This is a genomic window from Oceanibacterium hippocampi, from assembly GCF_900172325.1.
GTDB lineage: Bacteria > Pseudomonadota > Alphaproteobacteria > Sneathiellales > Sneathiellaceae > Oceanibacterium > Oceanibacterium hippocampi.
Genome location: NZ_FWFR01000002.1, coordinates 794,400 through 908,704, shown reverse-complemented (window position 1 = coordinate 908,704; position 114,305 = coordinate 794,400). Strand labels below are relative to the sequence as shown.

Annotated in this window: 103 protein-coding genes (2 of these 103 cut by a window edge); 53 read left to right on the top strand and 50 right to left on the bottom strand. The window is 64.3% G+C overall.

Annotated elements, in window-relative coordinates; genetic code table 11:
* A protein-coding gene (locus OCH7691_RS15235) for an FMN-dependent NADH-azoreductase (RefSeq protein WP_085884382.1) crosses the window boundary here: on the bottom strand, window positions 1-421 show its 5' portion. It extends 269 nt beyond the left edge of the window; only the first 421 of its 690 coding nucleotides appear in the window; the start codon lies at window positions 419-421; its stop codon lies off the left edge, out of view.
* 157 nt (window positions 422-578) lie between these two features.
* On the opposite strand from OCH7691_RS15235, the gene gcvA reads away from it, so the two are divergent.
* Window positions 579-1,460, top strand: coding sequence for a transcriptional regulator GcvA (gene gcvA, locus OCH7691_RS15230; RefSeq protein WP_085884381.1), 882 nt, complete (start codon window positions 579-581; stop codon window positions 1,458-1,460).
* Between the two features lie 228 nt (window positions 1,461-1,688).
* On the opposite strand, the gene OCH7691_RS15225 is transcribed toward gcvA, so the two are convergent.
* The gene (locus OCH7691_RS15225; protein ID WP_085884380.1) at window positions 1,689-3,752 is read right to left on the bottom strand and encodes a catalase; all 2,064 of its coding nucleotides are present in this window, start codon (window positions 3,750-3,752) and stop codon (window positions 1,689-1,691) included.
* Window positions 3,753-4,261: 509 nt separating this feature from the next.
* Between OCH7691_RS15225 and OCH7691_RS15220 the strand changes: the two genes are divergently transcribed.
* The 13 genes from OCH7691_RS15220 to OCH7691_RS15160 all read left to right on the top strand — a co-directional run bounded on the left by OCH7691_RS15220 (window position 4,262) and on the right by OCH7691_RS15160 (window position 16,674).
* Window positions 4,262-5,467 carry an aromatic ring-hydroxylating oxygenase subunit alpha gene (locus tag OCH7691_RS15220; protein ID WP_085884379.1) on the top strand — a complete coding sequence of 402 codons (1,206 nt, stop codon included), beginning with the start codon at window positions 4,262-4,264 and terminating at the stop codon, window positions 5,465-5,467.
* Window positions 5,464-5,916, top strand: coding sequence for a nuclear transport factor 2 family protein (locus OCH7691_RS15215; protein WP_085884378.1), 453 nt, complete (start codon window positions 5,464-5,466; stop codon window positions 5,914-5,916). The genes OCH7691_RS15220 and OCH7691_RS15215 overlap by 4 nt, the downstream gene beginning before the upstream one ends.
* Before the next feature lie 34 nt (window positions 5,917-5,950).
* Window positions 5,951-6,985 carry an ABC transporter substrate-binding protein gene (locus OCH7691_RS15210; RefSeq protein WP_176245081.1) on the top strand — a complete coding sequence of 345 codons (1,035 nt, stop codon included), beginning with the start codon at window positions 5,951-5,953 and terminating at the stop codon, window positions 6,983-6,985.
* 1 nt (window position 6,986) lies between these two features.
* Window positions 6,987-7,772, top strand: coding sequence for an ABC transporter ATP-binding protein (locus OCH7691_RS15205; protein ID WP_085884376.1), 786 nt, complete (start codon window positions 6,987-6,989; stop codon window positions 7,770-7,772).
* Between the two features lie 2 nt (window positions 7,773-7,774).
* Window positions 7,775-8,596, top strand: a complete 822-nt coding sequence (locus OCH7691_RS15200; RefSeq protein WP_085884375.1) for an ABC transporter permease — start codon at window positions 7,775-7,777, stop codon at window positions 8,594-8,596.
* 19 nt (window positions 8,597-8,615) lie between these two features.
* Window positions 8,616-10,052 carry an aldehyde dehydrogenase gene (aldA, locus tag OCH7691_RS15195; protein WP_085884374.1) on the top strand — a complete coding sequence of 479 codons (1,437 nt, stop codon included), beginning with the start codon at window positions 8,616-8,618 and terminating at the stop codon, window positions 10,050-10,052.
* Between the two features lie 29 nt (window positions 10,053-10,081).
* A complete protein-coding gene (locus tag OCH7691_RS15190; protein ID WP_085884373.1) occupies window positions 10,082-11,248 on the top strand; it encodes an NADH:flavin oxidoreductase/NADH oxidase in 1,167 nt (388 codons plus the stop codon).
* Window positions 11,249-11,255: 7 nt separating this feature from the next.
* Window positions 11,256-12,146, top strand: a complete 891-nt coding sequence (locus OCH7691_RS15185; protein WP_085884372.1) for an IclR family transcriptional regulator — start codon at window positions 11,256-11,258, stop codon at window positions 12,144-12,146.
* Window positions 12,147-12,183: 37 nt separating this feature from the next.
* A complete protein-coding gene (locus OCH7691_RS15180) occupies window positions 12,184-12,582 on the top strand; it encodes a cupin domain-containing protein (protein WP_085884371.1) in 399 nt (132 codons plus the stop codon).
* Window positions 12,579-12,905, top strand: a complete 327-nt coding sequence (locus OCH7691_RS15175) for an NIPSNAP family protein (protein WP_217808045.1) — start codon at window positions 12,579-12,581, stop codon at window positions 12,903-12,905. The genes OCH7691_RS15180 and OCH7691_RS15175 overlap by 4 nt, the downstream gene beginning before the upstream one ends.
* Before the next feature lie 119 nt (window positions 12,906-13,024).
* Window positions 13,025-13,867, top strand: a complete 843-nt coding sequence (locus OCH7691_RS15170; RefSeq protein WP_085884370.1) for a hypothetical protein — start codon at window positions 13,025-13,027, stop codon at window positions 13,865-13,867.
* Window positions 13,868-13,885: 18 nt separating this feature from the next.
* Complete coding sequence (locus OCH7691_RS15165; RefSeq protein WP_085884369.1) at window positions 13,886-15,673, top strand: FAD-dependent oxidoreductase; 1,788 nt, start codon at window positions 13,886-13,888, stop codon at window positions 15,671-15,673.
* Entirely contained in the window at window positions 15,673-16,674 is a 1,002-nt protein-coding gene (locus OCH7691_RS15160; protein WP_085884368.1) for a PDR/VanB family oxidoreductase, read from the top strand. Before OCH7691_RS15165 ends, OCH7691_RS15160 begins: the two co-directional genes overlap by 1 nt.
* A 69-nt stretch (window positions 16,675-16,743) precedes the next feature.
* Here the strand turns inward: OCH7691_RS15160 and OCH7691_RS15155 are convergent, their stop codons facing one another.
* The 5 genes from OCH7691_RS15155 to OCH7691_RS15135 form a co-directional block, all read right to left on the bottom strand.
* Window positions 16,744-18,198 (bottom strand): N-acyl-D-amino-acid deacylase family protein, encoded by a 1,455-nt coding sequence (locus OCH7691_RS15155; RefSeq protein ID WP_085884367.1) that lies wholly within the window; start codon window positions 18,196-18,198, stop codon window positions 16,744-16,746.
* A gap of 15 nt (window positions 18,199-18,213) precedes the next feature.
* Complete coding sequence (locus OCH7691_RS15150; RefSeq protein ID WP_085884366.1) at window positions 18,214-18,972, bottom strand: class II aldolase/adducin family protein; 759 nt, start codon at window positions 18,970-18,972, stop codon at window positions 18,214-18,216.
* Window positions 18,973-19,011: 39 nt separating this feature from the next.
* Window positions 19,012-20,289, bottom strand: coding sequence for a TRAP transporter large permease (locus OCH7691_RS15145; protein WP_085884365.1), 1,278 nt, complete (start codon window positions 20,287-20,289; stop codon window positions 19,012-19,014).
* Window positions 20,290-20,775 (bottom strand): TRAP transporter small permease, encoded by a 486-nt coding sequence (locus OCH7691_RS15140; protein WP_085884364.1) that lies wholly within the window; start codon window positions 20,773-20,775, stop codon window positions 20,290-20,292.
* A 68-nt stretch (window positions 20,776-20,843) separates the two neighbouring features.
* Window positions 20,844-21,962, bottom strand: a complete 1,119-nt coding sequence (locus tag OCH7691_RS15135) for a TRAP transporter substrate-binding protein (protein ID WP_085884363.1) — start codon at window positions 21,960-21,962, stop codon at window positions 20,844-20,846.
* 169 nt (window positions 21,963-22,131) lie between these two features.
* On the opposite strand from OCH7691_RS15135, the gene OCH7691_RS15130 reads away from it, so the two are divergent.
* A complete protein-coding gene (locus OCH7691_RS15130) occupies window positions 22,132-22,899 on the top strand; it encodes a GntR family transcriptional regulator (protein WP_085884362.1) in 768 nt (255 codons plus the stop codon).
* A gap of 18 nt (window positions 22,900-22,917) precedes the next feature.
* On the top strand, window positions 22,918-24,108 hold the full coding sequence (locus OCH7691_RS15125; RefSeq protein WP_085884361.1) for an alanine racemase: 1,191 nt from the start codon (window positions 22,918-22,920) through the stop codon (window positions 24,106-24,108).
* 259 nt (window positions 24,109-24,367) lie between these two features.
* Here OCH7691_RS15125 and OCH7691_RS15120 read toward each other — a convergent pair whose 3' ends face one another.
* Together OCH7691_RS15120 and OCH7691_RS15115 are read right to left on the bottom strand one after the other, a co-directional pair.
* On the bottom strand, window positions 24,368-25,603 hold the full coding sequence (locus tag OCH7691_RS15120; RefSeq protein WP_085884360.1) for a Vgb family protein: 1,236 nt from the start codon (window positions 25,601-25,603) through the stop codon (window positions 24,368-24,370).
* Window positions 25,604-25,923: 320 nt separating this feature from the next.
* Entirely contained in the window at window positions 25,924-26,829 is a 906-nt protein-coding gene (locus OCH7691_RS15115) for a LysR substrate-binding domain-containing protein (RefSeq protein WP_085884359.1), read from the bottom strand.
* Window positions 26,830-27,020: 191 nt separating this feature from the next.
* On the opposite strand from OCH7691_RS15115, the gene OCH7691_RS15110 reads away from it, so the two are divergent.
* The 4 genes from OCH7691_RS15110 (at window position 27,021) to OCH7691_RS15095 (ending at window position 32,240) form a co-directional block, all read left to right on the top strand.
* Window positions 27,021-28,679: a GMC family oxidoreductase gene (locus tag OCH7691_RS15110; RefSeq protein WP_085884358.1), complete on the top strand. Its 1,659-nt coding sequence runs from the start codon at window positions 27,021-27,023 to the stop codon at window positions 28,677-28,679.
* Window positions 28,669-29,877 (top strand): mandelate racemase/muconate lactonizing enzyme family protein, encoded by a 1,209-nt coding sequence (locus OCH7691_RS15105; RefSeq protein WP_085884357.1) that lies wholly within the window; start codon window positions 28,669-28,671, stop codon window positions 29,875-29,877. Before OCH7691_RS15110 ends, OCH7691_RS15105 begins: the two co-directional genes overlap by 11 nt.
* A 17-nt stretch (window positions 29,878-29,894) precedes the next feature.
* Window positions 29,895-31,325, top strand: coding sequence for an aldehyde dehydrogenase family protein (locus OCH7691_RS15100; protein WP_085884356.1), 1,431 nt, complete (start codon window positions 29,895-29,897; stop codon window positions 31,323-31,325).
* A gap of 63 nt (window positions 31,326-31,388) precedes the next feature.
* Window positions 31,389-32,240: a HalD/BesD family halogenase gene (locus OCH7691_RS15095; protein ID WP_085884355.1), complete on the top strand. Its 852-nt coding sequence runs from the start codon at window positions 31,389-31,391 to the stop codon at window positions 32,238-32,240.
* Between the two features lie 95 nt (window positions 32,241-32,335).
* On the opposite strand, the gene OCH7691_RS15090 is transcribed toward OCH7691_RS15095, so the two are convergent.
* Genes OCH7691_RS15090 through OCH7691_RS15080 form a run of 3 tightly spaced genes read right to left on the bottom strand, consistent with a single transcriptional unit; the run spans window position 32,336 to window position 35,311 of the window.
* The gene (locus tag OCH7691_RS15090) at window positions 32,336-33,487 is read right to left on the bottom strand and encodes a TauD/TfdA family dioxygenase (protein WP_085884354.1); all 1,152 of its coding nucleotides are present in this window, start codon (window positions 33,485-33,487) and stop codon (window positions 32,336-32,338) included.
* A 22-nt stretch (window positions 33,488-33,509) separates the two neighbouring features.
* Window positions 33,510-34,265, bottom strand: coding sequence for a class II aldolase and adducin N-terminal domain-containing protein (locus OCH7691_RS15085; protein ID WP_085884353.1), 756 nt, complete (start codon window positions 34,263-34,265; stop codon window positions 33,510-33,512).
* Between the two features lie 8 nt (window positions 34,266-34,273).
* Window positions 34,274-35,311, bottom strand: a complete 1,038-nt coding sequence (locus OCH7691_RS15080; protein ID WP_370853121.1) for an NAD(P)-dependent oxidoreductase — start codon at window positions 35,309-35,311, stop codon at window positions 34,274-34,276.
* Window positions 35,312-35,780: 469 nt separating this feature from the next.
* Here OCH7691_RS15080 and OCH7691_RS15075 point away from each other — a divergent pair, with 469 nt between their 5' ends.
* The 8 genes from OCH7691_RS15075 to OCH7691_RS15040 all read left to right on the top strand — a co-directional run bounded on the left by OCH7691_RS15075 (window position 35,781) and on the right by OCH7691_RS15040 (window position 46,530).
* Window positions 35,781-37,691 carry a PHA/PHB synthase family protein gene (locus OCH7691_RS15075; protein ID WP_085884351.1) on the top strand — a complete coding sequence of 637 codons (1,911 nt, stop codon included), beginning with the start codon at window positions 35,781-35,783 and terminating at the stop codon, window positions 37,689-37,691.
* 176 nt (window positions 37,692-37,867) lie between these two features.
* Complete coding sequence (fabI, locus tag OCH7691_RS15070; protein ID WP_085884350.1) at window positions 37,868-38,632, top strand: enoyl-ACP reductase FabI; 765 nt, start codon at window positions 37,868-37,870, stop codon at window positions 38,630-38,632.
* A gap of 68 nt (window positions 38,633-38,700) precedes the next feature.
* Window positions 38,701-38,982: a hypothetical protein gene (locus OCH7691_RS15065; RefSeq protein WP_085884349.1), complete on the top strand. Its 282-nt coding sequence runs from the start codon at window positions 38,701-38,703 to the stop codon at window positions 38,980-38,982.
* A 79-nt stretch (window positions 38,983-39,061) separates the two neighbouring features.
* Window positions 39,062-40,465, top strand: coding sequence for a bifunctional enoyl-CoA hydratase/phosphate acetyltransferase (locus OCH7691_RS15060; RefSeq protein ID WP_085884348.1), 1,404 nt, complete (start codon window positions 39,062-39,064; stop codon window positions 40,463-40,465).
* Window positions 40,462-41,649: an acetate/propionate family kinase gene (locus OCH7691_RS15055; protein WP_085884347.1), complete on the top strand. Its 1,188-nt coding sequence runs from the start codon at window positions 40,462-40,464 to the stop codon at window positions 41,647-41,649. Before OCH7691_RS15060 ends, OCH7691_RS15055 begins: the two co-directional genes overlap by 4 nt.
* Before the next feature lie 39 nt (window positions 41,650-41,688).
* Window positions 41,689-42,669, top strand: coding sequence for an HlyD family secretion protein (locus OCH7691_RS15050; RefSeq protein ID WP_085884346.1), 981 nt, complete (start codon window positions 41,689-41,691; stop codon window positions 42,667-42,669).
* Window positions 42,666-45,401 (top strand): ribosome-associated ATPase/putative transporter RbbA, encoded by a 2,736-nt coding sequence (rbbA, locus tag OCH7691_RS15045; protein WP_085884345.1) that lies wholly within the window; start codon window positions 42,666-42,668, stop codon window positions 45,399-45,401. The genes OCH7691_RS15050 and rbbA overlap by 4 nt, the downstream gene beginning before the upstream one ends.
* Before the next feature lie 4 nt (window positions 45,402-45,405).
* Window positions 45,406-46,530 carry an ABC transporter permease gene (locus tag OCH7691_RS15040; RefSeq protein ID WP_085884344.1) on the top strand — a complete coding sequence of 375 codons (1,125 nt, stop codon included), beginning with the start codon at window positions 45,406-45,408 and terminating at the stop codon, window positions 46,528-46,530.
* A gap of 181 nt (window positions 46,531-46,711) precedes the next feature.
* Here OCH7691_RS15040 and OCH7691_RS15035 read toward each other — a convergent pair whose 3' ends face one another.
* From OCH7691_RS15035 to rnk, 4 genes are all read right to left on the bottom strand, one after another.
* Window positions 46,712-49,867, bottom strand: coding sequence for an efflux RND transporter permease subunit (locus OCH7691_RS15035; RefSeq protein WP_085884343.1), 3,156 nt, complete (start codon window positions 49,865-49,867; stop codon window positions 46,712-46,714).
* Window positions 49,864-51,411, bottom strand: coding sequence for an efflux RND transporter periplasmic adaptor subunit (locus OCH7691_RS15030; protein WP_085884342.1), 1,548 nt, complete (start codon window positions 51,409-51,411; stop codon window positions 49,864-49,866). The genes OCH7691_RS15035 and OCH7691_RS15030 overlap by 4 nt, the downstream gene beginning before the upstream one ends.
* A 538-nt stretch (window positions 51,412-51,949) precedes the next feature.
* On the bottom strand, window positions 51,950-52,891 hold the full coding sequence (locus OCH7691_RS15025) for a mechanosensitive ion channel family protein (RefSeq protein WP_139839719.1): 942 nt from the start codon (window positions 52,889-52,891) through the stop codon (window positions 51,950-51,952).
* Between the two features lie 380 nt (window positions 52,892-53,271).
* On the bottom strand, window positions 53,272-53,709 hold the full coding sequence (rnk, locus tag OCH7691_RS15020; protein WP_085884496.1) for a nucleoside diphosphate kinase regulator: 438 nt from the start codon (window positions 53,707-53,709) through the stop codon (window positions 53,272-53,274).
* 763 nt (window positions 53,710-54,472) lie between these two features.
* Between rnk and OCH7691_RS22960 the strand changes: the two genes are divergently transcribed.
* On the top strand, window positions 54,473-54,715 hold the full coding sequence (locus OCH7691_RS22960) for a hypothetical protein (protein ID WP_139839718.1): 243 nt from the start codon (window positions 54,473-54,475) through the stop codon (window positions 54,713-54,715).
* Between the two features lie 479 nt (window positions 54,716-55,194).
* Entirely contained in the window at window positions 55,195-56,034 is an 840-nt protein-coding gene (gene fghA / locus OCH7691_RS15010) for an S-formylglutathione hydrolase (protein WP_085884340.1), read from the top strand.
* Between the two features lie 91 nt (window positions 56,035-56,125).
* Here the strand turns inward: fghA and OCH7691_RS15005 are convergent, their stop codons facing one another.
* From OCH7691_RS15005 to OCH7691_RS14955, 11 genes are all read right to left on the bottom strand, one after another.
* Window positions 56,126-56,989 carry a universal stress protein gene (locus tag OCH7691_RS15005; RefSeq protein WP_085884339.1) on the bottom strand — a complete coding sequence of 288 codons (864 nt, stop codon included), beginning with the start codon at window positions 56,987-56,989 and terminating at the stop codon, window positions 56,126-56,128.
* A gap of 264 nt (window positions 56,990-57,253) precedes the next feature.
* Entirely contained in the window at window positions 57,254-58,276 is a 1,023-nt protein-coding gene (locus tag OCH7691_RS15000) for a TRAP transporter substrate-binding protein (RefSeq protein ID WP_085884495.1), read from the bottom strand.
* A gap of 59 nt (window positions 58,277-58,335) precedes the next feature.
* Window positions 58,336-59,625, bottom strand: coding sequence for a TRAP transporter large permease (locus tag OCH7691_RS14995; protein WP_217808041.1), 1,290 nt, complete (start codon window positions 59,623-59,625; stop codon window positions 58,336-58,338).
* Window positions 59,622-60,212, bottom strand: coding sequence for a TRAP transporter small permease subunit (locus OCH7691_RS23525; RefSeq protein ID WP_085884337.1), 591 nt, complete (start codon window positions 60,210-60,212; stop codon window positions 59,622-59,624). The genes OCH7691_RS14995 and OCH7691_RS23525 overlap by 4 nt, the downstream gene beginning before the upstream one ends.
* A gap of 35 nt (window positions 60,213-60,247) precedes the next feature.
* A complete protein-coding gene (locus OCH7691_RS14985) occupies window positions 60,248-60,877 on the bottom strand; it encodes an N-carbamoylsarcosine amidohydrolase (RefSeq protein ID WP_085884336.1) in 630 nt (209 codons plus the stop codon).
* A 17-nt stretch (window positions 60,878-60,894) separates the two neighbouring features.
* Entirely contained in the window at window positions 60,895-61,818 is a 924-nt protein-coding gene (locus OCH7691_RS14980; protein WP_085884335.1) for a hydroxymethylglutaryl-CoA lyase, read from the bottom strand.
* Window positions 61,815-63,029, bottom strand: a complete 1,215-nt coding sequence (locus OCH7691_RS14975; RefSeq protein ID WP_085884334.1) for a CaiB/BaiF CoA transferase family protein — start codon at window positions 63,027-63,029, stop codon at window positions 61,815-61,817. The genes OCH7691_RS14980 and OCH7691_RS14975 overlap by 4 nt, the downstream gene beginning before the upstream one ends.
* A 13-nt stretch (window positions 63,030-63,042) precedes the next feature.
* Window positions 63,043-63,789, bottom strand: a complete 747-nt coding sequence (locus OCH7691_RS14970; RefSeq protein ID WP_085884333.1) for a maleate cis-trans isomerase family protein — start codon at window positions 63,787-63,789, stop codon at window positions 63,043-63,045.
* Window positions 63,786-64,112 carry an NIPSNAP family protein gene (locus OCH7691_RS14965; protein ID WP_085884332.1) on the bottom strand — a complete coding sequence of 109 codons (327 nt, stop codon included), beginning with the start codon at window positions 64,110-64,112 and terminating at the stop codon, window positions 63,786-63,788. Before OCH7691_RS14965 ends, OCH7691_RS14970 begins: the two co-directional genes overlap by 4 nt.
* 4 nt (window positions 64,113-64,116) lie before the next feature.
* Window positions 64,117-64,905 carry a 2OG-Fe(II)-dependent halogenase WelO5 family protein gene (locus tag OCH7691_RS14960; protein ID WP_139839717.1) on the bottom strand — a complete coding sequence of 263 codons (789 nt, stop codon included), beginning with the start codon at window positions 64,903-64,905 and terminating at the stop codon, window positions 64,117-64,119.
* 35 nt (window positions 64,906-64,940) lie between these two features.
* Window positions 64,941-65,330, bottom strand: a complete 390-nt coding sequence (locus tag OCH7691_RS14955; RefSeq protein WP_085884494.1) for a cupin domain-containing protein — start codon at window positions 65,328-65,330, stop codon at window positions 64,941-64,943.
* A gap of 270 nt (window positions 65,331-65,600) precedes the next feature.
* Here OCH7691_RS14955 and OCH7691_RS14950 point away from each other — a divergent pair, with 270 nt between their 5' ends.
* Window positions 65,601-66,269: a GntR family transcriptional regulator gene (locus OCH7691_RS14950; RefSeq protein ID WP_139839715.1), complete on the top strand. Its 669-nt coding sequence runs from the start codon at window positions 65,601-65,603 to the stop codon at window positions 66,267-66,269.
* 133 nt (window positions 66,270-66,402) lie between these two features.
* Here OCH7691_RS14950 and OCH7691_RS14945 read toward each other — a convergent pair whose 3' ends face one another.
* The 6 genes from OCH7691_RS14945 to OCH7691_RS14920 form a co-directional block, all read right to left on the bottom strand.
* Window positions 66,403-67,776 carry an amidohydrolase family protein gene (locus OCH7691_RS14945; RefSeq protein ID WP_085884329.1) on the bottom strand — a complete coding sequence of 458 codons (1,374 nt, stop codon included), beginning with the start codon at window positions 67,774-67,776 and terminating at the stop codon, window positions 66,403-66,405.
* Between the two features lie 82 nt (window positions 67,777-67,858).
* Window positions 67,859-68,689 (bottom strand): ABC transporter permease, encoded by an 831-nt coding sequence (locus OCH7691_RS14940; protein WP_085884328.1) that lies wholly within the window; start codon window positions 68,687-68,689, stop codon window positions 67,859-67,861.
* Window positions 68,682-69,530, bottom strand: a complete 849-nt coding sequence (locus OCH7691_RS14935; RefSeq protein ID WP_085884327.1) for an ABC transporter permease — start codon at window positions 69,528-69,530, stop codon at window positions 68,682-68,684. Before OCH7691_RS14935 ends, OCH7691_RS14940 begins: the two co-directional genes overlap by 8 nt.
* A 3-nt stretch (window positions 69,531-69,533) precedes the next feature.
* Window positions 69,534-70,652 (bottom strand): ABC transporter ATP-binding protein, encoded by a 1,119-nt coding sequence (locus OCH7691_RS14930; protein WP_217808040.1) that lies wholly within the window; start codon window positions 70,650-70,652, stop codon window positions 69,534-69,536.
* Between the two features lie 89 nt (window positions 70,653-70,741).
* Complete coding sequence (locus OCH7691_RS14925; RefSeq protein WP_085884325.1) at window positions 70,742-71,800, bottom strand: extracellular solute-binding protein; 1,059 nt, start codon at window positions 71,798-71,800, stop codon at window positions 70,742-70,744.
* A 183-nt stretch (window positions 71,801-71,983) separates the two neighbouring features.
* Window positions 71,984-72,784, bottom strand: coding sequence for a GntR family transcriptional regulator (locus OCH7691_RS14920; protein ID WP_085884324.1), 801 nt, complete (start codon window positions 72,782-72,784; stop codon window positions 71,984-71,986).
* A gap of 173 nt (window positions 72,785-72,957) precedes the next feature.
* Here OCH7691_RS14920 and OCH7691_RS14915 point away from each other — a divergent pair, with 173 nt between their 5' ends.
* The 7 genes from OCH7691_RS14915 (at window position 72,958) to phnE (OCH7691_RS14885) (ending at window position 81,599) form a co-directional block, all read left to right on the top strand.
* Entirely contained in the window at window positions 72,958-74,340 is a 1,383-nt protein-coding gene (locus tag OCH7691_RS14915; RefSeq protein ID WP_085884323.1) for an FAD-dependent oxidoreductase, read from the top strand.
* A gap of 249 nt (window positions 74,341-74,589) precedes the next feature.
* Window positions 74,590-77,073 carry a thiamine pyrophosphate-dependent enzyme gene (locus tag OCH7691_RS14910; protein WP_176245079.1) on the top strand — a complete coding sequence of 828 codons (2,484 nt, stop codon included), beginning with the start codon at window positions 74,590-74,592 and terminating at the stop codon, window positions 77,071-77,073.
* The gene (locus tag OCH7691_RS14905) at window positions 77,070-77,738 is read left to right on the top strand and encodes an RraA family protein (RefSeq protein WP_085884321.1); all 669 of its coding nucleotides are present in this window, start codon (window positions 77,070-77,072) and stop codon (window positions 77,736-77,738) included. The genes OCH7691_RS14910 and OCH7691_RS14905 overlap by 4 nt, the downstream gene beginning before the upstream one ends.
* Window positions 77,739-78,128: 390 nt before the next feature.
* The gene (gene phnD, locus OCH7691_RS14900) at window positions 78,129-79,160 is read left to right on the top strand and encodes a phosphate/phosphite/phosphonate ABC transporter substrate-binding protein (RefSeq protein ID WP_085884320.1); all 1,032 of its coding nucleotides are present in this window, start codon (window positions 78,129-78,131) and stop codon (window positions 79,158-79,160) included.
* Window positions 79,160-79,993, top strand: a complete 834-nt coding sequence (gene phnC / locus OCH7691_RS14895; RefSeq protein ID WP_085884319.1) for a phosphonate ABC transporter ATP-binding protein — start codon at window positions 79,160-79,162, stop codon at window positions 79,991-79,993. Before phnD ends, phnC begins: the two co-directional genes overlap by 1 nt.
* The gene (gene phnE / locus OCH7691_RS14890; protein WP_085884318.1) at window positions 79,981-80,784 is read left to right on the top strand and encodes a phosphonate ABC transporter, permease protein PhnE; all 804 of its coding nucleotides are present in this window, start codon (window positions 79,981-79,983) and stop codon (window positions 80,782-80,784) included. The genes phnC and phnE (OCH7691_RS14890) overlap by 13 nt, the downstream gene beginning before the upstream one ends.
* Window positions 80,781-81,599 (top strand): phosphonate ABC transporter, permease protein PhnE, encoded by an 819-nt coding sequence (gene phnE / locus OCH7691_RS14885; protein WP_085884317.1) that lies wholly within the window; start codon window positions 80,781-80,783, stop codon window positions 81,597-81,599. The genes phnE (OCH7691_RS14890) and phnE (OCH7691_RS14885) overlap by 4 nt, the downstream gene beginning before the upstream one ends.
* A 71-nt stretch (window positions 81,600-81,670) precedes the next feature.
* Here phnE (OCH7691_RS14885) and OCH7691_RS14880 read toward each other — a convergent pair whose 3' ends face one another.
* The gene (locus tag OCH7691_RS14880) at window positions 81,671-82,063 is read right to left on the bottom strand and encodes a GFA family protein (protein WP_085884316.1); all 393 of its coding nucleotides are present in this window, start codon (window positions 82,061-82,063) and stop codon (window positions 81,671-81,673) included.
* A gap of 55 nt (window positions 82,064-82,118) precedes the next feature.
* Between OCH7691_RS14880 and OCH7691_RS14875 the strand changes: the two genes are divergently transcribed.
* The 6 genes from OCH7691_RS14875 to OCH7691_RS14850 all read left to right on the top strand — a co-directional run bounded on the left by OCH7691_RS14875 (window position 82,119) and on the right by OCH7691_RS14850 (window position 88,164).
* Window positions 82,119-82,943 (top strand): GntR family transcriptional regulator, encoded by an 825-nt coding sequence (locus OCH7691_RS14875; RefSeq protein ID WP_217808031.1) that lies wholly within the window; start codon window positions 82,119-82,121, stop codon window positions 82,941-82,943.
* Window positions 82,944-83,193: 250 nt separating this feature from the next.
* Complete coding sequence (locus OCH7691_RS14870) at window positions 83,194-83,676, top strand: cupin domain-containing protein (RefSeq protein WP_085884314.1); 483 nt, start codon at window positions 83,194-83,196, stop codon at window positions 83,674-83,676.
* Window positions 83,677-83,818: 142 nt separating this feature from the next.
* Window positions 83,819-84,814, top strand: coding sequence for a TRAP transporter substrate-binding protein (locus OCH7691_RS14865; RefSeq protein WP_085884313.1), 996 nt, complete (start codon window positions 83,819-83,821; stop codon window positions 84,812-84,814).
* A gap of 114 nt (window positions 84,815-84,928) precedes the next feature.
* On the top strand, window positions 84,929-85,420 hold the full coding sequence (locus OCH7691_RS14860) for a TRAP transporter small permease (protein ID WP_217808030.1): 492 nt from the start codon (window positions 84,929-84,931) through the stop codon (window positions 85,418-85,420).
* 4 nt (window positions 85,421-85,424) lie between these two features.
* Window positions 85,425-86,708: a TRAP transporter large permease gene (locus OCH7691_RS14855; protein WP_085884312.1), complete on the top strand. Its 1,284-nt coding sequence runs from the start codon at window positions 85,425-85,427 to the stop codon at window positions 86,706-86,708.
* Window positions 86,709-86,730: 22 nt separating this feature from the next.
* Complete coding sequence (locus OCH7691_RS14850) at window positions 86,731-88,164, top strand: amidase (protein ID WP_085884311.1); 1,434 nt, start codon at window positions 86,731-86,733, stop codon at window positions 88,162-88,164.
* Window positions 88,165-88,350: 186 nt separating this feature from the next.
* Here OCH7691_RS14850 and OCH7691_RS14845 read toward each other — a convergent pair whose 3' ends face one another.
* The 9 genes from OCH7691_RS14845 to OCH7691_RS14810 all read right to left on the bottom strand — a co-directional run bounded on the left by OCH7691_RS14845 (window position 88,351) and on the right by OCH7691_RS14810 (window position 96,892).
* A complete protein-coding gene (locus tag OCH7691_RS14845) occupies window positions 88,351-89,613 on the bottom strand; it encodes an ABC transporter substrate-binding protein (protein ID WP_139839713.1) in 1,263 nt (420 codons plus the stop codon).
* A gap of 62 nt (window positions 89,614-89,675) precedes the next feature.
* Complete coding sequence (locus OCH7691_RS14840) at window positions 89,676-90,548, bottom strand: ABC transporter permease (RefSeq protein ID WP_085884309.1); 873 nt, start codon at window positions 90,546-90,548, stop codon at window positions 89,676-89,678.
* Window positions 90,549-90,584: 36 nt separating this feature from the next.
* Window positions 90,585-91,331, bottom strand: a complete 747-nt coding sequence (locus tag OCH7691_RS14835; protein WP_085884308.1) for an N-acyl homoserine lactonase family protein — start codon at window positions 91,329-91,331, stop codon at window positions 90,585-90,587.
* A gap of 44 nt (window positions 91,332-91,375) precedes the next feature.
* The gene (locus OCH7691_RS14830; protein ID WP_176245078.1) at window positions 91,376-92,191 is read right to left on the bottom strand and encodes an ABC transporter ATP-binding protein; all 816 of its coding nucleotides are present in this window, start codon (window positions 92,189-92,191) and stop codon (window positions 91,376-91,378) included.
* Window positions 92,192-92,256: 65 nt separating this feature from the next.
* Entirely contained in the window at window positions 92,257-93,045 is a 789-nt protein-coding gene (locus OCH7691_RS14825; protein WP_176245077.1) for an enoyl-CoA hydratase/isomerase family protein, read from the bottom strand.
* A gap of 106 nt (window positions 93,046-93,151) precedes the next feature.
* Window positions 93,152-93,922, bottom strand: coding sequence for a sulfite exporter TauE/SafE family protein (locus OCH7691_RS14820; protein ID WP_085884305.1), 771 nt, complete (start codon window positions 93,920-93,922; stop codon window positions 93,152-93,154).
* Window positions 93,923-93,927: 5 nt separating this feature from the next.
* On the bottom strand, window positions 93,928-94,356 hold the full coding sequence (locus OCH7691_RS23345) for a MaoC family dehydratase (RefSeq protein ID WP_176245076.1): 429 nt from the start codon (window positions 94,354-94,356) through the stop codon (window positions 93,928-93,930).
* Window positions 94,353-94,763, bottom strand: coding sequence for a MaoC family dehydratase (locus tag OCH7691_RS23340; RefSeq protein ID WP_176245075.1), 411 nt, complete (start codon window positions 94,761-94,763; stop codon window positions 94,353-94,355). Before OCH7691_RS23340 ends, OCH7691_RS23345 begins: the two co-directional genes overlap by 4 nt.
* Window positions 94,760-96,892: an acetate--CoA ligase family protein gene (locus tag OCH7691_RS14810; RefSeq protein WP_176245074.1), complete on the bottom strand. Its 2,133-nt coding sequence runs from the start codon at window positions 96,890-96,892 to the stop codon at window positions 94,760-94,762. The genes OCH7691_RS23340 and OCH7691_RS14810 overlap by 4 nt, the downstream gene beginning before the upstream one ends.
* Before the next feature lie 475 nt (window positions 96,893-97,367).
* Here OCH7691_RS14810 and OCH7691_RS14805 point away from each other — a divergent pair, with 475 nt between their 5' ends.
* On the top strand, window positions 97,368-98,042 hold the full coding sequence (locus tag OCH7691_RS14805) for a Crp/Fnr family transcriptional regulator (RefSeq protein WP_139839712.1): 675 nt from the start codon (window positions 97,368-97,370) through the stop codon (window positions 98,040-98,042).
* A 244-nt stretch (window positions 98,043-98,286) separates the two neighbouring features.
* Window positions 98,287-98,925 (top strand): response regulator, encoded by a 639-nt coding sequence (locus OCH7691_RS14800; protein ID WP_085884301.1) that lies wholly within the window; start codon window positions 98,287-98,289, stop codon window positions 98,923-98,925.
* A gap of 27 nt (window positions 98,926-98,952) precedes the next feature.
* Here OCH7691_RS14800 and OCH7691_RS14795 read toward each other — a convergent pair whose 3' ends face one another.
* Window positions 98,953-99,735 (bottom strand): SDR family NAD(P)-dependent oxidoreductase, encoded by a 783-nt coding sequence (locus OCH7691_RS14795; protein WP_085884300.1) that lies wholly within the window; start codon window positions 99,733-99,735, stop codon window positions 98,953-98,955.
* A gap of 200 nt (window positions 99,736-99,935) precedes the next feature.
* Between OCH7691_RS14795 and OCH7691_RS14790 the strand changes: the two genes are divergently transcribed.
* Window positions 99,936-101,048 carry a hypothetical protein gene (locus OCH7691_RS14790; protein ID WP_139839711.1) on the top strand — a complete coding sequence of 371 codons (1,113 nt, stop codon included), beginning with the start codon at window positions 99,936-99,938 and terminating at the stop codon, window positions 101,046-101,048.
* Window positions 101,049-101,112: 64 nt separating this feature from the next.
* On the opposite strand, the gene OCH7691_RS14785 is transcribed toward OCH7691_RS14790, so the two are convergent.
* From OCH7691_RS14785 to OCH7691_RS14775, 3 genes are read right to left on the bottom strand one after another with little or no spacing between them, the layout of a single operon-like run.
* Entirely contained in the window at window positions 101,113-102,882 is a 1,770-nt protein-coding gene (locus OCH7691_RS14785) for a hydantoinase B/oxoprolinase family protein (protein ID WP_085884492.1), read from the bottom strand.
* Between the two features lie 12 nt (window positions 102,883-102,894).
* Window positions 102,895-104,931, bottom strand: a complete 2,037-nt coding sequence (locus tag OCH7691_RS14780; protein ID WP_085884298.1) for a hydantoinase/oxoprolinase family protein — start codon at window positions 104,929-104,931, stop codon at window positions 102,895-102,897.
* A 54-nt stretch (window positions 104,932-104,985) separates the two neighbouring features.
* Window positions 104,986-105,384, bottom strand: a complete 399-nt coding sequence (locus OCH7691_RS14775) for a RidA family protein (protein ID WP_217808025.1) — start codon at window positions 105,382-105,384, stop codon at window positions 104,986-104,988.
* A gap of 367 nt (window positions 105,385-105,751) precedes the next feature.
* On the opposite strand from OCH7691_RS14775, the gene OCH7691_RS14770 reads away from it, so the two are divergent.
* Both OCH7691_RS14770 and OCH7691_RS14765 read left to right on the top strand, forming a co-directional pair.
* Entirely contained in the window at window positions 105,752-106,564 is an 813-nt protein-coding gene (locus OCH7691_RS14770) for an ABC transporter permease (protein WP_245826570.1), read from the top strand.
* A gap of 1 nt (window position 106,565) precedes the next feature.
* Window positions 106,566-107,375, top strand: coding sequence for an ABC transporter permease (locus OCH7691_RS14765; RefSeq protein ID WP_085884295.1), 810 nt, complete (start codon window positions 106,566-106,568; stop codon window positions 107,373-107,375).
* 12 nt (window positions 107,376-107,387) lie between these two features.
* On the opposite strand, the gene OCH7691_RS14760 is transcribed toward OCH7691_RS14765, so the two are convergent.
* The 3 genes from OCH7691_RS14760 to OCH7691_RS14750 all read right to left on the bottom strand — a co-directional run bounded on the left by OCH7691_RS14760 (window position 107,388) and on the right by OCH7691_RS14750 (window position 111,435).
* A complete protein-coding gene (locus OCH7691_RS14760; RefSeq protein ID WP_085884294.1) occupies window positions 107,388-108,461 on the bottom strand; it encodes an ABC transporter ATP-binding protein in 1,074 nt (357 codons plus the stop codon).
* A gap of 113 nt (window positions 108,462-108,574) precedes the next feature.
* Window positions 108,575-109,609 carry an ABC transporter substrate-binding protein gene (locus OCH7691_RS14755; protein ID WP_245826578.1) on the bottom strand — a complete coding sequence of 345 codons (1,035 nt, stop codon included), beginning with the start codon at window positions 109,607-109,609 and terminating at the stop codon, window positions 108,575-108,577.
* 383 nt (window positions 109,610-109,992) lie between these two features.
* Window positions 109,993-111,435 carry a PAS-domain containing protein gene (locus OCH7691_RS14750; RefSeq protein ID WP_217808023.1) on the bottom strand — a complete coding sequence of 481 codons (1,443 nt, stop codon included), beginning with the start codon at window positions 111,433-111,435 and terminating at the stop codon, window positions 109,993-109,995.
* A 397-nt stretch (window positions 111,436-111,832) separates the two neighbouring features.
* On the opposite strand from OCH7691_RS14750, the gene OCH7691_RS14745 reads away from it, so the two are divergent.
* The 4 genes from OCH7691_RS14745 to yghU all read left to right on the top strand — a co-directional run.
* On the top strand, window positions 111,833-112,387 hold the full coding sequence (locus OCH7691_RS14745; RefSeq protein ID WP_085884291.1) for a carboxymuconolactone decarboxylase family protein: 555 nt from the start codon (window positions 111,833-111,835) through the stop codon (window positions 112,385-112,387).
* Between the two features lie 96 nt (window positions 112,388-112,483).
* Window positions 112,484-113,149, top strand: coding sequence for a DsbA family oxidoreductase (locus OCH7691_RS14740; RefSeq protein WP_085884290.1), 666 nt, complete (start codon window positions 112,484-112,486; stop codon window positions 113,147-113,149).
* A 62-nt stretch (window positions 113,150-113,211) separates the two neighbouring features.
* A complete protein-coding gene (locus OCH7691_RS14735) occupies window positions 113,212-113,847 on the top strand; it encodes a TetR/AcrR family transcriptional regulator (protein ID WP_085884491.1) in 636 nt (211 codons plus the stop codon).
* 105 nt (window positions 113,848-113,952) lie between these two features.
* Window positions 113,953-114,305, top strand: partial view of a glutathione-dependent disulfide-bond oxidoreductase gene (gene yghU / locus OCH7691_RS14730; protein WP_085884289.1) — the 5' portion only. 523 nt of this gene lie beyond the right edge of the window; only the first 353 of its 876 coding nucleotides appear in the window; the start codon lies at window positions 113,953-113,955; its stop codon lies off the right edge, out of view.

Here is a 114,305-nt window from a genome sequence, read left to right as displayed (position 1 = left end):
CCAGGGGCCAGTAGGGCTCTCCCTCTCGCGCACGATCAAAGCCGAAAGTTCGCCCGACGCGGACGATATTGTCGATGTAGGCCTTGAACTGGGCGGGCATGCCGAAGTTGTACATGGGCACGCCGGTCACGATGACGTCCGCCCCGAGCAGTTCGTCGACCAAGAGATCGCTTTCGGCAAGTGCTTCCTTCATCCAGGGCTCACGTTCCTCCGTCCTGGTGAAGGCGGCGTGGATCCAGCGGCCGGTGACCGGCCGCGGCGGTGCCTGGCCGACGTCGCGGTAGACCACTCGGTCCTGCGGCTGGAGTTCCTTCCAGCGCTTCAGGAAGCGGGCTGTGAGCCGGCGGCTGTGCGACCCGAAACGGGTCTCCGCGGAACTCCCGGGGCGGGCACTGGCATCGATGTGGAGGAGGGTCGTCATGGCGCAAACTCCTAGGGACGAGTTGAACGGGAGTGATTTGAACTTATCTATCGTCGGAATGGACGCTTGTGGCCTTCCGCGGTAACCGAGAGATAGAGGGCCAGAGGGTCTTGTTCAAAATCGAATTCCTCACCCATTAGATGATCTGGGTTCAGCTATGTCAGGCCTGCCGCCGCTTCCGGCCCTGCGCGCGTTCGAGGCCGCCGCCCGTCACCTGAGCTTCAAGCGGGCCGCGGAAGAACTGGCCGTTACACCGACGGCGATCAGCCATCAGATACGCCTCCTGGAGGAGGTGCTGGGGGTGCGTCTCTTCGATCGGCGCCCACGCCAGGTCTCTCTGAGCCCTGCCGGCGTCACGCTCTTCCCGCCGATCAACGGAGCCTTCGCCGCCATGCGTGAGGCGGTCGGGCGAATAACGGAGAACAAGCGCCGGCGCGGCCTCACGCTCTCGGCGACCACGGCCTTCACGGCGAAGTGGCTCGTGCCCCGGCTGGCGCGTTTCGCCGAGGTCCACCCGGACATCGATCTCCGTCTCCATGCCTCAGACGAAATCGTGAATTTCGGCGCGGGCGGGGCCGATGTCGCCGTGCGCTACGGGCCCGGTCCATTCCCCGACCTCAGCTCCGAACCGCTCTTCGAGGAACACTTCGCGCCGATGTGCAGCCCGCAACTCGGCGTCCGATCGCCTGAGGATCTGAAACGCCAGACCCTGCTCCACAGCGAATGGCGCAAGGTGGATTCGCTGACCCCGAGCTGGGCACGCTGGTGTGAGGAGGCCGGCCTGGAGGGACCCGATACCACCATCGGCCCGGTCTTTCTGGATGATAGCCACTTGATCCAGGCGACCGTCGCCAGCCAAGGCGTCGCCCTGCTCAGTCCCATCCTTGTGAGCGAGGAGTTATCCGCCGGCTACCTGGTCCAGCCCTTCGGACCGGAGTTGCCCGGGTATGCCTACCACCTGGTGCATCCGCCATCGAGTGACAGCGCCGTCGAGATAGAAGCACTCAAGAACTGGATGAAAAACGCCCTCAATCGCTAGCCGTCAATTGCGCTTCGGATCACGAAGTGAAGTCGCCCGGCCAAGGACGTGATGCCCGTTTCCCGGCCAAGAACAGTCAGACGGGACGAGGACGGCGCCCTACTGCCGCATCCGGCCGCTACCGGTTGCAACAGGTTCCGTTACTACTTCCGCGCCTGCGGGACCGGCTGTCGCGCCCAAGCCGCTTCATGACCGAAAGCTGCGCCGGTTCCGCCGTCGACGTCTCCGTCATTCCATCTTGTCCTCGCGTGCCCAGAAACGGAGATCGCGGCAACATTTCACGAACGCGTCGACCGTCCCGCTGTCGATCGCGACAACACCGGCATCCATGTTCCCGGCAACGCCGGTGGCCTTCAGCAGGGGCATGGCGGCGGCCGTCCAGGCGATGAATTTCGCATGCGCAAACGCATCGCTGACGAAGTCCTGCGAGGGCTTGTTGTTCGCCAGCGTCCTGCCGCCATCCTCGGACAGCACGAGGGCGACGGCATCGAACACGACAGACGGCGCGCCATCGATCTTCTCGTCCGCGGGTTTCCGCGTGCCATCCGACAGGGTCGCGCCATGAATGTGGGGCGCGACGATCGTTACCATGGCGCCCTCGGCCCGGAAGGCTTCCTCCAGCGCGCCGATCAGCTCGGCATCGGCCCCGTCGCAGATGTAGAGACCCAGCTTCCGGCCCGCGAAACTGTCCGGGCCGTTCTTCAGGATGCTGAGGGCATCCGAAGGCGGCAGGTCGGTGATCGGCGTGCGCGCGGGCTTTGCCGGCTCCGGCATCTCGGTGATGCCCAGTCCCTTGGCCACGGCATTCGCCAGATCGTCGTGCACGTTCATCAGGTGACCAAGCATCCGCAGACGGATTCGCTCGTGCTGGCATTTGGACAGTTCGAACGTGTAGCCCGCGGCGATATGGCGCCGTTCGGTAGCGGTCTGGCTGATCCAGAACTGCCGCGCCTGGCTGTAATGGTCGGCGAAGGTCTCCGACCGGACGCGCTGCTTGGTGCCGGTGACTTCCTCGGGATGGCTGGCGAAGCCGATCTCGGGGTTCTCGCGGGGCCCGCCGTCTTCTCCCCAGCTGTTGGGTTCGTAGTTGGCGCGACCTTTCAGGTTTCGTATCGCCATATGCCCGTCCTGCTGGAAATGGTGCACCGGGCATTTCGGGGCATTGATGGGGATCTGGGTGAAGTTGGGTCCGCCGAGGCGCTTCAGCTGCGTGTCGAGATAGGAAAAGTTGCGCCCCTGCAGGAGCGGGTCGTTGGTCTGGTCGATGCCCCGGACGATGTTCTGCGTGCAGAAGGCAACCTGCTCGGTCTCGGCGAAGAAATTGTCGACGTGCGCATCGAGCGTGAGCGTGCCGATCCGTCGGACCGGTACACGCTCCTCCGGTATGATCTTGGTCGGGTCGAGAATATCGAACTCGAAGTCATCGGCGAAGGCGTCGTCGAAAACCTGGATACCGAGATCCCATTGCGGGAAGTCACCGGCGTCGATGGCGTCCCACATGTCGCGGCGGTGAAAGTCCGGATCGGCCCCGTTGATCTTGAGCGCCTCGTTCCAGACAACCGATTGCAGACCCTGCCGCGGCTTCCAGTGGAACTTCACGTAATGTGACCTGCCCTCGGCATTGATCAGACGGAACGTGTGCACGCCGAACCCCTCCATGAAGCGGAAGGATCGCGGAATGGCGCGGTCGGACATCTGCCACAAGGTCATGTGGACAGCCTCGGGGGAGAGCGAGATGAAGTCCCAGAAATTGTCATGGGCGCTCTGTGCCTGGGGGAAGCCCCGGTCGGGCGCCTGCTTCACCGAATGCACGAGATCGGGAAACTTCATCGCGTCCTGGATGAAGAACACCGGGATGTTGTTGCCGACGAGGTCCCAGTTGCCCTCCTTGGTGTAGAACTTGGTGGCGAACCCGCGCACGTCGCGTGCGAGGTCGAACGACCCCTTGTTGCCCGCGACCGTCGAGAAGCGGGTGAAGGTCAGCGTTTTCTCTCCGACCCGCTGAAAGATATCGGCGCAGGAGAGGTCGGGAATGGCCTCGGTGAGTTCGAAATGACCGTGGACGCCGTAGCCGCGGGCGTGAACGACGCGCTCGGGGATGCGCTCGTGATCGAAATGAAAGATCTTGTCCCGCATCACATGATCTTCGAGCAGCGTCGGCCCGCGCGCGCCCGCCTTCAGCGAGTTCTGATCGTCCGCTACCGGGCCTCCTTGCGCGGTGGTCATCGTTCGCGCGCGATCGATGGCCTGTTGTCGGGGAGCGCCGCCCTTGTCCATCGGCGTTTTCGTCATGTCGCGTCCTTTCAGAGATCGTCGCTGTCGAAGGCGGTTGCTCGACTGCTCCGGTGAACGGGCGCGACCCCTGGCGACGGTCGATGCACGAGCGCGCCAATTCGCGGCAAAGCAGCAGGCAGCCTGCGAGGGGAACGACATCCGGCGCTTCAGGGTTCCAGTGCGCGGACAACCTGACGGTGTGCGGACGGGAAGGGGTATCCGGCAAGGGTACAGGGTGTCGCGGTTCGTCTCACCCCGCGGTTCGATGGACTCCATCACGTTCGTTTTCGCCGAACAGAGCGGCGGTTGCGCGTGCCGAGCACGCGTCCAGGTCCCGATCGCGCTTCCGTCGGTAGTCGGGTCGCGATTCTGTCGTAGTTCGAAGAAAATTCAAAATCCCGCCTATTGACGAAATCAAAAAGTGCTATAATGTGGCACTATCAATCATATGGCGTGCTGGCCGAGGAAACACGGATCGGAAGGTCTGTGTATCTCGCCCGGAAAAGAACCCTGTGAGGAAACGTCGAATGCCGCGCAATGCCAAGGAATGGGCCGGGGTGCCCGACCTTCCCGCCGATCACTTCATCAGTTCGGAAGTCTATCGGGACGAGGGTATCTTCAGGGACGAGCAGCGTCTGCTGCTGGAGAAAACCTGGAAATTCGCCTGTCACGAAAGCGAGGTCGAGCAGGTCGGCGACTACCGCACCTTGTCATTCTGCGGTCTGCCGCTGGTAGTGATCCGGGGCGAGGACAACCGGATCCGGACCTTCGTGAACGTCTGTTCGCACCGCTCGGCCGAACTGGTCCGGGCGCCGCGCGGCAATGCCCGCCGAATGGTCTGCTTCTTCCATCTCTGGGCCTACGATACCTACGGCAATTGCGTGAACCAGACGCGCGACATCGGCTACGAGGAAGCGGGGCCGAAGAAGGAAGCCTGCGGACTGCGTTCGATCCGTACGGAAGTGAACTGCGGCCTGGTCTTCATCACCCTGGATGACGATGCGGAGACGCTCGAGTCCTTCCTCGCCGACTCGCTCGATACCCTGCGCGAAGCCCTGACCGCAGAGCCGCTGGAACTCTTCCACTACCACTCGTTCAAGGTCCGCGCGAACTGGAAGCAGTGGCACGAGACCAACATGGAACTCTATCACGAGTGGGGTCACGTGGTGAATCGGCAGCAGGGCCTGAATTCACCGGGGTATCACGACCGCCGGATCTCCATTGGCAAGAACGGACATCTGTCGCTGCCGCCCTACCGGGTGAGTTACTCGAACATTCCCGGCTGGGAGGATCGGGACTCGAACAATTTCCCGGGCCTCGCCCCGGGCGAGATCCGTGCCGTCGACCTGTTTCCCAACACGTCGATCATCATCCGCGGCACGGCGATGCGGATCGATACGTCGACGCCGATCAGTCCGTCCCTGACCCTGATGGAGTTCCGCGGGCTCGGCCTGAAGAGCGACACGCCCGAGGTGCGGGCGGAGCGTATTCGCAATCATAACCAGTACTGGGGCCCGTTCGGCCGCACCCAGCCGGAGGACGGCTTCTTCATCGAGTCGGTGGAGCAGGGGAATCGCCACGCCGCCCAGTACAGCATCATCTCGCGGCGCGAGAACCTGGGCGCCCACGACGATGCCGCCTTGCGCGGCTATTACGCCGAATGGAGTCGTCACATGGGGCGCCCGGCCGGCGATCCGAAGGGAAACGTCAGCGCGGAGGGCCCGGGCAAATGAAGGCCGAACAGATCCGAACGCTCGTCGCGAAATCTTGCCTGTCGATGGACGACGAGAAATTCGCCGACTATCTGGCCCTCTGCGCCGACGGTTTCCAGTACCGTATCCGAAGCTTCAGCCCGGAGATCGGCAAGGAAATGACCTGGCTGGACCTCGGCCTGGACGAGCTGAAGGGCTTGCTCGAGGCGGTTCCGAAACATGTCCGGATGCAGGGCCAGATGCGCCGGCACGCAACGCTCTACACACTGGACGAGGACGCCGACGGCCGCTTCTCGGCGGTGAGCTCGCTGATCGTCAGCCACACGGCGCTGAACGGTGAAACCCACCTTTTCGCGACCGGTCAGTTCCACGACAGGGTCACCTTTGTGGAGGGCGAGCCAAGGCTTCTGGCGCGCGATGTGATGCTCGATACCCGGGTGCTCGGCCCCGGATCTCACATGCCCATCTAGGGCGAATAAGAACATGACCAAAGGGAGAACAGGAATGAGACGCTCGATCCGGACACTCGTCATCGCAGCAATGCTCGGTGGCCTCAGCGCGCATGCTGGCGCGCAGCCTGCGACCATCCAGGAAGCCCCGGTGATGGCCGACAACATGACCATCCGCCTGCAGACCTACCCCGGCGCGATCATCAACCTGATGCAATGGGTGATGGTCGAGAAGGAGATCTGTACCCGTCACGAAATGAAGTGCGAGCTTCTCAACATCCCGTCCGCACCGCTCGGTATCCAGGCGCTGGTTGCCGGTGACCTGGATATCGTCGTTTCCTCGGCGGACGGCGTCGTGAAGGCGGCCATCGGCGGTGCGCCGATCCAGTTCGTCGGTGGCCTGCTGCCGGCGCCGCCGTTTGCGTTGTCCATGCGTTCGGACGTCGAAGGCGTCGATCGGGCCGGCGATTATCCGGGCAACATCAAGAGCGTCGAGGGCATGAAGATCGGCGTCACCGCGCGTGGCGCCGGGCCCGAGAACCAGATGCGCCTGCTGCTGGCCGATGCCGGTCTCAATCCGGACAACGGCGTTATCTATGTCGCGGTGGGTTCCCCGTCGGCGCAATACGCGGCGTTGGCTGCGAAGCAGATAGACGGCGTCATGGGTTTCGAGCCCTTGCCGACGATCTGCGAAGACTCCACCCTTTGCTACAACCTCGTCGATCTGCGCAAGGGGCAGGGCTCCGAGGTCGGGCGCGGCGGAAGCGCGGTCACCTATGTCGCCTCGACGCGCTTCACGGAGAAAAATCCCAAGCTTCTCGACGCCTTCAGGCAGGCCTCCGCCGAAGCGATCGAATGGTCGTCCAAGCCGGAGAATTTCCCGGAAGTGATGGCGATCGCGAAGAAGTACTTCAAGCTCGGCGATCTGCCGGACGCCGAGGCGGTGACGGAGCGTCTCGTCCGCAACCAGGTCAACGGCTACCACTGGGTTCTGCCCCGCGACGGCATCGAGGCCTACTACACGTTCCTGGCGAAGGAAAAGGCCGACGTGCCGGCCTTCGACACCATGATCTACAGCAAGGCCTACTGACATGGCGGCATCCGGTTTGATCGCCGTCGAGGGGCTGAACCATACATTCGGGGGCAAGGTCAACGCACTTGAGGATGTTTCATTCACGGTCGCGCCGGGTGAGTTCGTCTCGATCGTCGGCCCTTCCGGATGCGGCAAGACCACGGCGCTGAATATCGTCGCCGGACTGGTTCCCCTGGAGCATGGCACCGTCACCATCGATGGTGCCACGCCCCGGGCCGGCCGGCACGACGTGGCGTACATGCTGGCGAGGGACTGCCTGTTTCCATGGCTGACAGCGCTGGAGAATGCCGAGCTCGGAAATGCCTTCAGGGATATGCCCAAGGAGGAACGGCGCGCCAAGGCCATCCAACTGCTCGACTCGGTCGGATTGCGTGACTTCAAGAACGCCTATTCGAAAGAGCTGTCGCACGGCATGCGACAGCGGGTGGCGCTTGCCCGCACATTCAGCATGCCGTCGCCGTGCCTGCTGATGGATGAGCCTTTCGGCGCCCTGGACGCGCAAACGAAGCTGCAGCTGGAAAGCCTGCTGCTGGAACTTTGGTCGAGAGAGCGTCGCTCGGTCATCTTCATCACGCACGACCTGAACGAGGCGGTTCTCATGTCGGACAGGGTCATTGTCATGAGCGCCCGGCCAGGGCGGATCGTGGCCGATATCCCGATTCCCCTGGAGCGGCCGCGCTCGGTCCGGTCGCTCCAGAAGGATCCCCGGTTTCACGAGCTCTATGCCCAGATCTGGGAAAAGCTCGAATACGGGGTCTTTGACACGAACATGGCTGAACAATGAGCATGACCATCGCAAAACCCTCCGTTCGAGTACGGAGCGCGGCGAATGCCGGGAAACGGCTTCGCTGGAACAGCATCGGTTCGGCGATCTGGCCCTGGCAACTGCTGACGTTGATCGTGTTCGGGCTTCTCTGGGAGTATGTCGCGGCGAACAGGATCATCGACCCGCTGTTCATCGGCACGCCGTCGCGGATCCTGTCGTTCTTCTTCACCGAGCTATTCGTGACGGGCAGCCTGGCCAGCGACGTGTTGTGGACGCTGGCCGGGACAGGCATCGCCTTCGGCCTCGGCAGTCTCGCGGGCATCGCAACAGGCCTTCTGTTCGTTTCCTTTCCGGCAACCGAGAAGTTCTGCGATCCTTTCTTCGCGGCCTTGAACGCGCTGCCACGAATCGCCCTGGCACCGCTGTTCCTGCTTTGGTTCGGCCTCGGGATCGGCTCCAAGATCGCGCTGGGTTTCAGCCTGACCTATTTCATCGTGCTGAGCAGCACGGTCGCGGGCGCGCGCAGTGTCGATCGCGATTTCCTGACGCTCGCCCGGACGCTTGGCGCGTCGCGCACGAAGATCTTCCTGCGCATCACGCTCGTCAGTGCCGTACCGACCCTGTTCTCCGGTCTCCGCCTGGGCCTGATCTACTCGCTTCTCGGCGTCATCGCCGGCGAGATCATCGCCGCCCAGCACGGCCTCGGTCAGCAGCTGAGCTATCTTGCCGGCACCTTCCAGATCGACGGGGTGTTCGCCGTCCTGCTGCTGCTGGCGCTGCTTGGCAGCGGCCTGACCTACGGCATGTCCGCACTTGAATCGCGCCTTATCCGCTGGCGCTAGTCTTATCGGGAAGAGTCTCATGAACACGATTCTGAAGAATTTCATTGATGGCCGATATGTCGATGCGGCGTCGGCCGACGTGGTCGAGGTCCTCAATCCGGCGACCGGCGTCGTCTTTTCCGCGATCCCGGACTCCGGTGAGGCGGAAGTGGCGGCCGCGGTCGCCGCCGCTGGTGCCGCGCAGGGCCCCTGGGCGAAGCTTCCGGCGGTCGCGCGCGGCGGCTACCTGAAGGCCATTGCCGCAAAGATCCGCGAGAAGTCCGACCTCATCGCCCGCACAGTGGTGCGGGAGCAGGGCAAGCCGCTCGGCCTTGCCGTGGGCGAGGTGGCTTTCGCCGCGGATTACTTCGACTACATGGCCGAGTGGGCACGCCGGCTCGAAGGCGAGGTGATCAGCAGCGACCGGCCAGGCGAGACGATCCTGATGCTCCGGCAGCCGATCGGCGTCGTCGGCGGCATCCTGCCGTGGAACTTCCCGTTCTTCCTGCTCGCGCGGAAAGTCGCGCCGGCCTTGATCACGGGGAACACCGTGGTCATCAAGCCGAGCGAGGAGACGCCGGTCAGCGCCGATCTCTTCGTCCAGATCGCGATGGAATGCGAACTGCCCGCGGGCGTGTTCAACCTCGTATACGGTCGTGGCGCCTCGACCGGTGCGGCCTTGTCGTCCCATCCGGGCGTCGGCATGTTGAGCTTCACCGGCAGCGTCGATACCGGTTCCCGGATTATGGCGCTTGCGGCCCGCAACATCACGAAGGTCAATCTCGAACTCGGCGGCAAGGCGCCGGCGATCGTGATGGCCGATGCCGACATCGATCTTGCGGTCCAGTCGATCAAGGGCGGACGCCTTCTGAACGCGGGCCAGGCATGCAACTGCCCCGAGCGGATCTATGTGCATCGCTCGATTCATGACGCGTTCGTCGACAAGCTGGCGAAGGCGATGCAGGCGTCGACCTACGGCGACCCGCTTGCCGAAGCCGGCGTCGACATGGGTCCGCTGATCAATGCCGTCCAGGCCGCCAAGGTTGAGGGGATGGTTGAGCGCGCCGGCAAGTCCGGCAGCGAGATCGTCGTCGGCGGCAAGACCGTGGAGCGGGGCGGCGGGTTCTACTTCGAGCCCACCGTGCTGGTCGGCTGCGACCAGGCGTCCGAGATCGTGCAGAAGGAGGTGTTCGGCCCGGTGCTGCCGGTGAACGCCTTCGACACGCTGGATGAGGCGATCGATCGGGCCAACGATTCCGAATACGGCCTGACATCGGCGATCTATACGCGGGACCTGAGCACGGCCTTGCGGGCCTGCAACGAGCTGCGCTTCGGCGAGACCTACATCAACCGCGAGAACTTCGAGGCGATGCAGGGCTTCCATGCGGGCATCCGGCATTCCGGCCTGGGCGGCGCGGATGGCAAGCACGGGTTGTACGAAAACATGGTTCAGCACATTGTCTATCTCCAGCAATAATTGACATGGATTCGGCTGAAATCATTCAAATGAACGACAGGCACCTGTTTTCCCCCTTCGTTTTCCGCGACCAGAAGCTGCGCAACCGGATCGTCATTTCGCCGATGTGCCAGTATGTGGCGACGGAGGGGATGGCGAATGACTGGCACGAGATTCATCTCGGCAAGTTTGCCCAAGGCGGCGCCGGGCTCGTCATGACCGAGGCGACCGCCGTGACACGCGACGGCCGCATCTCTCATGGCGATCTCGGTATCTGGAGCGACGATCACGTACCGGGGTTGAAGAGAATCTGCGACTTCATCAGCGCCCAGGGGGCGGTGCCCGGGATCCAGTTGTCGCATGCCGGTCGCAAGGGCAGCGCGCAACGGCCCTGGCACGGCAACGGGCCATTGTTGCAGGAAGATCTCGACCTGCGGGGCGAGCGGTCATGGCAGGTGATGGCGCCGAGCGCGGTCCCCGTCGACACGCACTGGCACACGCCGCACGCGATGACCGCGGCCGAACTGGAAGGCCTTGCAGGACAATGGGAACAGGCGGCGCTGCGCGCTGCCGCGGCCGGCTTCCGGGTCGCCGAGATCCATTGCGCGCACGGCTATCTGCTGCACCAGTTCCTCTCTCCCGTGACCAATTTGCGCGGCGACGCCTACGGCGGGGATATCGCCGGCAGGATGCGATATCCGCTGGAGATCGTGTCGCGCGTCCGGCGCGTCTGGCCGGCCGGTCTGCCGCTGTTCGTCCGGATCTCGGCGGTCGACGGTGCGGAGGATACCGGCTGGGATCTCGAGGATTCCGTGCTGTTCGCAAGGGAGCTCGCGAAGGCGGGTGCCGATGTCGTCGATTGCTCGTCGGGCGGACTATTGCGGCCGGCCATGCTGGGCACGAAGGTTCGCGCATTTCCGGGCTACCAGGTTCCCTATGCCGAGAAAATCCGACGCGAAGCCGCCGTGCAGACGATGGCCGTCGGCCTCATCTACGAGCCGGCTCAGGCCGACGGGATCGTCAGAGCCGGTCAGGCCGATCTCATCGCCATCGGTCGCGAGGCGCTCTGGAACCCGAACTGGCCGATGCGTGCGGCCCAGGAACTGGGACATGACATCTTTCCGGACATCGGCATGAGCTACGCATTCCATCTCTCCAGGCGCGAGAAGCTGATGAAGTCCTTGAAGAGCACCAGCCCCCAGTCTGCGTGCGGGTGAGGGCGGCATGGCCACGAAATCGAACGCGAAATCGAACAAGACGGCACGGGCGTCCGGGACCTTGCCGGGCGGCACCGCATCCCGCGCGCGGGGGGCAAAGCCGACGTCGGGCGGGGCCATGAAGTCGGGCGCGGCCACCAAATCGTCGACTCGCGAAAGCAGTCACGACCGGCTGCTCGCGGTGCTGGATCTGTTCAGCCTCGAACGGCCGAGCTGGACCGCGGAAGAAATCGGCTCGGCGCTGAATCTGACGAAAACCACGCTCTACCGGTATCTGCGGACGCTTGGCAGTTCCGGCCTGGTTTCGCCAACCGTTGGCGGTGGATTCGTGCTCGGGCCCCGGGTGATCGAACTCGATCGGCTGGCCCGCCTCTCCGATCCGATGCTCCGTGCCGCCGTGCCGGTGATGCAGCGGGCAATGGAGCATTTCGACGGCCTGCTGTTGCTATGCACCTACTACCGCGACAAGGTCATGACCATCCATCACGAGGCGACCAACCAGTCGTTCAATTTCAGCATGCAGCGGGGTCAGCCCTTCCCGCTGTTCCGGGGGTCTCCGTCCAAGGCGATTCTCGCCAACCTGCCGCCGCATCAGTTGCGCACGATCATGCTGCATGAATCGCGACAGATCCGCGCCGCCGGCCTGGGCGAGGACTGGCAGGAGTTTCGCGACAACATGCGGGCCGTGCGGAACGCGGGCGTCTGCGTTGCCTACGGCGAACTGGATCCGGACCTGATCGGCATCAGCGCGCCGATATTCCGGTCCGCCGGGGATGTGGCGGGCAGCCTGACCGTCGTTCTGACCAAGAAGGAATATCAGGATTCCGATCTCGAGCCGTTTGTCGAGATGGCCAAACGGATGGCCGAGGAAATCAACAAGGGTATCGCGGCCGCTTGATCGGGCGCGACACCGGTAACAAGGAAGGAGCATTCTTGTGGCGCATACACCGCACCTCCCGGGCAGCGAACAACTGGGGGAACTGGATTCCAGGTATGTCGCCGTCGACGCGCTTCCGTGGAAGCCGACGCCGACGCCCGGCATCGACATGAAGATTCTTCTGAAGGACGACGAAAGCGGACTGATGACCGCGCTCTTCCGCTGGGAGCCGGGCACCGCGCTCGACCTGCATGAACATGTCGAGATCGAGCAGACGTTCGTTCTCTCCGGCAGCATCGTCGATGAGGAAGGCGAAGTCCGCGCCGGTGATTTCGTCTGGCGCCCGAAGGGGAACCGGCATGTTGCCCGCTCGGTCGAGGGGGCGCTAGTGCTGTCCTTCTTCCTGAAGCCGAACCGGTTTCTCACCGGCGCGCTTGCCGGAAAGGAACTGGCATGAGCATGCTGATCGAGGAGCGATGCTACCAGATAAAGCCGGTATTCGCGCCGGCCCAGTTCCTCGATATCTATCAATCGACAGGCGCGATGGAGTTGCAGAAGCGCGTGCTCGGCAACATGCTCGGTTACTTCACGACGGAGATCGGGCCACTGAACGCGCTCGTACACCTGTGGGGCTACGAGAGCCTCGACGATCGCGCGCGGCGAAGGGCGTTGCTGCGTGAGGAACCGGTCTGGCAGGACTATCTCCGGCAGATCCTGCCGATGCTGGACAGCATGACGAACCGCATCCTGGTGCCGACGTCGTTCTCGCCCATTCGCTGAGACCGGTCGCGACATATCCGGGACGACCGCTCCGGACCCCGATCCCGCAATTGAATCTCCTGGCGGAGGACCGGCGACGTTTTCCCTGCCGGTCCCGACAGTAATTTTCTGGAGGCACGATGGCCGAGTTGCATATCCCCGACATTATCGATAACGCCGCCGGCAGGACGCTGGTCTTCGATTCAGCCACCCATGTCGAAGCCTATGTCGACCATGCGCCGTGTTCCGGTGACGTGGTGGTCGCCGCCTCGTACGCCGGCGTCCTGTGCGCCCGCATGGTCATGTCGGCGAAGCCGAAGGTCGCCATTGGACTGGATTGCGGGATCGGCAAGGACGGCGCGGGTGTGGCCGGGCTCTGGTACTACGAGGCGCTCGGCGTGCCGGCTGCCGCGGTCGATTCCGGAACTGCCGAGATGGGCAATGGCCGCGACATGTACCGGTGCGGTGTCCTGAGCAGGGTCAACGATGCGGCGCAACGCCTGGGTCTCGCGCCGGGTCTCACGGTGCAGGAGGCGGTGGCTGCCGCCCTCACCGGTGATCGCGCGCCGGCGGAATTCGACCCGGCGCGGCGACTGGTCATTCATACTGCCGAGACCGGCCGCAGTATTGTCTGCACGGATTCGATCGCCTTTGCCCTGCCGGAGGATCGCGAGCGGAACGTGCTGTGCACGGCGGGGCATACCGGACGCAGTGTCGTCGACTATTTCCGCCGCTTCCGGCCGTGGGCCTTCATTTGCTCCGATGGCGGGATCGGCAAGAACGACAGCGGAATCTCGGCACTGCAGGACGTCGATGCGGACGGCATCGCCGGCGCTTCGGTCGATGCCATGACCGCCCGCATGGGCGACGGCCAGAGCACCTATTTCGACGGCGTGATCAGCGCTGCCAACGAGACCGCCAAAGCCAAGGGGGTGCGCGTCGGCCAGAGCGCCCGCGAAGCGGCATTTCTGCTTCTGGGTTGAGCCGGGAGGGCTGTGAACATGGGCGCGAACCGGGTAAACGGCGGGCCTTCTCCCGTTGAGGCCGATTATGACCTGGTGGTCGCGGGATCCGGCGCGGGCGGCCTTGCCGCTGCCGTGACCGCCGCGGTCAACGGCCTGCGGGTACTGGTGATCGAGAAGGAGGCGTTCATCGGCGGCACAACGGCCCGATCGGGCGGCGTGCTCTGGTTGCCCTGCAACCCAGTCCTGAAGGCGGCCGGCATCGACGATTCCCTGGAAGAGGCCCGCCGCTACCTGGAGGGGCAGACGGGCCCGCACTTCGACGCGTCCCGTGTCGACGCCTTCCTGGAGAATTGCGCTGCGATGGTCGAATTCTTCGAGCGCCGGACGGAGGTGCGCTTCGTGCCGTTGCCGGGCTTCGCCGATTATCACCCGAACGCGGACGGCGCCAGCCTGCAGGGACGGGCCATTCTGGCGGCCCCCTATCATGCGCGGCATCTTGGCCGCGAGATACGGCGTCTGCGTCCGCCGCTGCGCGTGTTGACCTTTGTCGGAATGATGTTCAACGCGAGCCAGGAAGTCGCCCATTTCTTCAACTGCACGCGCTCCGTCCGCTCCGCAGCCTATGTGGCGCGTCGGCTGGTCGAGCATGCCGGCGAGATGCTGCGATACGGCCGGCCGCAACGGATCACGAACGGCAATGCTCTCGTTGCCCGGCTGTTTCGCAGCGCCCTCGACGCCGGTGTCGATATCCGGACCGAGGCGGCACTTGAGGAAATTGTCCGGGAGGATGGGCAGACGCACTCTGTGCGGGTTCGCCGCAACGGCACGATCGAAACGGTGAGAACGAAACGCATCGTCCTGGCGACCGGCGGATTTCCGCAAAGCACCGAACTTCGCCGCCGCAATTTCCGCCACGCGCCGACCGGTGCGGAGCACTGGTCGCCGGCGCCGCCCGGCAACACGGGCGACGGATGGCAGATCGCGGAGCGTATCGGCGCGGAGACCTGTGCGGAGCTTCCCAACAACGGCGCGTGGATCCCGGTTTCCCTGGTGCCGCGGAGACAAGGGGCGCCGGATGTCTTCCCGCATCTCATCGATCGCTACAAGCCGGGCATAATCGCGGTCAACCCGAAGGGCGAGCGGTTCGTCAACGAAGCCGACTCCTATCACGACTTCGGAGAGGCCATGCAGCGCCACTGCGCGACCGACGGCATGGCGCCGCAGGCCTGGCTGATCTGCGATCACCGTGCCATTCGTCGCTATGGGCTAGGTTTTGCGAAGCCGTTCCCGCTGCCTTTGTGGCCGCATCTTCGGTCCGGCTACCTGCTGCGTGCAGACTCGCTGGACGCGCTCGCGCGCAAGGCAGGGATCGCGCCGGAGAGCCTCGTGCGCACCGTCGAAGCCTACAATCTGCACGCGGGGCAGGGCGAGGATCCCGCTTTCGGGAAGGGCAGCACGGCTTACAACCGCTATCTGGGCGATGCGACTCACCGGCCCAATCACTGTGTCGCGCCGCTCGCCAGGGGACCCTATTACGCGTTGCGTCTGGTGATGGGGGACCTTGGCACGTTCGCCGGGATCCGCACGGATGCGCGCGCGCGCGTGATGGACCGGCAGGGGGCTCCGCTGCCGGGCGTGTATGCCGTCGGCAACGATGCCCTGAGCATCATGGGCGGGAACTATCCCGGGGCCGGCATCACGCTCGGCCCCGCCATGACCTTCGGCTATATCGCGGGACTGGACATCGCCGGAGCCGTTGCCGCCGATCGACCCGCCGCCGACGCCGGTCCGGACGCCGCGACCGGTTCCCACGAGGCGGCCTGATGAACGCGGAGACTTTCACCGAGGCTGCCGGCTCGTCCCGGCTTTCGCTGCGCGTCGCCGATGTGCGGCGGGAAGCGGAGGATATCGTCGCCATCGAGCTGGTCGACCCGAACGGCGGAGCACTGCCGACATTCGAGGCGGGCGCGCATGTCGACGTTTTCACCCCCGGCGGCGCGGTGCGGCAATATTCCCTGTTCAACGATCCCGCGGATTCCAGTCGCTATCGGATCGCTGTGTTGTGGGATCGTAACGGGCGCGGCGGCTCGCGTTCGATGCATGAAGCCGTCCGGCCCGGCGGGATCCTCCAGGTGAGCAGGCCGCGAAACCAGTTCCGACTGGCCGCGGATGCCGCGCGACATGTTCTGGTGGCGGGCGGGATCGGCATCACGCCACTGTTGAGCATGGCGGAAGTTCTGCTTCGCCAGGGTACCGATTTCGCCCTGCATTACTGCACGCGGTCGATCGAACGAACGGCGTTTCTCGCGCGGATCGGCGAGAAGGACCTGCGCGACCACGTCCATCTTCATCTGGACGATGGCGCGCCCGACCAGCGCCTCGACTTCAGCGCTCTCTTCGAGGGCGAGTCGAATGAGGGCGCGCACCTCTACTACTGCGGACCATCCGGGTTCATGGCGGCCGTCGAAGCCGCGGCGGCGGCTGCCACCTGGCCGGCAGGGCGCCTTCACTGCGAGTATTTCGCCGTTGCCCCGTCAGCCCGACCGGCCGATACCGCCAAGGGCTTCGTCGTAACGTTGGCGAAATCGGGTATCGATGTTCCGGTCGGTCCTTCGGAAACCGTCGTGCAGGCCCTCCAGGGACGGGGCATCTTCATCAGTACGGCTTGCGAGCAGGGCTTCTGCGGAACCTGCATCACGGGCGTGCGCGCGGGACTGCCGGATCATCGGGACACCGTGCTCTCGGACGCGGAGAAGGCGCGGAACGACTGCTTCACGCCCTGCTGCTCGCGCTCGCTGACGGACATTCTGGTCATTGACCTCTGATATCCGTCCGCGCGAAGCGGCGACGGTGCTTCTGCGCTGCCAATGAACGCAGTATCGGCGCGCGGCGTTTCAACGACCCAGCAAACGGCCCGGACGTTCACCTGTCGTGGCACCCCGATTCCAGACCTCGCGACCGTTCACCATGACCCGATGAATCCCGGCCGAGGGACGGTCCGGGCGCTCGAAGGTCGCAAGATCGATCACTTCATCGCGGTCGAACAATACAAGATCCGCGTAATTCCCCGCTTTCAACTCGCCGCGTCCCTCGAGCCCGAAATACCGGGCGGACAGTCCGCTCATCTTCCGCACGGCATCCTCGAGCGTCAGCAGAGCATCCTCACGCACGTAGCGTCCGAGCACGCGCGGAAAGGTGCCCCACAGGCGGGGATGCGGGTGTCGATCGTGCGGCAGTCCGTCCGAACCGACGACCGTATTCGGGAATGCGAGGATCCGCTTCACGTCCGCTTCGTCCATGACGAAGTAGATGCCGCCGGCGGGAGAGAGGCGCCCGATCGCTTCGTCGACATCGACCTGCCATGCCGCCGCGATCTCGTCCAGCGGCTTGCCGGCCAGTTCCGGATGGGGTGTCGACCAGGAAACGAGGACCCGCGCACTCATCGCCACCAGTTCGGAGTTGAGGATCGTTGACGCCGCGGAATAGGGGTAGACGTCGAGCCCCACGTCCTGTCGGCCCATGGCCGCGGCAATTCGAGCGAGCGTCGCATGCGACCGGCCATAGTTCTTCGCCCCCATGCACTTGTGGTGCGAGATGATCACCGGGACCTCGGCCGACCGTCCGATCAGGAACGTCTCCTCGAGCGCTTCCTCGACACCGTCCGCCTCGTCCCGCATATGGGTCGTGTGGATACCTTGCCCGCCGGCCATTGCCCTCGACAGTTCGATGACCTCTTCGGTCTCCGCCGCGCGCGCGGTCGGGTAGAACAAACCGGTGCTGAGGCCGATCGCCCCCGATGCGAGCGCCTCTTCGAGGAGGCCGCGCATTGCCGCGATTTCCTTGCCGCTCGCGGTTCGGTCGAGAGCGTCCATCACGCCGACCCGCAGCGTTGAATGTCCGACTAGCGCCGCAACATTGACCGCGGCGGGGTCGGCCTCCAGCCGAGCCGCATAACTGCTGAAACTGTCGAAGAACTCGTTTCTGTCTGGTGACAGGAGGTCGAGAGGCGGGGGCGGCGGGCCGGATGACACCAGGGGCGACAGGCTGATCCCGCAATTGCCGACGATGACGGTGGTGACACCCTGGCTGACCTTGCATGCCATCTGCGGATCAGCCAGCACCGCGCGATCGTCGTGGGTATGCACATCGATGAAGCCCGGCGCGAGAACCAGGCCCCGCGCGTCGATTATCCGTCCGGCAGCGCAGTCGCCGAGTTCTCCGATCGCGAGGATGCGATCATCCTTTATCGCCAGGTCTCCAAGGCGCGCGGGCGCGCCCGTCCCATCGACGATCAGTGCGTCTCGTATCAGGATATCGGCCGGTGAGGGAGAGCTCTGGGAATCGGTCATCTCGCAGCTCCGGTCTCAACTCGCATAGTCTGGTTGCTCTCGGTCGAGCTTGCGCCGGAAGGCCTGCCACATGGAGACGGGCTGCTGGTCCAGACGCTCGAAGAGCGCAGCGCCGTCGGCGCAAGCCTTGGCGGAGGGCACGACAATCGGCCGTCCCATGGATAGGGCCGCGACCTGAACCTGACATGCCTTTTCCAGGTAGAACATCCTGTGAAAGGCGCTGGCGATGGTATGGCCGCAGGTGAGCAGGCCATGGTTCTCCATGATCAGCGCCTTCGCATCGCCAATCGTCTCTATCAGGCGCTTCTTCTCGTGATCGTTGAAGTGGATCGTGTCGAAGGAATAGGAGGCGATCCGTTCATGGAAGTGCAGCGCCATCTGGTTGAGGGGCAGAAGACCCTCCTTGAGGGCCGCGACCGCCATGCCGGCCGTGGTATGGGTGTGGACCACGCAGTGGGCATCGGGACAACCCATATGGATCGCGCTGTGGATATCGAAGCCCGCCGGGTTGACCTTGGCCCCATCGTCGTCGATGAGTTCGCCACGGACATTGATCTTCACGAGGCTGCTTGCCGTGATCTCCTCGAACATCCTCCCATAGGGATTGATCAGGAAGGTCGGTTCCTCCGCCGGCACGCGCACGGAGATATGCGTGAAAATCGCGTCATCCATGCCATGCAGCGCAATGAGGCGATAGGCTGCCGCCAGGTCCAGTCGCAGGTCCCATTCTAGATCGGAAAACCGGCGAACTCCGTGCGGAAAAGTCTGATTCATTTGGCTCTCTCCACATCTATCAGGCTAAGGGACGGCTCGTTACTTGAAGAGCATCGGAATGGTGAGGGAAAGTGCGGGCACGAAGGTGATCACGAGCAAGGCAGCGATCGAGGCGAAGAGAAAGGGAAGTACTTCGCGCGCGGCGTCCTCGAAGGGAATCCTGGCGATACGACTGGTGACGAAGAGGCACAGTCCTACCGGCGGCGTGATCGCACCGATCATGAGATTGACGTTGAGAACGACCCCGAAATGAACAGGGTCGATGCCGTACTTCTGGATCATGGGCAGGAAGAAGGGGACGAAGATCACCATCGCGGCGAAGTTGTCCAGAAACATGCCGACGAGCAGCAATACCAGGTTGATCACCAGAAGAAGGACGAAGGGATCGGTCGTGACGGTTTCCATGACCCCGGCGATCGAATGGGGCACCTGCTCCGAGACGAGGATCCAGGAGAGAAGGGACGCCGAGGCGATCATCAGCAGGATTTCGCCGACCGATCTGCCGACCTGCAATAGGCTCTTGTAGGCATCCGCGAAACTGAGTGACCGAAGGAACAGGGCGACGACGACGCCATAACCGACCGCAACGGCCGCTCCCTCGATCGGCGTGAAGACGCCGCCCCGGATCCCGCCGACGATCACGATCGGCATGATCAGGACCGGGATCGCCCGTATCAGCGACGGCCGCAGCGGGGGTACGTCGATCTGGCGCTCGTCGGGCAGCTTGCCCCGTCTTGCCTGTATCTGGACGACGACCATCTGGAAGACGACGATCAGGAAGCCCGGCACAATCCCGGCCAGGAAGAGATCGATGACAGATACTTCCGCAAGCACGCCGTAAAGGATGAAAACGACGCTCGGTGGAATGATGGGCCCGACGATCGAACCCGCAGCAGTAATGGCGGCGACGAAAGAGCGCCGGTAGCCGTGCTCGGCCATGCGCGGCGTCATCAGCGTGGCAATGGCGGATGCGTCGGCCAGGGCCGAGCCGGACATCCCGGCCATCATCAGGTTGGTGCCGAGATTAACCATCGCCAGTCCGGCCCGCATGCGCCCCATGAGCGCCCGGGCAAGTTCAACCAGGCGATGGGTGAGGCCGGCGGCATTCATGATCTCGCCAGCCAGCATGAACAATGGCAAAGCCAACAGCAGGAACTGATCCATGCTGTTGAACATCCTCTGAACAATGAGTTCCGGCGGGATGCCGTCGACGAGGATGTAGAGGGCCGAGGGCAAGCCGATCACAACCCAGATCGGCGCGCCGAATACCAGCAGCCCGAGCGCTCCCAGAACTGCCATCAGCGAGAGAATGGACATTCAGATATCCTTCCCGCTGTCGACGCCCGACGTCTGTTGCGCCTTGCCGGACAGTTCTCTGACGAACCTGGCTATGCTCAGGGCGGCGATCAGAACGCCGCCTATCGGGAAGATCGCATAGATCCAGGCGAGCGGGATGGAGGCTGCCGCCGAGACAGGGCCGTAAGCACGATCGAAGGAAAGATTCCAGCCATAGAAGGCGATGAGACCCGAGAAAGCGATCGTGCTCGGCCACGATATGATCGTGCAGAGCAGGCGAACTGCTGCGATGCGGCTTCTTCTGAACAAGGTGAAGGCAATGAAGTCCTCCGAGCGAAGTCCACTCGCGACACCCAGGACGCCCACCCAGATCAGCAGGAAAGTGCCGACTTCCTCGGTCCAGGAGAGCGAGGAGTTGAGCACGTAGCGGAAGAACACTTGCGCAATTAGCATGCAGGAGATCGTGGCGATCCCGCCCGCGACCAGCCAGTTCAGCATCCTGATCATCGCCAGCTCCTTGTCGGAAAGGCGGACCCGTACCGCGGTTCAGCGATACGGGTCGCCAACCTGCACTGTCAGTCCCGCATCGCGCTGACGGCGTCCTGCCAGCGCTTCAGGTCATCGGCACCGACTTTCGCGGCGATCTCTTCCAGCACGGGCCCCTGCGCCATATCGGCAAGTTTCGCCCGGCTTTCGGCGGTGATTTCATAGACCTGAACGCCCATGGCGGGCAGGTCTACCGTTTCGGCCTTCTCAACATCGGCCTCTGCCATCTTGCGCTGTTCGTTGGTGATGTCGCGGAGTGTCGTGATCACCAGGCTACGCAGATCCTCGGGAAGCTTGTCAAAGAACACCTTGCTGCCAAGCACGACCACCGGGTCGTAGATGTGCCGGGTCAGAGTCAGATGTTTGATGACCTCGTGAATCGGGGTTTGGGAGAAGATGTAGCTGGGGTTCTCCACACCCGAGATGACCCCTTGCTGCAGGGAGGAATACACCTGCGCCCAGCCGATCGGGGTGGGATTGGCGCCCAGACTGCGCCATGCAGTGATGTGGAGCGGCGCCTCCATGGTGCGAAGTCTTAGGCCCTTGACATCCTCGACGCTCTGCATCGGCGACTCGACGGTTCCGAGATTCCGGAACCCCTGTTCCCACACAGCGAGGCCGACAAGTCCGACCGAGTCGAGGTTGGCGAGAAGAAGATCGTCGCCCTGGGCGTCGATGAAGGAACGGGCATGCTTCATGCTGTTGAACTGGAAGGGGATGTCCATCAGCGTGAATGTCGGGTCGAAACCGGCGATTACCCCGTTCGGCGTCAGGGTGATCTCCACCGTGCCGGCCTGAAGACCTTCCACGCCCTCCCGCTGGCCCGCCAGCTGACTCGAATGGAAGATCCGGATCTCGAGTTTTCCCCCGGACTTCTCTTCCACGGTTTCCTTGAACTGCACCATCGCACGGTGTGCGGGGTGCGTCACGGTGACCGCGTGCGAAACCTTGAGTGTATAGGTTTCCGCCTGGGCAGTGGCCGGCAGCGCCGACAAGCCGACGACCGCAGCCACTGTTCCGACGATACCGATGATTCTTCCCAGATTATTCATTGTGCTCTCCCGTTTTCTTGCCTTGTCGACGGCGGCGATACGGCGCTGGAAGCCATTGCCCGCCTTGGCGGTGCTCGCGACGACAGTGTATTGCATACGGTTTTTTGTATACCATCGTCAATCCGCAATATGTTATGTACGGTTCGTCAATGCGCAACGCGGCCAACTGGTGTGGTGTGCGCGTTAGGAAGAGGGCGTAGAATCCAGTGGAGCGGTACTCGGTTCGGCGTATACCTGGCGCCGGAGATCCGGTTGTTTCATCGTGATGAAAGAGGATCGGAAGTGGGATGATATGTGTGCGCTGAACGTCACTCGGGAAACGCTGCATCTGAAATGCAAGGAGGCGATCACAACGCTCATTCTCAACGGGGAGTTCAGCCCTGGTGAGCGGCTTGTGGAAGCAAGGCTTGGCGAGATGCTGGGGCTCAGTCGAACGACGGTGCGGTCCGCACTCCAGCAGCTTGTGCAGGAAGGACTGGTCCTCCAGGAGAGCTTTCGCGGCGTGATCGTTCGGCCAATCACGGCCGAGAGTGCGCATGAAACCGCTACGTTACGGGAAGCGCTGGAAGTCCTGGCGGTGCGCAGGGCCGCACTGAAGATCACGGATCAGGAGATCGGAGAGCTCCGCGGGCGGTTCAACGATCTGCTTGAATCGACCGCCACTCGCGACGCTGCCGTCATCTTCCGAAACGACGTGGCGCTGCACAAGCTCATTGTCCGGATCGCCAAGCACGGTCTGCTGTCGACCCATTACGCCATGATCGAGTCGCAAGTGCTTTTCTACATGGCCCATGTCGGCGCGGGCTTCATGGAGCGTGAGGCGCTGTCCCGCCAGCACAAGTCGATGGTCGAAGCCATCTGTGATCATGACCCGGAGGAAGCCGAGCGGGCACTGCACCTTCATTTCGAAGAGGGAACGGGCTTCCTGATACATCTGCTGGAGAAAATGAACCTTCGCTCCCGAAAAGCGGCCTCGCAGGACGGGGAGGACGAGATTGTCTGGCCCTGGGCCAAGCGGACAGACGCGGACTAGAAACCTACCAGGTGAAAAATGACCCCAGAAAGCGTCGCTGACGTTCTAACGCCCGCGCTCCTTCTCGATCGCGAAATTCTCGAAGCGAATTGCCGAAGGATGTCGGCGCGCATGGCCGAGAAGGGTATTTCCCTTCGTCCTCATCTCAAGACGGCGAAGTCGATCGACGTGGCCCGTCGCGCAACCGAAGGGCATTCGGGCGCCATTACCGTTTCGACCCTTGCCGAGGCGCGGTACTTCGCCCTCGGCGGCTTCAGCGATATTCTCTATGCGGTGGGGATGGTGCCCGACAAGGCGGCTGAAGTCGCCTCGTTGCAGAATCAGGGAACGACAATGACCCTGATTACCGACAGCCTGGCATGCGTTACCGGACTGGCCAACAAGGCAGGGCAAATGAAGTGCCATTTCCGCCTCATGATCGAGATCGATTGTGGCGGTTTGCGAGGCGGGCTCGATCCGGAGGCGCCGGAACTCATCACCCTGGCGCAGGCGATCGCGCAATCGCCATACCTGACCCTTGCGGGGGTCATGACCCACGGTGGACATTCCTACGGCGTGCGCGGGCTGGAGAAAGTGCGGGATATTGCCGTCGAGGAACGCCTGGCGGTAACCCGGGCCGCCCAACGGTTGCGCGCCGCAGGTATTCCATGCCCCGTCGTCAGCGCAGGCTCGACCCCGACTGCGGTCGCAGCTGACGATTTCGAGGGACTGACGGAAATGCGACCCGGCGTCTACATGTTCAATGATCTTGACCAGGTCGGAATCGAATCCTGCCAGGTGGCCGATCTGGCGCTTTCCGTGATCTGCAGTGTCATCGGTCATAATCCGCGCAGCGGACGTATTCTGATTGATGCCGGTGCACTGGCCCTTTCCAAGGATACGGGCGGTCAGCGTTTCCTGCGTGATGTCGGGTACGGCCGCGTCTGCGATGCCAGGGGAAGACAGTTCGACGGATTGTTCGTCAGCGAAGTACACCAGGAACATGGACTTGTTGCCAGTGCCAGCGGTCGCCCCGATTTCGACCGCTTCCCGATCGGGATGAAGTTGCGGATCTTGCCGAACCATGCCTGCATCACGGCCGCCGGATACGGTCACTACTGGGTGACGAACCGCCGCGGCGAGATCGAAGCACGCTGGGACAGGCTGAACGGCTGGTGGGATGCCCCGCTGACGGGTTCAGAGCGGGTGAAGCTTTCAGCCGGATCGTAAGCGAAGGCCAGGGAGCCGGCGAAGCCCGGCGACGGTGAATACTGGCCGCCACGGCCTGATTTACCGGGCCGGGCGTCATAGGGCTGTTCGCGCAGACCGTGCGGTCGCGGAACGATACCGGCGCCGCCGCTCATGGCAGGTCGTTGGGCAATTCGGCGTTTCCCGGGCGCGCGTTCTCTCGTCGAGGCAGAAATCGCGCGTTCGTCCGATTGCTCCAGCCGGATACTGATGCCTTGCTCAGCGGACCGTATCCGGAACGCTAGTTCAACACATCCGGCAGCGACACACGGATGATGCGATTGGTGCTCGACTGATGGATCAGGAGATCGCCGTCCGCGGTCCGGCGCATGTGGCGGACGATGCCGGCATGGACGTTGCCCGAGGGGACGGCCCAGCTCTGGAAGGTCTCATCGCGTGGATCGAAGCGGACCAGCGCATCCGGCCGCACGCCCGACTCGTTGTACCAGACGATACCGTCGACGACGGCGATCGCGTAGGGGTGCGAGTCCGGCCCGCTCGGCGATGGCCATTCGTCGATCTTGCCGGTCCCGGGGTCGTAACGGCCGAGCCGGCCCTTGCGTGAATTGACGTACCAGATCATCCCGTCTTCGGCGATGTCGAGACGGCGAACGGTGCTGTCCGGCAACGGCAGTTCGATCTCGGTCACTTCCATTGTCGCCGGATCGACCCTGAGCAGGCAGTTGCTGCCGTTGCAGGCGACCCAGGGCACGCCGTCACTGTCGATCTTGATGCCGTAGGGCCGCGCCCCGGGGGTCTTGGGCGAGACCAGCTTGACGTTGCCGGTCGCCGGGTCCAGCCGGCCGATCATGTTGCTCTGCTGCAGGGTGAACCAGAGGATCCCGTCATGGTCGAACTCGGCGGTATGCGGATCGCGCGCCGCCGGATCGGGCATAGGGTAGACAGTGATCTCGCCGGTCGCCGCGTCGAGCTTGCCGATCGTGCCGTCACCATTGCCGGTGTACCAGGCATTGCCGACGCCATCGAGCGTGACGCTGTGCGGCCTGGCCTCTCCCGGCAGCGGGTATTCCGTCATGGCGCCGGTTTCAGGATCGATGCGGCCGACGAGATTTCCCCATTGGCCGACCCACCATATCGATCCGTCGGAAGCCTCGACCGGATCCCGGGCGCGCTGGCCGAGCGTCGGCACCACCCATTCGGTAAAGGCGATCTCCACGTCGCCGGGGACCAGCGTCGCCGTGCGCCGCTCGTTCGGCGGGAAGTGCGTCGCGAGATACCCGACGATCTGGCGCTGCTCTTCCGGGCCGCCGGACAGATCGATCATCGTCCCGATCAGCTCGCGCCAATCGTCAGCGGTATAGCCGGAACTGCGCATGATCTGGTTGGTGCCGTGGCAGGCGGTGCATATAGCCTCGACCACATCGCGGCCCTCGCCCTCGGGAAGCCCGGCGGCGCTGGCCGGACCCCGGGCGACAGCAAATGCCACGATTCCAGTCAAGAGAAACAGCCTGAGCATGACGTTCCACCAGTGAGAATGATCCGATAATGTAGTCGCCGCCATCTTCCGCCTGCCGCAGATACGGTTCAAGGGGATCCGTGGCGGCTCGCCTGACGATAACGCAGAGTTGAGCCGTCGCGATCCAGCTCTTGCCCGACATTCGCCTGTTGGAGCGGTTTCGAGGCCCGAGATTGCACCGGCGTCACTTTCCCGACAAGTTGCGCGCCGGCCGGGTGCGGCGCGCGACTCTTCCGCGCTGCCCGGTGCTCCTCCGGAACGGGCGAGCCTGCCCCGGGTGAGGGATCGGACGATGCAGGGATCGAGCAGCCCGCGTTGCCCTAGGTTCCCGTATCCGCGTTCCGGTCCCGCTCGGCCGCTTCCGTGCCTATCAGCCAGTTGCGGAATGCCTCGACCTCATCGCGATCGGCGACAGCACCCCGCATCACGAGGTAGTAGGCCTCCCGGATCGGCAGGCGGTATTCGAACGGTGAACACAGGATCCCGCGGTCCATGAACGGCCGGGCAAAGCTCTCGTGGATCAGGGCCGCGCCGAAACCGGCCGCGATCGTCTGCAGCGCGATCAGCGATGAATCGGCCTTCAGCCATACCGGGGGCTCGGGATAGTCCAGCCCGAAACGCTCCGAGAGCCGACTCCATTCAACCTCGGAACCGAGCACGGGCACGATGCCGGCCGCCAGCAGCTCCTGAACCCGCGGCTTCGTGCCGAAGGACCGCAAATGGTCGGGGTGACAGACGACGGTGGCGACCTCGTCGCCGAGCTTCCGGATCTCGGGCTCATCCCAATGGCCGGTCCCGTATCGGATGTCGAGGTCGATCGTCTCGTTGTCCATCCGGTCGGACCAGACCGCCGTCGACAGGGAGAGCTCGATATCGGGATGGAGGTCGTGAAAGGCTTTCAGCCGCGGGGCGAGGATCAGCGTCGCATAGCTGATCGAGGCGCGAATCCCGACCTTGCGCCTGCGCCGGACGGTGAAAAGGCCCTCCGTCGCGTCCTGTATCTCGGTAAAGGACTTGCGGATCGGCAGGGCGTAGGCCTGCCCCATGTCGGTCAGCGCGACGCCGCGTGGCAGACGCCGGAACAACTGGATACCCAGGTGCCGTTCGAGCAGGCGGATCTGCTGGCTGACAGCTGCCGGGGTCAGGTTCAACTCCGCCGCGGCATCGGAGAAGCTGCTGTGGCGCGCCGCGGCCTCGAAGGCTCTGAGCCATGTCACATGGGGCATTCGGATGGGGCACCTGTGGCGTTACGCGCGCCGGCCGGCCGGCGCCTCATGCCGGCCATTCTGCAGGAGTTGCCGGCGGTTTGTATGTCAGAAAGCGTCAAAATGAACCGCCCCTGAGGCACAAAAGCGGTTGCTTGCAACGGCAGCCCGGCTGAGATCACATCCGCTGTACCACACGGGACCGTCGCGGCATGGATCAGACATCGTACGATTACATCGTTGTGGGTGCCGGTTCGGCTGGCTGCGCGCTCGTGGAACGGCTGACCCGGGATGGCCGCACGCGGGTGCTGTTGCTCGAGGCAGGGGGCTCCGACCGGCAGTTCTGGATCAAGGTGCCCATCGGCTATGGCGTCAACTTCGCGAACCCGCGCCTGAACTGGAACTACCACGCCGAACCGGATGCCGGGCTGAACGGACGCGTCATCTACTGGCCGCGCGGCAAGGTGATCGGCGGGTCGAGCTCGATCAATGCCATGGCCTACATGCGCGGTCTGCCGCATGACTTCGACGATTGGGAACGCGCCGGTGCCGAGGGATGGTCCTGGCAGGCTGTCCGCCCCGTCTATGAACGAATGGAACGGCACCTGGAGCGCGACGCCGACGGCCGGCCACGCCAGCGGGGTGAGGGGCTTCTTCCGGTCAGCGATCTGAGCGACCAAATGGACCCGTTCTCCGAACGCTTCCTCGCCGCCGCGGAGGCATGCGGATGGGCCTGTTGCACGGATCTCAGTACCGTCACGGGCGAAGGCGTGGGCTATTATCGGAGCACCGTGCGTCACGGCTTGCGATGTTCAGCGGCGGATGCCTTTCTCGCTCCCGCCCGGCGGCGCGGGAACCTGCGGGTCGTGACCCGCGCGACGGTCGAACAGGTAACATTCGACGGCCGACGAGCCACCGGGCTGCGCTTTCGGACCGGCGGCGACGTTCTCGACGTCCGTGCCGGGCGCGAGGTGATCCTCTGTGCCGGGGCCATCAACTCGCCGAAGCTGCTGCAACTGTCGGGTATCGGTCCGCCCGCTCTGCTCCGTCGGCACGGGATCCCGGTCCTGCACGATCTCGGGGAGGTCGGGCGCGGACTCCAGGACCATCTGGCGATTTCGCATGTCTTTCGCGCCACGGCTCCGACATTGAACAACATCCTGGGACGCATGCGCCCGCGCCTGTTCGCCGGGTTGCGTTATGTCGCGACCCGGCGCGGGCCGCTCGGCGTTCCGGTCAATCAGGTCGGCGGCTACCTGAGGAGCGATCCGGCGTGCGCCGAGCCGGACATGCAGATCTACTGCAATCCACTGTCCTACGGCAGCGCGGCCGATGGACGCCCGGTGCCCGATCGCGAACCGGGCTACCTGCTCAGCGCGCAACTCTGTCGCCCGGACAGCCGGGGCGACATCGCCATCCGGTCGGCCGATCCGAAGGACGCGCCGCTCATCCGGCCCAATTCCCTGGCGACCGAGCATGACCGGGCAGGCGCCCGGCGAGCGCTGCGGATCATCGACCGGCTGGCCGCGGCGCCGGCGCTGGCCGGGGTAACCCGCGAGCGGCTGGCGCCGGATCCCGGCCTGACCGATCCGAATGCGCTGATGGAGGATTTCCGGGCCCGTGCCTCGACCGTCTTTCACCCGACCTCGACCTGCCGGATGGGGCGCGGGCCGGGGGACTCGGTGCTCGACGCGCGGCTCCGCGTGCACGGATTGTCAGGGTTGCGGGTGGTCGACAGTTCCGCCTTTCCGAATGTCACCTCGGGCAACACCAATGCGCCGACAATGATGCTGGCGACGCGGGCTGCCGATATGATCCTCGAAGATGCAGCGACCAGAGACCACGAAAGGGTTCTCATCCATGCGCCTTGAGACCATCGAAACCTTCGTCTTCGGCAATCCGCCACCGCGACACGGCGGGCGGTACTTCATCTTTGTCCGCCTGACCACGGCCTGCGGCATTTCCGGCGTGGGCGAGATCTACAACGCGACCTTCGGGCCCGATCTGTGCGCCGCCATGGCGGTCGACATGTTCGCCCGCCACTTCGCGGACGCCGATCCGCACCACGTCGAGAAACTCTGGCGGCAAAGCTACGGCGCGGGTTTCACCCAGCGGCCCGATGTGACCGTGATGGGCGTGCTCAGCGGGCTCGAGATGGCCTGCTGGGACATTATCGGCAAGGCGGCGGATCAGCCGGTCTACCAGTTGCTCGGGGGCAAGGTGCATGACCGGCTCCGCAGCTACACCTACCTCTATCCGCCCGAAGGCGACGTCTATCCGGCGCCGGGGACGCCCAGCGTCTACGACAATCCCGATCTTGCCGCCGAAGTCGCATTGCAGATGGTCGACAAGGGCTTCACCGCCGTGAAGTTCGACCCCGCCGGCCCCTACACCATCTACGACGGGCACCAGCCCCGGATGGAGGATCTGACCCGCTCCGAGATGTTCTGCAGGCGCATCCGCGAGGCGGTTGGCGACCGCGCCGACCTGCTCTTCGGCACCCATGGCCAGTTCTCCGTCTCGGGCGCCAAGCGCATGGCCCGCCGGCTGGAGCCCTATGACCCGCTCTGGTTCGAGGAGCCGACGACGCCGGAGAACCCCGCCGACATGGCCGAGATCGCGCGCTTTACCTCGATCCCGGTGGCGGCAGGCGAGAGGCTTTGCACCAAGCATGAATTTGCCCGGCTGCTCGAGGCAGGGGCCGCCTCGATCCTGCAGATGAACCTCGGCCGCGTCGGCGGCATCCTCGAGGCGAAGAAGATCGCCGGCATGGCCGAGACCCGGCAGGCGCAGATCGCACCGCATCTCTATTGCGGGCCGGTGGTCGCCGCCGCGAACATCCAGATCGCGGCCTGCAGTCCGAACTTCCTCATCCTTGAAAGCATCGGGACGTTCGACGGTCCCTACATGTCTTGTCTCAAGACCGAGATCGACTGGGAGGATGGCTATGTCCTTCCCCCGACCGCGCCGGGCCTCGGCATCGAACTCGACGACGCGGCCATCGCCGCATCGCCCTACAAGGACGGGGACCTGCATCTGACCATGGCGCAGACACCCGTCCTTCCCTGATACCCGAAAGGACCGAGGTGCAGATTCTCGACAGGTTCTACATTGGCGGTGAGTGGGTCTCGCCTGTTGGCACCGAAACGCTGCCGATCATGAATCCGGCCAGCAACAGCCGGATCGGCACGCTTGCGCTCGGCAATGCAGCGGATGTGGACCGCGCCGTCGCCGCGGCGAGGGAGGCGTTCGAGAGTTACGCGCGCACGACGAAGGCGGAAAGGCTGGCGCTGTTGCACCGCCTGCTCGACCTGACCAGGAGGCGCCAGGGCGACCTGGCCCGTGCCATGACCGCCGAGATGGGGGCGCCCGCCACGATGTCCCATGACGTGCAGGCCGAGAGCGGCATCGGCCATCTAGAGTCCTTCATCGAGGCGCTGGAGGCGCTGGACGAGGAAGAGACCCTGCCCAACGGCGACATCCTCACGCGCGAGCCCATCGGCGTCGTCGGCATGATCACGCCCTGGAACTGGCCGATCAACCAGATTGCCCTGAAGGTCATCCCGGCGCTGGCCACCGGCGCGACCTGCGTGCTCAAGCCCTCCGAGCACACGCCGCTGTCGGCCAATATCTATGCCGAGATCGTTCATGAGGCGGGCTGTCCGGCCGGTGTCTTCAACCTCGTTCACGGCGACGGGCCCACGGTCGGGGCGGCGCTGTCGCGTCACCCGGATGTGGCGATGGTGTCGTTCACGGGCTCGACCCGCGCCGGCGTCAACGTGTCGCGCAATGCCGCCGAGGGGGTCAAGCGCGTGACGCTGGAACTGGGCGGCAAGTCCCCCAACCTCGTCTTCGCCGATTGCGATCTCGAAAGGCGCATCGCCGAGGGCGTGGCCGAATGCTTCGACAACACCGGGCAGTCCTGCAATGCGCCCACCCGGATGCTGGTCGAGCGATCCTGCTACGACCGGGCGCTGGAACTGGCCAGGGCCGCCGCCGAGGCGCAGAAGGTGGGCGACCCGGCATTGGAGGGCGACCATATCGGCCCCCTGTTCGACCGCATTCAGTATGACCGGGTGCAGGCAATGATAAAGGCGGGCATCGCGGAGGGCGCAACCCTGCTCGCCGGCGGTCCGGGCAAGCCGGAGGGGCTGGAGCAGGGATGGTTCGTCCGCCCGACGATCTTTGCCGACGTGACAAACGACATGCGTATCGCCCGCGAGGAGATCTTTGGTCCTGTGCTGGTGATGATGCCCTTCGACACCGAGGACGAGGCCATCCGTATCGCCAACGACACCGACTATGGCCTGGCCGCCTTCGTGCAGACCGGCGATGCCGAGCGGGCGCGGCGCGTCGGCGACAGGCTGCGCGCCGGCGTGATCGCGGTGAACGGGCGCGGGCCGGGCTACGGCTCGCCCTTCGGCGGTTACAAGAAATCCGGTAACGGGCGCGAAGGCGGGATTCTCGGGTTGGAGGATTACCAGGAGATCAAGGTGCGTCCGCCCTTCGCGCCCTGACGGTCCCGATCCGGACCGCCGACGTTGGCCGGGATTGAGGGCACCCTTCGAGAGAGCCGAGCCATGAAACTCTTTGCCAATGATCTGATCGATCTCGAGACCTATCCGATCTCGACACCCGGGCCGGCCCGCGACGCGATCCTTGCGGATGCCCGTGAAGCGCTCGATCGTCGGGGATGCGCGGTGCTGAAGGGCTTCCTGACACCCGCCGGTATCGCGGCCGCGGTGGCCGAGGCCGACGGCGTCGCCGACAAGGGGCACCGCAGCTATTCCCGCACCAACGCCTATTTCACCGCCGAAGACTTCAGCCTTCCCGAATCCGACCCGCGACGGAGGTTCTTCGACCGCTCCAACGCATTTGTCCCGGCCGACAACTTCCGGCCCGCCGGCGCATTGCGAACGGTGTTCGATTGCGATGGCTTCGACGATTTCATCCGGGAGTGCCTGCGGGAATCGCCAGACCGCTTCTTCCGCTATGCTGACCCGCTGGCGGACGTGATCGTGAATGCCGCCGGCGAAGGCAACGGATTTCCCTGGCATTTCGACACCAACAATTTCACCGTCACTCTGGCGCTGCAGAATGCCGACCGTGGCGGCACGTTCGAATATGCGCCGATGATCCGTGACAGCCTCGACGAGCACTTCGAGGATGTTGCGAGGGTCCTCGACGGAACCTCGGACAGGGTCGTTTCGCTCGAACTCCAGCCGGGCGATCTGCAGTTGTTCAAGGGGCGGTATTCGTTGCACCGCGTTGCGCCGCTGGAAGGTCCGACACCCCGCTATGTTGCGATCTTTTCATATGTCGATGCACCGGGCATGGTCGGCAGCGTCGAACGCACCCGCCAGCTTTACGGACGCACGCTGCCAGTCCATCACGAACGGGCCGGGCAGCGCGCCGACTCGCTGATCGACTGATCGGGGCCGGCATTCGCAGCGCCCGGATCGCCGTCCGGAGCGTGTCGTGCTTGAGTCTCCGCGGGCTCTTGTGCCGCAGCTTTCGTGGCGAGAGGTCAGGCCGGTATCATCTGCGATATCTCCTCGCACGCACCGTCAAAGCCCTGCTTTGCCAGCACGCGATAGGTGCTGCGCAGGGCCCCCCGGTCGGTGTAGCAGCCGCGAAGGTGGCGTTTGCCGCTGTCGGCGACGTAGCCTTCGCGGCCATGCACGATGCGATGGTTGTCGAAGATCACGCAATTGCCCGCCTCGGAGCGGAAGCGCACGAGGAAGCGGTCCTCATGGAGCATCTTCAGGAACCTGATGATAGCCGGGTAATAGCTGTCGAGCAGGACCTGCGGCAGGTCCATCGTGTCCTGAAGGTGCTGGGAGATCGTCACCCCGGTCACGCGGCCCTCGGGGTCGGTCTCGATCACCCGCTGGTAGGCGCGATAATCCCAGTTGTCGTGGCGATAGAAGAAGGGAATCTTGTTGTCTGCCAGCAGGCGAAAGGCGTCGGGGTCCTCTTCGTGCAACGCCTCGGCCACCGCGGCCCCGTCAAGAAACAGGGACAGGCCGCCCTCCACGCTGTTTTCGAGACAATGCAGGAATTGCACGCCAGGCGCGGCCTCTTCGCCGGGCAGGTCGGTATGCATCTCCAGCGGGCCAGCGGTGTAGGCGAGGTTCGTCGGTGCGAGCTCGACACGGACGTCGAAGAAAAGCCCCTCTGCCGACGGCGTGATCGGGCCGATGGCCTGCACCAGCCGGGGCAGGCTGTCCCCGTCGCCGGCCATGTCGGTAACGATGGCGATGCCATCCTCGATGAGCGCGCGGGTCAGCCGGGCCCTGGCATGCGGATCGTTCAGCACCGCCGCCTGCGGAACGCGGGTGAATCTCGGCGCCTGATCGGCATACCACAGCCGGCGCGGCAGGTCGGCGGGATCCTCGGCCCGGCCCCGGGTGGCAAAGGTCTCCAGCAGGTCCAGCGGGATGCGACTGACCTGCGTTTCGGCCTGCCAGTCGATCACGAGCGCCTCGCCCTCGATCCGTGCCGCCCGGGCGCGGGGTAGACCGGGCAGGGAGGCGACGTCGAAGATGCGCTCGCGGGTCTGGCCGTCGATGCAGCTCGGGCAGGCGTCGCGAAGCCAGCAATAGTTGAAATAGGCGAGCCCGTTCGCCAGTGGGACGCTTGCGCCTGTATCGGTCAGGGTGATCGGACGTTCGCTCATCTCTCGGCTTCCCTGCGGACGTTCAGCTTGCGTAGTCGGAATTCTCCTGGTCGAGGATCTCCCGGATCGCGGCCATGTGCGCCGCCGCCTGTCCGGGGTAGTCTTCCAGCTCGCGCGCGGTTTTCTCCGCGACAGCATGGGGCAGGAGCCGCAGCGGCTGGCCGGTCTGGAGGGCGCGGATGTAGATCTCGGCCGCGCGCTCGAAATAGTAGAGCCGGTTGAAGGCATCGCCGACGCTGGCCCCCAGGACGAGCACGCCGTGGTTGCCCATGACCATGACCTTCTTGCGCGGGTCGCTCAGCATGGCGGCGCAACGCTCGCCCTCTTCCTCGAAGGCAAGCCCGCCGAACTGGTCGTCGATGACCACGCGATCGTAGAACGTGGCGGTATTCTGGTCGATCGGCGGCAGCGTGCTGTCGGCCAGCGAGGCCAGGACAGTGGCGAAGACCGAATGCGCATGCATGACACAGCGGGTGTGCGGACAGCGCCGGTGAACCGAACCATGCAGCCCCCAGGCCGTCGGGTCGGGTGCGTCCGGGCGGTCCAGCGCGTTCGGGTCGTTGGCGTCCAGCAGCAGCAGGCTGGATGCCTTGATCCGCGAGAAATGCACCTGGTTCGGGTTGATCAGGAATTTCGAGCCGGCATCGTCGATCGCGAGACTGAAATGGTTCGCGACCCCCTCGTGCATGTCCAGTCGTGCGGTCCAGCGGAAGGCGGCGGCGAGATCGGAACGTTCCTGCCAATGGGTAAGGTTTCGGGCGGGGCCGTGGAAGCTCATGGTCCGGCTCACTCCGCCGCCGCGGGTCGCCCGATCCCGGTCGGAACCACCTCGTAGCCCGGTTCCTCGGGTTCGTCGTCGACCATTTCGGCGGGAAAGCCGGGGGCCCGGATCTCCAGCCCCGTGGCGTCTTCAAGGCGGCGGATGATGTTGGGCGACAACTCGCGCGGGCCGTAACGGTGCTGCCCGTCCCGGAAAATCTCGTTGAGCAGAGGAGAAATTTCCAGCGGTACCCCGGCGCGGTCGGCGATGGCCTGGAAGAGGCCGATATCCTTGGACACGAGGTCCATGGTGAAGGAGATGTCGCGTGAGCCGTTCAGGATCACCTGGCCTTCGGTCTCATGCACGAAGGAGGTGCCGGAGGAAATCTTGATCGCCTCGTAGGCAGTGTTCATGTCCATCCCGGCGGCCTTGGAGGTGACCAGCGCCTCGCAGACCGAGACGAGATTCGCGGTGGCGAGGTAGTTCGTCACCACCTTCAGCACCGAGGCCGTGCCGACCGGCCCGGTATGCAGGATCCGGCGGCCAAGGCGCTTGAGCAGCGGCAGCACGCGCTCGAAGGTCGGGCGATCGCAGCCTGCGAAGATCGAGATGTTGCCGGTGTCCGCCCGGTGGCATCCCCCCGAGACCGGGCAATCGACGGCGGTGCCGCCTCTCGCTTCGACCAGCGTGGCGAGGCGCCGGATCTCGCTATCGTCGGTGGTGGACATCTCGAGCCAGACCTTGCCCGGCCGGATCTCGGGCAGCATCTCGGCCATCACCGCGGAGGAGGCGGCGGGTGACGGCAGACAGGTGATGAGGACATCGCAGTCGCGCATCAGCCCGGCGGCGTCGGTCGCCGGGGTCGCGCCGCGTTTCGCGAACGCCGCAACCAGTTCGGGCTTCTTGTCCAGAACCGTCACGTCAATGCCGTTGCGCAGGAGACTTCCCGCCAGCTTGCCGCCCACGTTCCCAAGGCCGATAAAGCCGACTTTCATGATCCTTGTCCCGTCGCATCGGTTTCGTCGCTTCGAGCGTCGCAAGAATCGCCGCGCGTGAGAAACGATGCGTTTGTGCGCTGAGGGCTAATTCCGGTTGAAGCATCGCGATCGGACGCACCATGGCATCATCCACATGTCCAGCGGGCGCCGCGCCGAGGCCGAGGTTGCTTTCGAGCAAGCGCTGAAACGCGCCCGGGCGACATCAACGTTCTGGAGAACTGCGGCTGTTTCCTGTGCAACGCCGGAGAGCAGGAGAATGCGATGGTGCTGTTTGAACGCGCGTTGATGCTCGATCGGCGTGATGCGGCTCCCCGGCGCGCCCGGGTCTGGTGGCTGTGTCCGCGACCGGACCCGGCTGACCCCGAACCGCCGGCGCCCGACCCGTCCGGTTTCGGTTCCGTCTGCCGCCCTGATTTGAATCAATGCTGCACTGCAAAAACATCGGCAAGCTTGCCCTGTTGGTCGTCCACCGGGCCGCGCGGCAAAGGCACCGCTCGCGGACGGTTTGCCATCGCAGCGCAGGAGATCGGAAGACATGTCGACGAACAACAGGAAACCCGTACGCCAGCGGAGCGGCCGGGCGGTCGTCGCCGCGGGATCGCATAAGGCCGCGGCTGCTCCGGTCCAGTCGAAGGTCGCCGCGTCTCGCGCGCCGACGATCCCTGACGTGCCGGGACTTGCCCCGGCGACGTCGGCCGCTGTCCCGTTCGATCGTCCGCTTCCCGGGCAATTCGCCACGCGAACCATGGACCGGGCGTTCAAGGCGAACCTGGCCCGGCTCACCGGCGGTCTGTCGCCGGCCGGCCTCGCGGCGCTCTGTTTCGACTGGTATTCGCATCTGGCGCTGTCGCCGGGAAAGCAGGTGGAACTGGTCGAGAAGGCGAGCCGGAAACTTGCTCGTCTCGCCCTGTATGCCGGGCATTCCGCGGGTCATCCCGAGACGCGATGCTGCATCGAGCCGTTGCCGCAGGACCGCAGGTTCGCCGGCGAAGCCTGGCAGCAATGGCCCTACAACCTGATTTACCAGTCGTTCCTGCTCATGCAGCAATGGTGGCACAATGCGACCACCGACATTGACGGCCTCTCGGAGCAGGACGAGCGGGAGATGTCGTTCGTGGTCCGGCAGTTGCTCGACCGTTACGCGCCGTCGAATTTCATCGCGACCAATCCGGAGATCCTGAAGACCACCCTGGAGAAAGGTGGCATGAACCTTTTCGAGGGTGCGCAGAATCTCTTCGAGGACTGGCAGAATGCCGTCGCCGGCAAGAAACCGGCCGGCGCGGACGCCTTCCAGGTCGGCAGGGACATCGCCGTCACGCCGGGCAAGGTCGTCTACCGGAACCACCTGATCGAGCTGATCCAGTACGCCCCGACAACCGACAAGGTCCATCCGGAGCCGGTTCTGATCGTGCCGGCCTGGATCATGAAATACTATGTCCTGGATCTCTCGCCCGCCAATTCGCTGGTCCGCTACCTGGTGGCGCAGGGGCACACGGTCTTCATGATCTCGTGGCGCAACCCGGCGTCCGAGGACCGCGAACTCGGCATGGACGACTATCGGCGTCTCGGTGTCATGGATGCCATTGACGCCGTCTCCGCGATCGTTCCCGGGCAGAAGGTCCACGCGACCGGTTACTGCCTCGGCGGAACCCTGCTGTCGATCGCCGCCGCCGCGATGGCGCGGGAGGGCGACGACCGCCTGGCAACCATATCGACGCTTGCCACGCAGGTCGATTTCACCGAGGCCGGCGAACTGACGCTCTTCGTTCGTGAAAGCGAGGTTTCCTTCCTGGAAAACATGATGTGGGACCAGGGCTACCTCGATGGCAATCAGATGGCTGGCGCGTTCCAGATCCTGCGCTCCAACGATCTCATCTGGTCCCGTCTCGTGCACGAGTATCTGCTCGGGGAGCGCCAGGGGATGAACGATCTGATGGCATGGAACGCGGACCTGACCCGCATGCCCTACCGGATGCATTCCGAATATCTGCGTGGCCTGTTCCTGGACAACGACCTGGCGTCCGGTCGCTTCATGGTCGACGGGCGGCCGATCAACCTTGCCGACATCCGCACGCCGATCTTCGCGGTGGGAACGGTGAAGGACCATGTCGCACCCTGGCGCTCGGTCTACAAGATCACCGTGCATCCGGCGACCGACGTGACCTTCCTGCTGACCAGCGGCGGCCACAATGCCGGTATCGTCAGCGAGCCCGGCCACCCGCACCGGAGCTATCAGGTCGCCACCAAGCATGCCGGCGACAAGTATGTCGCCCCGGAGGCCTGGCAGGCGATGGTGCCGCGCCGGGAAGGCTCGTGGTGGACCGCCTGGCAGCCCTGGCTGGCCGGGCATTCGGGCGGGTTGACGGCCCCGCCGGCCATGGGCGCGCCGGACAAGGGCCTGCCGCCGCTTTGCGACGCACCCGGCACCTACGTGCTGCAGGACTGACCGGGCGGTTCTGCTATGGCTGCAACGCACCGTCCCCGCCCTTCGGCCGATCAGGCGGGACAGGCCCATGGGCTCGGCGGGCTTCTTCTCGACATCATGGACACGCGGATCGTTCTCCGTCTGTCCGACAGACCCGGAACGCCCATGACGACCATCCATGAACCGGAGACCACACCATGAAGCTGCTTGAAGGCAAGAAGGGCCTGGTAACGGGAATCGCCAACGAGCGCTCGATCGCGACCGGCTGTGCCGCCGTGTTCAGGGCGGCCGGGGCGGAACTCGCCGTGACCTATGGATCGCCCAAGGCGAAGCCGTTCGTCGAGCCGATTGCCGAACAGCTCGGCGCATCGATCTTCACGCCGCTCGATGTCGAGGCGGACGGCGAGCTGGACGCGGTATTCGATGAAATCGAAAGCCGGTGGGGAAAGCTCGATTTCCTGCTGCATTCCATCGCGTACTGCCCGAAGGATGACCTGCAGGGACGGGTGACCGATTGCTCGAGGGCCGGTTTCGCGCGTGCCATGGATATCTCCGTGCACTCGCTGATCCGGATGGTGCGCCGGGCCGAGCCGCTCATGAAGGACGGCGGCGCGGTGCTCACCATGAGCTACTACGGCGCCGAGAAGGTCGTCGAGAACTACAACATCATGGGCCCGGTCAAATCCGCTCTCGAAGGTACGGCCCGCTATCTCGCGGCCGAACTGGGGCCGAAGAATATCCGCGTGAACGTGATCTCGCCCGGGCCGGTCATGACCCGCGCCGGTTCCGGTATCGCGCATTTCGATGAATTGATCGAGAAGGCCCGGCAGCGGGCGCCGACGCAGAGGCTCGTCAGCATCGAGGATGTCGGGAACATGGCCATGGGCCTGGTGAGCGACCTGTCGCGGAACGTGAGCGGCAACATCGCCTATGTCGATGCCGGTTTTCACGTCGTTTCGTAGGGAAGCGACCATCGCAACCCGAATTGCCGCCCGTCTGGCGGCGTCACGGAGATAGGAAACGCGGAGAAATGACCCGGAAAAAGCTCGACTGGAAGGCAGATGTGACCCGGCCGACCGGGAAGGGAGCGGTGAAGCAGCGTTTCACGTCGCGGGAAGGCCAGGACGATCTCGAGATCGATACGACCCCGTGGGGCGACGGGAACCTGACGGTCAACCGGGCGGTGGTTGCGCAAGTCACGAACGACGGCGATGCCGGTCAGGCATTCCGCGATCTCGAAGTGCTCGCCGAGGAATATGAGGATGCGAAGGCGAGGGGCGGGGAGCCGGGGAAGCGGCCCGCGAAAACCTGAGCCGCGTCCGGCGCCCGCCCCCATCGCCGAAGATGATCGATGCGACTGTCGCGTGCCCTGTCTTGCGGAAAAGCCCGGAGTGCAACCCTTGCAATATATCGAGAACAAGACCTTCGACGAGATCGAAGTCGGACAGTCGGCCGAACTGTCCCGCACGCTCAACCGTGAGGACATCGAGCTTTTCGCGGTGATGTCGGGAGACGTGAACCCGGCCCATGTCGACGAGGCCTTTGCCCGGAATGACATGTTCCACAAGGTGATCGCGCACGGGATGTGGGGCGGGGCCCTGATTTCCGCCGTGCTCGGGACCGAACTGCCCGGACCGGGAACGATCTACCTCAATCAGTCGATGAGTTTCCGTCGCCCCGTCGGGCTCGGCGATACCGTGACTGCCCGGGTCACGGTACGTGAGAAGAATCCGGAGAAGCAGCGCCTTCTGCTCGACTGTGTCTGCCTCAACCAGGACGGCGAGACGGTGATCGAGGGTACGGCGGAAGTGGTGGCGCCGACCGAGAAGGTGCGACGGCCGCGCGCGGTCCTGCCCGAGGTTCATCTCCACGAACGGGGCGCGCGCTACAAGGCTCTCATCGAGGCGACGCGGCAATATGCGCCGGTCCGGACGGCGGTCGTCCATCCCTGCGATGCGCTGACGCTTTCGGGCGCACTGGAGGCAGCGGCTCAGGGTCTGATCATGCCCGTTCTCGTTGGCCCGCGCGCGAAGATCGAGGCGGCAGCCGTTGCGGCCGGACGGGAACTCGGCGATGCCGAGATCGTCGATGCGCCGCACAGTCACGCGGCGGCGGAGATCGCGGTGGCCATGGCCCGGGAGGCCCGCGTCGAGGCCCTGATGAAAGGCAAGCTGCATACCGACGAGTTCATGAGCGCCGTGGTCGCGAAGGAGCGCGGCATCAGGACCGAGCGGCGCATGAGCCATATCTACGGCCTCGATGTCCCGCATTACCCCAAGCCGTTGTTCATTACGGACGCGGCGATCAACATCTATCCGACACTCGACGACAAGCGGGATATCGTTCAGAACGCGATCGACCTCGTCCATGCGCTCGGCATCGCGGTGCCGAAGGTCGCGTTGCTGTCCGCCGTCGAGACCGTGACCGCGAAGATCACCTCGACCGTCGAAGCCGCGGCGCTCTGCAAGATGGCGGATCGCGGGCAGATCACCGGGGCCCTGATCGACGGGCCGCTGGCCTTCGACAACGCGATCTCGAAGTCGGCAGCCGAGACCAAGGGGATCGTTTCGGCCGTCGCCGGCGATGCCGATATCCTTGTCGCCCCCGATCTCGAGGCCGGCAACATGATCGCCAAGCAACTGATTTACCTGGCCGGGGCGGACGCCGCCGGCGTCGTGCTCGGGGCCCGCGTGCCGATCATGCTGACCAGCCGTGCCGACGACATGCTGTGCCGTCTCGCGTCGGCGGCCATCGTTCAGCTTTACGTGCGGCGCCAGGTGGACGTGCTGCCATGACCGAGGCTGTGCTGGTTCTCAATTCCGGTTCGTCGTCGATCAAGTTCGCGGTCTATCCGGCGCAGGACGAGGCACCTCCGGTGTGCGCTGGCAAGATCACCGGTATCGGCCGGAGCCCCGAGATTTGGGCGAGGGGTGGTGCGCCGGTGGCGGAGTTCGGTCGACTCGCGCCGGACGAACCCCATGCGGTGCTGATCGAACGGCTCGTCGACTGGCTCGGAAAGGGCCTGAGGGACAATCGGCTCGTTGCGGCGGGGCATCGCGTGGTGCACGGCGGGCGGGAATATGCCGCCCCCGTGCTCGTCGATGACATCGTCATGGAGAAACTCGGCGCGCTGACCGCCTTGGCGCCGCAACATCAGCCGCACAACCTGGCCGGCATGCGCGCGCTTGCGGCGGCCCGGCCCGGTCTGCCGCAGGTTGCCTGTTTCGATACCGCCTTTCACCGCACGCAACCGCGTCTTGCCCAGCTTTTTGCCATTCCGCGGGCGCTGTCCGACGACGGTATCATCCGGTACGGCTTCCACGGTCTTTCCTACCAGTACATCGCCGGGCAGTTGCCGCACCATGCCGGCCGCCGGGCCGAAGGCCGGATCATTGTCGCGCATCTCGGTCATGGCGCCAGTCTGTGCGCGCTGCGCAAGCGGAAGAGCGTCGCGACGTCCATGGGCTTCACCGCGCTCGACGGCCTGATGATGGGGCGCCGTCCCGGTGCGCTCGACCCCGGCGTGGTCCTGCATCTCCTGCGTGATCGCGGCATGAGCCTCGACGAGGTCTCCGACCTGCTGAACCTGCGCTCCGGTCTGCTCGGCGTTTCGGAGCTGTCCGACGACATGCGGGATCTGTTCGCCTCCGACGATCCGCGCGCCCGGGAAGCCGTCGACCTCTTCGCCTACCGGGCCATATCGGAGATCGGCGCGCTTGCTGCCGTGCTGGGCGGGATCGACGGGCTGGTCTTCACCGCCGGCATCGGGGAGAAGGCCGGCGCCGTGAGAAAGCGGATCGCTGCCGGCCTCGGCTGGCTCGGACTGCGACTGGACGATGATGCGAACGATGCCAACGCGATCCGTATCTCGGCGCCCGGCAGCGCGATCGCCGCGTTTGTCATCCCGACGGACGAGGAGAGCGTGATAGCATCCGACACGCGTAGGTTGTGGAAAGGGCTTTCATCCGATGGGACCTGACAATGGCCGGAACGGGCATGGCGACCCGGAGCACGCGGCATGAACGTCCTCAGGGTTGCTGCCGTGGTCGTCGTGCTGGGTGTGGCGGCGGGCGGTGCCGGATTCTACTGGTGGCAGCAGCAACGGAACGAACTGCCGGACGGCTTCGCCCGCGCCAATGGCCGGATCGAGGCGGAGCGGGTCGATATCGCGCTGAAATTCGGTGGGCGGATTGCCGAAGTGCTGGTCCGCGAGGGGGCCATGGTCGCCGCCGGCGAGCGGATCGCCCGGATCGATTCGACGGAACTGGAGGCGCAGATTCGCGCGGCCGAGGCGGCAACGCGCCAGGCGCGGCAGGAACTTGCGCAGGCCCGGGCACTGGTGGTCCAGCGCGAAGGCGAGCTGGCACTCGCCAAGGCCGACCTGAACCGCACCGAGACGCTTGCGGCGCGTGGTTATGCGACGCGTGAGAAGCTGGACCAGAGGCGCTCCAAGGAAATCACCGCCGCTGCCGCGCTGAACACCGCCCGCGCCCAGGTTGCCGCCGCCGAGGCGGCGATCGAGGCATCGGAGGCGAGCGTCGCCGCCCGCCGGGCCGATCTCGCGGACTATAGCCTGACCGCGCCGCGGGGCGGGCGGGTGCAGTATCGACTGGCCGAGCCGGGCGAGGTCCTGGCGGCCGGCGGCAAGGTCGTGACGCTCCTCGACCTGACGGATGTCTACATGGACGTCTATCTGCCGACCGATGACGCCGGTCGCCTGCGCTATGGCGCCGAGGCGCGGCTGATCCTCGACGCGGCGCCGCAATATGTGATTCCCGCGACCGTCGCGTTCGTCGCGTCCGAGGCGCAGTTCACGCCGAAATATGTTGAGACCGCCAGCGAACGGGAAAAACTGACCTTCCGCGTCAAGCTGCAGATCCCCGCCGAGATCCTCGGCCGATACCAGGAGGTCATCAAGACCGGTGTGCCGGGAGTGGCGATCGTTCGCATCTCGCCCGAGGTCCCGTGGCCCGAGACGCTGGCGGTGAACCTGCCGTGACTTCGCTGCCGGCCAATCCGGTTGCCGCGCTGCGCGGTGTCAGCCATCGCTACGGCGGGCGTGCCGCCCTCGATGACGTCTCGGTCGTCATTCCCGCAGGGCGCATGGTCGGCCTGATCGGCCCGGACGGGGTCGGGAAGTCCACCTTTCTCGGTCTGATTGCCGGGGTGCGTCGCCTGCAGACCGGCTCGGTTGACGTGCTCGATGGCCCGATGGGCCAACGACGCCATCGGGAACGGGTCGCTGCCCGCCTTGCCTATCTGCCGCAGGGGCTGGGGCGGAATCTCTATCCGACGCTGTCGGTGCGCGAGAACGTGGATTTCTTCGGCCGTCTCTTCGGCCAGTCGGCGGCGGAGCGGGCGGCGCGTATCGCCGACCTGCTGAACTCCACCGGTCTGGCGCCCTTTGCCGACCGACCTGCCGGGAAGTTGTCCGGCGGGATGAAACAGAAGCTTTCACTCTGCTGTGCGCTGATCCACGATCCGGACCTGCTCGTTCTCGATGAGCCGACGACCGGTGTCGATCCACTCTCCCGGCAGCAGTTCTGGGACCTGATCGACCGCATCCGCCTGCGCCGCCCGGGCATGAGCGTGATCACCGCCACCGCCTACATGTCCGAGGCCGAGCGGTTCGAGCATCTCATCGCCATGAACGCCGGCCGCGTCCTCGCGACCGGCACGCCCGGAGAACTGAAAGCGCAGGCTGGCACCGATAGCCTCGAGGGGGCGTTCATCGCCCTCCTGCCCGAAGCGGAGAGAGAGGGGCACAAGCCCGTCGTGCTGCCGCCGCGCATCGCCCGGGATGGCCCGCCCGCGATCGAGGCCGAGGGGCTGACCATGCGCTTCGGCAAGTTCACGGCCGTCGATCACGTCAGCTTCCGCATCGAGCCCGGCGAGATATTTGGCTTCCTCGGTTCCAACGGTTGCGGCAAGACCACGACAATGAAGATGCTGACCGGCCTGCTGACGGCGAGCGAGGGGCAGGCATGGCTGTTCGGCCAGCCGGTCGGCGCCGATGCAATGGCTGTACGCCGTCGCGTGGGCTACATGTCGCAATCCTTCTCGCTCTATTCCGAGCTGTCGGTCCGCCGCAACCTGGCGCTGCACGCCGACCTTTTTCATCTGCCACGCGGACGCCGCGCCGCCAGGGTGGAGGAACTGATCGAGCGGTTCGATCTGCGCGATGTGGCGGATGCGGCCCCGGAAAGTCTGCCGCTTGGCGTTCGTCAGCGCCTGCAACTCGCAGTCGCGGTCCTGCACGAACCCGAGATGCTGATTCTCGACGAGCCGACCTCCGGCGTCGACCCGATCGCCCGTGACGCCTTCTGGGCCCTGCTCATCGACCTGTCGAGAAACGACGGGGTGACGATCTTCATTTCGACGCACTTCATGAACGAGGCGGAACGCTGCGACCGCATTTCGCTGATGCATGCGGGGAAAGTCCTGGCCCAGGGCGCGCCGGACGCGCTCCGTCGGGAAGGTGGTGCAGTGACGCTCGAAGCGGCTTTCATCGCCCGTCTGGCGGAGGCCAGCGCGGACGATGCGACCGCGCCCGGCTTGCTCGAGTTGCCGGAGGCCGCGCTAGACCGCCGGTCCGGGGGTGGCCTGCTGTCGGCTCCGCGCGTCTGGGCCTTCGCGCGCCGCGAGGCGACGGAGATCCTGCGCGACCCGATCCGCCTCGGCTTCGCGCTCGTCGGTCCGGTGATCCTCATGCTGGCGATGGGCTATGGCATCACCTTCGATGTGGAGAATCTCACCTACGCGGCGCTGGACCAGGATCGCTCGCGGGAAAGCCGGATGTTCCTCGATGCATTGTCGAGCTCCCGCTATTTCGACGAACAGCCGCCGATCGCCGATTTCGCCGAACTGGATCGCCGCATGAAGGCGGGTGAGATCTCGCTCGCGGTTGTCATTCCACCGGATTACGGTCGCGATCTTCTGGCCGCACGGGCGCCGGAGATCGGCGCATGGCTCGACGGTTCGAACACGACCCGGGCCGAGACAGGGCGCGGCTATCTTCAGGGCGCGCTGATATCCCATCTCTCCGATGTATCGATGCGCGAATCGGGCGTCGTGCCGAGCCTCTACCCGGCGACCGTCGAACCCCGGTTCCGCTACAATCAGGCCTTCCGCTCCCAATATGCCATTCCGCCGGGCGTGCTGATGATGCTGCTGATGATGATACCGGCGATGCTGACCGCGCTGGGCGTGGTTCGCGAGAAGGAAATGGGTTCGATCCTCAATCTGTACGCCGCTCCGGTGCGCAAGATCGAATTCCTGCTCGGCAAGCAGTTGCCCTATGTCGCCGTCGCGATGGCGAGCTTCGGCAGTCTTGTCGTCCTGATGCTGACCGTGTTCGGGATCGGGATGCCGGGCAGCTTCCTCGCGCTAAGCCTCGGCGCGTTGCTCTACACGACCGCGGCCACCGCTTTCGGCCTCGTCGTCTCGACATTCGTGCGCTCGCAGATTGCCGCGATCTTCGCGACCGCGATTGTGGTCATGGTGCCGACGGTCAACCTCTCGGGGATGATGTATCCGGTCTCGACTCTCGAGGGTGGCGCGGCGCTGACCGGGCAGAGTTTTCCGGCGCTCTATTTCCAGCAGATCAGCGCCGGCGTCTTCAACAAGGGTCTCGATCTCGCCACCCTCTATCCCAATCACCTGGTGCTGGCGGGATTCTGCCTGCTCTTCTGGGCCCTCGCGGCCATGCTGCTTCGCAAGCAGGAAGCCTGAACCGGTGCGCGCGATCGCGAACATCTACCGACTCGGCGTGAAGGAGATCTACAGCCTGCTGTGCGATCCGGTCCTGCTGGGTCTGATCTTCTATACCTTCACCTTCGCCATCTACACCGTCGCCAACGGCGTTCAGACCGAGCTCCGCAATGCCTCCATCGCGATCGTCGACGAGGACCGGTCCGGCCTGTCGTCACGGCTCGCCGGGGCTTTCCTGCCGCCCTATTTCAAGACGCCGGAGATCATCGACCTGGCCGCCGTCGACGCGGCGATGGATGCCGGCCGCTATACCTTCGTCCTGGATATTCCGCCGCGGTTCGAGGCGGATGTGCTGGCCGGCCGGGCACCCGCGATTCAGCTGAATGTCGACGCGACGGCCATGACGATCGCCGGAAACGGCGCCACCTACGTGACCGGCATCGTCGGCGCGGAGCTGCTGAAGTTCGTCGGCCGGGCAGGCGGCGCGGTCGCGCTGCCCGTCGACCTCCGGGTGCGGGCGAAATACAACCCCAACCTCGAATCCGCCTGGTTCATGGCGGTCATGCAGATCATCAACAACCTGACGATCCTGGCGATCATCCTGAGCGGCGCGGCGGTGATCCGCGAACGCGAGCACGGCACCCTCGAGCATCTGCTGGTAATGCCCGTGACGTCCGGCGAGATCATGCTGGCGAAGATCTGGGCGAACGGACTGGTCATCGTCCTGGCGGCACTGCTGTCGCTGCATGTTGTCGTGGAGGGGTTGCTCGCGGTTCCTGTCGTCGGCTCGACGATGCTCTTCGCGCTCGGCGCGGCGGTCTATCTCTTTGCCGTGACGGCACTCGGGATCACGCTCTCGACCGTGGCGACGACAATGCCGCAGTTCGGCCTGCTGTCGATCCCCGTTTTCGTCGTGATGAACCTGCTGTCAGGCGGGCTTACGCCACTCGAAAGCATGCCCGCCACGCTGCAGCAGGTGGTGCAGTTGCTGCCCTCTACCCATTTCGTCAAGTTTGCCCAGGCCGTGCTCTATCGCGGTGCCGGGATCGGCATCGTCTGGCCGCAATTGCTGGCAACGACGGCGATCGGACTGCTTCTGTTTGCCTTCGGGCTGGTCCGCTTCCGGACAGCCTTGGCGTCCGCGAAATAACCGGGCGAAACCGGCTGATCCCGGGGCTGAGTCCATTTTCTCACTCGTCCCGGCGTAGAGCGCCTTCGTCATTTGAGCTGTACCGGCTCGGCGACGCTCTTTAGTGAAGGCCCGCACCAGCCCGAGCCCCCTTTGGCGAGGGGGAGACCTGCGCGGCGACGGTCTGTTCGTCCATTGCACCTTAAGCGCTCCGTTCAGGTGAGGTTGTCAGGTACTCGTCTTTGCGAGACGCGATGCGCGCGCCGTGGATGGCCGCGTAGATGGCGGGAATTACGACCAAGGTGAGCACGGTCGAGGAGGCCATTCCGCCGATCATGGGTACGGCAATCCGCTGCATGACTTCCGAACCGGTACCTGTCGACCAGAGGATGGGCAGGAGGCCCGCCATGACCGTGACAACCGTCATCATCTTCGGTCGCACTCGACCGACGGCGCCTTCCATGATCGCCGTATGGAGATCGGCGCGCTCGAAGCGCTTTCCTGCCGCCGTGGCTGCTTTCTTGGCCTCGTCCAGCGCCTGGTCCAGATACAGCAGCATCACCACGCCGGTTTCAGCGGCGACGCCCGCCAGAGCGATGAATCCCACCACCGCCGCCACGCTCATATTGAAGGCCATGAGGTCCATCATCCAGAGCCCACCGACCAGTGCGAACGGCAGTGACAACATCACGATGAGCGACTCGGTGATGCGACCGAAATTGAGGTAAAGCAGCAGGAATACGATCAGAAGGGTTGCCGGAACGACGATCAAGAGACGTGCCTGCGCTCGTGCCAGATGCTCGAACTGACCGCTCCATGTCAGCATGTAGCCGGACGGCAAGACAACGCGCTCGCCCACGAAGTTTCTCGCTTCTTCCACATAACCGCCGAGATCACGTCCGCGAATGTCTACGAACACGTACACGACGGGCCTGCCGTCCTCGGTACGGACCATTGTCGGCCCGCGTGTCCTTTCGATGGTCGCGAGTTCACCCATTGGGACCGTGGCGCCGTTTGGAAGCGAGACGAGGACGTCGCGGGCGATCGCCTCCGGATCGCCGCGGATCACCTGCGGATATCGCAGGACGACGCCATAGCGCTCTCGGCCCTCGATAGTCGTCGTGAGGGTTTGGGCGCCCAAAGCCATGGAGATGGTTTCCTGTACCGCGTCCATGGTCAGGCCGTATCGGGCAATGCGGTCCCGATCGGGCCGGATGTCCAGGAAATAGCCCCCATTCACGCGCTCCGCGAAGGCCGAGGATGTTCCCGGGACGGATTTGAGAGCGGCTTCGATTTCCTTCGCCAGCCGCTCCAGCTCGACGAGATCGGGGCCGAAGACCTTGACACCCACGGGCGTGCGGATGCCGGTTGCCAGCATGTCGATGCGCGCCTTGATCGGCATCGTCCAGGCGTTGGAAACACCGGGAAACTGCAAGGCGGTGTCCATCTCGGCGATCAGCTTGTCGACCGTCATGCCGCGCCGCCACTCGGTCTCCGGCTTCAGATTGATGATCGTCTCGAACATCTCTATCGGCGCCGGGTCGGTCGCCGTGTCGGCCCGGCCTGCCTTGCCCCAGACAGAGGCGACTTCCGGAAAGCCCTTGATGATCTTGTTCTGGGTTTGAAGAAGTTCGGCCGCCTTTGTCACCGAAAGGCCCGGCAGAGTGGTTGGCATATAGAAAAGCGTGCCCTCGTTCAGAGTGGGCATGAACTCGGAGCCGAGTCGCTGCGCCGGGATCACGGACAGCCCCAACGCTGCGACCGCCAGCATGATCGTGACCACCTTCGCCCGGAGCACCAATTGGATGACAGGCCGGTACAACCAGATCAGGAGCCGATTGATGGGGTTCTTGGCCTCGGGCGCGATCTTGCCGCGGATGAACAGGATCATCAGCGCCGGCACCAGGGTGATCGACAGGAGAGCCGCTGCCGCCATGGCGAAGGATTTGGTCGCGGCCAGCGGCTTGAAAAGCCGGCCTTCCTGCGCTTCCAGGGCGAAGATTGGCAGGAACGAGACAGTGATGATGAGCAGGCTGAAGAATAGTGCCGGACCGACCTCTTGCGCTGACTTGACGAGCACTTCGACTCTTGAGGCGTCCGGCAACGCGCGCTCCAGTCGCTTGTGTGCGTTCTCGACCATGACAATCGCGGCATCGACCATGGCGCCGATAGCGATCGCGATCCCGCCGAGACTCATGATGTTCGACGGGATGCCAAGCGGGTAGGTGATAGCGATCGCCATCAGGACGCCGATCGGCAGGGTTATGATCACGACCAGCGCGCTACGCGCATGCCAGAGGAAAAGGAAACAGACGAGGGCGACCGCGATGCTTTCCTCGGTCAATGTCGTGACCAGTGTTTGGATTGCCCGATGGATAAGGTCAGATCGGTCGTAGACCTCGACGATTTCCGTGCCTTTCGGCAAGCTCGATGCGACCGAAGCGAGTTCCGCCTTGACGTTCGCGATGACGTCGAGGGCGTTGGCGCCGTGACGCTGCAACGCGATCCCGCTGGCAATCTCGCCCTCACCGTCCATCTCGGCGATGCCGCGTCGCTCGGCTGGCGCCAGTTCAATTCGGGCCACGTCACGGACCCGGATCGGGCTGCCGCCGTCAGCCTTCAGAACGATATTGCCGATGTCCTCAATGCCATTGAGGTAGCCGCGCCCACGGATCATGAACTCGGTTTCGGAAAGCTCCACCGTGCGGCCTCCGACGTCGCGATTGCTCGTTCGCACGGCATCACGCAACTGACCCAGAGTGATTCCGGTGTGCTTCAGGAGGTGGGGGTCCACGACGATGGCGTACTGCTGCACATGACCGCCGACACTGGCGACTTCGGCCACTCCCTCGGCTCGCGCGACGGCGAAGCGCACCTGCCAGTCTTGCAAGGATCGCAACTCCGCCAGATTCAGGCGTGACGACTTCAGTGCGTATTGGTAGACCCAGCCAACTCCCGTTGCATCCGGTCCCAGTACCGGGGTCACGTCCGGCGGCAACTGGTCGGACGCCGTATTCAAGTACTCGAGCACCCGGCTTCGTGCCCAATAAAGATCCACGCCGTCCTCGAAAATGACGTAGACGAACGAAACGCTGAAAAAGGAGAATCCGCGTACCACACGAGCGCGTGGGACGTTCAGCATCGTCGTGGTCAACGGAAAGGTGACCTGGTCTTCTACCACCTGTGGTGCCTGGCCCGCATAGTTGGTCACAACGATGACCTGGGTATCCGAAAGATCGGGTATGGCGTCCAGGGGAGTGCGTGAAACGGAGTACAGCCCGACCAAGACCATAAGGACGGACGCGATGAGCACCAGGCCGACGTTGCGCGCCGACCATTCGATCAGACGCGTTATCATTCGTCAGCACTTTCTGCCGTGAACGCCGTCAGTGCTGTCTGGAGGTTGCTCTCGGCGTCGATGAGGAACGTGCCGTTCACGACGACCTGTTCACCTGCGGAGAGGCCCTCAATGACTTCGACCAGAGAGCCGGCCCGGGCGCCCAATGTTATGTCCCGCGGCTCGAACAGCCCATCGCCCCTGGCAACGAAGGCGACGCGCCGTGAGCCGTCATCGACTACCGCTGAAGACGCGATAGCCAAGACCGGTTCGTCACTTACCTGCGCTCTGATCTCCGCATGCACGAAGAGGCCAAGCTTCAATCGTCCGTCAGGGTTGGGGATCAAGATCCGGACCCTGACGGACCGCGTCGCCGCATTGAGTTCCGGGTAGATGAAAGCGACCTGACCCTCAAGTGTTCGCCCGGGCTGTGACGGCAACGCCAGATAAGCAGCCTGTCCGACCTGGAGGAAGGGGAGTTCCTGCTCTGCTACGTCGACCACTACCCAAACGCGGGAAAGATCGGCAATGCGGAACAACTCGTCGCCGGCACTGAAGCGCATGCCATCGATTGCCGGTTTCTCAAGCACTGTCCCATCCGATGGAGCGACGAACTCCATGGCGCGAACGGTCGACCGCGTACGCTTGATCTCGGTGATCACGCTCTCCGGGACGTCGAACAGACGCAGGTTGCGCGCGGCCGTTTCGGCGTCCGGTCCCGTATTCGGGCGCGCTGTTGCAAGATCACTCATCCTGCGCAGCAGGTGGCTACTCTCGATCCATGCGGTCAGAAGAGGCTGGCCGGCCCGGACGGCCTCTCCGGTCGTACGGACGTCCAGGCGATTCACGAAACCGTCGAACTTGGCCGTGATGACCGTCAGGCGCGATTCGTCCACCGCGATGATGCCGGAGCCGCGTACGGTGCGGATGAGTCTGTGGTGTTCCACCGACGATGTGCGCACACCGGCACGCTGCACTTTCTCCACGCTGACCCGCACGGTTCCGGGAGGGCCGGACATCTCCTCCTCGTAGACGGGGATGTAGTCCATCCCCATCCAGTCTTTCTTGGGCACGGGCGAGACATCGGGCAGACCCATCGGGTTTCGGTAGTAGAGAATTCGGCGTTGTCCGGATTCTGGCTCCGCATTCGACTGTTTTTCCGCAGCCGTGAAGATTACCTCGCCGCGAACCGCTCTGCCTGCGTCTCGCAGTGTCGCTTCGACGGTGAGTGCCCACCGCCCAGCCATGACGATATCCGCCGTGAATGCAAAGACGCCGGGTTCGTCGGTATCGATCGGCGTGAGATGCGCCTCCATCATCGCCATGCCGTCCGGTCCCATGTCGAGGCGAGTGGAGGTCAGGGTGGCAGACGCGGTCGATACAGGTTGCCCGTCTGCTCCGACAAGACGCACGGCGATCGGTACCGCCTTGCCGACAGAGATTTCCGAGGATATGGGTTCGAAACGAAATGATGGTGCTTGGGCGCTGGCGGCAATCCAGTTGCCGAGAAGTACCAGCGCGGTGACGAGGATCGTCACCGCAGGCACGGCGACCTTGCGAGACATAATAGTTCCTTCGAGTGATCGTTGACGTTCAGTAACGCGGAAACTGCATTCCGCATGAAGTCGTCAGATCAATCTCGGAGGTCTCTCGTCAGGTGGGAAAGCTCGTACGTTTGCGTTGTAAGAGAATAATGTGGTGAATGTTACGGAAAAATAGAAAGTAGTTGAGGTGAATGTAGCATTGTCTGGCGCGCCAAAACTCAAGCAACTGGTCGCGCACCATTGATTGGGGCCGCAGTTTTCAAAAGATTGCCCGTCATTACAGCAGAGATGTTCGACCTCACCCTGAGACCCGTCGGCGGCTGCGAGGGTGGTGGTGGCGCTGAATGTACGATTGTCCCCCCATTCGCAAGCAGAGGCCCAAGCAGTTGCAAACGGCGCTACGGTGGCCCATAGCAAAACCAGTAGCGTGAAGAGGCGGGCTCTACGCATGGCTACCGTGAATCGGTTCGTCGCTGACTGGCACAGCCTGACACCGTCAAATCAGGAAATTGGATGTCACGGGCGATTTTGCTTCTCGATCGCGGATATTTTCTGTTTCCTATAAAGGGCTTATCGTCCTGATTTCCACTGGCGCCCGATCACAAGTGTGTGACATAGGGCCATCGACCGGCGGTACAAGCCGGATACGCCGGTGGGGCGCATGGATACCGGCATTGCGCAAGCGTTCGTCGATGATTCCATAGACCTCGTCCCGGCAATCGATGTCGCGTTCGAAGCGCGACAGCCAGTAGCGGACGGCGTAGGTGATGCCCCCTTCCTCGTAGGCCAGAACGCGGACGTCCGGGGCGGGATCCTGTTGAATCAGCGTCGCCTGCCGCACGGCGTCGAGCAGTATGACGCGGGCGCTTTCGATCGACAGGTCATGGTCCAGCGTGATCGATATCTGCGCCCTGTACTGTGGCCGGGGCGCGGAATAGTTGGTGATTCTCTGGCGCGCGATCTGGCTGTTGGGGAGGATCATATAGGCCGCGCCGCGGGTCAGGATCCGTGTCGTGCGCCAGCCGATCTCGATCACCCGGCCGCGCGCGACACCGTCGATCTCGACCCAGTCGCCGATGCGGAACGGTCCCTCGATACCGAGCGCGATCCCGGACAGCGTGTCGGCCACCACGTTCCGGATGGCGAAGCCGAGCATGGCCAGGATCAGGCCCGAGCCGGCCAGCGCGCCGACCGCGCCCTGGCCAAGGAAGAGAGCGACCGTGGCGGCGAAGGCGACGGTGAACAGGAGCGCGGTGACGAGATCCTTCAGCAACCGGGGATAGGGGCGCCGGCGGGCCGCCGCCCGGTCGAGGGTCATCGCCAGCACCCGGCTGACGAACCACGCGATGGCGAAATAGATCAGCGTCCGCCCGGCCAGAGACACCAACTCGCCCTGCCCGGACAGGTCGGCGAGATCGGCGCGGAAGAGAACCAGCCCGAAGCTCAGAAACAGCAGGATTGCCGGCCAGGCCAGACGCCTCGCGTAATGTCTTGCCGTCATCTTCCGGCCCGCCCTGTGCGCTCCGCGCCCGCCGCTGTCCGGGACGAGACGCGGCAGGGCGGGCATGTTCCCGCGTAGGCGCGTGGGATCCTGGCGTTGCAGTCACGGCAGGCGGCAAAGATCCTGTCCGGCGCCCGGGCGATCGGCTGAAGACAATGCGGGCAGCGGCTGAAGGCGGCGCGGGGCGGTATCCTGTTGCAGTTCGGGCAGGACTGGCGGGGGGGCATGCGTAACACGGGGCTCGCTCCGGAGATCAGGCAAGTGATGGGGTGGTAAAGGTGGTTTGCCCGGAGAGAGCCGCTGGCGGGATTACGTCACGAGAATGCTCCCTCCGGGTTTGCCATGTGCGGAGGGATCAACCTTCGCCGGCCGGGTTCCGATCACCATTCTTCATCCTCCACCGTTTCCGACGGCTGATGCACGCTGATCACGGTCAGCATCCGGCGTCGGTTGTCGCGGGTGTTCCAGTAGAAGGCTTCCCCCTCGGCAAGCCCGAGAAGGGCCACGCCGATCGGTGACACGACCGATACCCTCCGGCGCGTCATGTCGGCATCCTCCGGATACACCAGGGTCACGGTCTTCCCGTATCCGGTCGTATCGTCCCGGTAGATGACGGTGCTGCCGATCGACACGACATTCTTCGGCAACTCGCCGGCTGGGACGACACGGGCGCGCCCGATCTCGTCCAGCAGGCGGGCGGCCAGCGCCGGGTTGCGTTGCAGGGCGCGTTCCGCCAGTGCCTCGATATGGGCGATATCGTCCTCGGAAATGGCGATCTCCGGTGCGCCCGGAGGGCGCAGCTTACCGGCTTCGGTCATGTTGCTCACCATGAGTAGGCCTGCTGATAGGTCGGTTGAACCGAACCGCCTCGGAAGACGTATCCGTCCGAACCACGAAACGGGTATTCGGGCGACCGGCCCGACGGGAGACGACGTGATCGTTTGTGGCAGGGGGTGGCGGCGGTGGATCCCGCGCAAGAATTCCCTCCGGACGACGATGTCGTCACGCGTTCAAGCCAGGAATGTGGGGAAGCCCCGGGAAGTATGGCGGGCGCCGACGCACCCGGACCGCCCGGGGCTACGGGCGGTCGAGCGAACGAGAGGGGAAGGCAGTCAGTTGCGCGAACATGCCTCTCCAAGTAGGCGATCCAGCGTGTTTGTCAATCGCCAGGTCTCCGGCGTCCGATCCGCGTTCGGGGCCTATGTGCGAGGCCGGTGGAGGGACCCGACAAATGGTCGCAGCAGGACGTCGCCGGATTGCTTTCCCGGGTACCGATAGCCATATCGGTTGCATGATCAAGTTCAGCCCTTCCAAGAGATTCGTGCTCACAGCCGGAGCCCTGCTGAACCGCCTCTAGGCCCCGGAGGGCCGGCGGCGCATGCGCCCGCCCTTGCCCGGGGATCGCAACTTTCCGACTCGATTGAACTGGACAACCTGTCGTTGCCATTCGGGCAATGGCGTTGGGCCAGTCGACTGCGCTGCCCAGGTATCGTGCTTTCGTGGCGCGGGCGTTGATGGTCCTTCAGCCCGCCGGGCGCGGATGCCGAAGGGGCGGGCGTTCCGGCACAGGAGGATGACGTGGTGAGTTATCTCGACCGGCGAAAGCCGCTTTGCGGATCGGGTCTGGATAGAGCCCGGCGAGGCAGGGGATGGCTCGACAGGGCGATCCTGACGCCGCTCGCGCGCTGGCAGCGCCGCCGGATCGTCGCGGCGCTCGAGAGGCTCGATGAGCAGTTGCTCGCCCATGTCGGAATCCCGCGCCGGCGGATTCCGACAATCGCCGCGAGTTTCAACTCCCGTGGCGTGAGCGATGCCGGCTCGTGACAACCGCGTCCGAGAGCCCGACGCCTTTGCCGACGCACTTCTTTCCGAACTGACAGGAGACCATGTGACATGTTGAGTGCCGCCGACTTTGCCGACCTTTTTCCCGCGATGGCGGAATCCGTATCCGGCCGCCGGCCCGATCGGGCCGTGCCGCGGCCGAGCGCGGCCTGCATTGCGCGCTGGGAGGACGACGGTGGGTGGGTCCCGGAACCGTCGCGGGGCGAGGGGCCGACGCGGAGGAATGCCGCGCCGGGCCGGCGGATGGCTTCCTCCCTGGCGCCGGGCGTTCTCCTGTCCCTGACGCCTGCCGTGGCGGTCCTCGGTGGGGCGGCAGCCGTTCTGTCCCTGTCCCGCCGATTGCTGGAAAGCTGATTGCCAAGGCGAAAGCGTGCGCGCAGCGTCCCGCATCCTCGGTTAAACTGACCATGAGGCCGCGCCCGGCGCGGCATATCCAACGCATACGAACCAAAGGCAGGGGCATGTCGCTCGAAAACACGACGGTGAACAAGAGCTTTGACGGCTGGACCAAGCACTTCGTCCACCGTTCAACCACGCTGAACTGCGACATGCGGTTTGCGATCTATCTGCCGCCGCAGACCGATAAGGGACAAAGGGTGCCAGTGCTCTACTGGCTGTCCGGGCTGACCTGCACCGACGAGAATTTCATGCACAAGGCCGGGGCGCAACGCACGGCGGCCGCGCTTGGAATTGCGATCGTGGCCCCGGACACCAGCCCGCGCGGCGAAGGCGTGGCCGATGCCGACGGTTACGATCTCGGCCAGGGGGCGGGGTTCTACGTCAACGCAACGCAGGCACCCTGGGATCGCCACTACCGGATGTACGACTACGTGCTGACGGAACTGCCGCAGCTTGTCGAGGCGAGTTTCCCGGTCAGTGACAAGCGCTCCATAGCGGGCCATTCGATGGGCGGCCACGGGGCGCTGGTCCTCGCCCTGCGCAATCCCGACCGCTTCAGGTCGGTGTCGGCCTTCAGCCCGATCAGCAATCCGGTCGACTGCCCTTGGGGCGAGAAAGCGTTCGCTGCCTATCTGGGAAAGGATACGCGCGCATGGGCCGACTATGACGCGAGCATGCTGATGCGCAAGGCAACAGCGTTTGTTCCGGCACTTGTGGACCAGGGCAAGGCCGACGAATTCCTGGAGAAGCAGCTGAGGCCGGAAGCACTCGAGATGGCGGCGCGGTCAAGCGGCCATCCATTGACGATCAACTACCGCGATGGCTACGACCACAGCTATTACTTTATCGCCAGCTTCATCGACGATCACCTGCGGTTTCACAGCCAGCATCTGACCGGCTGACGCCGGGACATCGCGGCGATCCGGGAAGGGGCGGGTATCGGCAACTCGATCTCGGCGCTCTGAATGAGGAACCGATATCGTTTCATCGGTTCTAGGTTTCGCGAACGGGCGGTACTGCCAGTATGTCGAAGTCTGCCCGTCGCAAGACCTTTTCCGCCACACTGCCCAACAGCACCTTTGCGACGCCCGTGCGGCCGACCGTGCCGACAACCACAAGGTCGGCATTTGCCTCGCGAACCGTCGCGGCGATGGTGTGCGCAATCGACGTTTCGTTGTGCTTCAGGATCCGCCGCTTAGGCTTCAGGCCGATGTCATTCAGGAATGCCGCCAGTTCGCCGGAAACCCGTTCTTTCTCGTCTTCCAGATAGTTCCTGATCCCCTCCTTGGTCGAGGACGCACGGACCATCAGGCTGGCCGCGGGAGCATCGAAAATATGAACCACGGAAACGACGCATTTCGATCCAAGCCCGAGTTTCTGCAGCGCGCGTATCGCTGTGGCTGAGCATTCGGACAGGTCGACGGCGACAAGTACATGCCGGTAGGGGCCCGCGGGGACCCCGTTCGCCATCAGGACAGGCCGTTCGCTGGCACGAATGGTGCGCTCCGCGGTGGTGCCGATAAACACGTCTCTCAGCACCTGCCGACGGTGTGGCCCGACAACCAGGAGGTCGGCATCGGTCTCGCGCACTGCCGCTGCTATGCCCTCGAACGGATCGCCCATGACGATCCGGGAGGTGCAGGACAGTCCGTCGATTTCCCGGAAGGACCGCGCCTGTTCCGCGAGCAGGGCCTCGGCGGCCCGTTGTTCTGCCTCGAAGATCCGCTTTGGCCTGTCGTCATCGACGACATGCACGAGAGCCAGGGAAGCGCCGGTCGTCTTCGCCAGGAGCGTCGCCCGCCGGGCCGCTCGATCGGAGCGCTCGGAAAAGTCCGTCGCCAGGAGAATGCGCTGCATCTGCTATCCCATCTGAGTGAACCCGATATTCCCAGCATATGGGGTCGTGCTCAAGCAATTGCGCCAGACATGTAGCGGACCTAAGAAGTTCAGAGGACCGGCGACGTCGTGGACGACGTGGCGGTCGCCAAGGATCGGTGCGTTGGCGTCGAAATTGAAAGCCTGGAACGAACAGGGCGCCCGCCTGGCCGGCGCACGCCCTGTCGTCTCGGGGACCCGTCCGTGAAAGGACGTGTCCTTGTGCTGTCGCGGGACCGGATGGCCCTACTTGATGGTCAGACCCGTCAGGGACGAGAGATTGTCGTTGAAGGCGGTCTTGCAGATGTCGCCGCAACGCTTGATCCATCCGGGCAGTACGGCGTTGTTCAGGGCTTCACGCCGCAATGCGACGTCCTGCTCGCTGGGCTCCACGAGGGCCATGCCCGCGGGATCGCCGAAGGGGCAGGGTCCGCTGGTGTTGCATTGGGTTCCGATGATGTCTTCCTCGGCGTTCTGTGCCCACATTCTGTCGGAGAGTGCCTCGATCTCGGTGGTCAGGAAGTCGCGCACCTCGGGTGCGAGACCGTCCCACCACTCGGCGTTCGCAATGGTCGCGCCGGCGCCGAAGTTCAGCGGCAGGGTGTAGAGATACTTGGCGGATTCGTGCCATTTGGCGGTGTAGCCGCCGAGCGTGCCGGTGATCGCACAATCAAGCACACCCTGCTCCAGCGCGGGCTGCACCTCGCCGAAGGAAACATCGACCGGAGTCGCGCCGAAATAGCCGACGAAATCGGCCTGGGACGCCCCCGAGCCGCGGATTCGACGGCCGGCAAGGTCCTTGAGACTGGTGATGTCGTCGCGGCAGTAGAGCACCTGGTCCTGGAACGATTGCATGGTGATCAGATGCAAACCGAGGTTCTCGCGATAATATTTCTGAAGAACCGGAAAATAGGCGTCCGACACGGCATGGAATTGTTCGAAGTTGTCCGAAAGGCCGGCGAGATCGTTGCCGTCGATGATCGGGTCCGCACCGCTGTGATGGCCAAGCTGGGCCGTGGCGATGTTCATCACACCCTGGGAGAGCAGCTTGAACACCTCCGATCCCTTCAGACCCATCTCGTTCCAGGGCCGGAAGTTCGCGGTGATCGCGCCGTTGGACTTCTCGGTCACCTCCTTGTTCCAGAAAGGTGCTTCGAGCTTCTTGCTCTGTGTGGTGATGCCGAGGTTGCCGACGACATTGATGGTGGTTTTCGGCAGGTCCGCGGCATAGGCGGTCCCGCTCATGACGAGATAGCCGGCGGCGGCCATCAGCAAGGCTGTGTGTCTGGGCATCTGCTTCTCTCCTTGTTGGTTGGGTTCGTTTCTCGTTAGTTACGCATCACACCCGGCAACCAGGTTGCCAGGGTCGGGAAGGCCAAAAGCAAACCGATCATGACGATCATCATGAGCAGGAAGGGCAGCGCGCCGAGCGCCACGTCGCTGAAGGAGCCGCTGCTGCGGACCGACTGGACGACGAAGAGGTTCACCCCGATCGGCGGGGTGATCAGGGCCGCCTCGATCAGGATCATGAACAGCACACCGAACCACAGCGGGTCGTATCCCAGCTGGGTGATGATCGGCACGACAATGGGTGTCGTCGCGATCATCAGTGACAGCGTTTCCATGAAACAGCCGAGCAGCAGGTAGATGGCGACCAGGGCCAGCATGACCGTCAATGGAGACACGTCGAGACCGGCGACGAACCTGGCCAGTTCTCCGGTCATCCCGATGCCGACCAGAACGAAGTTCAGCAACACGGCGGCGGCGACAATGAACATGACCATGCAGGTTACCCGCATGGTGCTTTCGAAGACCTCGCCCAGCAGTTGCCAGGTCAGCCGCCCCTTGATCGCGACCATGGCGACGGCGCCGAGGACACCCATGGCCGCGGCCTCGGTCGGCGTGGCGATACCGACATAGATGGACCCGACCATCAGCAGGAAAAGCACTGCCGGAGGCAGCAGGCCGCGCAGGCCCGCCAGCCGTTTCGCCCAGCTGACCCTGCCGTGTTCGCCACGGCCGAGCGACGGGAATGCCAGGAAGGCGACAAAGATCATGCCCGAAAAGAGCAGCGCGAGAAGCACTCCGGGGACCAGTCCGGCAAGGTAGAGCCGGGTGATCGAGACTTCGGCCAGCACCCCGTAGATGATCATGTTGATCGAAGGCGGGATCAGGATGCCGAGTGTCCCGCCGGCAGCGATCGAGCCCAGGAAAAGCGGTGGCTTGTAACCGCCGCGTTCCATCTGGAGCATCGCCACGGTGCCGATCGTCGCCGCCGTTGCCACGCTCGAGCCCGAGGTGGCGGCGAAGAGGGCGGAGGAGGCGATATTGGTGTGCAGGAGTCCGCCGGGAATGCGGCGCACCCAGAGGTCTACGCCCGCGAACATGTCCTGCGCGATACCCGATCGCAGCAGGATTTCGCCGGTCATGATGAAAAGCGGTACGGCGATCAGGGTGAAATTGCTGAAGGCCCCCCAGAGGATGTCCCCCATGCCCGGCAGGAGCGGGAAGAAGGAATAGAAATGATCCAGGGACAGCGCCGTGACGACCAGCACCACCGCCACCGGAAGCCCGATCGCGATCAGTCCGAAGAGAATTCCCGTCGTCGCGACAATCAAGGTGTTACCTCGGCATTGGCGGGCTTCTCGCGCCGTGCTTCCGTCGGCATGTCGCTGCCGATGCTGCCGATGACGTCGGCCCGGGCCGTCTGGCGTGCGATCAGGAGCAGCAGGTGGCGGATGGTGAGTGCGAAGGCGATGAGTGCGAAGAAACTGAGACCGAGCGCCCATGCGGCCTGCGGATAGCCGATCGGCATGCCGAGCGTCGAATTCGCCGTCACGCCCCGGGCGATGTTGCCGACAGCCAGGTCCCAGCCCTTGTAGGCGAAGAGCGCCGCGACGGCGGTGGTGCTCAGAAGCGCCAGGAAGTCGATCGCGCGTCGCAACGGGCCCGGGAAGCGGCCATGCAGCACGTCGATCCTGATGTGGACCCGCTTCACCAGCGCATAGGCCATGCCGAATGCGGCCGAAATGGCAAAAAGGTAATTGGCGAGCTCGAAGGAGTGAAAGACGATCCTGTTCAGGATGTTGCGGGAGAAGATGTCGCCGCAGACCAGGAGCGCGATCACGAAGACTATGCCCCCGCCGGCCCGGGCCACCAAGGAGGTGCTGCTCTGTATTCGCTGCTCGAACCGCGGTGCTGTCATGCTGCTTGTGCCTCCGCTTGGGCTTGTCGGTACGTCTAGGCCGCTGCGTTCCTTACCTGGGCCAGTACGTCCGTGAGCGACATCACGTCGCCGTATTTCGCGTTGATGTCGAAAAGGTTGGCTTCATGGGGGTCAGGGTGCCGGTCAGCCACGCATTCGCGCGGCACCACCACGCGGTAGCCGTGCTGCAGTCCGTCTACCGCCGTGGCGCGCACGCAGCCGCTGGTCGAACAGCCGGTCAGAATCAGCGTGTCGATCCCGAGCGTCGTCAGGGTCGCGGCGAGAGAGGTGCCGAAGAAGGCGCTGGCGTAATTCTTGACCAGCACCACGTCACCCGCCTTCGGCGTGACGGCCTCGACGATGTCGGCAAGGGGCTCGCCCGGGACCAGGGCCTGAAGCGCGGGAACCTTGCGGACGAAGAGCCCGCCGTCGAGAAGGGTGGGATGGTAGAGGACCCTGGTATAGATCACCGGAACCCCGGTCCGGCGCGCCTCTTCCAGCAGGGGGGCGGTCGCTTCGGCGGCGGGTTGCACGTCGGCGGCGTAAAGCGGTGCGCCGGGGGTGGTGTAGGCCTTGATGAAATCGATCACCAGGACGGCCGGGCGTGTCCCGAACCCGACGACCCCGTCGAAGACTCCGCTGTAGTTGTCATCGCGGTCGTTCATTGCGGGTTCTCCTCCTCTCAGGCGGCCTGTCGCGGCGTCGGCGCGGGGCCGACATGCGCGAGATGGCCGGGCAGTCGACGACCCATCACACCCTCGAACCAGAGCGTGGCGGCGCTCAGCGCGGCGGCGTCGAGACCGCTGCGGATGCCCGACCGGTCAAGCATGTAGGCAAGGTCTTCGATGGCGATGTTCCCGGTTGCACCCGGGGCAAAGGGGCAGCCACCCAGGCCGCCGAGGCTGGCGTCCAGCGTCCGCACCCCGGTCCGGATCGCGGCGTCGGCATTTGCATATCCCGTGTTCCGGGTATTGTGCAGATGGGCGCGCATCGGCAGGCCGGGTGCAGCCTCGGACAGGCGGGCGAAGCCCTCCTCGATCTCGGCCGGCACGGCAACGCCGATCGTGTCCGCCAGCGAGATCTCGTCGACCCCGGCATCCGCGATACGCGCGGCGAGTTCGGCTATCTGTCGCGAAGCGACGCGGCCTTCGAACGGACATCCGAAGGCGACGGCAATGGTCACGGAACGGAACAGCTTCGCTTCCGCGGCCCGTCCGGAAATGGAACGCCAGCCTTCGACCAGTGCCTCGGGCGTGGCATTCTGGTTCCGCTCGGCCATGGTCCGGGTGAGGGGGATCACGTAGGTGATCTCGTGCAGATCGTGGGCCAGCGCCCGCTCGAAACCTTTCTCGTTCAGCACCAGAGCCGAGAGCCGCAGGCCCTCCAGCCCGCTCAGCCTTTCGAGCAGGGCACTCGCGTCGGCCATCTGCGGCACGCGCTTCGGGTTGACGAAGCTGGTCGCCTCTATCCGGCGAAGGCCGGCGTCGGCCAGTCGGCGGATCAGTTCCACCTTCTGCTCGGTTGAGACCGTCACCTTGTCGCTCTGCAGCCCGTCGCGGGCGCTGACATCGACGATTTCAACCGTATCGGGGCGAGGTATGGTCATGCCGCTGCCGCCTCGATCGGTCCGACGATGCCGCGTTCGGCGAGGTCGGCGAGGCGCTTGGCATCGAGCCCCAGCAGGCCGCCATAGACCTCGGCATTGTGCTGGCCAAGCTCGGGGTCGCTGGCGCGAATTCCGCCCGGCGTCTCGGAGAGCTTCGGCGCGACATTCTGCATTCGCAGGTTGCCGAAGGTCGGATGCACGATCTGGACAATCGCCTCGCGCGCCTTGAAATGGGCGTCTTCCAGCATTTCCGGGGCACGGAAGATGTCGCCGCTGGGCACGCCATGCTTGTCCAGCAGGGCGGCAAGCTCCTCGCGCTCGAGCGTTGCGGTCCAGTCGGCGATCAGGGCATCCAGTTCTTCCTGGTTTTGCCCGCGCGCCGCATGGGTGGCGTAGCGCGGGTCGGAGGCCAGTTGCGGGCGCTGCATCGCGTCGGCGAGGCGCTTGAAGACGCTGTCCTGATTGGCCGCGATCAGCACGTCGACACCGCTCTTGGTCGGATAGACGTTCGACGGCGCCACATTGGGCAGGATTGCCCCGGTGCGTTCGCGGATATAGCCCGTCTTGTCGTACTCGGTGACCAGGCTTTCCATCACCGCCAGCACCGCCTCGTAGATGGCGCTGTCCACGACCTGGCCACGGCCGGTGCGTTCGCGCGCATGCAGCGCCATCATGCCGCCAAGGCAGGCAAAGGTCGCGGCGAGGGTATCGCCGATGGAGATCCCGGTGCGGGAAGGCGCACGATCGGGATCGCCGACGACGTGACGAAGCCCGCCCATCGCTTCGCCGATCGAGCCGTAGCCGGCCTTGTGCGCATAGGGTCCGGTCTGGCCGTAGCCCGAGACGCGGATCATGATCAGGCGCGGGTTGATCCTGGAGAGGACGTCATAGCCCAGGCCCCATTTCTCCATCGTGCCGGGGCGGAAATTCTCGATCAGGATGTCGGACTTGGCGACCAGGTCCTTGATGATCTGCTGCCCTTCAGGCACCCGCGCGTTCAGTTCGATCGATTTCTTGCCGCGCGCGACCACGGGCCACCAGAGCGATTTGCCATGCGGCTTCTCGCGGCCCCAGTCGCGCATCGGGTCGCCCTTTCCCGGCTGTTCGATCTTGATCACCTCGGCGCCGAAATCGGCCAGCAGCTGGCCGCAGAAGGGGCCAGCGAGGAGCTGTCCCATTTCGATCACCCTAAGGTCGGAAAGCGCGCTCATCGTCTCTGTCTCCTCAATGCCGTTCCAGAAGCGGCCCGAAGCCCGCCATCCGGTCGCTGATTCCGTTGTGCCGGAGGGCGTTCCAGTAGATCGCCGTGTTGATCGCGATGACGGGCTTGCCGAGTTCCGCCTCGAATCCCGGGGCAAGGGCGGCCATCGCCAGGTTGGTGCCGACCTGGACCACGGCATCCACGTCGTCATGCGCGCCGACCTCATGCGCCGCCCGTTTCAGCTGGTCGCCGCTGACATGGGCAATGGCGACCGGACTTGGGCACTTCAGCCCGACGATACGGGGCACTTCGAAACCGGCCTCCTCGAAGAAGCGCACTACATTGCGGTCGCCGACCGGCTGGTAGGGGGTGATGACCCCGATCCGCTTCACTCCGAAGAGGGCCAGCGCCGCCTGGCAGGCGTCGGAGCCCATGGCGACGGGCAGGCCGGTATGCTGTTCCAGCTCGGCCTTGAGCCGCTTGCTGGCCGCGTAGCCGTCCCAGAAGGTTTCGGCCGAGATTCCTAGCACCAGCACGTCGGGCTCGCAGGACATGACGCTGTCAACCGCTTCCATCTGCGCGGTCTCGATCAGCGCGATCAGCTTCTCGAAATCGGCGTCGTCCGTCAGCGGGATGTTGGGAATGCGGATACGCGAGATGTGGTTGGTCACCCCGTCCGGACGCATCGCGTCGAATTCCGGCTGGACCGAGGTGTTGGTCGAGGGGACAAGCACTGCGAATTTCTTGCGCCAGCCCAGTGCGTCGGTCATGTGCCTGCTCCCCCGATGGCGGAAAATTCCGTTGGAATGAGGATCCGGCTCTCCATGCGTTCGATCAGGGGCAGCACGCGGGGCGCGAAGCCCTGCCAGGCCGGGTCGGCGGCCAACGCCGCGCGGCGCGTCTCGCGGTCTGCGGCGCTGGCGTAGCCCCACAGGTGGACGACCTGGTTCAGGGTGCCGGACTCGCTGGTGAAATACCCGAGCGGGGAGCCCAGATGGGGCTTCTGGATGGCCAGCCCCTCGTCGCGCACCAACGCGACAAAATCGGGCACGCAGCCAGTGCGGAGCGTGTAGGTTCGCTGTTCCACGATCATCGGATCAGGCCCAGAGCACGAGGGAACGGTCGGGCAGTCGACCGATGAACGAGCCGATGGAGACGCGGTCTTTCGTCTCGTCGGCCCCGGGTTCGCCGGCACTGACTTCGTGCGGGTTGCGGGTGTTGAAGATCACCACGTCACCGGCAGTGGGCGCATAGGTGAATGTCGGCGCCCCGGCCACGATGGCATGGTCCAGACCATAGCTCTGCGGGATCTCGCCTGGCTTGCGTTCGGGGTTCCAGGGCGCGTTGTGGACGGTCGTCAGACCGCCGGCGCCCGGATCCTCGGCGAAGAAGTTCCAGCCGAGCTGGGAGTCGATGCTGCTGATCGAATAGTCGATCGTGTTGATCGGAGCGAAATCCGCGTGCAGGTCGACCCCTTGCGAGGCCAGCCGTATGATGCCCGCATAATATTCGCCGAGCCCGGGTTCGCGGGCCACGTCCACATCGGCCGGGTAGACCGCGCGCAGTCTGTCCATCAACCGTTGTACGGGATCGAAGCTGCGTGACAGCACGTCATGCAGATCCTTGCGCGCCTCGCGCACCGCCTCGAAATATTCCGACTTGTCGGGATTCCACCGATACTCGTACTGCGCCTGGCCGATGTAGCCGATCTTCTTCTTGACGCTGTAATACTTCACATTCCCGGTCTTGGCCGCCCGCGAGAAGAGTTCGCATTCCGCCGCGGTCGCGAAGTTCCGGATGCGGATCGCAGGGATTTCATTGCCGAGCAGGGCACTCAGGCTTTCCCTGGTCAATGACTGTTCCTGCAAGTCTTTCCACGTCGCCATGGTTGGCTTCCTGTAGGAGTTGGTGGCCGGCATGATCAGTCTTCGAGTGTCGTCCAGGTCTTGCGCGGCGGCGACTTGATCTCGAGCTGCTCGACATCCTCCAGGGCCTCGCTGTAGTGATCGACGCCCACCGGATGCCGCCACGCGGTGCCAGGTGTAGCGATGAACTCCTTGCCGTCGATCACCAGCTTCAGCTTGCCCTTGATCAGATAGCCCGTGGATTCGTGATCCATGTGCTTGTGCACCGGGTCGATCAGGCCCTTCTTGCGATAGACGTGCAGCATCAGGATCTCGTCGCCGACCATGAGCTTGCGGACCTCGACGTGCCCCTGCTCCTTCACCCCTTCGACGGTGTCCAGCTTCTCTGCCTGCACGTCGTCGCGCTGAACGAAGAGGCCGGGCGTCTTCTCGAGTCCCCGTGACATGTCGTTCATCCTGTTTCCTTCTGTCCGTCGCGCGGGGTGCGCCATTCGCCAGGGGCGTCAGCCTGACCGCGGAGAAATGATCTTTAGGGTGAAGTCTCGCTTTCCTTGCCGGCAGCTTCTCGAACGATCCCTGATAAAATGTATACAGTCAAGGCAATTTATGCGAAAAATGGCGGGCAGAATTCTTCAATTGTGTTCAATCGCGAATTCCCAGAGGGAAAATTCGCTGCGGTGAGTTAGATCGGCGTGGGTCGGATCAGGGTGAAGACGATGACAAAGTCGAACGGCGTGGGAACAACCGCGGATGACATCTGTGCCGTCTTGCGGGAGCAGATATCTGCCGGCGTCCTGCCGCCGAACGCACGCGTGACCGAAACCGGACTGGCGGAAACGTTCGGCACCTCGCGCACGCCCGTTCGCGAGGCGATGCGCCTTCTGGTCGCCGAAGGGTTCCTGTCGTTCAAGCCGAACAGCGGTTCATTCGTGCGAAGCTGGAGCGGCGAGGAGATCGAGGAGATCTTCGATATCCGGTTGCTGGTGGAAAGCAGCATCGCCGAGAGCGCCGCGCGGAACATCCTGCCCGAAGAGCTGGCCGAGATGGAGAAATACCAGGCTGCCATGGAGCGGCTCGGGGTGAAGCTCGAAGAGCGGAGCGTGTCCGAGACGAGCCGCTTCAACAGGGAGTTTCACAAGCTGATTTCGCAGGCGAGCCGCCGTCCGCGGCTGGTCAGGATGCTGGAGGACGCGGTGAAGGTGCCCATCGTGCAGAGCACGTTCAGCCGCTACACCGCGTCAGAATTGCAGCGCAGCCATCACCATCACAGGGAACTGATCGATGCCTTCCGGGCCCGCAATCCGGATTGGGCGCGCGCGGTCATGCAATGTCACATTTCTTCGGCGCGCGAAGTGATGCGGCGCAATCGCAGGCAGAGCAGCTGATCGTCGCCGACCGCCGGCATCCGACAGGGCAGGGCACGGCCTGCCAGGCCGGAGCGCGCGCCGCATCGCATTGGCGGTGAGACTCCCGGGGGACCGCTCGCCCCCGATGGACGTTCCCGCGGAACGCCCCGGTTCAGATGATCGCGCGTTCGCGTGCCAGGTCCCACACTTTCCCGAGGGCGTCCGCCGCCGCGTCGATGACGCGGGTTTCCTGCGTCCGGATGAAGGTGCCGTCTCGGACCAGGGTCTCGCCGCCGACCATGACCATGTCGACATCGCGGCCGGTGCAGTACCACACGAGGCTCTTGATCGGGTCGTAGACCGGCTGGATATGCGCCCGGTCTAGCCGGACCGCGACCAGGTCGGCGGTCGCGCCGCTCTGGATCCGACCGAGATCGGAGCGTCCGAGGGCTTCGGCGGCGCCATGGGTCGCGCACTCGACCAGCTCCCAAGCCGTTCCGACGCCGGGGTCCCCGCTGTCATACTTGGAATTGATCGCCGCCAGCCGGAGGTCGGTCAGGATGTCCAGCGCATGCGCGTCGCAGGCCACGACGGTGTTCACGCCGCTGCCGGTGAAGCGGGCGCGCGAGGCGAGCTTGCCGGAGCGGGCGTAGGACAGCGGGCAATGCGCAATCGTCACGCCGCGGTCGGCCATCAGGGTCAGTTCGTCGTCGGCGGCGAACAGGCAATGCGCCGCGACGAGTTCCTGCTTCAGCAGACCGACGGCCTCCAGATAGGCGGTCGGCGACAGCCCAAGGCGCTGGCGGGACAGTTCGCCTTCGCGGGCGCTCTGGGCCAGATGAATGGTCACCGGCGCATCATACTCGTCGCGCGCCCGGGCGATTGCCCGCATCAGGGCGGGGGTTACCGTATCGCTCGCATGCGGGCCGAGGCCGATCCGCACGCGGCCATCCGGCCCTTCGTCGAATCGCTCGCGCCAGCGATGGAAGGTCGCCATGCCGGCTTCGGCGATGGCGTCCTGCCCGTCGGACTGCTCCAGGGTCCAGGTGCCATCGGATCCGGAAATCAGATAGGGGTGGATATAGGCCCGAAGCCCCATCTTGCCGGCCGCGACACCGAACGCATCATGGTCGGAGCGCGGCATGTCGACGATCGTGGTCGATCCGGCCTTGATCGCCTCCAGCATGCCGAGGCTGGTGATCGCCTCGACCATATCGTCGTCGCCGATCTCGCTGATGATCTCGCCGAGCGGCATCATGACCTTCGCGATGACCTCGCCATTGTCCTGCCTGCCGGCGCGATCCTCGAAGATGCCGCGGAACAGTGGCGTGCTCAGGCAATGGGTGTGCGCGTTGACGAATCCCGGCAGCAGGATGTGCGAGTCGAGCTCGACGATCTCGAGGCCGCCCGCGTCGTCGCCGGGCCGCAGGACATCCGCGATCCTGCCGTTCTCGACCACGACGGTACCGTCCGGGACGAGTTCGGGTTTGCCTGTGGTGCGCGCCAGAACCCATTTCGCTCGCAAGCCGACTGTGTCACTGGTCATCGTTCATCTCCCATCGGGGCCGGCGGCATCGGGCACGCCGGCCGATAATATTCGGAAACAGGCCGGCGGTTCCGTCCCGCGGTCATTCGCTGCCCCCGTTCCCGACCTTGCCCTTTCGCCGCTTCAGAAGCTGCGAGCTGCTCATCAGCAGGAGCGACACCGACATCAGCACCGTTGCGACCGCGGGGATCAGCGGCGAGATGTCGAAATCGATATTCTCGAAGAGCATGCGTGGCAGCGTCTTGTTGGAAACGCCGGACAGGAAGAACGAGAGGATCGCCTCGTCGAACGAGACCAGGAAGGCGAAGACCGCCGCGATCGCCATCGCCGGAGCGATCAGCGGCAAGGTGATCAGCACGAACGCGGTCAGCTTGTTGGCGCCCAGGTTGATCGCCGCGAGTTCGAGGGCGGGGTCCGTCCGATGCAGCGCGGCGGAGACCGTCAGCACGACGAAGGGAACCGCGAGCGAGGTATGGGCGATGACGAATCCCGTGAGCGTGCCGGTCAGGCCGATCGGGGCATAGCTCAGATAGAGCGCGACGCCGAGGACGATGTTCGGAACGATGATCGGCGTCAGGGTGAGCGCGGTCACCGCGCGCTGGCCCGACTTGAAGCCGCGCACCATGGCGACGGCCGCCAGCGTGCCGACGACAACGGCACTGAGCATGGTGATCGCCGCGACTTTCAGGCTGAACAGCGTTGCCGCCTGCCAGTCGGGATCGGTGAAGAATTTCCCGTACCAGTAGAGTGTCAGGTCGCGCGGCGGGAACTGCAGGAACCGTTCCGATCCGAACGAGATCGGCACGATGATGAAGATCGGCACGATCAGGAAGCTGAGTAGCAGAACGAGCAGGGCGACCCAGGCGATACGGCCGACATCGACGGGCCGGCTGGTTCGGGGGGCACTAGTCATTGCCGACGATCCTTCCGACCGAAAGCGCGCGCTGGAAGATCAGCGCCGTTGCGATACTGACGGCGAGCAGAAGCAGCGAGATCGCGCCGGCGAGAGGCCAGTTCAGAAGCTCGGTTATCTGCTGCGCGATCAGGGTGCCGATCATCAGCGTTCGCGGGCCGCCGACCAGCGCCGGCGTGATGTAGAAGCCGATCGCCAGGATGAAGACGAACAGTACGCCGGCCGAGACGCCCGGAAGGCTGAGCGGCAGCGTTATCGTCAGGAAGGCCCGGAAGCGGCCGGCCCCCAGGTTCCGCGCCGACCGCTCCAGGTCCGTCGGGATCGCCCGGATCGTCGAGAAGATCGGCAGGATCATGAACGGCAGGAGGACGTGGGTCATGGCGACCAGTACGGCGCCTTCGGTATAGAGCATGCGCAGGCGTGTTTCGATCAGGCCCATGTCGATCAGCAGGTCGTTCACGACGCCGTTGCGCTGAAGGAGGAAAATCCACGCGTAGGAGCGCACCAGGATCGACGTCCACAGCGGGCCGAGGACACAGGCGGCGATCAGCAGGGCGCGCCACGCGCTTGTCCGGGCCATGGCATAGGCGATGGGAAAGCCGATCAGCAGGCAGAGGATGCAGCAAAGCGCGCTGATCCAGAACGTGCGGATGAAGACGCGCCAGTAAAGCGGCTCGGAAACGATCGTCTCGTAATACTGGAGCGTGAAGTCGGGCGCGAAGAAACTCCGGCCCAGCAGGTTTGCGACTGGCCAGAAGACAGCGAAGCACAGGACCGCGATCAACGGCAGGAGCATCAGGAAGGCCGGCGTCCGGCCCAGCGCGGAACTGTTGGTGCTCATCGCTTACGCCTCCGGCGCCTTGCCCGGGAACACCACGGCGTCCTCGGGGCGCCAGGCGACGGGCAGGCGATCGCCGCTGGCCGGTGCGGCATCGGGGGTCTTGGTGCGAATGCGGAACGTCGCTCCGGTGTCGAGGCGACCGACGATGAGCAGGTCGTGCCCGGTATAGATCTCGTCGACGCAGGTGATCGAAAGACCCTGCGGGCTTCCGGCCTCGAGAAAGGCGCGTTCCGGGCGAACGGAGAGGGTCGTGGTATCGCCGACCGCGATGCCCGCGCCGGATTCGCGCGCGACCGCGCCCTGGACGCGGTTCCCGTTGCCGATATCGAGGGAGGCGATGCCGTTCCCGATGTCGACGACGGTCCCGGTCAGAAGGTTGGTATCGCCCACGAAGTCGGCGACGAAAACGCTCTGCGGCTTCTCGTAGAGTTCCTTCGGCGACGACAGCTGCTCGATCCGGCCGTTGTTCATGACCGCCACACGATCGGACATCGTGAGCGCTTCCTGCTGGTCGTGGGTCACGTAGATCACGGTTGCGCCGAGTTCGCGCTGCAGCGCCTTGATCTCGATCTGCAACTGTTCCCGGAGCTTCTTGTCGAGCGCACCGAGCGGTTCGTCCATGAGGATCATCGGCGGATCGAAGACGGTCGCCCGGGCGACGGCGACGCGCTGCTGCTGGCCGCCGGAAAGCTGGTCTGGGCGGCGGTGCCCGTAGTCGCTCAGCCGGACCATGGCGAGCGCCTGACGGACCCTTTCATCGATCGTGTTGCGCGGCACGCGCCGCATACGCAGCGAGAACGCGACATTGCCCGCGACGGTCATGTGCGGAAACAGCGCATAGCGCTGGAACACCATGCCGATATTCCGGCGGTTGGGTTCGACGTAGGTCATGTCCTGTCCGCCGACCTCGATGACACCGGCGTCGGGATACTCGAAGCCCGCGATCATCATCAGCAGCGTCGTCTTGCCGGATCCCGATGGCCCGAGCAGCGAGACGAATTCGCCGGCCTTCACGAACAGCGAGATGTCGCGGACGGCTTTGACATCGCCATAGGATTTGGAGACGTCGCGGACATCGAGCGACGCTCCGCGACTGGTCTGGGACGTGGCGAGATCGGGCACGATTCGATCCTTACAACTAGCCTCGAATTGGGAGACCTGCCGGCCGCCGCGCGGACCTGCGCGACGACCGGCAGCCGTTCAGGCGCGCATCAACGCGACAGCCACTCGTTCCAGCGGGTCAGGGTCTCGTCCGCGTTGGGAACGCTCCAGTCGTAGTCTTCCTTGAGCATCTTGCTGACGAAGAGACCGGGATGGCCGCTGCTCTCGCCGGCCGGAATGCCCTCGAGATAGGCCCGGTTGGCGGTGTCCCAGTTGGTCATGGCGTAGAACTCGGAATGGCCGTCGGTGCTGCTGAAATAGTGGTTCAGGAACTTCACCGCATTGGCCTGGTTCGGGCCCTTCTTCAGGACGACCCAGTAGGCTTCATCGGCGGGAGCGCCGTCCCAGATCACCTCAAGCGGCATGCCTTCACCGACCAGGCCGAGGGCACGACCGCCCCAGAGCTGACCCGCGATCGCCTCCTCCGAACGGAAGATCTGCTGGCTCTGGTCGCCCGAACGCCACCAGACCGCGATTTCCGGCTTGATGCGGTCGAGCACGGCGAAGGCCCGGTCGAAGTCGATCGGATAGAGCTTGTCGGCCGGGACGCCATCGGCCAGCAGGGCCGGCGCGATGACCACGAGAGGGCTGCCGTAGTTGGGCAGGCCGCGCGGTCCGGGGAAGCCTTCCGGATCGAAGAAGTCGGCCCACCCGGTCATCTTCTTGCCGTCGAACTTGTCGGCGCGGTACACCAGCGGCAAGCCGCCGACGATTCCGAGCACGCCGAAGCTCTTGCAGCCGCCATCGACGACCTTGCCGGCGACGTCCGCCTTTTCGCAGACATCCTCCATCAGATGTTCGGACAGCAGCCGCGCGTGGCGTTCGGAGGACAGCACGATGTCCCACTCGAAGCGGTCGGCCTCGGCCATGGCCTTGACCCGCGCGGAACGCTCGCCCGGGCTCGCGGCGACGAAACGGACATTGATGCCGGTTTCGCGCGTGAAGGCCGTCGCGATGTTCTCGCTCAGGCCACGCTCGAACAGGCCGCCGCCGACCGCGATGATGACCTCGCCCTCGGCCGCCGCGGGGGCAATTGTCGCCGTTCCTGCCAGCAGTGCCGCGGCACAACCGACCACCATACGTTGAAATAATTTCAATTTTTCCTCCATTGCTCTCTCCTGTTCGGTGCGGGTGATTTCATTGTCGATGTTCCCGATTGATCGGGGGCGGGGCTCAAAGCCGCGATTTCATGGCTTCGAGATGCGTCCGGCGGTCCTTGCCGGTTCCCCCGTCATCGGGTGGGACGAGGAGGGAATTGCGTGTCACGGGTGACGCTGCGCGCGAAAGCATCTTCACCGCGCGCCGCTCCCCGTGTTCGAGATGGCCGGCGCCCATTCCCTCGCATCGCTCTTGCCGATCCGGTTCAGCGTCATTTCCAGGCGGAACCGATCCGGGCGGTAGAGGGCGCTCAGATGCTCGATACCCCGACCCGAACTGTCGTAAACGATGCGGACCAGGGAGATCAGGGGCGCGCCAACGACGACATCGAGGGCTTGCGCGACATCCGGGCCGGCAAGTGTCGCCGATATGGACTGGCTGGCATGATCGACGACAACCCCGGACCGCTCGATCAGGCGGAAGAGGGGCGTCGTCGCGAGATCCGCCTCGGAATAACGGCGAGCGATGTCTTCCGCGACATGGGTGGTCAGATGCGAGAAAGGCTGCCCGGATATCAGGCGAAGCCGCACCGCTTTCTGGACCATGGCGCCGGGATCGATCCGAAGCGCCTCGGCGATGATGTTGGGCGCCTCGATATAGGCGAATGTCAGCAGGCGCGCCTGGGTCTCCTTCCCCATCTGGACGATCTGCGGCATGAGTGTCGCGAAATCCGCGGAAATGTCCGTTTGCGGAACGGCCGGACCGCAGACAACGGTGCCGGCGCCCACGCGCCTCTTGATCAGTCCTTCATGGGAAAGTCGTTCCAGCGCCCCGCGAACGGTCACCCGTGACACGCCATAAATCTCGGCAAGACGCGGTTCACCGGGCAGAAGCGAGCCGACGGGGCGTGCGCCGCGCATGATCTCGTCCTGCAGGACAAGATAAACGCGCTGGACCTTCGCACCCGTCGTTGAAATGGTCGCCCCCGCAGCCACTGCTACTCTCCTGCATCCCGGCGATTGCCTGAAACCATACCTATCATAAGTCGATCATATATGTGTATATTTTTCAGACAAATGAATGTGCTGGAATAGACAGGGTCCGGGCATGAAGTGGCCGTTGTGGTCTGCCCGCGAGCCCGGGGTGTTCCCGAAGAGCGAGTGCGACAATGATCCGGACACCGGCAGAGCGATACGATTTGACCGTTGAAACGCTGATCGTGGGAGCCGGCGCCTGCGGCATGACGGCGGCCCTGGCAGCCGCCGAGGCAGGCCAGGAAGTGCTGGTGCTGGAGCGCGATGCGGTGCCGTCCGGGTCGACCGCGCTATCGGCGGGCCTGATCCCGGCGCCGGCCACGCATTTCCAGAAAGCGGCCGGGATCAGGGACAGTGCCGCGCTGTTCGCCGCCGACATCCAGCGCAAGGCTGCCGGTGAGAACGATCCCGAACTGGTCGCCGGACTGGCCGAGGCGGCCGGACCGAGCATCGAATGGCTGCACGAAACCTTCGGACTCGAATTCAGCCTGGTCCATGACTTCGACTATCCCGGTCATTCGCGGCGCCGCATGCATGGACTGCCGGGGCGAACCGGACAGGAACTGGTCGACGGTCTGCGCAATGCCGCCCAGTCCCGCGGGATCGATATCGTCTGCTCCGCGCCGGTAACCGGGCTGCATGTCGATGCCGGGCGCCGGGTGCACGGGGTCGAGATCACCCGGCCGGACGGAACGGTCGAGGCGATCGGTTGCGGGAGGCTGATCCTCGCCTGCAACGGGTTCGGTGGCAACGCGGGCATGGTTCGCCGCCACCTGCCGGCGATTGCCGATGCGCTCTATTTCGGGCACGCCGGGAACCAGGGCGACGCGATGCTCTGGGGCGAGCAGATCGGTGCCCGGATCCGTTATCCCGGCGCCTTCCAGGGCCACGGCAATGTTGCCCATCCACACGGGATCCTGATCACCTGGGCGGTCATCACGCAGGGCGGCTGCCAGGTCAATATCGAAGGCCACCGTTTCTGGAACGAGGCACTGGGCTATTCGGAGGCGGCCTGCGCCGTGCTCGCGCAACCGGAAGGCCGGGCGTTCGCGATCTTCGACGAGCGTATCGCCGGCATTGCCCGGCAGTTTGCCGATTTCCGCGACGCGGAGGGGCAGGGCGCCGTGCATCGGGCGGACAGTCCGGCGGACCTGGCGGCGCGCCTTCACTTGCCGGCCGACGCGCTGGCGGAAACGATGCGGACGTTCGAGGCGGGAAAGCGCGGTGACGGGCCGGATCCGTTCGGCCGCCGGTTGGCGGGTGTCGCGCAACTCGCCGCCCCCTACTGTGCGGTACAGGTCACCGGCGCGCTGTTCCATACGCAGGGCGGGCTCGAGACCAATGTCGCGGGCAGGGTGCGGGCGGCCGAGGGCACGTTCCTGCCCAATCTCTGGGCCGCCGGCGGCGCGGCCTGCGGCGTCTCGGGTTCCGGCGACGCGGGCTACCTTTCCGGGAACGGGCTCCTGTCGGCGATCGTCATGGGCCGTCTCGCCGGGGCCGACGCGTTGACGGAATGAATGCCGGATCGCGCCGTCAGGCGGGATGGTCGAGCCCGTCGCAGCCCAGGCAAGCGCTCAGGTAGGAATCCAGGCCGACCCGAACGTTCCAGAAACCTTTTGGTGACCGGGCGGTTGGATGCATAAGCTTGCCTGCCGTACGCAGCCCGGCCGGGCGGGACAAGATTGCGCGAGATGAGAACAGGCAGGAAGTCGTATTATTCCAGTGCCCCGCTTGGCGCGGGCGACCCGTCGGCGGTCGAGGCGGCGATGAACGAGATCTCGCGCCGCGCGGCATTTGAGGCGATGGCCGAAGCCTACCGCCGCTGGGGCTGGCTGGCCGCGGATCTTGACCCGCTTTCGTTGGCTCCGCGCGGCCAGCCGCCGCAGCTTTCCCCCGGCGGCTATGGCTTCCTGCCCGAGGACGCCGAGCCCCTGCGGCAGACCTATTGCCGCAGGATCGGCTGGGAAATCGGCCATATCCAGAATGCCGAACGGCGCGACTGGCTGGTGAGCCAGGCTGAAACGGCGCACCCGCCCGCCGATCTCCAGCGGGCTATCGACCTGATCGCGCAGGCGGAACTGTTCGAGGATACCTGCTACAGGCGTATGCCGACAGCCAAGACCTTCGGCCTTGCCGGCGCCGAAGGGCTCCTGGTGCTGGCAGGCGAAGTCCTGCGAGCGGCGCACGAGGCCGGCCAGTCCGACGTCTATGTCGGCGGCATGCATCGCGGACGCCTGACCCAGATGGCGCTTCTGTTCGGCAAGCCGCTGGCCCAGGTGATCGCTGATGCCCAGGGCGTGCCGGAATTCCCGCACGACTATGGCGCGTCGTCGGACAGCCCCTATCACCTCGGCTGGCACGGCCTGTCACCGATCGGGCCCCGGGTCTGGATCGCGCCGCATCCGTCGCATCTTTCCATCGTCGCACCCGTGGCCCTCGGTCGGGCAAGGGCGGCCATGGAGAACGGTCGGGAAATACTGTCGGTCGCGCTGCACACGGACGCAGCCTTCGCGGGGCAGGGGGTGAATGGCGAGCTGCTCCAACTCTCCGAGCTGCCGGCCTTCTCGGTCGGGGGCACGGTGCATCTGGTTCTGAACAACCAGATCGGTTTCACCACCGACATGCGCGATGCGCGCACGTCGCGGAGTTGCACGGATTACGCCAAGCTGGTCGAGGCGCCGATCCTGCACGTGAACGGCGAGGACCCCGACGCATTGTGCCGGGCGGCAAGGGTCGCGGCTGCATATCGCAACCGCTTCAAGGCCGATGTGGTGGTGGAATGCATCGCCTACCGTCGGCGCGGGCACAACGAGATCGACGAGCCGAGGTTCACGCAGCCGCGCATGTATCGGCGAATCGACGAGATGACGCCGCTGTCGCGACGGCTGGCGATCGCGCACGGGTTGGAACCCGACCTGGGCGACCTCGAGAGCGCGCTCGACAAGGCATTCGACCGGGCGAAAGCGTGGCGTCCCAACGTGCCGCCGGCGCCTGTCGGCCTGCGCGCGGACATCAACCGGCGCATGTCGGCCTCGGTCCGAACAGGCCTGCCGGCCGACGTGCTGCGCGATTTGGGGTTGCGACTGACCCGTGTGCCCGGGCATATCGCGCTGCATCCCAAGACCGGGCGTTTCCTGCACCAGCGTCGTGAGGCGTTGGCGAGTGGCAGCGGCATCGACTGGGCCACGGCCGAGGCTTTGGCCATCGCGTCCCTGGCGGCCGAAGGCTGCGCCGTCCGCTTCGGCGGGCAGGACACGGCGCGCGGCGCGTTCTCGCAACGGAACCTGTATATCCACTGCAATCGAAGCGACGACGTCCACTTCGTCTTCGATGGTATCGGCACGCGTCCGCAGATCCACAACACGCCCCTGATCGAGAATGCGGTGCTTGGCTTCGAGTATGGCTACAGCACCGGCAAGCCTTCCGGACTCACGATCTGGGAGGCGCAGTTCGGGGATTTCCTGAACGTCTGTCAGGCGATCTTCGATCAGTTCATCGTCTGCGGTGAAGATCGCTGGTTGCTGGAAAGCAACCTGGTCATGTTGCTGCCGCACGGCATCGACGGCGGAGGTCCCGATCACGCGACGGCCCATCCGGAGCGTCTGCTGATGGCCTGCGCGCGCAACAACATCCAGGTAATGAACCCGTCGACTCCGGCCAATTTCTTTCATGCGCTGCGGCGGCAGGTTCTCGCCGATTGGCGGAAGCCCCTGGTCGTACTCGCTCCGAAAGCCCTTCTGCGCCATCCCGCCGCCAGGTCCGAGTTGTCGGAGTTCAGCGCCGGGTTTGCGCCCGTCATCGAGCGGAAGGGCGATGGCAAGCATGTTGTCATGTCCAGCGGCAAACTCGCGGTCCTGCTCGAGGCCGAGGACAGCGATGTCACGCTGCTGCGGCTCGAGCAGTTCTATCCCTTTCCCGAAGCCGCGCTTGCCGCCCTGCTGGCCCTCTACCCGGACGCCGAGCTGATCTGGGCCCAGGAAGAACCCGAGAACATGGGGTATTTCCAATGGCTCGCCCCGCAGCTTGAAAGGATTGCCGGGCGCCCGTGGCGCCTGGTGACGCGACCGGCCAACCCGGCAGCGTCGTCCGGCCCGAAAAGTTGGGACGACCGCCATCTGAAGACGGTCATTGACACCGCGCTTTCCCGGCAAGAAGGGGCTGATTCCACGGGCAGATCATCGGGAACCTGTCAGGACCGCCTCGATGCGCCGGCTCTTCGCGCAACCGGGAACCGGGAGACGACCAAATGACCATCGAAGAACAGGACATCCTGGAGCGCGCGGCGGCGATCGGCGCGAGCACCTGGTCGGACGCGTTGGACGAACTGGGAATATTCGGGACGATCGAAGGTATCCCGAGGCAGAGCGGCAGTGGCCGGATGACCGGTTTCGCCGTGACGGCCCGGGAGTTGACCGGGCATCTGGGGGATTTCGAGAAGCACGACTTCGCGGTCGGTCAGTTGATCGCCGCCGCCGGCCCCGGCAAGGTCCTGATGGTCGACATGGGCGGCGCGCGCATCTCGACCATGGGAGGTCTCGCGGCACTCGCGACACGCAACCAGGGCGTAGCCGGCGTCGTGATCGACGGCGCCTGTCGCGACATTGAAGAGATTCGAGAGACGGGATTGTGGCTTTCCAGCCGATGGGTTGTGCCCACGACAGGGAAAACCAGACTGAAGCTTCTCCCGCCCGGGTGCGATGTTTCGATCGGGGGTGTCTCCGTGTCGCAGGGCGATCTGGTCGTCGGTGACGACACGGGCATCGTCGTCGTCCCCCGCGCGCGAACCGGCGAGGCACTGGCCATCGCCGAGCGCATCAGGGGTCTCGACGAGCAGCTTGAAAGCCGTCTGCGCGCCGGCGAGAGCTTCGCCGCGGCGGCCGCGGCGGTGGGTTACATTCCGGATCGGAACAGGTGAGCGCATAGTGGGAGCACGCCGGCGGTGTCCCGCATCCGTGACAGGCAACAGCTGCCATCCGTCTCCCGCTCGTGCTGCGCCGGGAGATGCCGGGGCAGGGGGCCGGGACGCCATACCAAACCCTCTGTTTGCATGGCAGGGACCGTACGCATGCAAACAATCGCCGTTGCTCAAATTATGACAGAAATATTACACTTCGATGACGCCCTGCCGGAACGGAGGGTGAATGTGCCGTGTGTCGTTCGAGTTGACCAATCCGGAAACCCGAAAGCTGGAGAATCCCCCGGGCGGGGGCAGCCAGCCGGTCTTCGCCATTGAGAACGGGTCGGTTGAATGGACCGGTCTCGAAGAACGACAACGCGGCATGTCGGCTGTCCTTGGGAGGAAACAATGAAACTCAGACTGACTGGACTGACCGCCGGGTTCGGCCTGGTTCTGGCCGCGGCCCTGGCGTCGGTGACACCGACCTTCGCGGACGATTGCCAGAGCCGCGGAAGCCTGGACGTCATCTACTGCGACGCGGACGGCGATCTCGTCGCCGATGCGCCGACGGACCCGTCGAAGTGGCGTGATCCGTCGACACTGGTGTTTACCTATACGCCGGTCGAAGACCCGGCTGTCTATCGCGATGCCTTCAAACCGTTCCAGGATTACCTGACGGAAAAGACCGGCAAGAAAGTGATCTATTACACCGTGCAGTCGAACGCGGCCGAGATCGAAGCGATGCGCTCCGGCCGTCTTCATGTCGCGGGCTTCTCGACGGGTCCGACCGGATTCGCGGTCAACCTCGCCGGCGCCGTGCCGCTCGCGGTGAAGGGTACCGAGCAGGAATTCCAGGGCTACAACCTGATCGTCATCGTCAAGAAGGACAGCCCGTTCCAGACCCTTGCGGACCTCAAGGGCAAGAAGGTCGCGCATACCTCGCCCTCGTCGAACTCGGGCAACCTGGCGCCGCGCGCCTTGTTCCCGGACCAGGGCCTCGTCCCGGGCGATGACTACGAGGTTCTCTACTCGGGCAAGCACGACCAGTCGGTTCTGGGCGTCAACAGCGGCGACTACGATGCCGCGCCGGTCGCCTCCGACGTCTTCAAGCGCATGGCCGAACGCGGTGTGGTCAATGCCGACGATTTCAGGATCATCTACACGAGCCCGAAATTCCCGACGTCGTCCTTCGCCTATGCCCATGATCTGCATCCGGATCTTGTCGCGAAAATCCGCGAAGCGTTCCGCGATTTCCGCTTCCCCCCTGAGATGCAGAACACGTTTGGCGGCGCCGACCGTTTCTTCCCCGTGACCTACAAGGAAGACTGGGGCGTCATTCGTCAGATCGCGAAATCGATCGGCGAGGAGTACGACCGCAAGGGCCTCGACGACATGGCCAAGAAGGAAGCAGAGAAGGCCGCCAAGAAGAAGGCGAACTGATGTCGGTGACCGGGAACGGTACGACGTCTGCCAGTGATCCGCGGGGCCTCGGCCCCGCGGACGCCGCCGCCGGTGTCGCCAAATCGATGCGTATTCGTGGCCTGTTCAAGGAGTATCGTCCGGGCGTTCCGGTCCTGAAGGGGATCGACCTCGACCTCGAGGGCCAGGGCGTAACGGCGATCATCGGGCCATCGGGGACGGGCAAGAGCACGCTCCTTCGCTGCATGAACCGCCTGGTCGAGCCGACCCGGGGCGAGATCATTTTCGAAGGCCAGGACATCGTCAGCCTGAATCGAGCCGGCCTCAGGCGGTTGCGCCGCAAGGTCGGGATGGTGTTCCAGGAATACAATCTGGTCGAACGGCTTTCGGTGATCGAGAACCTGCTGTGCGGGCGTCTCGGGTACGTCTCGCCGTTCAAGGCCTGGCTCAGGCGTTTCCCGGCCGAGGACATCGACCGCGCGTTCGAACTGCTCGACGCCGTCGGTCTTGGCGAGTTCGCCCAGCAGCGGGCGGACAACCTGTCCGGTGGCCAGCGTCAGCGGGTCGGTATCGCGCGCGCCCTGATGCAGGCGCCGCACATCCTTCTTGCCGACGAGCCGACGTCGTCGCTCGATCCGAAGACATCGGTCGAGATCATGGAACTGATGGCGAAGCTTGCCGGTGAGCGCGACATCCCCGTTGTCGTGAATATCCACGACGTCGCGCTCGGCCGTCGCTTCGCGCAACGCGTCGTCGGCATGTCGGAGGGCACGATCGTCTACGACGGCCCGCCGGGCGGCCTGACCGACGCGCATCTCAAGGAGATCTACGGCGGTGAGGACTGGCTGAATTGACCCCGTCCAGCACATCCGCCGCAAAGCGCGACCCGTTTCCGGTGAACTGGTGGACGCGCGCGCTCTGGGCCGTCGCGTTGGCCTACGTCGTCTATGCTTTCGGGCTCCTCGACCTCAACTGGGACCGCATGGTGGCGGGCATGGGCCATGGTGGCGACATGCTGGCCCGCATGGTTCCGCCGAACTTCTCGCGCTGGAGCCTGCTCCTCGAGGGGATGCTCGAAAGCCTGGAGATCGCGGTCCTTGCCTCGGCGGTCGGCATCCTTCTGTCACTACCCATCGGCTTCCTCGCGGCGCGCAACATGATGCCGCCGTGGATCACATGGCCGGCGCGGGCACTGATAGCCATCTGTCGGTCGTTCCATCCGGTGATCGTCGCGATCATTTTCGTCAAGGCGGTCGGTTTCGGCGCGCTCGCCGGCATCCTCGCGCTGATCGTGGCGTCCATCGGCTTCATCGCCAAGCTGTTCGCCGAGGCCATCGAGGAAATCTCCCTCAAGCAGGTCGAAGCCGTGCGGGCGACCGGCGCGTCGTTCGGCAACGTGATCATCTTCAGTGTCGTGCCGCAGGTGCTTGCCCGGTTCGTCGGTTTCGCGACCTATCAGATCGATTCCAACCTCCGCAACTCGACGATGGTCGGCATCGTCGGCGCCGGCGGGATCGGCGGGACGCTGTTCTCGGCGTTCCAGCGGTTCGACTATGACTTCGTCGCGGCGATCCTGATCTCGCTGATCGCGGTGATCATGGCGGGCGAGTACCTCAGCATCTGGGTCAAAGAGGTCTTCAAATGACGAATGCGGCCGATCCCGTGCAGGGGACGCATCGGCGGCTGCAACGCTTCACGCCGGTCGAACGGTTTTCCCGCTGGCTGGTCCTGCTGCTGGTCGTGTCCGCGATCGTGGTCTCGACCCGGCATGTGCAGATCATCCCGGAATTCCTGTACGACGCGCCGGAGCAGATGCTCGACCTCCTGCAACGGCTGTGGCCACCGGATCTCTCCTATTATCAGATCGGCGTCCACGAAGCGCTTGTCGAGACGCTGCACATCGCCAGTCTCGGCACCATCCTGGCGCTGATCCTGGCCCTCCCCGTGGCGCTCTTCTCGGCGCGGAACATCACCTCGAACCCGGTTCTGCAGGTTCTCGCGAAGTTCATCCTCGTGTCGTCGCGCTCGGTCAACTCTCTGGTTTGGGCGCTGCTTTTCGTGGCGATTTTCGGCCCCGGCACACTGGCTGGCGTGCTGGCCATTGCGTTCCGCTCCGTCGGGTTCGTCGGCAAGTTGCTGGGCGAGGCCCTGGAGGAGGCGAACATGGGCACCATCGAGGCCCTGTCCGCGACCGGTGCGCCACGGCTCAGCATCCTGCTGAAGGGCTACTGGCCGCAGGTGAAGCCGGCGCTGTGGTCGATCGCGCTTTTCCGCTGGGACATCAACGTACGGGAATCCGCGGTCCTCGGCCTGGTGGGCGCGGGGGGCATCGGGGTCGCCCTCAACAACGCGCTGAACACCTTCTACTGGGACAAGGTGTCGACAGTGCTGCTCAGCATCTTCGCCGTGGTCATCATCGCGGAACTGGTCGTGACCGAGATCAGGAAACGCATCATCTAGCCGGGAGCGCGGTGCCCCGCGTGGCGCGTCGCCGTTGATGAGGCCGAGCTCGAATCGGCCCCTCCTGCGGCCTATGTCTCGGAGCGACCCGATGCGTCGCGATCCCGGTCGTATCGTCTCGTGAGCGGAAACGGCGGCAACCAGGATTCGCGGCGGACGATCCAGCTTTCATAGGTGGGCGTCAACTGGTCGGGCGCGTCGAGCGAGCCCAGGTTGACTTCGATCTCGTCGGCGCTGCGGGCGAAGACGGACGAGCCGCAGCGGGGACAGAAGAACCGACCGCGGTAGTCGTGCACGTCGCCCGTGATCGTCACCGCATCCTCGGGGAATATCGCGGAAGCGTGGAACAGCGCGCCATGATGCTTGCGACAGTCGAGACAGTGACAGAGGCCGACCCGGTAAGGCAGTCCCGTCGCCACGAAACGGACGTTGCCGCACAGGCAACCGCCGGTGAATCGGTCCATGCTGTGTCTCCACCAGGTTCGATCGCTCGCCAATCGTACCCGGGCGATATCGAGGGTGCACCAATTTGCGGTTGTCGGCCGGGCCTTGTGCCTCCGGACCGGGGCGTACTATATCGCGAGCCATGGAAGAACTGTTCATGCGGACAGTCAAGGCGTAGGGTGCGCAACCGGTTTCGCCGCAAATAAGGACGTGCACATGAAGACTCACGGCGAAGATACTGGTTTCCGATCGTCAACCGAGATCGCCGACGAGATCCTCCGACGGATCAAGAGCGGTCATTACCGGCCCGGCGATACGCTCAGTCAGAACTCCCTCGCGAAAGAGTTCAGCATCAGCCGGACGCCGGTCCGCGAGGCATTGCGTTTCCTCGAGGCGAAGCGCGCGATCTCTGTCACTTCATCCGGTCGCGCCAAGATCGTCGTCCCGAACCTGAGGGAGATCAAGGAGGCTTTCGAGATACGGGCCGAACTTGAGGGGCTGGCCGCACGTCTGGCCGTCGACTGGATCACCGACGAGGACCTGACGGCCTTGCGGTTTCACCAGAAGAATTATGCGCGCACCCTGATCGTCCATGACCCGGATGCCAAGGACATCGATTGGGTCCTCCACAACGCGCGATTTCACGATGTCATCTGCGACGCTTGTCACAATGAGATGCTGAAGGATCTCGTCTCGGAGATGCAGGGCAACGTGGTTTCGCGGGTGATGTCTTTGGCGTCCCGGATGCCGCCGCGCCTGCTCGACGAGAACGTCCAGCAGCATGAGGATATCATCGCCGCTCTTTCAGCGCGCGATCACGAACGCGCCGGCAAGGCGATGAAGGATCATGTTCTGCGCACACGCGCACTGGTGATCGAATGGGTCGGCGCCGGAAGCTGAACCTGCCCGAGCGGGACTGAGCGCAACCGTACATCCGGGTTTCCACCGAGCCGGATCGGACCGCCCCCCCGCCGCTGCTGCCTGTCTTTCTCACATATCTCCCGGATTCCGCCTTGAATTGTGCGTCGGATCTGTCCGCCGGCGGCAACCGGTTACGGCATCATGTCGCCCGGGCGGTATTGACAGCGAAATTCGTTATGGATACAAAAACATCTAAACGGGATCCAGTTGATCGTCGAGAGGATGCGAGATGAAGATAGACAAGATCACGGGGAAGAAGATCATCAATCCGGGGGGGCGTGACGGTCCATTGACGGAGGCCCATCAGGAAATGCGCGTCGCCCATCGTGACGATCTGGAGTGGGAGAATCTCCGCTACGAGGGGCAGTTCACGAAGATGATGTTCCACCCGACGTCGGAGGACCGGACGATTCCCAACGCCGGGGTCGTCAGGTACGAGAAGGGCTCGACCCATCCCCTGCACAGCCATTACTTCGCGCAGATCTGGTACTTCCTGAGCGGGACTTTCAGAATCAACGGTGCGGAATACTCGGCCGGAACCATGATCTTCCACCCCGATCCGCACTTCGAATACAAGCTCGAGACAATCGAGGCAGGCGAGATCCTCTATGTCCAGTACGTGGGCCCGACGACCGGGGAGGGGCCGATCTATGACGGGCGCTTCAATGTGAAGAAGCGGCGTCCGCTGGAGGAAGAGTCAGCTGAAATCTGAGGGCTGACGGGCAGGCAAGGGCAGGCAGATCGTGCCGGCCAGATCAGGAAAATTGGAATCAGGACACCATTCGGTCGCGGCCCATTCCGGGACCGACGAATGGCCGGTCCGGAAAGAAAATCGAAAGAGGAGGAACTGATCCATGAACAAGAAGAAATTGCTCACGGCTACGCTGGCCGCATTGGCCGGAAGCTTCGTGTGGGCCGGCATTTCCAATGCCGAAACCAGAACGCTTCAGCTTGCCCATGTCTCGGTGGAGAAGCCCGACGACATGTACCACTATCTTGCGGTCGCGTTCGCGGCCGGGGTCAAGGAGCAGAGCGGGGGCGCGATCGCCATCGACGTGCTGGGCGGAGCGCAGCTCGGCGGCGAGCGACAGGTGGCCGAGGGGCTCCAGCTCGGTACCATCGACATGAGCCTGCTCGGCAGCTTCACCCTCGGCAACTTCGAGCCCAAGGCGATGGTGTTCGACCTGCCCTATCTTTTCCCCACCTATGATGCCGCCTTCAAGGCGATGGATTCTGAATTCACCGCGCCGATCGAGGATAACCTCGAGGGCATGGGCCTGAAGGTCCTGGGCTGGGGCCATGGCGGTTTCCGTAACCTCTACAACTCCAAGGGCCCGGTCCGTTCGTTGGCCGACATGGCGAGCATGAAAGTCCGTATCCCCGAAACGCCGGTCTATGTGGATACCTGGCGCGCACTGGGAGTGAACGCGACCTCGATGGCATACCCGGAAGTCTTCACCGGACTGCAGCAGGGCACCATCGACGGTGGGGAAAACCCGACGCTGCTGTATCTCTCCAGTCATTTCTACGAGGCCGCAAAGTACCTGTCCAAGACCGAACACGTTTATGTCTCGATCCCGCTGGTCGTGTCCGGCAGCGTCTGGAGCAGCCTGTCCGACAAGGAGAAGGCCATTCTCCAGGCGGCCGCCGACCAGGCGGTCGCGGCACAGCGCAAGTTCCTCGTTTCCGGCGAGGGCGAGGCCGAGAAGCGGCTTGCGGAAGCCGGGGTCACCATTGTCAGCGACGTCGACAAGGCTGAGTTCAAGAAGGCAGTGGCCCCTGTCTATGATCGCTATGCGGATGCGCTCGGCGCCGACCTGATCGAACAGGCGAAACAGTTCTCGAAGTAAGCGTCTTCCGGCTCAGGCCCGGCATGGTTCCGACCTGCGGGGCCTGAGTCTCGTTTGCATGGCATTGTCTGGGAAAGGGCCTTGCCTGACGATTGAGAAGAAGGGGGAGACGCCATGAAGGCCGCCGGCTTCGCGCTCGAACGCGCGAGCGACTACCTCGATATACTCTGCCGGATCATCGCGTCGTGCCTGATCGCGATCATCGCGTTGCTTGCCGCAGCCCAGGTCGGCGGACGGTACTTCATCGGCTGGTCACCCGTCTGGATCGAGGAAATGACCCGCTATTGCTTCATCTGGATGACGCTGCTCGGCGCCTGTGTCCTCGTGAAGCGCGGGGAACATGCTGTCATCGACGTGCTCGTGTCCGCGCTGCCCAGGTCCCTGAAGTCGATTCACACCGCCCTGGTGCTGACGGTCATCATCGCGACCTCCGCCGTCCTGATCTTTTACGGCATCAAGATCGTCGGCATCGTCGGGAAGCAGTTGAGCCCCGCCCTGCGCCTGTCGATGGCCTACGTCTATCTCGCGGTGCCGGTAAGCGGCGCGATCATCACCGTTCATTGCGTGGTCGGCATTCTCGCGGAATGGCGCCGGGGGGAGGAGTAGCTTCATGCAGGAGATGATCCTCTTGTTCTCCCTGATGATCTTCCTCTTCCTGGCGGGCGTTCCGATCGGCTTCTCGCTGCTCACGTGCAGTACGATCTTCCTTCTGATCACCGATATGCGCCCGTTGATCGTGGTCCCGCAGCAGGTCGTCGGGGGTATCGATTCCTTTCCGCTGCTGGCGATTCCCCTGTTCATCCTGATGGGAAACCTGATGGGTGCCGCGGGACTCTCGGGCAGATTGATCGCCCTTATCAACATGCTGGTGGGCCATGTGAGGGGCTCGCTCGGGGTCGCGACGGTGGTGTCCTGCGCGATGTTCGGCGCCCTGACCGGGTCCGCGCCCGCGACCGTTGCCGCCATCGGAAGCATCATGATTCCGGCGATGCTGAAGCAGGGCTATCCGCCCCGAATGGCGACCGGCGTGACCGCAGCGTCGGGTGCGCTCGGCAATATCATTCCGCCCAGCATCGCGCTGATCCTTTACGGCGCGACGATGAACGTCTCGATACCGAAGCTGTTCATCGCCAATGTCGCTCCGGGCATTCTGCTCTGCATCGTCTTCGTGATCACGGTTCTCATTCAGGCGCGGCGGCTCGGGCTGGGGCAAGCGACCACCGGAAACGATGGGGTGCCCGATCAGCGGTTCCAGGTCGTCCTCCGCTCTCTCCCGGCGCTGACGATGCCGGTGGTAATCCTCGGCGGCATCTATGGCGGCATCTTCACGCCCACGGAAGCGGCCGCGATCGGCGTGCTCTTCAGTTTCCTGCTCGGGATCTGCTACCGCGCACTATCGCCGCGGGCGCTCTGGAAGGTGCTGGAGGAGTCCGTCTGTACCTCGGCACTGGTCGGCTTCATCCTCGGTGCGGCCGGCATCTTCGGCTGGATCCTCGCGGCGGCCCGCATTCCGAGCATGCTCGCCAACGGTCTGGCGCCGATGCTGGATTCGCCGGAACTCTATCTCGTCATCCTCACGGTTTTCCTCCTGATCGTCGGCTGCATCATGGATGCGGGCGCGAGCATCATCATTCTCGCACCGATCCTCGTGCCCATAGGGCTTGCCCTCGGGCTCGACCCGATTCACCTCGGGGTGGTCTTCTGCGTGAACCTCGTGGTCGGCTTCTTCACGCCGCCCTTCGGGTTGAATCTTTTCACGGCCGCCTCGGTCTCCGGGATGCCATACAGCGTGGTCGTCCGCGGCGTTCTTCCCTATGTCGCCGCCGCCATCCTGGCTCTGTTGGCGATAGCCTTTCTCCCGATGCTCTCGCTCGGGCTCACGAAACTCATGTAGGCCGGCGGCCGGGAGGATCGATATGACGCTGCCAGGAGATCGACAGAGCCTCGCCACGATGCCCGTCTCGGACCTCGTGCGGTGCTACCGCTCGGGCGATGCCTCGCCGGTCGAGGCGGCGAAGGAGGTTGTCGCCCGGATCGACGGGCTCAACGATCGTCTCAACGCCTATTGCCACCTGGATCCCGACACGACGATGCGGGAAGCCGCCGCGTCGGAGGCACGATGGCGGAGGGGCACACCCCTGTCGCCGGTCGATGGCGTTCCTTACGGGGTGAAGGACATGGTCGGGGTGCGCGGGATTCCGACCCGGTTCGGCTCGGTGGCTCTCGCGGCGGACACGCCGGTGGCCGAAGACGCGCCGGCGGTCGCCCGCCTTCGCGAGGCTGGGGCGGTCTTTCTCGGCAAGACAACGACTTCCGAGTTCGGTTGGAAAGGTACCGCTGACAGTCCGCTGACCGGGATCACCCGGAATCCCTGGAACCCCGCCCTGACCAGTGGTGGCAGCAGCGGCGGGGCCGCGTGCGCCGCGGCGACGGGGATGGGGCATTTCCAGATCGGCACCGATGGCGGCGGTTCGTTGCGCATTCCCGCGAGTTTCTGCGGCGTGGTCGGGATGAAGGCCACCTTCGGCCGCGTTCCGGCCTGGCCGTCGGGTCCGATGTTCACCCTCTCCAACGTGGGGCCGATCGCCCGGACTGTCGACGATCTCGGCCTGATGCTGGACACGATCGCCCGGCCGGATCCGAGAGACTGGAACGCCGTACCGGAAACAGTCGCCTCCCGCCCGCCGGTCACGGAACTGAGCGGCCTGAGGGTGGCATTCGTTCCGGACGAGGCGCGGTGTGATCCCGACGTCTCGCTTGTGATGCGGGACGTAATCGGGCGCCTTGCGGACGCGGGGGCGGAACTCACGGAACTGGTCCTTCCCCTGGAAGAGGCGCGTCGGATCCTCGATCCGCACTGGCAGGCGGGTACCTGCTGGCTGGCCCGGACCATCCCGGCCGAACGGCACGATCTGCTCGACGAGGGCTTCAGGAAGGTTGCCGAACGGGGCGAGGGACTGTCGCTCATGGCGTATTACGAAGCGATGATGAGCCGCCAGAAACTGGGGGAAAGCCTTCAGCGGCAACTCGAGACTTACGACGTCCTGCTGACGCCGTGTCTTCCTATCCTTCCCTTTGCCGCCGGGCGACTCGGTCCGGGTGCCCGCGCGGAAGAAGACTGGCTCGATTGGAACCCCTACACGTTCCTCTTCAACCTCACGCGCCAGCCGGCCCTCTCGCTGCCCGCCGGCACGAGCGCATCCGGATTGCCCATAGGCATTCAGCTTGTTGCGCGGATGTACGAGGACCGCCGCCTGCTGATGATCGCATCGCTCGTGGAAAGGCTCGTCGGCTTCCCGGCGAATGTCGCCGGCGACCGGTCGGCGAGTGAGAAATCCCTGGATCGCTGACTCTGGTATACGGCTTCGGTCGGGCCTGCGGGGGTGAATCCGACTCGCAGGGTCCGATAACGCTGAACCACCCGTTCATCCCGAGCGCGTCCTGTCCGGGAGCCCCGAACGTGCGCGTTCGGCGGATGGAAAAAGACGCGCCGGGGAGATCCCCCGGCGCGTCCGTATTCGTCCGTGGTCGGCCCCCTAGAAGGGACCGGGCTTGTACATGCGCCGGCCCCAGTCGGCAACGTCGTCGATCATCCAGATCGGCGCGCCGCCTTGCAGCTCGATGGTACCGAAGGTCGCGGATTCACCCTTGAACCCGGCCAGCAGCTCGTCGACCGAGGGCTTGCCGCCGCGTTTCTCCCAGGCGAGCTTCTGCATCGCGGCGCCCTTTCGGAGGATCGTGATCAACTCCTCCCAGGTGATCGCCTTGTCGACGATCTTGGCGTGCTCCATGAACTCGGACGCCTTGATGATTGCCAGCGCATCGCTTTCCAGCATGATCGGCGCGTTGCGGACGCCGGCGGGCTCGCCGGCGGTGTCCATGACCTTTTCCGCGACCTCGCGCGGCAGGCCCCAATGGGGACCGGCCAGCTCGATCGACCGTTCCCGGTCGGTGGAAATGCGGTCGACCGCCTCCCAGACGGCGAGCAGCATGGCCACGACGAGATCCGGATGCTCGTCCATGAAGGCCTCGCGAACCGAGAGATGCAGCGAGTCGGCGATGAAGCCGGACGGGGCGGCCCAGGACTTGGCGACATCGGCCGAACGTCCGCCGGCGTTCTCGTGGCCTTCGCCGTAGCGGCCATCCGCATCGAACAGCAGCGAGGACAGGCCGGTCTGCGGGCCGAAATAGCGGAACGGCGGCCAGGTGGCGCAGGCGTCGATGATCTCCGGCATCTTGACGCATTCGGCGGGCTTGACGTTGATCAGCTTGATCCCGGCCTCATCGAGCGACTTGCCGGTTTCGAGCATCACGCCGGCGGCCAGCACGTAATGCGCGGCGGTCCCGATGAAGGTGCCGACGGTCTTGCCCTCGAGCTTGGCGATCGACGTCACGTCGGTCTTGCCCTTCGGCCTGACCAGCACCGCGTTGCTGATGTGGGTCGCCGCAATGCCGATCGGAATGGCCGCGATACCGGCCTGGAGACGCGACGAAAGCGGCATCGCCGACGTCCCCATCTCGAAATCCAGGCGGTCGGCCGCGAGCGCCTGGCTCACCGGCGGACCGCTCATCCCCTTGTGCCATTCGACGGTGACGTCGTAGCCGGCCTCCTTGGCATATTTCTCGAAGAGTTTCTCCTCGACGAGCGTCACGCTCAGCGGGGTGTTCGGGCCGACCAGCCAGGCGACCCGCACTTCGGTGGCAGCCTGGGCCGGCAGCGCGGCGGCGATCAGCCCCAGCACGCCGACGGTTCTCAGGACCTGCCCGAAGCGGCTTCCAAGTTTCGTTCCCATTCTCATCGTTCGTTTCCTCCCTCTGATGCTCGTTTCTGGTTGAAGTCGCGATCGCGTGTGAGAGGCCTCTAACGACCGACCTTCACACCCTCGTGCCAGGGCACGAGGAAGTGTTCCAGGCGACGCAGCAGCACATCCATGGAGATGCCGAGCGCGCCGATGGTGAACATGCCGACGATGACGATGTCGGTCCGGAGCACGTCCTGGTAGAAGGTGATCAGGTAGCCGAGGCCATCGGAGGCGGCGACGAATTCGGCCGCCACGATGCTCATCCAGGAAATGCCGACGGCGACCCGAACCGCGGTGATGACGGCCGGGATCGCGGCCGGCAGGACGACGCGAAATATCAGCGCGCTGCCCTTCGCGCCAAGCGACATCGCCGCCCGCATCAGCACCTGGTCGACCCCTTTCACGCCGGCGATCGTATTCACGAGGATCACGAAGAAACCGGCGACCGAGGTGATGAAGACGACCGTCGCGTTGCCGATGCCAAGCCACAGGACCGCGAGCGGCAGCCAGGCCAACGGCGGGATCGGGCGGATCAGCGAGATCAGGCCGTCGGCGATCTTCTCGAACCTGCGCGACAGGCCCATGAACACGCCAAGCGGCAGGGCCAGGCAGACCGAGAATGCCATGCCTGTCAGGATGCGGCCGAGGCTGATCCGGATGTGACTCAGCAGTTCGCCGCTTTCGATCATCGCCATGCCGGACACGACGACCTTCCAGGGCGTCGGCAGCAGAACCGGTGGAAACAGGTCCGTGTGGGCAGCCGTGACATGCCAGAGAAGCAGCACGCTGAGCGGCAGAACCAGGTAGAGATAGACCTGCTGGCGCATCAGCCGGGCAAACAGACCGGTGGCGTCCTTTCCGGACCCCTTCGGTCCGGCTATCTCGTCGCGTTCCGGTCTTGTCATGTCTGCCTCGTTGGTCGCTGACGACATCGCACGCCTCCTGTAAATCCCCGTGTGGCCGATTCTTCAGGCCCCATACGAGGCTCTCTCCAGCACTTTCATGTCGTGGGCGGGAAGCACGGTATCGGTGATCGCCCGCACCCGTTCGAGCGACCGGAACCATGCGTCGATATCGGTGTGAATGGTCGGCGGCACGCCCTGTTCGAAATTCTCGAAAAGATTGAAGGTGTCCGAGCCGAGCACGATGCGACCGTTCGCGGTGGCGACCGACAGGCCCTGCATTCCGGGCGAATGGCCCGGCAGATGCAGGACATCGATGCCAGGAGCGAGGGTGAAATCGCCGGTCACCGGACGAATGCGCCGGGCCACCCGATGCCAGCTCGGCGAATGGCCGCCGATCGGCGCCGCGTAGGTCCGGCAGAAGCAGGGCGCGGGGCAGTTGGCATAGGCCAGCTCCTCACGCTGCACCAGGATTTCGGCGTTCGGATACAGTTCGAGACTGCCGCTGTGGTCCCAGTGGAGATGGCTGATCACGACCGTGTCGATCTGGTCCGCGGCGATCCCGATGCGCGCCAGCGCGGACACCGGATCCATGCCGGGTTCGCGCTCGACGACCCGGTCGAGATTCGCGCGTACCCAGGCGGGATCGTCCGGGCCGGAATCCATCAGGATGACGCGGTTTTCACCGACGATGGCCCAGATGATCAGCGGGATCGAGACCTTGGTGCCGACATTGCCAAGATAGGTGAGAGTCGATTTCTCGAAATTGTGGATCGCGCCGACGCAAAGGGGATGGATGGTGTAACGGCTCATGAACGGCCTCGCGCTGTCGGTTTTCTGTCCTGGTCCGGCATTTCTCAGTGCCCCTTGAAGGACTTGAGCAGGTCGTGAACGTAGGCGACGAAGCGCTGGTATTCCGGCTCGAACCGGAGTTCGGGGCGACGCGGACGTTCGAAGGGTATCTCGATGATCTCCCGGACGCGCCCGGGGCGCGGCGACATCACGATGATCCGGTCGGACAGGTATACCGACTCGTCGATCGAATGGGTGACGTTGACGACCGTCTTGCGGCGGCGATTGTCATCGTCCCACCAGATATCCTGGATCTCGTCCTGCAGCTCTTCCCGGGTCATCGCGTCGACGGCGCCGAGCGGTTCGTCGAGCAACAGGATGTTCGCGTCGTTCGCGAAGCAGCGGGCGAGCGCGCAGCGCTGCTTCATGCCGCCCGAGAGCTGGTGCGGGTAGCGGTTCTGGAAGCCGTCGAGCCCGACCCGACGGATGTGGCTGTTCGCGATCTCGTGCCGTTCGGATTTCGCGATCCCCTTGATCCGCAATCCGAATTCGACGTTTCCCTGAACCGTCAGCCAGGGGAACAGGCAGTATTCCTGAAACATCATGCCGCGATCGGCGCCCGGGCTTGTTACCGGTTGTCCGCTTACCAGCACTTCGCCGGCGCTCGGCGTGTGGAAGCCCGCGATCATGTACAGCAGGGTCGTCTTGCCGCAGCCGCTCGGGCCGATCAGGCTGATGAACTCGCCGTCCTCGATCTGGAAGGATATCCCGTCGAGGGCCGTGGTTGCGGATTCTCCGGCGCCGAATACCTTGTGCACCCGATCGACGACGATGTCCCGTTTGGCGCTCCGATGGACCGCTTCACTGCTGGGGGAGGGCATCTTGCTTCTCCGGTTTGTACTGACGTCGTGGCGTTGATGAAACATCGGTCCGTCCGGCGTCCGCTCTAGCCGCGGGCCTTCGGTCGGTCGTCGGTTCGTGACAGGAAGGCCTGCATGCGCTCGGCCCGCTCCGGCAGCGCGAAAGCGGCCGTGGCAAGGTCCTGCTGTATCTCGAAGGCCGCGATCGCATCGGGGACGGCGTCGCCGCGAACCAGCGCCTGTTTGGCCAGGGCGAGCGCGCCAGCAGGCAGGGCGAGCAGCGTCGCGATCATCTCGTCGGTTTCGGCGGTGAGCCCGTCGGCTGATGTGACGCGGTTGACGAGGCCGTATCGTTCGGCCTCGTCCGCCGAAATCGACCGTCCGGTCAGGACCATCTCGGCGGCGAGGCGCGGGTTCGAAAGATGTCGCGGCAGCAGCGCGGAGCCGCCAAGGATGCCGACCCTTATCTCGGGCTGGGCGAAGCGCGCGCGCGCGTCGGCGATGACCAGGTCCGAAGCCATGGCGAGGGCGCAGCCGGCCCCGTATGCCGCGCCGTTGACCGAGGCGACGACGATTTGCCGAAGGGCACGCATGCGGCGGTAAAGCTCGATCGTGTTCTGGCAGAAGGCACGAAATTCATGCGGTTCCAGCCCGGAGATTTCCTCGATGTCGGCGCCGGCGCAGAACGCCCGATCGCCGCCGCCGGTGATCGTCAGGACGGTGCATCGGGCATCCGACCGCAGACGGTCGAACAGCGCGAACAACTCGCGGAAGGTCTGTGCCCTGAGCGCATTACGCCGCTCCGGTCGCGCGATCACGACGCGGACGAGCCGCCCGTCATGTTCCTCGCTGATCGACAGATCCGATTTTGCCAAGGTTCCGTTCCGTTTCATTTCCACCAGGTCCCCATGCGAGTGACGCTAGGGATAGGCACTGCAAGTGTCTGTCAACCAATTGACCAACCGGGCCCCGCCCGCCGCTTTAACGCGGCAGTTGATCGCCGAGCGTGACGGCGAGCAGCATCGAGGAACCGGTGACGAGAAGAATGACGACCAGGGCCCAGCTGAACTGCCGCGTCGGCACATAAGCCGCGACGCTGCGCCCGATGAAGGTTCCGGCGATGGTCGCCGGCGCGAGCCAGAGGCACGTCATGGCCGTTTCCGCGGAAATGCCGACAAAGCCGGCCTGCAGGGCAAGGGCGGCTGCGTGCGAGAGGACAAGAAGCGAGAGGCTCGTTGCCCGCGTCGCGTCCTTGTCGAAGCCGGTGGCCGCGAGATGAGTTACCGCCGCCGGCCCCGGCATGGCGAGAACCGCGCTCATGACCCCGGAAAGGATACCGGCCCCCACATAGCCGGGGCGCCCGAGGGTGGTAAGCAGATGCCAGGGCCGAAGCGAGCTTCGAACGGCGACGAGAAGCGCCATCAGCACAGTCGTGATCCCCGCCACCGCCTTCAGGGTCAGGATGTCGATGGCCGAGAAAAGCCAGATGCCGACCGGCAAACCGAGGATCGAGCCATAGACCAGATCGCGCAGAACCGGACGATCCGCCAGCTTGTACAGCGACGTCGACATGACGATGCAGACCAGGAGGCTGAGCACGATGGCGACCTGCACCGCCGAGCCTCCCTGCAGGGCGATCAGAAGGATCGGCACCGCGATCAGGCCGAAGCCGATCCCAGTCACGGACTGGAGAAACGCGGCGAGCAGCATCGCCGCTTGCATGGCGAGAATGACGATGATCTCGTTGGGCACCTGGACTACCGGAATCCGTCGAGCGGGATATGCGCCTGGCCCGCGACGACATGGTCTCCATGCTGGTTCTCGCACCAGATCTCGTATGTCGCCGCACCGGCGGCGCCGTTCGACGCCTGATCCGCCTTCGTGGCGTGAATGGTCAGCCGATCTCCGGGACGGACGGGGCGTCGAAAGCGTACATCGAGTTCACCTCCGGCAATCCAGACAGCGGGGCTTGCGATCCGGGCCGCCACGTATTCTCCCATGACGGCCAGCACCAGCATGCCCTGGGCAATGGTCCCGCCAAGCGGCGTCTCCTTCGCGGCAACCGGGTCCATGTGGATCGGGTCGTCCGCGCCCGCCGCCTTGCCGTAAAGTTCGATCTGCGCTTGGGTGATGATCCAGGCATGCGGGTCAAGCCGCGCGGGAGGGAGGGACGGGGCCGAGGTCATGCCGGCCACGCGATGGTCAGGACGCCGTCGCCGACCGACTGGCCGTCTGCGCGCCGGAGATCGGCGGCGAACTCGACATAGCGGCGACCGTTCCGTTCGTACTTGCCGATTGCGGTCGTGCGCAACCGGAGGCGGTCGCCGATCCGGACCGGAAGCCTGTTCCTCCACGACTGCCGGGCGTGGATCCCGCCACCGGGGACGCGCCAGTCGGTGAACGAGACACGCGGGATCGCCCAGCTCGCCGGGAGAAGAAATGACATGCCGTCGTCGTCCCGTTCCGGCAACCCGGCGGCCGCGCGCACGGCGTGGCCATATCCGGCAACCTGTTCGGCGGTCGCGACGATCTCCCGATCGGCGTAGATTTCTCCGATCGCGATCCGCCCGTAGTCGAGCAGGGGGACGGTCACGAGCCGCTTCCATCGGGTGCGGTCCCGTCCGACGCCATCAGCACGTCGACGGCGACGCCACCGTTCCCGGCTTCGTGCACGATCAACGGATTGATCTCGAGAAGCGACAGCGACGGCTCGGCCAGGGCCGCGTCGCCGAGCCGCTGCAGGACATCGACCACGAAGGGCAGGTCGACCGCCGGCTGGCTCCGATAGCCGTCGAAAATGGCGGCGCCCTGTATGCGCCGGCACATCGCCTCGATATCGGCCGTCGTCATCGGGAGCACGCCGACGGCGACGTCCCGGAGCAGTTCGGTCCAGATGCCGCCGAGGCCGACGCTGAGGACCGGCCCGAATTGCGGATCCCGCCGCACGCTGACGATCACTTCGGTGCCGGCGGCGATCTGCTGCTCCACCGTGACGACTACTTTCTCGGCCCCGAGCCCGCGGCCGACATCGGCCATATGCTCGAAAGCCTCGCGGACGGCTCCGGCGGTTCGGAGGCCGATCCGGACCGCGCCGGCCTCGGTCTTGTGCGCGACAACGGGATGGGCGAGCTTCGCGACCACGGGGTAACCGGTTTCCTCCGCGGCTTGCACGGCGTCCTCCGCCGTCGAGACGGTCCTGCTGCGCGGCTGGGGGATGCCGAGAGCGGCAACGAGTTCACGGCCCCTTGCCGGATCCGTCGACCCGGTTCCGGGATGTACGGTCTCGGTTGGCACCACGGTCTTCAGGCGTGCGCGAGGCTCCGCCAGGCCGGCCCATTCCGCGTAACGTACAGCATGACTCAGGGCGATCGCGCCGGCGCGCGCCGGCGCCGTGGTCACGCAGATGCCGGCCTCGCGCAGTCGGGCAATCGGCCCGGCCGGGCCATCGACCCAGGAAACGATCAACGCTTTCGAATTGCGCTCCGCGCAGGCGATGACTTCATCGGCGATCTGCTCGCCGTTCTTCTGCATCATGCCGAGGAAGAGGATGGTCGCGTCGATGTCGTCGTCGTTCGCGACCGCGTCCAGGCAATGGCCGACGCTGCCGCGCGTCGTCATCACCTGTCCGGTCAGATCGACCGGGTTGGTCACGGCACCGTAATAGGGAACAGCCTCACGCAGCCGGGCCATTGTCGTCTCACCCAGCGGTGGCACGTCGAGGCCCATCGCCTCGCAGGCGTCGGCGACCATGGTCGCGCCACCACCGGAAACCGACAGCACGGCAACCCGTCGACCCGACGGCAATCGCTTGTTCAACAGCATCGGGAGAACGTCGAGCAGCTCTTCCTCGGTCTCGACGCGGAGGATCCGGCTCTGTTCGAGCATTGCCGAGCAGAGTGCGTCGTCGCCGACGATCGCGCCGGTGTGGGACAGAGCGGCGCGCGCGCCGGAGGCCGTGCGACCGACTTTCACGATGACGATCGGTTTGCCTGCATTCAGGCCCATCTGTCCGACTTCGCGCAGGCGGAACGGATCGCGGATCGATTCGATGTAGCCGGCGATCACATCGACTTTCGGGTTGTTGAGCAGGAACGCGGCATAGTCCGGGAAGCCCAGATCGGCCTCGTTGCCCGAGGAAACGAAATGCGAGACGCCGATCTGCCGGGCGATCGCGAGGTCGATCATGAAGGTTCCGAAATTGCCGCTCTGGCTGACCAGCGCGAGTCCGCCGGGGGTCGCCGCCATGCCGTCCGCCGCCTGGCTGATGGTGGTGACGAGATGGTTCTCGGTATTGATCAGGCCGGTCGAGTTCGGACCGCATACGCGCATGCCGTGGCGCCGGGCGATGGCGATCATCTCCCGCTCCGCTGCCGCCGCGTCTCCACCGATTTCGCCAAAACCGGATGAAATGATCAGCGCGCTCCGCGCCCCGCAGCGCGCCGCCGCGCTGACCACTTCGGGAACGGCAACGGCCGGCACGACGACGACCGCCAGATCAACGGGTTTCGGGACCGCCTGGATATCGGGATAGCAGGTCCAGCCGAGGATCTCGTCGTACTTCGGATTGACCGGAAAGACCTCACCCTCGTAACCGTGCTCGTGCAGGAAATGCACCGGTCGGCCCGAGTTTTTCCCTCGGTCGGCGGAGGCGCCAATGATGGCGATCGAGCGCGGCTCCAGAAGCGCGCGCAACTCTATGTCGGCTGAGTTGGACAGGGACACGGTGTCGTCGCCTTTCGTACGGGTATCGGCTCGGATGGATGCGGTTCGTATCTGACCGGCACTCTTGGCCAGGGCGGCGCGCCTGTCTGTCAAGCAATTGACAAACGTCCCGGCGGGGATGTGCATAATCTTTGATCAGGCGCGATAGCCGGTGTTCGTCCCGGCAAGTGGCCGAAATCGTTTCAAGTCGCTGTCCGGTTGCTACCGGCCGGCCTGCGGATCAAATCCGGATATTGTCATTCCCGCCGTTTGCCGACACACTTTAGAAAAACATGGTGAAAGGAGTCGTTCGCGTTACCCAAATGGCGCGAGAAGAGAAAACGAAAAATAATCGAAAGTACAAACAAAAGAATAATTGCAGCAGTGATCTTCAATTTTAACGAGATTTTCGATCATTGTCTGCGGCCGCAACGGGGGGAGTTGTGCTGTGACTGTTATCGATCGAAGTAACCGGAATGCCTGGGTAAATGCCGTCGTGACCGACGATGACGTGGCCGCCGATGTTCGGCAACCCGATCTCTTCAAGTCACTGACGGAAATCGAACTCGACACCGTGCTCGCGCGGGCCCGCCTCAGAAAGCTGACGTCGGACGAGACGCTGTTTCTCCAGGGAGCGACCCATGAAGGGGTCTTTGCGATCAAGTCCGGGATGATCCGGACGTACTATTCCGGGCCGAGCGGTCGGGAAATCACGCTCGCCTACTGGGGGCCCGGCAATCTCGTCGGAACGCCGGAAGTGCTCAGCAAGAGCGTGCATGTCTGGTCGGGGACGGCGGTCGGTCCCACCGAGGTGTACTTCTTTTCCGGCGAGAACATGCGGCAGCTGATCAGCGAGATTCCGCGTTTCGCCGTCGCCATGATCGAGGCGCTTGAATTCAAGGGTAAGTGCTTCTCCACGCTGATCCACATGCTCGGTACCAATTCGGTGCCCGAGAGGCTCTGCCTCCTGCTGCGGAATCTGGTGGCGATCCACGGGGTGGAGCAGAAGAACGGTATCGTTCTGGGCGCCCCCTTCACGCACGAGGCTCTTGCGCAAATGCTCGGTTGCTCCCGCCAGTGGGTCACGATCTCGCTGGACCGGTTGCAGACGAAGGGGATCGTCAAGGTCGGCAACAGGTCGCTGCTGATCCGTCGCCCTGATTTGCTGTAACGCCCGACCATCCGGCTTCGACCGCGTTAAGGTAATGATACCTTTGACATAATCCTCCCGGGAGATAGACTTTCGGGAAACTGCGCTGAGCATACTGAGCGCCATCTGGAGCGGCCGGATATCCCATGGGAACAGCTTTTCTCACGCGTCAGGGCAGCAACAGGCCGCCGCATGGCCCTGTATCCATGGGGCACGCCCGCGCGGGGCACGATCCTGCGCGGCGCTCTGGCGACAGGCGCTCCAGATGAGAATACTGTTCGCCGACGATCACGACCTGGTACGGGACACCGTGACGTCCTACCTCGAAGGCCTCGATCTGAACCTGTCGGTCATTTCGGTCCGGACCTTTCAGGAGGCGCTCGCGTCGGCGGAAGCGGCGGAGTCGCTCGACCTGATCCTGCTAGATATCGATATGCCGGGCATGAACGGGCTCGAGGGCCTCGATGTGATGCGGCAGAAAGTGCCCGACGTGCCGGTCGCGATCCTGTCCGGACTCAGCACCCCCGACAATATCGTCAAGGCCTTGAAAACGGGCGCGTCGGGCTTCATCCCAAAGTCCATGGGGGCCCGCGCGATGGTCGGCGCGATCCAGCTCATCCTGGCCGGCGATCGCTATGTGCCGTCGAAGCTGGTCGATCAGATCGAAGAGCAGCTGGCGGCGGCGGCCGAGGTGGCCGCCAGGAAACTCGAAGAGCCCCTGAATTCAGACGAAGCGACCATTCTCGGCCTCCTGAAGAAAGGCAATTCGAACAAGGAGATCGCGCGATCTCTTGATACCGAGGAGTACACGGTCAAGTATCACATGCGGGGACTGTTCCGGAAACTCGGGGCCAAGAACCGGACGCAGGCCGTGATGATCGCGAGCGAGCGCGGCCTTCCCTGAAGCAGGTTCAGGTCGTTCGACCGGGTTTCAGATCCCCCAGCCTCCGTCGATGTCGATATCCTGCCCGGTGATGTTCTGCCCTTCCTTGCCGACCAGGAACAGGACGGCATTCGCCACGTCCCGGGCGGTCGTGATCCGCCGAATGGCCTGGGCTGCCGCGTATTCTTCTCGGATCTGCTCCTCGCTGACGCCGCGCGCCGCCGCCCGGTCGTGACACAGCCGCTGCATCCGCGGGCCGTCGACGATGCCGGGGTTGATGCAGTTGACATTGACGTTGTGCGGCCCGAGTTCGATCGCAATCGTCCGCGTGATGCCTCGCACCGCCCATTTGCTTGCGGCGTAGCCGACCCGGTTCGGGTAACCCGCGGTCCCGGAATTGCTGCCGATGTTCACGATCTTCCCGTAGCGCTGCGCGATCATCGTCGGGACGACATACTTGATGGGAAGGAAGGTGCCGGTCACGTTGACCTGCATGACCTCGTCGAACGCCGCCGGATCGACATCCTGAACCGGTGTCTCGATGGGGCCCGGAATGCCCGCGACATTGACGAGGATGTCGATGCGGCCGCCCGGAAGCCCGAGCGCCTCGTCCGCCATGGCGCGCACCTGTTCCGGGTTCGTCACGTCGACGACGGCGGACGCGGCGTGTCTGCCCATCGCGCGCACTTTGTCTGCGACCGCCTCGATTGCCGTCGCGTCCCGTGCCGCCAGCAGGACATGCGCGCCTTCGGATGCCAGCGCCAGGGTGATCTCCCGGCCCATACCCTTTGCGCCACCGGTCACGATGGCAACCTGGTCTCGAAGTTTCATGAGTTCCTCCTGTCACACCTTAGCGCGCGGGAATCGCCCGTTAAGTATTCATTCGAACAATCGAAATGGCCATCTGTTCACTGCGGGTAAATCAAGTGACCACCGGTCACGAATTCTCTTGAAATGCTCTGTGTCAGATCCGGAAGATGGCTGACTATACGGCAATGCACGCCGATTCTATCGAGGTTGGGAGATAGTGGATGAATCCTTGTGATCTTTTGCTGGCCGGGACGGGCTCGCTTGCGGAGGCGGCGCTGTTTTCCTTCGCCACGACCGGAGTTGGGAGGCCGCTCAGGATCTCCATAGGCGGGCGCAATGCCGAGCGGTGCCGGTGGCTGGCGCTGGCCGCGAATGCCCGGGCGGCCGCGCTCTCGGTCCCGAATTTCGTTGAACCGGCGATCCTCGACTGGTCCAGCCCGGAGGCGCTCGAGGGCGCGATGAGGCAATTGCAGCCGAAGGTGGTCGTCCAGACGGCATCGATGCAGTCGCCCTGGGCGCTCGCCGAGAGCAGCGCGTGGTCGCAACTGATCCGCGACGGTGGCTATGGTCTTGCCACGCCCTTTCACACGATCCTGACGGCGAGGCTGGTTCGCGCGATCGAGCGCGCCGGCACCGGATCGGTCGTCATCAACGGTGCCTATCCCGACCTTGCCAATTCGATCATCAAGGCCATGGGGCTGACGGTGCCGCTCGGTTTCGGCAATGTCGACATCGTCGCCACGTCGGCCGCGGCCATGCTGGGGTCGCGCGAACCCGGAAAGGTCCGCATGCTGGCGCAGTGGGAGCCGCATGTCGCCGACTTCAGGGAGCCGCCGGAGAAACGCCGCAACATCAACCCGAAAGCGTGGATCGACGGTGAGGAGGTCGCGGACTTCATGGCCCGGTTCCGCGATCTGAAGTTCCCGCCGGCATCGGACGATTCACTCAACCAGATCACCGGCACCACCGTGGTGCCGATGGCGCACGCGTTTCTCACCGGCCAGACCTACGTGGGGCACGCGGCGGGCCCGTTCGGGCTGCCGGGCGGGTACCCCGTCAGAATCGACAACGGCGAGGTATCGCTGAACCTCCCGGACGGCATTTCGCGGGAAGACGCGATCGCGTTCAACAAGGGGTTCGAACAGATGGAGGGCATCGTCCTCGACGAAGCGGCCCGCCGGGTCACGTTGACAGGCCATGCCCATGAAGCCATGGCGTCGCGAAAATTCGATCTCGCGGAGGGCTATCCGGTCGCGAGCCTCGAGGACCTGGAAATCGCCTGCACACGACTCGATGCCATCCGTGGAGAACTGATCGGCAAGCCGGCGAGCTGAGGGCACACGATACGGCCGGATCTGCCGGGTCGGCGATGGCCCGGCAGATCGGCGATCGGTTTCGTCAGGCCGAGGCTGCCCGCTCTTTCATCATTTGCGCCCTGAGCGCCGCGGTCCCGGCGAGGTCGGCTGTTCCGCTCTCCGGATCGATCACGACCCCGTAATCCTTCGCCGCATCCTCGATCGTGTAATACTCGAGAAAGACGTCCCTGGTGACGGAGGCGGGATCGCGTTCCAGCGGATTCCCGTAGCCGCCGCCTCCCGGCGTCCAGACCTCGACGGAATCCCCCTCGGTCATCGAGATGCCCTGATCCTTGCTGAGATGCCTGGGGATGTACTGGCGGCCGTCCTTGTAGGACAGGACGATACGGTTGACCGCGCCATCGGCGCCGCCCGCCGCGCCAAGCGGTCCGCTACGCCCATGGTCCATGATGAACGAGAGCTTGGCATTCCCGCCGCGCAGCCTGACACGATAGTTCACGCCCAGGCCGCCGCGGCGCTTGCCCGGTCCGCCGGATCGCTCGTGCAGGCGATAATGTTCGAACAGGATTGGATAATATTGTTCCAGCACCTCGACCGGTGCGGTTGCCGCGTTCCCGGTCGTCGAACAGCCGTTGCTCATGCCATCGCCGTAGAGACTGCCGCCGTATCCGCCGCCGCTCAGGTTGTACATGACATAGTGCCGGTCCCGGCGCGGGTCCCTGCCGCCGAGCGAAAGGTTGCCCACCGTTCCGGCCGGTGCGGCCCAGCAAAGATCCGGCACCGCCTTGACCAGGGCGTCGAAGACGGCCTCGCACACGCGCTGGCTGACCTCGGCGGCACAGCCGGAAACCGGTCGCGGATACTCGGCGTAGAGGAAGGTCCCGTCCGGATCGGCAATGTGAATCGGTTCGAACGTGCCGGCGTTGATCGGCACGTCGGGGAAGATGTGCTTCACGGCCAGGTAGATCGCTGATTTCGTCGTCGCCAGCACGCTGTTCATGGGGCCGGCGCAGGGCGGGCTCGACTGCGACAGGTCGAAGTGGAGCTCGGTCCCGGTCTTGCGCATCGTCACGTGGATGCGCAAGGGCCTGTCGTCGATTCCATCCGAATCGACGAACGCTTCCCCTTCGTAGGTCCCGTCGGGAATGGTGCCAATTCGCGCGCGCATCAGCTGCGCTGCCCGGGTGCGAAACTCGGCCATCGCTGAATCGACCGTGTCGGCGCCGTAGCGGTCGAGAAGTTCGGTCAGCCGCCGATCCCCGATCGTGAGCGCGCCGATCTGTGCCTTGATGTCACCGATCCGCTCCTCGGAGACGCGAACGTTCGACAAGACGATCGACAGTATCTCCTCGTCGATCTCGTCTTCCTTGAAGATCTTGACGGGCGGCAGGCGAAGGCCTTCCTGCTCGATCTCGGTGGCGGTCGAGGAGAACCCCGATGGCACCATCCCGCCGCAGTCGGGCCAATGCCCGGTGTTGCTGAACCACGCGAAGATCTGCCCCTTGTAGAAGAACGGGCGCAGGAACTTCACGTCCATGACATGCGTCCCGCCCATGTAGGGATCGTTGAACATGAACACGTCGCCGGGGCGCACCTCGATGCCGCGCTCCTGGATATAGGCCAGGGCCGCCTGGGTCGAGAACTGCATGCAGCCGACGAAAATCGGCATGCCCCATTCGCCTTGCGCGATCAGGTCGCCAGTGTCGCGATGGTAGATGCCGTCGGAACGATCCATCGTCTCGGAAATCGTCGGGCTGAATGCGGCGCGCTGAAACGCGAGGTCCATCTCGTTGCAGACCTGCTGCAGACCGTTCTGGATCACCGCAAGCGTGACGTCATCAATAGTGCTCATCGCCATCAATCCTCACACGACCAAAACAAGATTGCCGAAACTGTCGACTTCCACATCGACGCCCGGCTCGACGATGACCGTCGTATCGAGCTGTTCCACGATGGCGGGACCGGAGAACCTCGTTTCGGGTGGGATCCGCTCCCGGCGGTAGATCGGCGTCGCCTGCCAGCCGCCCTCCTCGAACCAGACGCTGCGCTCGCCGACTACGGCGTCGCCGATATCGTCGGCCGCTTCCCGGGCGAGGAGCGTTTCAAGCGGCAGGCTGTGCCGGCGGCCAAAGACCGTCGTGTGGAGATCGACCAGTACCGGGCGCATTTCCGGAAGCCGGACCGCGAAGCGGTTCCAGTATGCTTCATCGAACAGGGCTCGCAGCTCCGCCAGTTCGACATCGACATCATCGAGCTTGATACGGAGCACGTGGGTCTGGCCGTCGAACTTCATGTGCGCGTGATGCGTGAACGACAGGTCGTCGATCTCGACATTCTCGCTTTCGACGGTCTCCCTGGCGGTCTTGACCTGGTCTCTGAGGACGCGATGAACCTCAGCGATATCAGTGTCTTCCAGCCGCCTGTTGATGACATTCACATAGTCATGCCGGACGTCGGCCACGATGCATCCGAACGCATTGATCAGTCCGGGCCGGAGCGGGACCAGGACGCGGGGGATACCCAGTTCCCTGGCGATCGCGACGGCATGGAGCGGGCCGGCGCCGCCGAAAGCGAACAGCGTGTAATCGCGAGGGTCGAGGCCGCGAGAGAGCGTGACCATGCGAATGGCGCCGGCCATCTTGTTGTTGCCGATCCGGATGACGGCGGCGGCGCTCTCCGCCGGGCCGAGGCCCAGCGTCTCGCCGATCTGCGTCGTCATCGCGGATTCGACGGCGTCGATCGAGACCGGATTGTCGACCGAAAGGAGGTTGTCCTTGTCCAGTCGCCCGAGAAGGAGGTTGGCATCGGTCAGCGTCACCCGTTCGCCGCCGCGGCCATAGCAGATCGGGCCGGGCGAGGCGCCCGCCGATTCCGGACCAACCTGCAACATGCCACCGTCGTCGATATAGGCGATGCTTCCGCCGCCGGCGCCGATCGTGTGGACGTCGACCATCGGAACATGAATGGGCAGTCCGAACTCGAGCTGCTTCTCGGTGGTTATTTCCGGCACGCCGCCCTTCACGACGCCGATATCGCAACTGGTGCCGCCCATGTCGCAGGTCACCAGATGACCGAACCCGGCGGCCGTCGCGTAGTAGGCGGCTGCGGAAACGCCGGATGCAGGGCCGGACATCACCGTCTGCACGGCGTCGTCGGCGGCAATGCGCGAGGAGACGAGCCCGCCGTTCCCCTGCATGACCAGAAGATCGCGGGCATAGCCCTTGTTGGCGAGCTCGCTCTGCAAGCGGGACAGATAGCGGTCGAGGACCGGTTGCACGGCCGCGTGTACGGTGGCGGTGACGCCACGCTCGAACTCGCGAAACTCCGAGATGATGTCGCTGCCCGCGGTGACATAGTTCGTCGGCCAGATGCCGCGGGCGATCTCGGCGGCGCGTCGTTCGTGCGCCGGATTGATGTAGCTGTGCAGGAAATGAACGACGATCGCCTCGACGCCGAGTTCGCGCAGGCGTTCGACCGCTTCGGCGACCTGTCCTTCGTCGAGCGGAACGACGACATTTCCTTCGGCATCCATTCGCTCGTCGACCTCGACGCGCAGGTTGCGCGGGATCAAGGGCGTGAACTGGGCGATCAGGCCGTAGGGCGCCGGCCTCGTTCGCCGGCCAAGCTCGAGCGTGTCCCGGAAACCCCTGGTGGTGATCAGGCCGCACCGCGCGATCTTGCGTTCCAGAAGGGCGTTGGTCGTGACCGTCGTGCCATGAACGATCTCGCGAATGCCGCCCAGGTCCTGCTTTGTCTTCTCGATTGCCGAGATCACGCCGAAGGCTTGATTCTGGGGTGTCGACGGCACCTTCTCCAGCCACACGCTGTTTGTCTGCTCGTCGATCAGGATGAGGTCGGTGAAAGTACCGCCGACGTCTACGCCAACAACTCGTGAAGTCATGTCATCCGACCCGTTCGTTCGAATATACGGAGAGGCTTGATCCCGGTCGCGCGATCAGGATCGGGAGGCTTGCCGGTCGTGGCGGGCTGTAACCTCGATCTCGATCTTCATGCGGGGATCCATCAGCGGCGCGACCCATGCCGTGCAAGCAGGCCGCACCTTGTCGAGGTTGTCCCGAAGGACAGGCGCGACCTTCGGATAGTCGGCGGCGTCGGAGAGGATCAGGCTGATCCGGACGACGTCGGCGAGTTCCGCGCCCGCCTTGTCGAGCGCCGACGCGATGTTCCGAAAGGCCTGTGCCGCCTGCTCGGCCACGTCTTCGCTTATGGCGCCGGTGACGTAGTCATGGCCACCGCATCCGGAGACGAAAACCCAGTCGCCATCGACGACAGCTCGAGAATAGGCGCCGACCTTCTCCATTTTCGATCCTGAATCGATGAGTAGCCGATCCACGGGACGCTCCCCAGAATTGAGTTCTACTGACAGCGATCCTGCATACCGGAATCGTAGTATTCAACGTAATTAGACGCGGCTGTACGACTACCCGGAAGTGATCGTCGTTTGACCATTTTCGGTCTACCGATGATCATCTTTCCGGTCGCAAATGGATTGTGTCGTATCGGCGCGGCGTTCGATTAATATGGCGTTCGGGTGACAACCATAAGCGCGCCTCATCGGCGGCAGATCGGCGAATTTTGACCTCGGCAGACGTTCAGGAGACGAAATGGCGCCCCAAGCCATAGGCACCGACAGCCAGTTCACTCCTCAGACCGGTCGGCGTGTGGAGGCCACTCGGGAAATCCGGCGCGAACGCCTGAAGATGTTCGGTTTGACGGTGCCCGCGCTGGTCATGGTGACGCTTTTCCTGGGCGTGCCGGTTGCCTGGCTCTTCGGTCTCTCCTTCTATGAAGACGGGCAATTCACCGCGCGGCATTTCACACGAATGCTGGAGGATTCCTCCTATTCCAGAAGCCTTTGGCTGACGGTCCAGATCAGCGTCGCGGTCACCGCCTTCGCGATGATCGTCGGCTATCCCGTGAGCTACGTCCTCAGCCAGTTGCCGAGGCGGTGGGCGGCAATCGGCCTCACGTTCGTCGTCATCCCATTCTGGACGAGCCTGCTTGTCCGAACCTACGCCTGGCTCATCCTGCTGCAGCGGAAAGGGGTGGTGAACGATGCGCTGATGTCCATCGGGATCATCGATGAACCGCTTTACCTGGTCCACAATGTGACCGGCACGATCATCGGCATGTCGCACATCATGCTGCCGTTTCTCATCCTGCCCCTCTACGCCAACATGAAGCGGATCGACCTGAGCCTGGTGAAGGCCGCGCACAGCCTGGGGGCCAGTCCGACCTTCGCCTTCTGGACCGTCTATTTTCCGTTGTCGTTGCCGGGCTTCCTGGCCGGGGCTCTGCTCGTCTTCGTTCTGAGCGTCGGGTTCTATATCACCCCCGCAATTCTCGGCGGCGGCCGCACCATCATGATTTCGATGCTGATCGAGAGAAACGTGAACCTCTTCTTCGAATGGGGGGCGGCCAGTTCGGTCGCGATCGTCTTCCTTGCCGTCGTTCTGGGAATCTTCTGGATCCTCAACCGGTTCCTCGCGGTCGAACGCTTGATGGGCGAATAGAATGGATAATGATACGACCTCGGGCCTGGTCAGCCACTATCGCAGGATCTGGCTCTATCTGTTTGTCGTGGCAGCGCTTTTCTTTCTGATATTGCCGATCCTGATCGTCATCCCGATGTCGTTCTCGGACTCGCGGTTTCTCGATTTTCCTCCCGACAGCTGGTCGCTTCGCTGGTATCGCCAGTACCTGACGACACCGGAGTGGATCGACGCCACGTTCGTCACTCTCCAGGTCTCGTTCTTCGCCTGCCTGCTGTCGACGCCGCTGGGCGTTGCGGCCGCCTACGGGATCCATGTCAGCGGCTGGCCGCTGATGAAGCGCATCCAGGTGTTGCTGCTCCTGCCGCTGATGGTGCCCCACATCATCATCGCGATCGGGCTGTTCTTCGTGCTGGCCAATCTCCACCTGATCAACACGCTGACCGGGCTGATCGTGGCAAACACGATGCTGACGCTCCCGTTCGTGCTCGTGACGACCCTGGCGGGCCTGCGCAATTTCGACATGAACCAGGAGAAGGTGGCGCGCAGTCTCGGCTACAACCGGTTCTGGGCGTTCATTCTCGTCACGCTTCCGCAGATCAAGGGGAGCGTCGTCTCCGGCATGTTGTTCGCCTTCATCATTGCGGTCGATGAAGTGATCGTCGCGCTGTTCATCTCGGGCGGTCTGAACACGACCTTGACCAAGATCATGTTCACCGCTCTTCGCGACGAGATCGACCCGACGATCGCGGCGATCAGTTCGATCCTGATCGTGACCAGTCTGGTGGTCGGCTTCGCCGCGTCGTTCGTGAACAGGGATCGTCGCCAATAGGCGATGGTACGGTCAGTCCGCCGGGACGACGACCGTGTGGGACGGGTGCAATCCAAGTCCGATGCGTTCCCCGACGGCGGGAATGGCGACGTTGCTGTCGTGCCGTGCCGGACGCCGCATCGAGATACGACCGCCGCCTTCGAGCGTCAGGAAGACCAGGATACTGTCGCCCTGGTAGATGATTTCCTCCACGGAGCCGGGCAGGGAGTTCACGTCGTCGCCGGCCTCCCCGGAGAATCTCAGTTTCTCCGAACGGATCGCGAGGAGAAGCTGCTCGCCGGAGGGCAGGGCGCGTTCCGTCCGCAGTTCGCTGACGCCGAACCTGACCCGCCTGTCGTCGATCCGTGAAACCGGAATGAGCGTCGATTCACCCACGAACTCCGCGACGAAACGCGATTTCGGGGCATCGTAGAGTTCCTGCGGCGTGTCGACCTGATCCAGTTTTCCATCGCTGAGGATGGCGATGCGGTCACTCATCGTGAGCGCTTCGCGCTGGTCATGGGTGACGTAGACCGTCGTTGCGCCGAGCGTGGAATGCAGGTGACGGAGCTCGATCTGCATCTCTTCGCGGAGCTGCTTGTCCAGCGCGGAGAGGGGCTCGTCCATCAGGATGATCTTGGGCTCGAACACGACGGCCCGGGCCAGGGCCACGCGCTGGCGCTGGCCGCCCGAAAGCTCGCTGACGCGCCGTTCGCCATAGCCGCCCAGGCGGACCAGTTCGAGCGCCCGTTCGACCCGTCGAGCGATATCGGCCTTCGCGTATTTTCGCGGGCGCAAGGGAAACCCGACATTGCCGGCGACGCTCATGTGCGGAAACAGGGCGTAGTTCTGAAAGACCATGCCCAGGTCGCGCTTGTGCGGCGGCAGGAACGAGACATCGGTGTCGCCAAAATGGACGGCGCCGGAATCGAGCCGGATGAAGCCAGCGATGATATTCAGAAGGGTCGTCTTGCCGGAACCGGACGGGCCGAGAAGCGTGACGAACTCGCCGGCCTCGATATCGAGCGATACGGAGGACAGCGCCGCTACAGATCCATAATGCTTGCTGATGTCATTCAGACGGATCGGGAGCGAAGAGGCGTTCACGGGCGTATTCCACTGTCTCGGGTCTGGAACGTCGACAGACAGGGCGTTCTGGCCCTGCCGATCATGTCAAGGCGGATGGGGCCGGCTCCCGTAGGGGGCCGGCCCCGGTGCCGCTACTGCTGAAGAAACGTCGCGAAACGCGCGAGAGAGTCTTCTCCCGCCTGCGACGCGTACCACTCCGCGGAAACGATCCCCTGTTTCGGCATGTTTTCCGGGGACGTCGGAAGCTTCGCCGCCTGTTCCGGCGAGATCTCTCCGGTGTCGTATGCCTTGGGGTTCGTCGGGCCGTACTGGATGTGCTTCGTGAACATGGCTTGAGGCATTGCCTTCAAGCTGTGATTGATGACCTCGTAGGCCAGTTCCGGGTGCGGGGCACCCTTCGGAATCATGAACCCTTCGACATCCAGAAGCGCCTGATTGAACTGGAAACCGACTGCTGCGCCGTCGTCGGCCAATGCGCCTGCGCGTCCGTTGGCCAGCAGGATCATGTCGACCTCGCCGTCCCGGATCAATTGCATGGCCTGGCCCTGCGAGGTCCACCAGACGGCGACGTCAGGCTTGATCTCCTCGAGCTTCTTGAAGGCGCGATCGACGCCGCCGTCGCCCATGAGGCCATTGTAGACCTCGCCCGGGGCGACGCCGTCCGCCATCAGGGCGGCTTCAAGCACATATCGCCCGCTGGCCCAGAGCGAGCGGCGACCCGGGAACTTCTTCACGTCCCAGAAATCGGCCCATCCCTGCGGCGGGTTGTCGCCATACTTGTCGGCCCGGTAGGCGATCCCGTAGGAAAACGTCCAGAGACCGACGTAATGCGGCCTGACGAACTCAGGGGGCAGGTTGCTCGTATCGATCTTGCTGTAGTCGAGTTCCTCGGCGAGGCCGTTTTTGACGGCGCGTTCGCAGATCGCGAAACCGGTGCCGACGATGTCCCAGGATACGTTTCCGGCCTGCACATGCGCCTTCAGACCGCCGTATCCGCCATGCCGGTCCTCCCGCACGGTGAGGCCGAGTTCCTTCTCGGCGCTTTCGAAATAGGCCTTCCGCTCGGCTTCCTGTGTGACGCCGCCCCATCCGGCAAACGTGACATACTTGTCTGCTGCCGTTGCCGGTCCTCCCAGAGTGAGCCCGAGAGCTGCAACCGACGCCACGAGCAGCAAGCTGCCGATGTTTCGTCCTGAAGTCACTTTATGTACTCCTTCCCTGTCATGAAGCTACGGTTCTCAATCAGGCTCTCCCGTCGACCAAATCGTAACGTCTTGATGGCAGTCGAACTGACATAGCGTTGAGATTAATTGGATAAGTCGAGTACATAGTGATGGACTGCAAAACGCCGGCTCAAGGGTATTCGCCATGATTGCTCCGATGAACTGCCGGGGTGTTCATTCGGGTAATCGTTGTTCGCCGAATGATGCAGGGCGCCAGGGACGGGTGGGTGATCTCTTCTACTGAAGAGTGTTTGAAATCGCCTCGGACCGCAATCCGGCTGACCGCCGCGCGCCCGGCCGGCTCCGGTCGCGGGGATCACTCCCGGTCAGGACCCCGGATCGCCTCGCGGGCGCCCGGGTCGCTCATCGGTCCCGGTCTCCACCTTCGGCAGGACGATGCGGATGACGGTACGGCGGCCAAGTTCGCTTTCAATCTCGATATCACCGCCGGACTGCTTGATGAAGCCGTAACACATGCTGAGGCCGAGGCCGCTTCCCTTGCCGGGTTCCTTAGTCGTGAAGAACGGTTCGACCGCGCGCTCGGCGACCTCGCGGGTCATGCCATGGCCATTGTCCGCGACGGAAATCGTGACATACGACCCCGGCTTCATGTCGAGATGCCGCGATGCCCAGTCCTGCCCCAGAAAACCTGAACGGCAATCAATTCGCAGAATCCCGCCGTCGGGCATGGCGTCGCGGGCATTCAGCGAGAGATTGAGCAGCGCGCTCTGCAGTTGGGTCGGGTCGACGAGAACCGGGCAAGACGACGCTGCGGGCACGATCTCGATCGCAATGGTCTCATCGAACGTAGAACGCAGGATGCTGTGCAGTTCGCGCAGGATCTCGTTGACATCGACAACGCTCGGCTGCAGCGGCTGGCGGCGCGCGAAGGCCAGGAGTCGCTGGGTCAGGCCCTGGGCGATCTCGACCGCGGCGCCGCACGCGTTGAGGTGCGTCCACGGTGATTTTCCCGTCCGCACGGCCAGTTTCAGCTGCTCGAAATTGCACTCGAGTGCCAGCAGGACATTGCTGAAATCGTGCGCGACCCCGCTGGTCAGTTGTCCGAGCGCCTGCAGTTTCTGCGCCTGACGCTGGGCCTCGTCGTGGTGCTTCTTCGCCGTGATGTCGGTGTTGACGGTAACGGTGCCGCCGCTCGAGGTTTTCCGCTCGACGATCTGCAGCCACCGGCCGTCGCAGAGCTGGACCTCGAAAAGCCCCTTGGGGTCGTTGTGATACCGGATCCGCTCGTCGATCCAGGGCGCCTTCTGCTCTTTCGCGGCCGGGTAATAACCGTGGTCGGCCGCAGCCCTGACGATCTCCTCGAACCGCGATCCCTTGCGCATGACGCGCAGATCCCGGTCCTTGAAGAAATTGTAGTTGCTGTTGAAGATGACCAGGCGGTCGTCGGCGTCATAGAGCGCGAAGCCTTCGGAAATGCTCTCCATCGCGCCGACAAGCAACTCGTGCGCCTGGGCGTTCCGCGTTGCGGTGTCGCTGTTGCCATTGACCGCGCGGCCGGTCCCCACATAGCCGCGGAAATCGAGCCCGCCATCGAACACGGGCTCGCCATTGAGAAGCACCATTTGTTCGGTTTGGGAATCGTCGGAATAGGGGACAACCCAGTCGAAGAACGGTTTCCGTTCGCGGATCAGGTTCGCCGCGCCGGCCGGGAAGGAACCCTGCGCGAGTTCGTCCAGGGAAACTCCCTCCCAACCCAGGGGAAGAAACAGGTTCGCGCCGGGACGCTTGCCGGCGCCGGCAATGGTCAAACGCAGAAACGCATCGGTTTTCCACTGCCATTCGCATGGATCGTCAACTAATCCCGTAATTGCTTTCATGCGCATGCGACAGATTACTTGCGTTTGCATTGAATAGACGCAGTACAGCGTTCCGGAACAAGTTCACATGTCCGCTGATTTCCGGCTTCATTATGGCGGAACGGAAGCGCCGACCCAATAACTCAAATTCGATGTCCATTGAAATTCGGCGGTGGTCGCAGTCGCCCGGTGATCCCCGCGACAGCCTTCACGTTTGAGTGATCGCTCAAAAACAGCATTGAGCAATCACTCAATGCCCCCATCTCTTGCGAACACCGATGACGAACCATCGACCGGACCGGAAAGCCCGCCACGGGCAGAGGGCCGGCGACCAAACCAGGAGTTACCGATGACCACCTTCACCTTGCACGACGAAGCGACCGCGCCCGAGGGCAGCAAGGCACTGCTCACCAAATCGAAGAATGCCTTCGGCAGGATCCCCGGCCTGCACGCCGTCATGGCCGAGGCCCCGGGCCTTCTGGAAGCCTACCAGCGTGTCCACGAGCTGTTCGTGAACTCGAGCTTCGACAAGGACGAACTGACGGTGGTCTGGCAGACCGTGAATGTCGAGAATGCCTGCCATTATTGCGTGCCGGCCCATACCGGGATCGCCAAGAACATGGGCGTGGACGACGCCATCACCGAAGCGCTCCGTAACAAGACGCCGCTGCCGAACGCCCGGCTCGAGGCGCTGCGCGACTTCACCCTGAAGCTGGTTCGCGATCGCGGCAACGTCGATGATGCATCGGTGCAGGCCTTCCTGGATGCGGGGTTCACCAAGCGGAATATCCTCGAGGTCATTCTCGGCTATTCCCAGAAGGTGATGTCGAATTACACCAACCACCTTGCCAATACCCCTGTTGACCGGGCATTCCAGAAGTTCGAGTGGCACGAAGCCGCCTGAGCGATCAGGCCGGCCCGGTTTCCGAACCGGGCCGGCACCGGTCCCGGTTGCGAGCGGCGGTGTCGAGGCGCGAGAATCGGGTTTGAAGGAGATATCATGACGACCCAGTCAGAACCGCTCCGGATCGATATCGTTTCGGACGTCGTGTGCCCCTGGTGCATCATCGGCTACAGGCAGCTTGCCCGGGCTCTCGATGCGACCGGCACGGCGCATGAGATCCACTGGCATCCGTTCGAGCTGAACCCCGACATGCCCCCGGAGGGGCAGAACCTGCGCGAGCATATCGTCGAGAAATACGGCTCGACTCCGGAGCAGTCCGAAGCGAGCCGGGTAAGGATGACGGAACTCGGCACGGATCTAGGTTTCGTCTTCCGGTTTGCCGACGACATGCGCATGCACAACACCTTCAACACGCATCAGCTTCTCCACTGGTCCGACCAGCAGGGCCGGAAGCATGCGTTGAAGCAGGCGCTGTTCGCGGCCCATTTCACCGATCGACGGGATCTGTCCGACGACAACGTGCTGGCGGACGTCGCCGCCGATGTCGGACTGGACCGGTCCGAGGCCCTGGCCGTTCTTGCCGACCAGCGGTATGCCGCCGAGGTGCGCAATGTCGAGAACTTCTGGGTGAGCCAGGGTATTCGGGGTGTCCCGGCGATGATCTTCAACCGCCGCCACCTTGTCACCGGCGCGCAGGGCGTCGAGAACTATACGCGCATCCTGGAACAGCTGGCCGGGATGCAGGACCAGGCAACCGGTTGAAATCCTGTGAAACGGCGTTGCGGACGATGGCGCAGCGGCCGGCCACGGGGGGACTTTGGATCATGAAACGTGCCGCCCCATACGACCGAGACACCGCGCTGGACGCGGCGATGTCCCTTTTCTGGGACAGGGGCTACCACGCAACCTCGCTCAAGGACCTGGAAACGACGCTTAAGATGAAGCCGGGCAGCATCTATGCGGCCTTCTCCAGCAAGGAGAACCTGTATCTGCTGGCACTGGAGCGATATTTCGAGGCAGCCCGTGCGCGGTTCCGTGAACAGATGGCAAAGGCGTCCTCGCCGCTCGAGGGCCTCGCCGAGCACATCCGCGCTTACGCGCGGCTTTCGCCGGACGATGCCGCGCGGCAGGCCTGCATGTTGACGAGGTCGCTGGTCGACAGCTGTGCGACCGAACCGGTCATTGCCGAGCGGACACGCGCCTACCTGGCAGGCATGCGGCAGGAGTTCGCAGCGGTTTTCGCGCGGGCCAGGACAGCCGGCGAGCTGCACCCCGACGCGGATGTCGACCGGCTCGCCCGCAGGTTCCAGGCGAACATCGCCGCGCTGCGCTTCGAAATGCATCTTGGCACGAACCAGGCTGATGTCGCCGCGCTGGCCGACGACATGGCGCGAGAGGTCCGATGCCTGCGGGCGAACCCCGCCGGCATGCCGAAGCAGGATGGGCACGCATGCCCGTGAATGAGGTGGTTTCAGGCCACGCCCATTCCGAAGGATCGTCCGAAATCCGGCAGGTCGCGTCGTTCGGCGCTGCCGCCAACATGAAGAAGGGAAGAGAACAGGATCATGTCTGATACAGCTTCTTACGAGCCGCCCAAGGTCTGGGTCTGGGACGCCGAGAACGGCGGGAACTGGTCCAAGATTAACCGCCCGATCGCGGGGGCCACGCACGAGGCCAAGCTGCCCCGCGGCGAGCATCCGTTGCAGCTCTATTCGCTCGGGACGCCGAACGGCCAGAAGGTCACCATCATGCTCGAGGAGCTGCTGGCCCTGGGCGAGACCGGCGCGGAATATGACGCCCACCTGATCCGGATTGCCGATGGCGAGCAGTTCTCCTCCGGCTTCGTAGAGCTCAACCCGAACTCGAAGATCCCGGTGCTGCTCGACACCGGGACCGGCAGCCGCGTCTTTGAATCCGG

Excerpts from the sequence above, each read along its gene's own strand:
- gcvA (WP_085884381.1), top strand. The coding sequence starts at position 579 with ATGTCAGGCCTGCCGCCGCTTCCGGCCCTGCGCGCGTTCGAGGCCGCC.
- OCH7691_RS15225 (WP_085884380.1), bottom strand. The coding sequence starts at position 3,752 with ATGACGAAAACGCCGATGGACAAGGGCGGCGCTCCCCGACAACAGGCC.
- OCH7691_RS15220 (WP_085884379.1), top strand. The coding sequence starts at position 4,262 with ATGCCGCGCAATGCCAAGGAATGGGCCGGGGTGCCCGACCTTCCCGCC.
- OCH7691_RS15215 (WP_085884378.1), top strand. The coding sequence starts at position 5,464 with ATGAAGGCCGAACAGATCCGAACGCTCGTCGCGAAATCTTGCCTGTCG.
- OCH7691_RS15210 (WP_176245081.1), top strand. The coding sequence starts at position 5,951 with ATGAGACGCTCGATCCGGACACTCGTCATCGCAGCAATGCTCGGTGGC.
- OCH7691_RS15205 (WP_085884376.1), top strand. The coding sequence starts at position 6,987 with ATGGCGGCATCCGGTTTGATCGCCGTCGAGGGGCTGAACCATACATTC.
- OCH7691_RS15200 (WP_085884375.1), top strand. The coding sequence starts at position 7,775 with ATGACCATCGCAAAACCCTCCGTTCGAGTACGGAGCGCGGCGAATGCC.
- aldA (WP_085884374.1), top strand. The coding sequence starts at position 8,616 with ATGAACACGATTCTGAAGAATTTCATTGATGGCCGATATGTCGATGCG.
- OCH7691_RS15190 (WP_085884373.1), top strand. The coding sequence starts at position 10,082 with ATGAACGACAGGCACCTGTTTTCCCCCTTCGTTTTCCGCGACCAGAAG.
- OCH7691_RS15185 (WP_085884372.1), top strand. The coding sequence starts at position 11,256 with ATGGCCACGAAATCGAACGCGAAATCGAACAAGACGGCACGGGCGTCC.
- OCH7691_RS15175 (WP_217808045.1), top strand. The coding sequence starts at position 12,579 with ATGAGCATGCTGATCGAGGAGCGATGCTACCAGATAAAGCCGGTATTC.
- OCH7691_RS15170 (WP_085884370.1), top strand. The coding sequence starts at position 13,025 with ATGGCCGAGTTGCATATCCCCGACATTATCGATAACGCCGCCGGCAGG.
- OCH7691_RS15165 (WP_085884369.1), top strand. The coding sequence starts at position 13,886 with ATGGGCGCGAACCGGGTAAACGGCGGGCCTTCTCCCGTTGAGGCCGAT.
- OCH7691_RS15160 (WP_085884368.1), top strand. The coding sequence starts at position 15,673 with ATGAACGCGGAGACTTTCACCGAGGCTGCCGGCTCGTCCCGGCTTTCG.
- OCH7691_RS15155 (WP_085884367.1), bottom strand. The coding sequence starts at position 18,198 with ATGACCGATTCCCAGAGCTCTCCCTCACCGGCCGATATCCTGATACGA.
- OCH7691_RS15150 (WP_085884366.1), bottom strand. The coding sequence starts at position 18,972 with ATGAATCAGACTTTTCCGCACGGAGTTCGCCGGTTTTCCGATCTAGAA.
- OCH7691_RS15145 (WP_085884365.1), bottom strand. The coding sequence starts at position 20,289 with ATGTCCATTCTCTCGCTGATGGCAGTTCTGGGAGCGCTCGGGCTGCTG.
- OCH7691_RS15140 (WP_085884364.1), bottom strand. The coding sequence starts at position 20,775 with ATGATCAGGATGCTGAACTGGCTGGTCGCGGGCGGGATCGCCACGATC.
- OCH7691_RS15135 (WP_085884363.1), bottom strand. The coding sequence starts at position 21,962 with ATGCAATACACTGTCGTCGCGAGCACCGCCAAGGCGGGCAATGGCTTC.
- OCH7691_RS15130 (WP_085884362.1), top strand. The coding sequence starts at position 22,132 with ATGAAAGAGGATCGGAAGTGGGATGATATGTGTGCGCTGAACGTCACT.
- OCH7691_RS15125 (WP_085884361.1), top strand. The coding sequence starts at position 22,918 with ATGACCCCAGAAAGCGTCGCTGACGTTCTAACGCCCGCGCTCCTTCTC.
- OCH7691_RS15120 (WP_085884360.1), bottom strand. The coding sequence starts at position 25,603 with ATGCTCAGGCTGTTTCTCTTGACTGGAATCGTGGCATTTGCTGTCGCC.
- OCH7691_RS15115 (WP_085884359.1), bottom strand. The coding sequence starts at position 26,829 with ATGCCCCATGTGACATGGCTCAGAGCCTTCGAGGCCGCGGCGCGCCAC.
- OCH7691_RS15110 (WP_085884358.1), top strand. The coding sequence starts at position 27,021 with ATGGATCAGACATCGTACGATTACATCGTTGTGGGTGCCGGTTCGGCT.
- OCH7691_RS15105 (WP_085884357.1), top strand. The coding sequence starts at position 28,669 with ATGCGCCTTGAGACCATCGAAACCTTCGTCTTCGGCAATCCGCCACCG.
- OCH7691_RS15095 (WP_085884355.1), top strand. The coding sequence starts at position 31,389 with ATGAAACTCTTTGCCAATGATCTGATCGATCTCGAGACCTATCCGATC.
- OCH7691_RS15090 (WP_085884354.1), bottom strand. The coding sequence starts at position 33,487 with ATGAGCGAACGTCCGATCACCCTGACCGATACAGGCGCAAGCGTCCCA.
- OCH7691_RS15085 (WP_085884353.1), bottom strand. The coding sequence starts at position 34,265 with ATGAGCTTCCACGGCCCCGCCCGAAACCTTACCCATTGGCAGGAACGT.
- OCH7691_RS15075 (WP_085884351.1), top strand. The coding sequence starts at position 35,781 with ATGTCGACGAACAACAGGAAACCCGTACGCCAGCGGAGCGGCCGGGCG.
- fabI (WP_085884350.1), top strand. The coding sequence starts at position 37,868 with ATGAAGCTGCTTGAAGGCAAGAAGGGCCTGGTAACGGGAATCGCCAAC.
- OCH7691_RS15065 (WP_085884349.1), top strand. The coding sequence starts at position 38,701 with ATGACCCGGAAAAAGCTCGACTGGAAGGCAGATGTGACCCGGCCGACC.
- OCH7691_RS15055 (WP_085884347.1), top strand. The coding sequence starts at position 40,462 with ATGACCGAGGCTGTGCTGGTTCTCAATTCCGGTTCGTCGTCGATCAAG.
- OCH7691_RS15050 (WP_085884346.1), top strand. The coding sequence starts at position 41,689 with ATGAACGTCCTCAGGGTTGCTGCCGTGGTCGTCGTGCTGGGTGTGGCG.
- OCH7691_RS15035 (WP_085884343.1), bottom strand. The coding sequence starts at position 49,867 with ATGATAACGCGTCTGATCGAATGGTCGGCGCGCAACGTCGGCCTGGTG.
- OCH7691_RS15030 (WP_085884342.1), bottom strand. The coding sequence starts at position 51,411 with ATGTCTCGCAAGGTCGCCGTGCCTGCGGTGACGATCCTCGTCACCGCG.
- OCH7691_RS15025 (WP_139839719.1), bottom strand. The coding sequence starts at position 52,891 with ATGACGGCAAGACATTACGCGAGGCGTCTGGCCTGGCCGGCAATCCTG.
- rnk (WP_085884496.1), bottom strand. The coding sequence starts at position 53,709 with ATGACCGAAGCCGGTAAGCTGCGCCCTCCGGGCGCACCGGAGATCGCC.
- fghA (WP_085884340.1), top strand. The coding sequence starts at position 55,195 with ATGTCGCTCGAAAACACGACGGTGAACAAGAGCTTTGACGGCTGGACC.
- OCH7691_RS15005 (WP_085884339.1), bottom strand. The coding sequence starts at position 56,989 with ATGCAGCGCATTCTCCTGGCGACGGACTTTTCCGAGCGCTCCGATCGA.
- OCH7691_RS15000 (WP_085884495.1), bottom strand. The coding sequence starts at position 58,276 with ATGGCCGCCGCCGGCTATCTCGTCATGAGCGGGACCGCCTATGCCGCG.
- OCH7691_RS23525 (WP_085884337.1), bottom strand. The coding sequence starts at position 60,212 with ATGACAGCACCGCGGTTCGAGCAGCGAATACAGAGCAGCACCTCCTTG.
- OCH7691_RS14985 (WP_085884336.1), bottom strand. The coding sequence starts at position 60,877 with ATGAACGACCGCGATGACAACTACAGCGGAGTCTTCGACGGGGTCGTC.
- OCH7691_RS14980 (WP_085884335.1), bottom strand. The coding sequence starts at position 61,818 with ATGACCATACCTCGCCCCGATACGGTTGAAATCGTCGATGTCAGCGCC.
- OCH7691_RS14975 (WP_085884334.1), bottom strand. The coding sequence starts at position 63,029 with ATGAGCGCGCTTTCCGACCTTAGGGTGATCGAAATGGGACAGCTCCTC.
- OCH7691_RS14970 (WP_085884333.1), bottom strand. The coding sequence starts at position 63,789 with ATGACCGACGCACTGGGCTGGCGCAAGAAATTCGCAGTGCTTGTCCCC.
- OCH7691_RS14965 (WP_085884332.1), bottom strand. The coding sequence starts at position 64,112 with ATGATCGTGGAACAGCGAACCTACACGCTCCGCACTGGCTGCGTGCCC.
- OCH7691_RS14960 (WP_139839717.1), bottom strand. The coding sequence starts at position 64,905 with ATGGCGACGTGGAAAGACTTGCAGGAACAGTCATTGACCAGGGAAAGC.
- OCH7691_RS14955 (WP_085884494.1), bottom strand. The coding sequence starts at position 65,330 with ATGTCACGGGGACTCGAGAAGACGCCCGGCCTCTTCGTTCAGCGCGAC.
- OCH7691_RS14950 (WP_139839715.1), top strand. The coding sequence starts at position 65,601 with ATGACAAAGTCGAACGGCGTGGGAACAACCGCGGATGACATCTGTGCC.
- OCH7691_RS14945 (WP_085884329.1), bottom strand. The coding sequence starts at position 67,776 with ATGACCAGTGACACAGTCGGCTTGCGAGCGAAATGGGTTCTGGCGCGC.
- OCH7691_RS14940 (WP_085884328.1), bottom strand. The coding sequence starts at position 68,689 with ATGACTAGTGCCCCCCGAACCAGCCGGCCCGTCGATGTCGGCCGTATC.
- OCH7691_RS14935 (WP_085884327.1), bottom strand. The coding sequence starts at position 69,530 with ATGAGCACCAACAGTTCCGCGCTGGGCCGGACGCCGGCCTTCCTGATG.
- OCH7691_RS14925 (WP_085884325.1), bottom strand. The coding sequence starts at position 71,800 with ATGGAGGAAAAATTGAAATTATTTCAACGTATGGTGGTCGGTTGTGCC.
- OCH7691_RS14915 (WP_085884323.1), top strand. The coding sequence starts at position 72,958 with ATGATCCGGACACCGGCAGAGCGATACGATTTGACCGTTGAAACGCTG.
- OCH7691_RS14910 (WP_176245079.1), top strand. The coding sequence starts at position 74,590 with ATGAACGAGATCTCGCGCCGCGCGGCATTTGAGGCGATGGCCGAAGCC.
- OCH7691_RS14905 (WP_085884321.1), top strand. The coding sequence starts at position 77,070 with ATGACCATCGAAGAACAGGACATCCTGGAGCGCGCGGCGGCGATCGGC.
- phnD (WP_085884320.1), top strand. The coding sequence starts at position 78,129 with ATGAAACTCAGACTGACTGGACTGACCGCCGGGTTCGGCCTGGTTCTG.
- phnC (WP_085884319.1), top strand. The coding sequence starts at position 79,160 with ATGTCGGTGACCGGGAACGGTACGACGTCTGCCAGTGATCCGCGGGGC.
- phnE (WP_085884317.1), top strand. The coding sequence starts at position 80,781 with ATGACGAATGCGGCCGATCCCGTGCAGGGGACGCATCGGCGGCTGCAA.
- OCH7691_RS14880 (WP_085884316.1), bottom strand. The coding sequence starts at position 82,063 with ATGGACCGATTCACCGGCGGTTGCCTGTGCGGCAACGTCCGTTTCGTG.
- OCH7691_RS14870 (WP_085884314.1), top strand. The coding sequence starts at position 83,194 with ATGAAGATAGACAAGATCACGGGGAAGAAGATCATCAATCCGGGGGGG.
- OCH7691_RS14865 (WP_085884313.1), top strand. The coding sequence starts at position 83,819 with ATGAACAAGAAGAAATTGCTCACGGCTACGCTGGCCGCATTGGCCGGA.
- OCH7691_RS14860 (WP_217808030.1), top strand. The coding sequence starts at position 84,929 with ATGAAGGCCGCCGGCTTCGCGCTCGAACGCGCGAGCGACTACCTCGAT.
- OCH7691_RS14855 (WP_085884312.1), top strand. The coding sequence starts at position 85,425 with ATGCAGGAGATGATCCTCTTGTTCTCCCTGATGATCTTCCTCTTCCTG.
- OCH7691_RS14850 (WP_085884311.1), top strand. The coding sequence starts at position 86,731 with ATGACGCTGCCAGGAGATCGACAGAGCCTCGCCACGATGCCCGTCTCG.
- OCH7691_RS14845 (WP_139839713.1), bottom strand. The coding sequence starts at position 89,613 with ATGAGAATGGGAACGAAACTTGGAAGCCGCTTCGGGCAGGTCCTGAGA.
- OCH7691_RS14840 (WP_085884309.1), bottom strand. The coding sequence starts at position 90,548 with ATGTCGTCAGCGACCAACGAGGCAGACATGACAAGACCGGAACGCGAC.
- OCH7691_RS14835 (WP_085884308.1), bottom strand. The coding sequence starts at position 91,331 with ATGAGCCGTTACACCATCCATCCCCTTTGCGTCGGCGCGATCCACAAT.
- OCH7691_RS14830 (WP_176245078.1), bottom strand. The coding sequence starts at position 92,191 with ATGCCCTCCCCCAGCAGTGAAGCGGTCCATCGGAGCGCCAAACGGGAC.
- OCH7691_RS23345 (WP_176245076.1), bottom strand. The coding sequence starts at position 94,356 with ATGACCTCGGCCCCGTCCCTCCCTCCCGCGCGGCTTGACCCGCATGCC.
- OCH7691_RS14800 (WP_085884301.1), top strand. The coding sequence starts at position 98,287 with ATGAGAATACTGTTCGCCGACGATCACGACCTGGTACGGGACACCGTG.
- OCH7691_RS14795 (WP_085884300.1), bottom strand. The coding sequence starts at position 99,735 with ATGAAACTTCGAGACCAGGTTGCCATCGTGACCGGTGGCGCAAAGGGT.
- OCH7691_RS14790 (WP_139839711.1), top strand. The coding sequence starts at position 99,936 with ATGAATCCTTGTGATCTTTTGCTGGCCGGGACGGGCTCGCTTGCGGAG.
- OCH7691_RS14785 (WP_085884492.1), bottom strand. The coding sequence starts at position 102,882 with ATGAGCACTATTGATGACGTCACGCTTGCGGTGATCCAGAACGGTCTG.
- OCH7691_RS14780 (WP_085884298.1), bottom strand. The coding sequence starts at position 104,931 with ATGACTTCACGAGTTGTTGGCGTAGACGTCGGCGGTACTTTCACCGAC.
- OCH7691_RS14770 (WP_245826570.1), top strand. The coding sequence starts at position 105,752 with ATGTTCGGTTTGACGGTGCCCGCGCTGGTCATGGTGACGCTTTTCCTG.
- OCH7691_RS14765 (WP_085884295.1), top strand. The coding sequence starts at position 106,566 with ATGGATAATGATACGACCTCGGGCCTGGTCAGCCACTATCGCAGGATC.
- OCH7691_RS14745 (WP_085884291.1), top strand. The coding sequence starts at position 111,833 with ATGACCACCTTCACCTTGCACGACGAAGCGACCGCGCCCGAGGGCAGC.
- OCH7691_RS14740 (WP_085884290.1), top strand. The coding sequence starts at position 112,484 with ATGACGACCCAGTCAGAACCGCTCCGGATCGATATCGTTTCGGACGTC.
- OCH7691_RS14735 (WP_085884491.1), top strand. The coding sequence starts at position 113,212 with ATGAAACGTGCCGCCCCATACGACCGAGACACCGCGCTGGACGCGGCG.